General features: G+C 63.2%; 116 protein-coding genes and 2 tRNA genes. 63 read left to right on the top strand and 55 right to left on the bottom strand.

The genetic code is table 11. From position 1 onward, the window contains the following. Window positions 1–91: 91 nt before the first annotated feature. Window positions 92–907, top strand: coding sequence for a substrate-binding domain-containing protein (locus JQ628_RS26345; protein WP_212226947.1), 816 nt, complete (start codon window positions 92–94; stop codon window positions 905–907). On the opposite strand, the gene JQ628_RS26340 is transcribed toward JQ628_RS26345, so the two are convergent. Further along, window positions 881–1579, bottom strand: a complete 699-nt coding sequence (locus JQ628_RS26340; RefSeq protein WP_212226946.1) for an ABC transporter permease — start codon at window positions 1577–1579, stop codon at window positions 881–883. The genes JQ628_RS26345 and JQ628_RS26340 overlap by 27 nt on opposite strands. Before the next feature lie 214 nt (window positions 1580–1793). On the opposite strand from JQ628_RS26340, the gene JQ628_RS26335 reads away from it, so the two are divergent. From JQ628_RS26335 to JQ628_RS26320, 4 genes are all read left to right on the top strand, one after another. Then, window positions 1794–2003, top strand: a complete 210-nt coding sequence (locus JQ628_RS26335; protein WP_212226945.1) for a hypothetical protein — start codon at window positions 1794–1796, stop codon at window positions 2001–2003. A 96-nt stretch (window positions 2004–2099) separates the two neighbouring features. Further along, the gene (locus tag JQ628_RS26330) at window positions 2100–4115 is read left to right on the top strand and encodes an acetyl-CoA carboxylase biotin carboxylase subunit (protein ID WP_212226944.1); all 2016 of its coding nucleotides are present in this window, start codon (window positions 2100–2102) and stop codon (window positions 4113–4115) included. Window positions 4116–4244: 129 nt separating this feature from the next. Further along, window positions 4245–5126, top strand: a complete 882-nt coding sequence (locus tag JQ628_RS26325; protein ID WP_212226943.1) for an isocitrate lyase/PEP mutase family protein — start codon at window positions 4245–4247, stop codon at window positions 5124–5126. Next, a complete protein-coding gene (locus JQ628_RS26320; RefSeq protein WP_212226941.1) occupies window positions 5123–5419 on the top strand; it encodes an acylphosphatase in 297 nt (98 codons plus the stop codon). Before JQ628_RS26325 ends, JQ628_RS26320 begins: the two co-directional genes overlap by 4 nt. A 38-nt stretch (window positions 5420–5457) precedes the next feature. Here JQ628_RS26320 and JQ628_RS26315 read toward each other — a convergent pair whose 3' ends face one another. Then, window positions 5458–5610: a hypothetical protein gene (locus tag JQ628_RS26315; RefSeq protein ID WP_212226939.1), complete on the bottom strand. Its 153-nt coding sequence runs from the start codon at window positions 5608–5610 to the stop codon at window positions 5458–5460. 158 nt (window positions 5611–5768) lie between these two features. Here JQ628_RS26315 and JQ628_RS26310 point away from each other — a divergent pair, with 158 nt between their 5' ends. Genes JQ628_RS26310 through JQ628_RS26300 form a run of 3 tightly spaced genes read left to right on the top strand, consistent with a single transcriptional unit; the run spans window position 5769 to window position 8447 of the window. Beyond that, entirely contained in the window at window positions 5769–6323 is a 555-nt protein-coding gene (locus tag JQ628_RS26310) for a GbsR/MarR family transcriptional regulator (RefSeq protein WP_212226937.1), read from the top strand. Window positions 6324–6345: 22 nt separating this feature from the next. After that, window positions 6346–7014 carry a DUF4166 domain-containing protein gene (locus tag JQ628_RS26305; protein WP_212226936.1) on the top strand — a complete coding sequence of 223 codons (669 nt, stop codon included), beginning with the start codon at window positions 6346–6348 and terminating at the stop codon, window positions 7012–7014. Next, window positions 7011–8447, top strand: coding sequence for a TIGR01777 family oxidoreductase (locus JQ628_RS26300; RefSeq protein WP_212226935.1), 1437 nt, complete (start codon window positions 7011–7013; stop codon window positions 8445–8447). Before JQ628_RS26305 ends, JQ628_RS26300 begins: the two co-directional genes overlap by 4 nt. A 13-nt stretch (window positions 8448–8460) precedes the next feature. On the opposite strand, the gene JQ628_RS26295 is transcribed toward JQ628_RS26300, so the two are convergent. Together JQ628_RS26295 and JQ628_RS26290 are read right to left on the bottom strand one after the other, a co-directional pair. After that, the gene (locus JQ628_RS26295) at window positions 8461–9984 is read right to left on the bottom strand and encodes a PAS domain-containing sensor histidine kinase (RefSeq protein ID WP_212226933.1); all 1524 of its coding nucleotides are present in this window, start codon (window positions 9982–9984) and stop codon (window positions 8461–8463) included. A gap of 78 nt (window positions 9985–10062) precedes the next feature. Further along, the gene (locus JQ628_RS26290) at window positions 10063–10266 is read right to left on the bottom strand and encodes a hypothetical protein (protein ID WP_212227122.1); all 204 of its coding nucleotides are present in this window, start codon (window positions 10264–10266) and stop codon (window positions 10063–10065) included. Window positions 10267–10353: 87 nt separating this feature from the next. Between JQ628_RS26290 and JQ628_RS26285 the strand changes: the two genes are divergently transcribed. Continuing rightward, a complete protein-coding gene (locus JQ628_RS26285) occupies window positions 10354–11085 on the top strand; it encodes a Crp/Fnr family transcriptional regulator (protein ID WP_212226931.1) in 732 nt (243 codons plus the stop codon). Between the two features lie 12 nt (window positions 11086–11097). On the opposite strand, the gene JQ628_RS26280 is transcribed toward JQ628_RS26285, so the two are convergent. Next, window positions 11098–11946: a LysR family transcriptional regulator gene (locus JQ628_RS26280; protein ID WP_212226929.1), complete on the bottom strand. Its 849-nt coding sequence runs from the start codon at window positions 11944–11946 to the stop codon at window positions 11098–11100. A 114-nt stretch (window positions 11947–12060) separates the two neighbouring features. On the opposite strand from JQ628_RS26280, the gene JQ628_RS26275 reads away from it, so the two are divergent. Continuing rightward, window positions 12061–12489 carry a tautomerase family protein gene (locus JQ628_RS26275; RefSeq protein WP_212226927.1) on the top strand — a complete coding sequence of 143 codons (429 nt, stop codon included), beginning with the start codon at window positions 12061–12063 and terminating at the stop codon, window positions 12487–12489. Window positions 12490–12544: 55 nt separating this feature from the next. Here JQ628_RS26275 and JQ628_RS26270 read toward each other — a convergent pair whose 3' ends face one another. Together JQ628_RS26270 and lipB are read right to left on the bottom strand one after the other, a co-directional pair. Then, window positions 12545–12772: a hypothetical protein gene (locus tag JQ628_RS26270; protein WP_212226925.1), complete on the bottom strand. Its 228-nt coding sequence runs from the start codon at window positions 12770–12772 to the stop codon at window positions 12545–12547. A 172-nt stretch (window positions 12773–12944) separates the two neighbouring features. Next, complete coding sequence (gene lipB, locus JQ628_RS26265) at window positions 12945–13685, bottom strand: lipoyl(octanoyl) transferase LipB (RefSeq protein WP_212226923.1); 741 nt, start codon at window positions 13683–13685, stop codon at window positions 12945–12947. A 74-nt stretch (window positions 13686–13759) separates the two neighbouring features. Here lipB and JQ628_RS26260 point away from each other — a divergent pair, with 74 nt between their 5' ends. The 3 genes from JQ628_RS26260 (at window position 13760) to JQ628_RS26250 (ending at window position 14771) form a co-directional block, all read left to right on the top strand. Next, complete coding sequence (locus JQ628_RS26260; RefSeq protein WP_212226921.1) at window positions 13760–14005, top strand: FliM/FliN family flagellar motor switch protein; 246 nt, start codon at window positions 13760–13762, stop codon at window positions 14003–14005. Window positions 14006–14124: 119 nt separating this feature from the next. Continuing rightward, window positions 14125–14209: transfer RNA gene (locus JQ628_RS26255), tRNA-Leu, on the top strand. Window positions 14210–14396: 187 nt separating this feature from the next. Next, entirely contained in the window at window positions 14397–14771 is a 375-nt protein-coding gene (locus JQ628_RS26250; RefSeq protein ID WP_212226919.1) for a hypothetical protein, read from the top strand. 29 nt (window positions 14772–14800) lie between these two features. Here the strand turns inward: JQ628_RS26250 and JQ628_RS26245 are convergent, their stop codons facing one another. Both JQ628_RS26245 and JQ628_RS26240 read right to left on the bottom strand, forming a co-directional pair. After that, window positions 14801–16186, bottom strand: a complete 1386-nt coding sequence (locus JQ628_RS26245) for a polysaccharide deacetylase family protein (protein ID WP_212226918.1) — start codon at window positions 16184–16186, stop codon at window positions 14801–14803. A gap of 89 nt (window positions 16187–16275) precedes the next feature. After that, on the bottom strand, window positions 16276–17061 hold the full coding sequence (locus JQ628_RS26240) for a polysaccharide deacetylase family protein (protein ID WP_433996167.1): 786 nt from the start codon (window positions 17059–17061) through the stop codon (window positions 16276–16278). A 110-nt stretch (window positions 17062–17171) separates the two neighbouring features. On the opposite strand from JQ628_RS26240, the gene mgtE reads away from it, so the two are divergent. The 8 genes from mgtE (at window position 17172) to JQ628_RS26200 (ending at window position 23652) form a co-directional block, all read left to right on the top strand. After that, on the top strand, window positions 17172–18593 hold the full coding sequence (mgtE, locus tag JQ628_RS26235; protein WP_212226917.1) for a magnesium transporter: 1422 nt from the start codon (window positions 17172–17174) through the stop codon (window positions 18591–18593). A gap of 109 nt (window positions 18594–18702) precedes the next feature. Further along, window positions 18703–19011, top strand: a complete 309-nt coding sequence (locus JQ628_RS26230) for a helix-turn-helix domain-containing protein (RefSeq protein ID WP_249128438.1) — start codon at window positions 18703–18705, stop codon at window positions 19009–19011. Window positions 19012–19063: 52 nt separating this feature from the next. After that, entirely contained in the window at window positions 19064–19882 is an 819-nt protein-coding gene (locus JQ628_RS26225; protein ID WP_212226915.1) for an aldo/keto reductase, read from the top strand. 7 nt (window positions 19883–19889) lie between these two features. Further along, window positions 19890–20762: a hypothetical protein gene (locus JQ628_RS26220; protein WP_349628128.1), complete on the top strand. Its 873-nt coding sequence runs from the start codon at window positions 19890–19892 to the stop codon at window positions 20760–20762. Window positions 20763–20847: 85 nt separating this feature from the next. After that, window positions 20848–21504, top strand: a complete 657-nt coding sequence (locus JQ628_RS26215) for a glutathione S-transferase family protein (protein ID WP_212226914.1) — start codon at window positions 20848–20850, stop codon at window positions 21502–21504. 256 nt (window positions 21505–21760) lie between these two features. Next, window positions 21761–21964, top strand: a complete 204-nt coding sequence (locus JQ628_RS26210) for a hypothetical protein (protein ID WP_212226912.1) — start codon at window positions 21761–21763, stop codon at window positions 21962–21964. Between the two features lie 188 nt (window positions 21965–22152). After that, window positions 22153–23172: a hypothetical protein gene (locus JQ628_RS26205; protein ID WP_212226911.1), complete on the top strand. Its 1020-nt coding sequence runs from the start codon at window positions 22153–22155 to the stop codon at window positions 23170–23172. Window positions 23173–23211: 39 nt separating this feature from the next. Next, window positions 23212–23652: a DUF1489 family protein gene (locus JQ628_RS26200; protein ID WP_212226910.1), complete on the top strand. Its 441-nt coding sequence runs from the start codon at window positions 23212–23214 to the stop codon at window positions 23650–23652. A gap of 75 nt (window positions 23653–23727) precedes the next feature. Here JQ628_RS26200 and panC read toward each other — a convergent pair whose 3' ends face one another. Then, a complete protein-coding gene (gene panC / locus JQ628_RS26195) occupies window positions 23728–24579 on the bottom strand; it encodes a pantoate--beta-alanine ligase (RefSeq protein WP_212226909.1) in 852 nt (283 codons plus the stop codon). A gap of 270 nt (window positions 24580–24849) precedes the next feature. Between panC and JQ628_RS26190 the strand changes: the two genes are divergently transcribed. The 3 genes from JQ628_RS26190 (at window position 24850) to JQ628_RS26180 (ending at window position 27884) form a co-directional block, all read left to right on the top strand. Further along, window positions 24850–25773, top strand: a complete 924-nt coding sequence (locus tag JQ628_RS26190) for a division plane positioning ATPase MipZ (RefSeq protein ID WP_212226907.1) — start codon at window positions 24850–24852, stop codon at window positions 25771–25773. A gap of 390 nt (window positions 25774–26163) precedes the next feature. Continuing rightward, window positions 26164–27042, top strand: coding sequence for an alpha/beta fold hydrolase (locus JQ628_RS26185; RefSeq protein WP_349628127.1), 879 nt, complete (start codon window positions 26164–26166; stop codon window positions 27040–27042). A gap of 95 nt (window positions 27043–27137) precedes the next feature. Beyond that, the gene (locus JQ628_RS26180) at window positions 27138–27884 is read left to right on the top strand and encodes a VWA domain-containing protein (RefSeq protein WP_212226905.1); all 747 of its coding nucleotides are present in this window, start codon (window positions 27138–27140) and stop codon (window positions 27882–27884) included. A gap of 19 nt (window positions 27885–27903) precedes the next feature. Here the strand turns inward: JQ628_RS26180 and JQ628_RS26175 are convergent, their stop codons facing one another. Next, window positions 27904–28302 carry a DUF302 domain-containing protein gene (locus JQ628_RS26175; protein ID WP_212226902.1) on the bottom strand — a complete coding sequence of 133 codons (399 nt, stop codon included), beginning with the start codon at window positions 28300–28302 and terminating at the stop codon, window positions 27904–27906. 131 nt (window positions 28303–28433) lie between these two features. Between JQ628_RS26175 and JQ628_RS26170 the strand changes: the two genes are divergently transcribed. Then, entirely contained in the window at window positions 28434–29162 is a 729-nt protein-coding gene (locus tag JQ628_RS26170; RefSeq protein ID WP_212226901.1) for a DnaJ domain-containing protein, read from the top strand. A 224-nt stretch (window positions 29163–29386) separates the two neighbouring features. Here JQ628_RS26170 and JQ628_RS26165 read toward each other — a convergent pair whose 3' ends face one another. Then, window positions 29387–31240 (bottom strand): serine hydrolase, encoded by a 1854-nt coding sequence (locus tag JQ628_RS26165; protein WP_212226900.1) that lies wholly within the window; start codon window positions 31238–31240, stop codon window positions 29387–29389. A gap of 413 nt (window positions 31241–31653) precedes the next feature. Here JQ628_RS26165 and JQ628_RS26160 point away from each other — a divergent pair, with 413 nt between their 5' ends. Then, complete coding sequence (locus tag JQ628_RS26160) at window positions 31654–31989, top strand: phasin family protein (protein ID WP_212226898.1); 336 nt, start codon at window positions 31654–31656, stop codon at window positions 31987–31989. Between the two features lie 81 nt (window positions 31990–32070). On the opposite strand, the gene JQ628_RS26155 is transcribed toward JQ628_RS26160, so the two are convergent. Further along, window positions 32071–33420, bottom strand: a complete 1350-nt coding sequence (locus JQ628_RS26155; protein ID WP_212226896.1) for a vWA domain-containing protein — start codon at window positions 33418–33420, stop codon at window positions 32071–32073. 487 nt (window positions 33421–33907) lie between these two features. On the opposite strand from JQ628_RS26155, the gene clpS reads away from it, so the two are divergent. Together clpS and clpA are read left to right on the top strand one after the other, a co-directional pair. Beyond that, window positions 33908–34240 (top strand): ATP-dependent Clp protease adapter ClpS, encoded by a 333-nt coding sequence (clpS, locus tag JQ628_RS26150; RefSeq protein ID WP_212226894.1) that lies wholly within the window; start codon window positions 33908–33910, stop codon window positions 34238–34240. Between the two features lie 247 nt (window positions 34241–34487). Continuing rightward, window positions 34488–36902: an ATP-dependent Clp protease ATP-binding subunit ClpA gene (clpA, locus tag JQ628_RS26145; RefSeq protein ID WP_212226892.1), complete on the top strand. Its 2415-nt coding sequence runs from the start codon at window positions 34488–34490 to the stop codon at window positions 36900–36902. 55 nt (window positions 36903–36957) lie between these two features. On the opposite strand, the gene JQ628_RS26140 is transcribed toward clpA, so the two are convergent. The 3 genes from JQ628_RS26140 to JQ628_RS26130 all read right to left on the bottom strand — a co-directional run bounded on the left by JQ628_RS26140 (window position 36958) and on the right by JQ628_RS26130 (window position 39005). After that, on the bottom strand, window positions 36958–37407 hold the full coding sequence (locus JQ628_RS26140) for a PEGA domain-containing protein (RefSeq protein WP_212226890.1): 450 nt from the start codon (window positions 37405–37407) through the stop codon (window positions 36958–36960). A gap of 98 nt (window positions 37408–37505) precedes the next feature. Then, on the bottom strand, window positions 37506–37859 hold the full coding sequence (locus JQ628_RS26135; protein WP_212226888.1) for a PilZ domain-containing protein: 354 nt from the start codon (window positions 37857–37859) through the stop codon (window positions 37506–37508). A gap of 210 nt (window positions 37860–38069) precedes the next feature. After that, window positions 38070–39005 carry a glycine/sarcosine/betaine reductase selenoprotein B family protein gene (locus JQ628_RS26130; protein ID WP_212226886.1) on the bottom strand — a complete coding sequence of 312 codons (936 nt, stop codon included), beginning with the start codon at window positions 39003–39005 and terminating at the stop codon, window positions 38070–38072. Window positions 39006–39093: 88 nt separating this feature from the next. On the opposite strand from JQ628_RS26130, the gene JQ628_RS26125 reads away from it, so the two are divergent. The 6 genes from JQ628_RS26125 to tsaA all read left to right on the top strand — a co-directional run bounded on the left by JQ628_RS26125 (window position 39094) and on the right by tsaA (window position 43305). Further along, window positions 39094–40056, top strand: coding sequence for a lytic transglycosylase domain-containing protein (locus tag JQ628_RS26125; protein ID WP_212226884.1), 963 nt, complete (start codon window positions 39094–39096; stop codon window positions 40054–40056). Window positions 40057–40179: 123 nt separating this feature from the next. Beyond that, window positions 40180–40611 carry a nuclear transport factor 2 family protein gene (locus JQ628_RS26120; protein ID WP_212226883.1) on the top strand — a complete coding sequence of 144 codons (432 nt, stop codon included), beginning with the start codon at window positions 40180–40182 and terminating at the stop codon, window positions 40609–40611. A 74-nt stretch (window positions 40612–40685) separates the two neighbouring features. Then, window positions 40686–41426: an AzlC family ABC transporter permease gene (locus tag JQ628_RS26115; protein ID WP_212226881.1), complete on the top strand. Its 741-nt coding sequence runs from the start codon at window positions 40686–40688 to the stop codon at window positions 41424–41426. Then, window positions 41423–41767, top strand: a complete 345-nt coding sequence (locus tag JQ628_RS26110) for an AzlD domain-containing protein (RefSeq protein WP_212226879.1) — start codon at window positions 41423–41425, stop codon at window positions 41765–41767. Before JQ628_RS26115 ends, JQ628_RS26110 begins: the two co-directional genes overlap by 4 nt. Window positions 41768–41829: 62 nt before the next feature. Beyond that, window positions 41830–42810 (top strand): Bug family tripartite tricarboxylate transporter substrate binding protein, encoded by a 981-nt coding sequence (locus JQ628_RS26105; protein WP_212226878.1) that lies wholly within the window; start codon window positions 41830–41832, stop codon window positions 42808–42810. A gap of 3 nt (window positions 42811–42813) precedes the next feature. Then, window positions 42814–43305 carry a tRNA (N6-threonylcarbamoyladenosine(37)-N6)-methyltransferase TrmO gene (gene tsaA / locus JQ628_RS26100; RefSeq protein ID WP_212226876.1) on the top strand — a complete coding sequence of 164 codons (492 nt, stop codon included), beginning with the start codon at window positions 42814–42816 and terminating at the stop codon, window positions 43303–43305. Between the two features lie 109 nt (window positions 43306–43414). On the opposite strand, the gene JQ628_RS26095 is transcribed toward tsaA, so the two are convergent. Genes JQ628_RS26095 through JQ628_RS26080 form a run of 4 tightly spaced genes read right to left on the bottom strand, consistent with a single transcriptional unit; the run spans window position 43415 to window position 46405 of the window. Continuing rightward, window positions 43415–43837, bottom strand: coding sequence for an HIT family protein (locus JQ628_RS26095; RefSeq protein WP_212226874.1), 423 nt, complete (start codon window positions 43835–43837; stop codon window positions 43415–43417). Between the two features lie 49 nt (window positions 43838–43886). Then, a complete protein-coding gene (locus JQ628_RS26090) occupies window positions 43887–45128 on the bottom strand; it encodes a GNAT family N-acetyltransferase (protein WP_212226872.1) in 1242 nt (413 codons plus the stop codon). A gap of 53 nt (window positions 45129–45181) precedes the next feature. Next, window positions 45182–45934, bottom strand: coding sequence for a glycerophosphodiester phosphodiesterase (locus JQ628_RS26085; protein WP_212226870.1), 753 nt, complete (start codon window positions 45932–45934; stop codon window positions 45182–45184). A gap of 3 nt (window positions 45935–45937) precedes the next feature. After that, window positions 45938–46405, bottom strand: a complete 468-nt coding sequence (locus JQ628_RS26080) for a RidA family protein (RefSeq protein ID WP_212226866.1) — start codon at window positions 46403–46405, stop codon at window positions 45938–45940. Between the two features lie 215 nt (window positions 46406–46620). Between JQ628_RS26080 and JQ628_RS26075 the strand changes: the two genes are divergently transcribed. Further along, window positions 46621–47484, top strand: a complete 864-nt coding sequence (locus JQ628_RS26075; protein WP_212226863.1) for a cell envelope integrity EipB family protein — start codon at window positions 46621–46623, stop codon at window positions 47482–47484. A 17-nt stretch (window positions 47485–47501) separates the two neighbouring features. Further along, window positions 47502–48371: a peptidyl-alpha-hydroxyglycine alpha-amidating lyase family protein gene (locus tag JQ628_RS26070; protein ID WP_212226861.1), complete on the top strand. Its 870-nt coding sequence runs from the start codon at window positions 47502–47504 to the stop codon at window positions 48369–48371. 119 nt (window positions 48372–48490) lie between these two features. On the opposite strand, the gene JQ628_RS26065 is transcribed toward JQ628_RS26070, so the two are convergent. Both JQ628_RS26065 and JQ628_RS26060 read right to left on the bottom strand, forming a co-directional pair. After that, window positions 48491–49801: a DNA polymerase IV gene (locus JQ628_RS26065; protein ID WP_349628126.1), complete on the bottom strand. Its 1311-nt coding sequence runs from the start codon at window positions 49799–49801 to the stop codon at window positions 48491–48493. After that, complete coding sequence (locus JQ628_RS26060; protein ID WP_212226859.1) at window positions 49798–50097, bottom strand: DUF3572 domain-containing protein; 300 nt, start codon at window positions 50095–50097, stop codon at window positions 49798–49800. Before JQ628_RS26060 ends, JQ628_RS26065 begins: the two co-directional genes overlap by 4 nt. Before the next feature lie 229 nt (window positions 50098–50326). Between JQ628_RS26060 and JQ628_RS26055 the strand changes: the two genes are divergently transcribed. Both JQ628_RS26055 and JQ628_RS26050 read left to right on the top strand, forming a co-directional pair. Next, on the top strand, window positions 50327–50692 hold the full coding sequence (locus tag JQ628_RS26055; protein ID WP_212226858.1) for a response regulator: 366 nt from the start codon (window positions 50327–50329) through the stop codon (window positions 50690–50692). Between the two features lie 13 nt (window positions 50693–50705). Beyond that, window positions 50706–52079: a PleD family two-component system response regulator gene (locus tag JQ628_RS26050; protein WP_212226856.1), complete on the top strand. Its 1374-nt coding sequence runs from the start codon at window positions 50706–50708 to the stop codon at window positions 52077–52079. 121 nt (window positions 52080–52200) lie between these two features. Here the strand turns inward: JQ628_RS26050 and JQ628_RS26045 are convergent, their stop codons facing one another. Then, on the bottom strand, window positions 52201–53424 hold the full coding sequence (locus tag JQ628_RS26045; protein WP_249128436.1) for a serine hydrolase domain-containing protein: 1224 nt from the start codon (window positions 53422–53424) through the stop codon (window positions 52201–52203). A gap of 100 nt (window positions 53425–53524) precedes the next feature. Continuing rightward, complete coding sequence (locus JQ628_RS26040) at window positions 53525–54064, bottom strand: TetR/AcrR family transcriptional regulator (RefSeq protein ID WP_212226853.1); 540 nt, start codon at window positions 54062–54064, stop codon at window positions 53525–53527. A 153-nt stretch (window positions 54065–54217) separates the two neighbouring features. On the opposite strand from JQ628_RS26040, the gene JQ628_RS26035 reads away from it, so the two are divergent. Both JQ628_RS26035 and JQ628_RS26030 read left to right on the top strand, forming a co-directional pair. Beyond that, a complete protein-coding gene (locus tag JQ628_RS26035; protein WP_212226851.1) occupies window positions 54218–55450 on the top strand; it encodes an MFS transporter in 1233 nt (410 codons plus the stop codon). Window positions 55451–55866: 416 nt separating this feature from the next. After that, window positions 55867–56601, top strand: coding sequence for a response regulator transcription factor (locus tag JQ628_RS26030; RefSeq protein ID WP_212226849.1), 735 nt, complete (start codon window positions 55867–55869; stop codon window positions 56599–56601). A gap of 40 nt (window positions 56602–56641) precedes the next feature. Here the strand turns inward: JQ628_RS26030 and JQ628_RS26025 are convergent, their stop codons facing one another. The 11 genes from JQ628_RS26025 to JQ628_RS25975 form a co-directional block, all read right to left on the bottom strand. Beyond that, window positions 56642–56875, bottom strand: a complete 234-nt coding sequence (locus JQ628_RS26025; protein ID WP_212226847.1) for a hypothetical protein — start codon at window positions 56873–56875, stop codon at window positions 56642–56644. Continuing rightward, window positions 56872–57339 (bottom strand): hypothetical protein, encoded by a 468-nt coding sequence (locus JQ628_RS26020; protein WP_212226845.1) that lies wholly within the window; start codon window positions 57337–57339, stop codon window positions 56872–56874. The genes JQ628_RS26025 and JQ628_RS26020 overlap by 4 nt, the downstream gene beginning before the upstream one ends. Before the next feature lie 635 nt (window positions 57340–57974). After that, window positions 57975–58142 (bottom strand): 50S ribosomal protein L33, encoded by a 168-nt coding sequence (gene rpmG, locus JQ628_RS26015; protein ID WP_007603295.1) that lies wholly within the window; start codon window positions 58140–58142, stop codon window positions 57975–57977. Between the two features lie 159 nt (window positions 58143–58301). Beyond that, a complete protein-coding gene (locus JQ628_RS26010) occupies window positions 58302–58592 on the bottom strand; it encodes a hypothetical protein (protein ID WP_212226843.1) in 291 nt (96 codons plus the stop codon). A 71-nt stretch (window positions 58593–58663) separates the two neighbouring features. Further along, window positions 58664–59989 (bottom strand): LLM class flavin-dependent oxidoreductase, encoded by a 1326-nt coding sequence (locus tag JQ628_RS26005; RefSeq protein ID WP_212226841.1) that lies wholly within the window; start codon window positions 59987–59989, stop codon window positions 58664–58666. Between the two features lie 219 nt (window positions 59990–60208). After that, window positions 60209–60838 carry a DUF3280 domain-containing protein gene (locus JQ628_RS26000; protein WP_249128434.1) on the bottom strand — a complete coding sequence of 210 codons (630 nt, stop codon included), beginning with the start codon at window positions 60836–60838 and terminating at the stop codon, window positions 60209–60211. A gap of 38 nt (window positions 60839–60876) precedes the next feature. Continuing rightward, window positions 60877–61626 (bottom strand): NUDIX hydrolase, encoded by a 750-nt coding sequence (locus JQ628_RS25995; protein WP_212226840.1) that lies wholly within the window; start codon window positions 61624–61626, stop codon window positions 60877–60879. 29 nt (window positions 61627–61655) lie between these two features. Then, complete coding sequence (locus tag JQ628_RS25990; protein ID WP_212226838.1) at window positions 61656–62096, bottom strand: DUF983 domain-containing protein; 441 nt, start codon at window positions 62094–62096, stop codon at window positions 61656–61658. Continuing rightward, the gene (gene rnr, locus JQ628_RS25985) at window positions 62084–64417 is read right to left on the bottom strand and encodes a ribonuclease R (protein ID WP_212226837.1); all 2334 of its coding nucleotides are present in this window, start codon (window positions 64415–64417) and stop codon (window positions 62084–62086) included. The genes JQ628_RS25990 and rnr overlap by 13 nt, the downstream gene beginning before the upstream one ends. Continuing rightward, complete coding sequence (gene topA, locus JQ628_RS25980) at window positions 64418–67195, bottom strand: type I DNA topoisomerase (RefSeq protein ID WP_212226836.1); 2778 nt, start codon at window positions 67193–67195, stop codon at window positions 64418–64420. A 204-nt stretch (window positions 67196–67399) separates the two neighbouring features. Next, the gene (locus JQ628_RS25975; protein ID WP_212226835.1) at window positions 67400–67879 is read right to left on the bottom strand and encodes a winged helix-turn-helix transcriptional regulator; all 480 of its coding nucleotides are present in this window, start codon (window positions 67877–67879) and stop codon (window positions 67400–67402) included. Window positions 67880–67994: 115 nt separating this feature from the next. Between JQ628_RS25975 and JQ628_RS25970 the strand changes: the two genes are divergently transcribed. Further along, complete coding sequence (locus JQ628_RS25970) at window positions 67995–68771, top strand: SDR family oxidoreductase (protein ID WP_212226834.1); 777 nt, start codon at window positions 67995–67997, stop codon at window positions 68769–68771. Between the two features lie 139 nt (window positions 68772–68910). Then, window positions 68911–69066 carry a hypothetical protein gene (locus JQ628_RS25965; RefSeq protein ID WP_212226833.1) on the top strand — a complete coding sequence of 52 codons (156 nt, stop codon included), beginning with the start codon at window positions 68911–68913 and terminating at the stop codon, window positions 69064–69066. Between the two features lie 120 nt (window positions 69067–69186). Here JQ628_RS25965 and JQ628_RS25960 read toward each other — a convergent pair whose 3' ends face one another. Continuing rightward, window positions 69187–70350: an acyltransferase family protein gene (locus JQ628_RS25960; protein ID WP_212226832.1), complete on the bottom strand. Its 1164-nt coding sequence runs from the start codon at window positions 70348–70350 to the stop codon at window positions 69187–69189. A 280-nt stretch (window positions 70351–70630) separates the two neighbouring features. After that, complete coding sequence (locus JQ628_RS25955; RefSeq protein ID WP_212226831.1) at window positions 70631–71236, bottom strand: FMN-dependent NADH-azoreductase; 606 nt, start codon at window positions 71234–71236, stop codon at window positions 70631–70633. Between the two features lie 99 nt (window positions 71237–71335). Between JQ628_RS25955 and JQ628_RS25950 the strand changes: the two genes are divergently transcribed. Continuing rightward, a complete protein-coding gene (locus JQ628_RS25950; RefSeq protein WP_212226828.1) occupies window positions 71336–71737 on the top strand; it encodes a winged helix-turn-helix transcriptional regulator in 402 nt (133 codons plus the stop codon). Window positions 71738–71851: 114 nt separating this feature from the next. Here JQ628_RS25950 and dprA read toward each other — a convergent pair whose 3' ends face one another. Beyond that, a complete protein-coding gene (gene dprA, locus JQ628_RS25945) occupies window positions 71852–72964 on the bottom strand; it encodes a DNA-processing protein DprA (protein WP_212226827.1) in 1113 nt (370 codons plus the stop codon). Between the two features lie 117 nt (window positions 72965–73081). Here dprA and JQ628_RS25940 point away from each other — a divergent pair, with 117 nt between their 5' ends. After that, window positions 73082–74320, top strand: a complete 1239-nt coding sequence (locus JQ628_RS25940; RefSeq protein ID WP_212226826.1) for an amidase — start codon at window positions 73082–73084, stop codon at window positions 74318–74320. A gap of 114 nt (window positions 74321–74434) precedes the next feature. Here the strand turns inward: JQ628_RS25940 and plsY are convergent, their stop codons facing one another. Genes plsY through JQ628_RS25925 form a run of 3 tightly spaced genes read right to left on the bottom strand, consistent with a single transcriptional unit; the run spans window position 74435 to window position 77310 of the window. Next, on the bottom strand, window positions 74435–75028 hold the full coding sequence (plsY, locus tag JQ628_RS25935) for a glycerol-3-phosphate 1-O-acyltransferase PlsY (protein ID WP_212226825.1): 594 nt from the start codon (window positions 75026–75028) through the stop codon (window positions 74435–74437). A gap of 23 nt (window positions 75029–75051) precedes the next feature. Continuing rightward, complete coding sequence (locus JQ628_RS25930; RefSeq protein ID WP_212226824.1) at window positions 75052–76353, bottom strand: dihydroorotase; 1302 nt, start codon at window positions 76351–76353, stop codon at window positions 75052–75054. Between the two features lie 3 nt (window positions 76354–76356). Next, window positions 76357–77310, bottom strand: a complete 954-nt coding sequence (locus JQ628_RS25925) for an aspartate carbamoyltransferase catalytic subunit (protein ID WP_212226823.1) — start codon at window positions 77308–77310, stop codon at window positions 76357–76359. Window positions 77311–77472: 162 nt separating this feature from the next. Between JQ628_RS25925 and JQ628_RS25920 the strand changes: the two genes are divergently transcribed. From JQ628_RS25920 to JQ628_RS25905, 4 genes are all read left to right on the top strand, one after another. Then, a complete protein-coding gene (locus JQ628_RS25920) occupies window positions 77473–78210 on the top strand; it encodes a M15 family metallopeptidase (protein ID WP_249128430.1) in 738 nt (245 codons plus the stop codon). Window positions 78211–78228: 18 nt separating this feature from the next. Further along, window positions 78229–79875: an acyl-CoA dehydrogenase family protein gene (locus JQ628_RS25915; RefSeq protein ID WP_212226821.1), complete on the top strand. Its 1647-nt coding sequence runs from the start codon at window positions 78229–78231 to the stop codon at window positions 79873–79875. Window positions 79876–80051: 176 nt separating this feature from the next. Then, window positions 80052–80822 carry a CPBP family intramembrane glutamic endopeptidase gene (locus tag JQ628_RS25910; protein ID WP_212226820.1) on the top strand — a complete coding sequence of 257 codons (771 nt, stop codon included), beginning with the start codon at window positions 80052–80054 and terminating at the stop codon, window positions 80820–80822. Between the two features lie 50 nt (window positions 80823–80872). Further along, complete coding sequence (locus tag JQ628_RS25905) at window positions 80873–81625, top strand: CPBP family intramembrane glutamic endopeptidase (protein WP_249128428.1); 753 nt, start codon at window positions 80873–80875, stop codon at window positions 81623–81625. On the opposite strand, the gene JQ628_RS25900 is transcribed toward JQ628_RS25905, so the two are convergent. The 4 genes from JQ628_RS25900 to JQ628_RS25885 form a co-directional block, all read right to left on the bottom strand. Then, window positions 81622–82554: an AEC family transporter gene (locus tag JQ628_RS25900; RefSeq protein ID WP_212226819.1), complete on the bottom strand. Its 933-nt coding sequence runs from the start codon at window positions 82552–82554 to the stop codon at window positions 81622–81624. The genes JQ628_RS25905 and JQ628_RS25900 overlap by 4 nt on opposite strands. A 2-nt stretch (window positions 82555–82556) precedes the next feature. Then, window positions 82557–83039, bottom strand: a complete 483-nt coding sequence (ruvX, locus tag JQ628_RS25895) for a Holliday junction resolvase RuvX (protein ID WP_212226818.1) — start codon at window positions 83037–83039, stop codon at window positions 82557–82559. A gap of 83 nt (window positions 83040–83122) precedes the next feature. Then, window positions 83123–84058 (bottom strand): cyclase family protein, encoded by a 936-nt coding sequence (locus tag JQ628_RS25890; RefSeq protein ID WP_212226817.1) that lies wholly within the window; start codon window positions 84056–84058, stop codon window positions 83123–83125. Window positions 84059–84245: 187 nt separating this feature from the next. Further along, window positions 84246–85124, bottom strand: a complete 879-nt coding sequence (locus JQ628_RS25885) for a LysR family transcriptional regulator (protein ID WP_212226815.1) — start codon at window positions 85122–85124, stop codon at window positions 84246–84248. A 59-nt stretch (window positions 85125–85183) separates the two neighbouring features. On the opposite strand from JQ628_RS25885, the gene JQ628_RS25880 reads away from it, so the two are divergent. The 8 genes from JQ628_RS25880 (at window position 85184) to JQ628_RS25845 (ending at window position 92842) form a co-directional block, all read left to right on the top strand. Further along, window positions 85184–86206 carry an NAD(P)H-dependent flavin oxidoreductase gene (locus tag JQ628_RS25880; protein WP_212226807.1) on the top strand — a complete coding sequence of 341 codons (1023 nt, stop codon included), beginning with the start codon at window positions 85184–85186 and terminating at the stop codon, window positions 86204–86206. A gap of 33 nt (window positions 86207–86239) precedes the next feature. Further along, window positions 86240–87316, top strand: coding sequence for an NAD(P)H-dependent flavin oxidoreductase (locus JQ628_RS25875; protein WP_212226805.1), 1077 nt, complete (start codon window positions 86240–86242; stop codon window positions 87314–87316). Window positions 87317–87397: 81 nt separating this feature from the next. After that, window positions 87398–87685 carry an Asp-tRNA(Asn)/Glu-tRNA(Gln) amidotransferase subunit GatC gene (gatC, locus tag JQ628_RS25870; protein ID WP_212226804.1) on the top strand — a complete coding sequence of 96 codons (288 nt, stop codon included), beginning with the start codon at window positions 87398–87400 and terminating at the stop codon, window positions 87683–87685. 14 nt (window positions 87686–87699) lie between these two features. After that, window positions 87700–87912 carry a hypothetical protein gene (locus tag JQ628_RS25865; protein ID WP_212226797.1) on the top strand — a complete coding sequence of 71 codons (213 nt, stop codon included), beginning with the start codon at window positions 87700–87702 and terminating at the stop codon, window positions 87910–87912. Further along, window positions 87909–89384: an Asp-tRNA(Asn)/Glu-tRNA(Gln) amidotransferase subunit GatA gene (gene gatA / locus JQ628_RS25860; protein WP_212226795.1), complete on the top strand. Its 1476-nt coding sequence runs from the start codon at window positions 87909–87911 to the stop codon at window positions 89382–89384. The genes JQ628_RS25865 and gatA overlap by 4 nt, the downstream gene beginning before the upstream one ends. A 1-nt stretch (window position 89385) precedes the next feature. Next, window positions 89386–89679, top strand: coding sequence for a hypothetical protein (locus JQ628_RS25855; RefSeq protein WP_212226793.1), 294 nt, complete (start codon window positions 89386–89388; stop codon window positions 89677–89679). Beyond that, entirely contained in the window at window positions 89676–91154 is a 1479-nt protein-coding gene (gatB, locus tag JQ628_RS25850; protein WP_212226791.1) for an Asp-tRNA(Asn)/Glu-tRNA(Gln) amidotransferase subunit GatB, read from the top strand. Before JQ628_RS25855 ends, gatB begins: the two co-directional genes overlap by 4 nt. Before the next feature lie 1421 nt (window positions 91155–92575). Next, window positions 92576–92842 (top strand): hypothetical protein, encoded by a 267-nt coding sequence (locus JQ628_RS25845; RefSeq protein ID WP_212226789.1) that lies wholly within the window; start codon window positions 92576–92578, stop codon window positions 92840–92842. Between the two features lie 9 nt (window positions 92843–92851). On the opposite strand, the gene JQ628_RS25840 is transcribed toward JQ628_RS25845, so the two are convergent. Beyond that, window positions 92852–94006 (bottom strand): AAA family ATPase, encoded by a 1155-nt coding sequence (locus tag JQ628_RS25840; RefSeq protein WP_212226788.1) that lies wholly within the window; start codon window positions 94004–94006, stop codon window positions 92852–92854. Window positions 94007–94156: 150 nt separating this feature from the next. On the opposite strand from JQ628_RS25840, the gene JQ628_RS25835 reads away from it, so the two are divergent. Continuing rightward, complete coding sequence (locus tag JQ628_RS25835) at window positions 94157–94864, top strand: hypothetical protein (protein ID WP_212226787.1); 708 nt, start codon at window positions 94157–94159, stop codon at window positions 94862–94864. Window positions 94865–94962: 98 nt separating this feature from the next. Here JQ628_RS25835 and JQ628_RS34610 read toward each other — a convergent pair whose 3' ends face one another. The 7 genes from JQ628_RS34610 to JQ628_RS25805 form a co-directional block, all read right to left on the bottom strand. Next, the gene (locus tag JQ628_RS34610) at window positions 94963–95355 is read right to left on the bottom strand and encodes a tetratricopeptide repeat protein (RefSeq protein ID WP_249128424.1); all 393 of its coding nucleotides are present in this window, start codon (window positions 95353–95355) and stop codon (window positions 94963–94965) included. Then, on the bottom strand, window positions 95321–95812 hold the full coding sequence (locus tag JQ628_RS34605) for a tetratricopeptide repeat protein (protein WP_249128422.1): 492 nt from the start codon (window positions 95810–95812) through the stop codon (window positions 95321–95323). Before JQ628_RS34605 ends, JQ628_RS34610 begins: the two co-directional genes overlap by 35 nt. A gap of 341 nt (window positions 95813–96153) precedes the next feature. Next, a complete protein-coding gene (locus JQ628_RS25825; protein ID WP_212226786.1) occupies window positions 96154–96534 on the bottom strand; it encodes a response regulator transcription factor in 381 nt (126 codons plus the stop codon). A 66-nt stretch (window positions 96535–96600) separates the two neighbouring features. After that, window positions 96601–97215, bottom strand: a complete 615-nt coding sequence (locus JQ628_RS25820; RefSeq protein WP_212226785.1) for a response regulator transcription factor — start codon at window positions 97213–97215, stop codon at window positions 96601–96603. Next, a complete protein-coding gene (locus JQ628_RS25815; protein ID WP_212226784.1) occupies window positions 97212–99353 on the bottom strand; it encodes a sensor histidine kinase in 2142 nt (713 codons plus the stop codon). Before JQ628_RS25815 ends, JQ628_RS25820 begins: the two co-directional genes overlap by 4 nt. Before the next feature lie 664 nt (window positions 99354–100017). After that, window positions 100018–100419 (bottom strand): hypothetical protein, encoded by a 402-nt coding sequence (locus JQ628_RS25810; RefSeq protein ID WP_212226783.1) that lies wholly within the window; start codon window positions 100417–100419, stop codon window positions 100018–100020. A 58-nt stretch (window positions 100420–100477) separates the two neighbouring features. Continuing rightward, entirely contained in the window at window positions 100478–102202 is a 1725-nt protein-coding gene (locus JQ628_RS25805; protein WP_212226782.1) for an adenylate/guanylate cyclase domain-containing protein, read from the bottom strand. A gap of 306 nt (window positions 102203–102508) precedes the next feature. Here JQ628_RS25805 and JQ628_RS25800 point away from each other — a divergent pair, with 306 nt between their 5' ends. The 6 genes from JQ628_RS25800 (at window position 102509) to JQ628_RS25775 (ending at window position 109754) form a co-directional block, all read left to right on the top strand. Next, entirely contained in the window at window positions 102509–103426 is a 918-nt protein-coding gene (locus tag JQ628_RS25800) for a formylglycine-generating enzyme family protein (RefSeq protein WP_212226780.1), read from the top strand. Window positions 103427–103568: 142 nt separating this feature from the next. Continuing rightward, window positions 103569–105242, top strand: a complete 1674-nt coding sequence (locus JQ628_RS25795; RefSeq protein ID WP_212227091.1) for an arylsulfatase — start codon at window positions 103569–103571, stop codon at window positions 105240–105242. 30 nt (window positions 105243–105272) lie between these two features. Continuing rightward, window positions 105273–106904, top strand: a complete 1632-nt coding sequence (locus JQ628_RS25790) for an arylsulfatase (RefSeq protein WP_249128418.1) — start codon at window positions 105273–105275, stop codon at window positions 106902–106904. 89 nt (window positions 106905–106993) lie between these two features. Next, entirely contained in the window at window positions 106994–107971 is a 978-nt protein-coding gene (locus JQ628_RS25785; protein WP_212227087.1) for an HAD family hydrolase, read from the top strand. A gap of 60 nt (window positions 107972–108031) precedes the next feature. After that, a complete protein-coding gene (locus JQ628_RS25780; RefSeq protein ID WP_212226778.1) occupies window positions 108032–108439 on the top strand; it encodes a hypothetical protein in 408 nt (135 codons plus the stop codon). 277 nt (window positions 108440–108716) lie between these two features. Then, window positions 108717–109754 (top strand): SphA family protein, encoded by a 1038-nt coding sequence (locus tag JQ628_RS25775; RefSeq protein ID WP_212226777.1) that lies wholly within the window; start codon window positions 108717–108719, stop codon window positions 109752–109754. A 465-nt stretch (window positions 109755–110219) separates the two neighbouring features. Here JQ628_RS25775 and JQ628_RS25770 read toward each other — a convergent pair. After that, a tRNA-Ser gene (locus tag JQ628_RS25770) sits at window positions 110220–110313 on the bottom strand. Further along, window positions 110275–110763: a hypothetical protein gene (locus tag JQ628_RS25765; RefSeq protein ID WP_212226775.1), complete on the bottom strand. Its 489-nt coding sequence runs from the start codon at window positions 110761–110763 to the stop codon at window positions 110275–110277. The genes JQ628_RS25770 and JQ628_RS25765 overlap by 39 nt, the downstream gene beginning before the upstream one ends. Window positions 110764–111257: the final 494 nt, after the last annotated feature.

Here is a 111257-nt window from a genome sequence, read left to right as displayed (position 1 = left end):
GCGCGCGGCGCGAGACCAACTGTGAATTGCAGCCGGTGGCCGCCTTGTTGTACGACGGCGGCCGGCACCTGCTCAGCGCACGAGGCAAAGCATGTTCAAACGAATCCTGATCGCCGCCCTCGCGGGACTTTTTGTCGCAACCGCGGCCCCGGCGCAGGAGCGCACCATCACGGTCGCATCCACCACGTCGACGGAGCAGTCGGGCCTGTTCGGCTTCCTGCTGCCGAAATTCACGGAAGCCACCGGCATCGGCGTCAAGGTGGTCGCGGTCGGCACCGGCCAGGCGCTCGATATCGGCCGGCGCGGCGATGCCGACGTGGTGTTCGTGCACGACAAGGCGGCGGAAGAGAAGTTCATCGCCGAGGGCGCCGGCCTGAAGCGCTTCGGCGTGATGTACAATGACTTCGTCATCATCGGGCCCAAGACCGATCCCGCAAAAATCGCCGGCGGCAAGGATGTCGTCGATGCCTTGCGCAAGATCGCGGCAGCCAAGGCGCCGTTCATCTCGCGCGGCGACCGCTCCGGCACGCATGCGGCTGAACTGCGGTTGTGGAAGGACGCAGGCATCGACGTCGAACCGGCGAAGGGAAGCTGGTACCGCGAGATCGGACAGGGCATGGGGCCGGCGCTCAACATGGCGTCGTCAAGCAATGGCTACGTGCTGTCGGATCGCGGCACCTGGCTCAACTTCAAGAATCGCGGCGATCTGGCTGTTCTCACCGAAGGTGATCGAAGGCTGTTCAACCAGTATGGCGTGATGCTGGTCAATCCGGCCAAGCATTCGAACGTCAAGGCCAAGGACGGCCAGGCCTTTGTCGACTGGCTGGTTTCCGTCGACGGGCAGAAGACGATCGGCGACTACAAGATCGGCGGCGAGCGGCTATTTTTCCCCAATGCGTCCGACTAGCAGGAACGCAATCGTCGAGACCGCGACGCTCAGCGACAGCAGGATCAGACCGAGCCCGAGGGCGAGCGCCAGATCGCCCTTGCTGGTCTCCAGCGCAATCGCCGTCGTCATGGTGCGGGTGTAGCCGGCGATATTGCCGCCGACGACGATGATCGCGCCGACCTCGGCGATGGCCCGGCCGAAGGCGGCAAGGAAGGCGGTCAGCAGCGAGCCGCGGCCAAGCGCAAACAGCAGCATGACGCTGCGAAAGGTCGACAGGCCGTCGATCCGCGCCAGGTCGCCATATTCGGCCCAGAGCAGCGAAGCCGGCCGGTGCACCAGCGCGACCACGATCGGGGTTGCCAGCATCGCCTGCGCAATGACCATCGCGCCAGGCGTGAACAGCAAACCTGCCGATCCGAGCGGGCCCGAGCGCGACAGCAGCAGATAGAGGATCAATCCCGCCACGACCGGTGGCAGGCCCAGGAGGGCATTGGTCAGCACGATCACGGTGTGCCGTCCGAGAAACCGGGTCACGGCCAGCATCGCGCCGAGCGGCGCGCCGATCACGAGCGCAATGACGCTCGCGGTCAGGCTGACCCGCAACGACAGGACGACGATGCGTGACAGCTCCGGGTCGAGCCGGACGATCAGGGACAGCGCCGTAGCGGCGGCTTGGGCAAATTCGTTCACGGGGATTCGGGACTCGCGGGTCTCATTGAGTGCAGGAACTTTGTTCTGGTCCGGAGAACTACGGAGATACCGCACCACCGCAGACATTGAGAAATTTGGCTCGCGGCGCGGCGGACAGTCGCGATTTCAACGCGAGATTGGAAGAGGGTCGATTGACACAACTAGAACAAAACTAGAACATGCGCGCCGCTCCACTCACCTTGGAAATATCAGCATGTCCGCCGATGCAAAGCCCGACCATGCTGGCGGTGACGAACTGGAAACTGCCGTGGATCAAGCGATCGCAGCTTGCGGCGGCGACCTGCGCGCCACCATCCGTGCGCTGATCGTGGCGAATGATTTCCTCGAAAACGAGGTGAGCGAACTGATGAAGGCGGTCTCGCACGCCTATGTGCGCGGCAGATTTCAAACCTATACCGGCTAGGGTGGTCTGAACGGCACTAGACCGTTGCCTCGGCTCCGTTTTCCTGTACCACAGGGCCCGAGGATCCTGCCCAAAGCCGAATAGCCCAAGAAGAACATGTTCAAGAGAATTCTGATCGCCAATCGCGGCGAGATCGCCTGCCGGGTCATCAAGACCGCCCGCCGGATGGGGATCGAGACGGTCGCCGTCTATTCCGAGGCCGACCGCGACGCGCTGCATGTCGAAATGGCCGATGAGGCCGTGTTCATCGGCCCGCCGGCGGCGGCGGAAAGCTATCTCGTCATCGACAAGATCGTGGAGGCCTGCCGCAAGACGGGCGCCGAGGCCGTGCATCCCGGCTACGGATTTTTGTCCGAGCGCGAAGCGTTTCCGCGCGCGCTCGAGGCGGCCGGCATCGTCTTCATCGGTCCCAACCCCGGCGCCATCGCCGCGATGGGCGACAAGATCGAATCCAAGAAGGCCGCGGCGAAGGCAAAAGTCTCGACCGTGCCCGGCCATCTCGGCGTGATCGAGGACGACAAGCACGCGGTGAAGATTGCGGATGAGATCGGCTATCCCGTGATGATCAAGGCTTCCGCCGGCGGCGGCGGCAAGGGCATGCGCATCGCGCATTCGAAATCCGAGGTCGCCGAAGGTTTTAATCTCGCCAAGGCCGAGGCAAAATCCTCGTTCGGCGACGACCGCGTCTTCATCGAAAAATTCATCGTCGATCCCCGCCACATCGAAATCCAGGTGCTGGGCGACAAGCACGGCAACGTGATTTATCTCGGCGAGCGCGAATGCTCGATCCAGCGTCGCAACCAGAAGGTCATCGAGGAGGCGCCGTCGCCGCTGCTCGATGAAACCACGCGCCGCAAGATGGGCGAACAGGCGGTGGCGCTGGCCAAGGCCGTGAAATACGATTCCGCCGGCACGGTCGAATTCGTCGCGGGGCAGGACAAGAGCTTTTACTTCCTCGAGATGAACACGCGGCTACAGGTCGAGCATCCCGTCACCGAACTGATCACCGGCATCGATCTCGTCGAGCAGATGATCCGCGTCGCCGCGGGCGAGAAGCTGGCGATCTCGCAAAAGGACGTGACGCTGACCGGCTGGGCGGTGGAATCCCGCGTCTATGCCGAAGATCCCTTCCGTAACTTTCTGCCGTCGATCGGGCGGCTGGTGAAATACCGCCCGCCGGCGGAAGTCAGCCAGGGCGGCATCACCGTGCGCAACGATACCGGCGTGCAGGAAGGCGGCGAAATCTCGATCTATTACGATCCGATGATCGCCAAGCTCGTTACCCACGCGCCCTCGCGCGCCGCGGCGATCGAGGCGCAGGCGACCGCGCTCGATGCCTTTTATGTCGACGGTATCAGGCACAACATCCCGTTTCTGTCGGCGCTGATGCATCATCCGCGCTGGCGCGAGGGCAAGCTTTCCACCGGCTTCATCGCGGAGGAATTTCCAAAGGGATTTTCCGCGCACGCGCCGGAAGGCGAGGTGGCCCGAAGGCTGGCGGCCGTTGCGGCCGCGATCGACCATGTGCTGGGCGAGCGCAAGCGGCAGATTTCCGGCCAGCTCAATGGCCGCCTGGTGCAGCGCGAGCGCCGCCGTGCGGTGTGGCTCGACCGCGAAGAGATCGCCCTCGACGTCGCGCGCGAGGCCGATGGCATCGCGGTGCGCTTCATCGGCGCCGATGGCCTGCCCGGCAACCCGCATCAACTGGTGTCGCCCTGGAAGCCGGGCGAGCCGGTCTGGCAGGGCAGGATCGACGGGCAGTTCTTCGCGATGCAGGTGCGGATGATCGCCAACGGTTTCCGGCTTGCGCATCAGGGGTTTGAGGTTGCGGCCTATGTCTTCACCGAGAGCGAGGCCGAATCCGCGCGGCTGATGCCGGTGGTGACGGCGGCCGATACCGGCAAGAAACTGCTGTGCCCGATGCCGGGACTGGTGGTGTCGATCGCGGTCAGCGAAGGGCAGGAGGTCAAGGCCGGCGAGACGCTCGCCGTGGTCGAGGCCATGAAGATGCAGAACGTGCTGCGCGCCGAGCGCGACGGCACGGTGAAGAAGATTCACGCCGCGCCCGGCGCCACGCTGGCGGTGGATGCGCTGATCCTGGAGTTTGCGTAAGCGGCGCGGCCGCGCGCCTTTGAGACCGTCATTGCGAGCGAAGCGAAGCAATCCTTAGCGCGTCGTTGGGAAAGATGGATTGCTTCGTCGCTTCGCTCCTCGCAATGACGGCTGAGACGAGGAGTTGTCATGGCCTTCCAAAAACGGCGCGAGGCGCTGCGTGCGATCCTGAAGGGCAACGCCTGCATCCGTCCGGGCTCGGTCTATGACGCGACATCGATCCGCATCGCAGAGGATCTCGGCTTCGAGCTCGGTATGTTCGGCGGCTCGGTGGCTTCGCTCGTGGTGCTCGGCGATCCCGACATTACCCTGATCACGCTCACCGAGCTCTGCGAGCAGATGCGGCGGATGTCGCGTGCCGCGGAGCTGCCTGTCGTCGTCGATGCCGATCACGGCTACGGCAATGCGCTGAATGTCCGCCGCACCGTGCAGGAACTCGAAGCTGCGGGTGCGGCCGGCCTGTCCATCGAGGACACGCTGCTGCCGCAGGCTTTTGGCGCCAGCGAGCCGCAACTGATCTCGCTGGAAGAGGGCGTCGGCAAGATGAAGGCCGCGCTCGACGGCCGCAGCGATCCGGCGCTGGTGATTTTCGGCCGCACCGGCACGCGCGGCGGCGGGGCCAAGGCGTCCAGTTTCGCCGAGTGCATCGCGCGTGCAAAGGCCTATGAAGCTGTTGGCGTCGATGCGCTGTTCTTCACGGGCCTGACGACGCGCGAAGAGGTGCAGGCGATCGCGGCGGCAACCACGCTGCCGCTGGTGCTGGGCAACACCCAGGGCGAGCTCGACGATGCCGCGTTCCTCGTCAGCCAGCGCGTCAAGATAGCGTTGCAGGGGCACACGCCGTTCGCCGCCGCCACGCAGGCGGTGTACGAGACGCTGAAGGCGCTGCGCGAGGGCACCAAGCCGAGAGATTTGAAGGGACTTCCATCAGCGCAATTGACCGCTCGCCTCATGCGCGATGCCGAAGCTAGGGCACGCGCCGGCGAATTCCTCGGGCTCGGGAATCCATGACCGCGATCCTCCAGGTGACGATTCGCGGCCGCGTGCAGGGCGTCGGCTATCGCGCCTGGGTCGAGGATCAGGCCGCCGCCTGCGGACTTGAGGGCTGGGTGCGCAACCGCCGGGACGGCAGTGTCGAGGCGCTGTTTTCGGGACCGCCGCGCATCGTGAGCGAGATGGTCGCCCTCTGCCGCCACGGCCCGCCGGCCGCCCGCGTCGACAACGTCATCAGCGAGACCGCGACCGAGGACGCGCTGAACCTGCGGCGGGCAGGGGAGCGGTTTTCGGTACTGCCGACCATCTAGCGATGTTCTTGTGAAGGCATGAACGGCGCGGCCAACGGCTAGAAAAAACCCGGGCTGAGGTCGAGCCCGTAGGTCAGCATCAATAACCCCACCAGCAGGCAGGCCGCGCAGAACAGCACAAGCTGCTTCAATACCTCGATCTTGTTGACGGTCACGAGCAGGCGGGACAGGGCTTGCGCAATGGCAGTCATTGGCGACCTCCTGATTCGAGCGCCGTGATGCGCACACCGGTATCGCGGGCGGCCAAGGTAGCCTGTGCGCTGTCGCACTTCTCACGACAAGGTGACGCAGGGCCGGGCCGGCGCCGGGGGCACTTGACTTCCGTCCCGTTATATCTGATATTTCTGTCATGACAGAAACAACCGCCAGGAAGAAACTCCCCGCCGTGGTCGAGCGCTTCATCCTGCATTGGGGCGACATGGGCGACGAGTGGGGGGTCAACCGCTCGGTCAGCCAGATCCACGGGCTGCTTTACCTCGCTGAGGAGCCGATGACCGCCGAGGACATTGCCGACACGCTCGGCATGGCGCGCTCCAACGTCTCCAACTCGATCAAGGAGCTGCTCTCCTGGGGCCTGATCCGGCGCGTGCCGATCCTCGGCGATCGCCGCGACCATTTTGAAGCCGAGACGGACATCTGGGAGGTGGCGGCAAAGATCGCCGCGGGCCGCAAGGAGCGCGAGATCGATCCCGCGGTCGATGCGCTGCGCGCCTGCGTCTCCGATGCCGCCGACGATCCCGCCATCAGCCCGGTCGCCAGCAAGCGGCTGAAGGAAATGCTGGCGTTCACTGAGCTGGTCGACCGCTGGTATTCGCAGATGCTCACCGTGCCGCGGCCGCGGTTGATCGCGTTGATCAAGCTTGGCGAGAAGATCGTCAGTTTCCTGCCGGGAAAGAGCAAATAGGCGGAGAAAACAGGAGCGTAGCATGGCGTTTGCGAACAGGATCACCCCGTTTCCGGCCCCGGCTCCTTTCACCGACAAGTTTTGCGACGACAATCGATTCCGCGCATTGCTGCCGCCGGAGGAGTGGGGACGTCTTCCGGTCGCCACCTGGCGAAGGTTTTCAAAACGCCTCAAGGCCGGCGCCACCATCGTCTATGTCGGCGAGGTGGAGCGGGCGGCGTTCAGCCGGATCGGCTGGTGGCTGGCGCAGCTCACGCGCCTGATCGGCGGGCCGTTGCCGACGGGGCGCGAGACCGGCGTGCCTGTTGTCGTTACCGTCACCGAGGATGCAAAAAGTGGCGGCCAGATCTGGACGCGGCTCTGTGCGCGCAGCAGCGGCTTTGCGCAGGTCATCCACTCGGCCAAGCGATTCGCCGGCGCGACAGGACTGGAAGAATATGTCGGCTGCGGCGTCAGCATGGCGCTCAACATTTCCGTCGAGCATGAAGCGCTGGTGTTCCGCAGCGCCGGCTATTTCCTGGAGATCGGCCCGCTGCGGCTGGCGCTGCCGGACTGGCTCTGCCCCGGCGCCCTGACCGTCACCCACACCGATCTCGGCAGCGGGAACTTCCGCTTCACGCTCGATGTCGTCCATCCCCGCTTTGGCACGCTTATCCGTCAGTCCGCCGTGTTCCGGGAGGCCACCCCATGACGCCGCTGCTTTGGACCCTGATCGCCATCCAGATCGCGATGGGGGTGTTCGACACCTTCTATCATCATGAATTCACCGAGCGGCTGGCCTGGCGGCCCTCGCAGCGCCATGAGCTGCAACTGCATGGCGTGCGCAACCTGCTCTATGCGTTCCTGTTCCTGGTGCTCGGCTGGCTGGAAGTGCACGGGCTGTTCGCGCTGCTCATCATTGCCGTGCTGGTGGTCGAAGTCGTCATCACGCTGATGGATTTCGTGGAAGAGGATCTGAGCCGAAAGCTGCCGCCGAGCGAGCGCATCAATCACACGCTGCTCGCCATCAATTACGGCGCCATCCTCGTGCTGCTGATGCCGGTGCTGATCGGCTGGGCTATGCAGCCGACGGGGATCAAGTCGGCGTACACGGGCTGGCTCAGCATCATTGCGGCGGCTGCCGCGGTGGGTGCGGCGCTGTGCGGGTTGCGCGATTTCGCGGCGGCAAGGCGGCTGGGGCGGATGACCATCGCGCCTGCAAAAAACCTCGTCGAAAAATTGCAGGGGCGGCAGACCGTGCTGGTGACCGGCGCCACCGGTTTCATCGGCAGCCGCCTGGTGGCGGCGCTGGCCGGCGCCGGCCATCAGGTGATCGCGCTGGTGCGCAATCCTGCGAAGGCGGAAATGTTTTCGCCGCCGATCACCGTCATCACCAGCCTCGATCAACTGCCTTCCGATGCGCCGATCGACGCCGTCGTCAATCTCGCGGGCGAGCCGATCGGCAACGGATTCTGGACGGCCGAGAAGCGCCGGAAGATTCTGGACTCCCGCATCAACATGACCGGCGATGTCGTGCGCCTGATCGCGCGGCTGGACAAGAAGCCCGCGGTGCTGGTCTCCGGCTCGGCCATCGGCTGGTACGGGCTCTGGCAGGATCAGGTGCTGACGGAATCGGCCAAGTCGCATGCCTGCTTCAGCCATGAACTGTGCGAAGCGTGGGAGCAGGCGGCGCGGCCGGCGGGCGAGTACGGCGTGCGCGTCGTCAATTTGCGCATCGGCCTGGTGATCGGCACCGAGGGCGGGTTCGTCACGCGGCTGCTCACGCCGTTCGAGTTCGGCCTCGGTGGCCCGATCGGCTCGGGCAAGCAGTGGATGAGCTGGATCGAGCGCGACGATCTCGTCCGCCTGATCGCCCACGTTATCGCGCGTTCGGATCTCTCCGGTCCCATCAACGCCACCGCGCCGATCCCGGTCACCAATGCAAAATTCACCGAAGAGCTCGGCCGGCGGCTGCATCGCCCGGCGCTGTTCCGCATTCCCGCCGGGCTCTTGCGGCGCTTCGGCGGCGACTTTGCCAATGAGCTGCTGCTCGGCGGCCAGCGCGTATTGCCGAACAAGGCGCTGAGCAACGGCTTTGTGTTCCGGCACGAGACGCTGCGCAGCGCGTTCGAGGCGATCTTGTAGGGGAGGGATGGGATCACCGCGCCAGCTTGGCGATCGCCTGGCTGAGCTGGTGGATTTCGTAGGGTTTTCGCAGGATCGGGAAATCGCCGCGGACATTGGCGGCGGCATCGCTGTAACCGGTAGCCAGCAGCACCGGCAGGTCGGGACGGATTTTCTTCAGCCAGTTGGCGAGCGCGAGGCCATCCATCTTGCCGGGCATCACGATGTCGGAGAACACGAGGTCGAATCCATCGTGGTCGATTTCGCGCAGCGCCGCCTCGGCGTCCGCCACCCTGCGCACGGAATAGCCGAGTTGCTCCAGCAGAGTGACGCTGACGGAAGCAACGTCCGGGTTGTCCTCGACGAGCAGCACCGTGCCGCTGGCGCCGGCATCGATGGTCTCGGGATGCTCGGCTTGCGGCCTGGCGTGCTCGCGCGGCAACAGCATCGTCACGGTGGTGCCCTTGCCGATCTCGCTCGTCACCTTGACCGTGCCGCCGGCTTGATGGGCAAAACCGTGGACCTGCGAAAGGCCAAGGCCCGTGCCCTTGCCGATCGGCTTGGTCGTGAAGAACGGATCGAAAATCTTGTTGAGCACGTCGGGCGCGATGCCGGCGCCGGTATCGCTCACGGAGACGGCGACGTAGGCGCTATCGTCCTCGGCAGCGGTGTCAGGCGGATTGTGCGCGCTGATCGTGATGGTGCCGCCTTCGGGCATGGCGTCGCGGGCATTGATCACCAGATTGACCAGCGCGGTCTCGAATTCGCTGATATCGACGACGACCGGACATACGTCCCGATCGATGTTGAATGCCAACGTGACGGCGCTGCCAACGCCGGTGTCGAGGACTTCGCGCACGGCATTGATGCGCTCGGCGAGATCGATCACCTGGGGATTGACGCTCTGTCGCCGCGCGAAGGTCAGGAGCTGGCTGGTGAGAGAGGCGCCACGCCGGGTGGCGGCCTCGATGGCGGTCACTGCGCGCTGTAGCCTTGGATCGTCGTCCAGGCCTTTCTTCAGGGTATGGACGCTGCCGCTAATGATCATCAGAAGATTGTTGAAATCGTGCGCCACGCCGCCGGTCAACTGGCCCAGCGCATCGAGCTTTTGCGATTCCGCAAGCTGCTTCTGCATCCGTTCGAGCTTGAGCTGGGCTTCGCGCCGCTCGGTGATGTCGCGCGTGATCTTGGCGAAACCGACGAGCACGCCGTCTTCCCGGATCGGATCGATGACGACGCTCGCCCAGAAGAACGTGCCGTCCTTGCGCACGCGCCAGCCTTCCTCCTCGTACCGGCCCTGCTCGAGCGCAATCGTCAGCGCGCGCAGCGGTTTGCCGTTGGCGCGGTCGGTCTCGGTATAGAAGCGGGAAAAATGCTGGCCGATGATCTCCTGGGGCGTATAGCCCTTGATGCGCTGGCCGCCGATATTCCAGCTCGTCACGATCCCGGCGGGATCGAGCATGTAAAGGGCATAGTCCGTCACATTCTCTACGAGGAGACGGAAATCACGCTCGCTCTCGAAGAGATCGCGTTGTTGTTGCTTGTCTTTTCCGAACATGGAACCCCTGAGGAATGGACCAAACGCTTGTCGAGCGATTTGGTTCCTCGGACAGGATGGCGCGGGTTTTCGCGGTGCCTATTTCGGGGGACGCAGGCCGGAGCTGGTTAGCCAATCGTTGAGATGGGCGGTCGTCTCGGCCTCGCGCGCCTTACGGAGCAGCTCGCGCTGGAGCGGGCCGGGCGGCAGCATCGCGGCCTGCGCCCGGGCTTCCGCCGCCGATTCCAGCAGGCGTTCGGAAGTGTCTTTGAAGTTTTTGCGGCGATTGCGCTTGGCGGCCACGGCAGCGGTCCTCCCGGTCCTGGCTTTAGGAACCAAGTCAGGCACGGCGCGTCAGCCCGGCATTATCATTTGACAAGGTAGCCGCCGATGGCTGAACCCGCCGACGTCCTGACGCACAAGCTCACGGAACATTCACGGCTGACCGCGGAGGATGCGGCGGAGCTTGAGGCGATGACCTATCACCGCCGCTCGCTGAAACCTGGCGAAGACTTTGTCCGGCAGGGCGACCGCCCCGATGTCGCTGCGCTGGTGCTGGAGGGCATGGTGGCCCGCTATCACCTGCTCAAGGGCGGCGGCCGGCAGTACCTGTCGTTCCATATCAAGGGTGATCTGCCGGATGCCCAGTCGTTGTTCCTCGATCAGATGGATCATGCCGTATGCGCCGTCGGCGAGGCCGAGCTTGCGCTCGTGCCGCACAAGGAAATCATCCGGGCGTTTGAACGGCGTCCCTCGGTTGGATTTGCGATCTGGCGCGAGACGCTGATCGATGCTGCGATCTTTCGCGAGACCATCACCCGCAACAGCAGCCGCAACACGCGGACCCGGTTGGCGCATCTGTTCTGCGAGTTGTTCTACCGGGCGCGGACGAGCGGACTCACGGACGGCAATTCCTGCGCCGCGCCGCTGAGCCAGACGCAGATCGGCGAAGCGCTCGGCATGGCGATTGTCACCGTCAACCGGATGCTGCAAGCCCTGCGGCGTGCCAGACTGATCGAATTTCGCGGCGGCGTCCTGACCGTCAAGGACTGGAAGCGGCTTGCAGTCGCGGGCGATTTCAGCCCGGAGTACCTGCACCTGAAGCGCGCGGTGCGAATCTGAGCGGTATCGTACTTAGCGCGTCGCCACGCTGCGAAATGTCGCGGCCAGCGTTCGCAGCGCGGAGAGTTTTGCGGGATCGCTGACCTTGGAGTGCAACACGACTTTTGACGCGCCGAGACGCGGCAGCCCGAGCGCCGGTCCGACGTCGATCAATCCGGCGGGCGCAATCCGCCGCGCCAGCGGGGCGACGGCAAGCCCGGCGAGCGCCGCGGCCACGACCGCGGTGACGCCGCCGCCGACGAAGGCCTCGCTCCAGCCGATGCCGGCCTTGTCGAGCGCCCGCAGCGCGATCGCACGCACGCCGCAGGGCGCCGCCAGTATCGCCAGTGGCAGTTTTTCGCCGCTTCGCCAGGCAAAACGTCCGGCGGCAAACCAGCCGAATTCGTTCTCCGCCAGTTTCTCACCGCCGCGCCGGCTGCCTTCCAGCGTCACGACAGCGTCGAGATCGCCGGCGTCATAGATGTCGAGCAGTTCGCGCGAAAAGCCGATCTTCACGACCAGCGAAAGATTCGCCGATACCGTGTGCAGCCGCTCCAGCAGCGTCACTAATTCGGGCCCGCAAGCGTGGTCGCTGATGCCCAGCGACAAGTGCTGCCTGGACGGCCGCTCGCCAGTCAACGCGCGGTCATGCGCCTCCATCAGCGCGCGGGCGGAGGGCAGGAAGGCGGCACCTTCGGCGGTCAGCCGCACCGCACGCGGCGAGCGCTCGATCAGCCGCTTTTTCAGCACGGCTTCCAGCCGCTGTAGCTTCATGCTCACCGCCGCCTGCGTGGTGCCAAGCGCTTCGGCCGCACGGGTAAAACTTTGCAGCTCGGCAACCAGCAGGAAGGCCTGCACCGTCGGGATGTCGAGCGCGGTCATGGCTTCATCAGTATCTCTTATTATTGGTATCAGTAGAGATAAGGTACCAAGATGATATGGCAAGGTCTAGATGGAGGGAGGCGCAAGGACGCGCAGCTTTTCAGGGAGACCAACATGCCGCTCATCACCGTTAGCTATTCCACCGGGCGCGAAAAACCGTCGCTGAAATCGGACATCGCTGGCGCCATCATCGAGCTCACCGCCAAGATCCTGCACAAGGATCCCAAGGTGACCGCCGTCATCGTCAGGGATGTCGACGGGTCCGACTGGTTCGCCGGCGGAAAACCGCTCGCCGAGCAAAAGCTCGCGAGCTACTGGATCGACATCCATGTCAGCGAAGGCACCAATACCAAGGATGAGAAAGCCGACTATCTCGCCGCAGTGTTCGCAAGGATGGGTGAACTGCTCGGGCCGCTGCACGAGGAGACCTATCTGCATGTCGACGAGGTCAGGGCCGACGCCTACGGCTTTGGCGGCCTCTCCCAGGAGCGGCGCTACATCGCCGGCAAGCTGGAAGTCTCGCCGCAGCGCGCGGCGGCGTGATCAGGCGAAAACATGCCCCGCACCGGCCGGCGTGAGGAAGGGCGCACACACCTTTTCACGCGCCGGGCGACGGCCATCGTCCTTCGGCCCGCAGGCGCTGCTTGAAGGCGAGCAGGACTTTTGGCCGGATGTCCTCGTATTCGGCAGGCAGGTTCTGCGGCGGCAGCTTTCCCTCGATCCATTCGTCGATGTAGGGAGCCAGAACGGCAAGATCGCCGCGCGATATCGAATACAGGTGCGGAATCGCGTAGGGCGCGATAGCGAGCGGAGTGGCAAATAACATCCGGCCGCGCCGGCCCGGCACTTTGGGTGCCGCCCAGAGCAGGAGTTCCCGAACGACGGCCACTTCGTCAAATGTCTTGAACCAGATCCTGGATTGGCTCCGTCGCAGAACGATCCACGCGACAACGGCGATCGCGACGAGACAGAGCGTGAGAATCGCGCTCCTCGACACGCTACGATCCCGAGCACACGGTCGCTGCCGGCAGGCGCGCCTCGACCGGCCCGAACACCTCGGCGAACGCCTGTCGGAGCGCGATGTCGACATCGGCCATGCCGACGGGGTAGCCGAGATCGACCAGCGAGGTGACACCGTATCTGGCATCGGCGACGCCGCAGGGCACGATCGCGGAGAAATGCGACAGGTCCGGCTCGACATTGATGGCGATGCCGTGGAACGACACCCATTTGCGCAGGCGGACACCGATCGCCGCGATCTTGTCCTCAAAGCCTTCGCCCTTGTCGGGGCGTTTGACCCAGACGCCGACCCGGTCCTCGCGCCGCTCGCCGCGCACGTTGAAATGGCCGAGCGTGCGGATGATCCATTCCTCCAGCCCCGCCACATAGGCGCGCACATCCGGCCGCCGCCGTTTCAGGTCGAGCATCACATAGGCCACCCGCTGGCCCGGGCCGTGATAGGTGAGCTGCCCGCCGCGCCCTGATGTAAACAGGGGAAAGCGCGGGTCGAGCAGGTCGTCGTTCTTGCCTGAGGTGCCCGAGGTGTAGAGCGGGGGATGCTCCAGCAGCCAGACCAGCTCACTGGCCTGACCGGCCGCGATGGCGGCCGCGCGCTCTTCCATGGCGGCGACGGCTTCGGGGTAGGCGACAAGCCGGTCGGCTATCCGCCACTCCACGGGCGGCGCGCCGGCCGGGCCGGCAAACGTCGTCAGATCGAGGCTTTGGCGGTCATTAACCATTGGCTAACCATAACATGGTCAGGTGGAACCAAGCGGAATCTCAAGCAATCTAGTCACGGTCCGGCGGTTCAAAAGTGGTCGCAACTCTCGATAAGGTCAGCGTCGATCTGATGGTGGTGCTCGGCACCACGACGATGCCCATCCACCAGGTGATGCGGCTGTCGCGCGGCGCCATCATCGAGCTCGATGCGACCGAAGCGGACGAGGTGAAAATCCTCGCCAACAACATGCCGGTCGCCAGCGGCGTGGTGCTGGTCGACCGCAACCGCATCGCGGTCGAGGTCAAGCAGATGCTGCCGCGCCGGGCGGGCAACAGGTAGGAATCCGGTCCCAAATCTCCTCTGAATCCGTTGGCTGACGGGCCTTGTACCCCCAATCCTGATTTGTTACATCCGCGCCGTTGATCCGGCCGGGGCAAGCCCAAAGGCCGATCTCCCAAGCGCTCGTGGCGGAATTGGTAGACGCGCTGCCTTGAGGTGGCAGTGAGTAACATCGTGGGGGTTCGAGTCCCTCCGAGCGCACCAGACCTCAGATGTGGTTTCGGGTCGCGTATCCCTGTGATGAAAACAGGCTGCGCCGACGCCGTTCGCCGGCGTCCCGCAAGTTCCATGATTCCAACGGTTAATCATGCTTGCGTTGCGGCGGCGACACACACGCGGCGTAAATGATTACCGCGCAAGGATTCGGCGATCTGCCTTCCGGAGCATCCGCATGAAGTTTCTTGGCTACGCCTATCGCTTCGCTTCCAACTTCGTGTTCCTGGCGGCGGTCTATTACAGCCTGAACCTGTTGGAAAAATATCCGCAGCGCGCGGTGCTGGCGGTCCTCATCCTGGTTTATGCCGGGATGCATGCGTTCTCCGCCCTGCGGGCGTTCCATTTCTTCCAGCGCATCGAGCGGCTGGAAGGCGAGACGCGGCGGCTGGCGGGGCTTGCGGCGGAAGGTCCGAGTGCCGCAGCCTCGCGCAAGCAGATCGTCAGCGATGTCGCCGAGCTGCGTTATGCCGGCGAGATGAAGTCCTATATCGACTTGCTGTTCCTGGCGCTGGTCATCCTGCTCTGCATCGCCAAGATCGTGACGAACTGAGCCGGCCGGCTTTCTGAACGGAAGCGGCCTTATGCCCGCGCTTCCCGGTTGCGGCCGTTGCCCTTGGCGTTCTTCTTGTCGGGGATCGCGCGCTTGGAAGCTTTCCGCCCGGCGGGGCCAGCGGCTCGCGCGTGGTGTGCCGGCTTTCCGCTGACGGCGGGCTTGCCATGGATTGCCGATGCGCCCGCGATGCGCTTGCCGTGGCGGGCAGCGATGTGCGCGAGCCTTGCCGGACGTTTCGGCTCGGCCTGGGCCGCGCGTGTCGGTTCGGCGCGGCGTGCGGACGAGGCCACGCCGCGCATGGCGACGCGCAATCCCTCCTCGACTTCGAACACGCCGGCGGCCGGAACGGGCAGGGTGGCGCCGGCGGACGCCACCTGAACCAGCCGCGGCCACGGCGCCTCGCGCGGCAGCGGAACGCCGCGCTGGGCGCGTTTCGGGTGATCGAGCACGGCGCCGTCATTCCACCAGGTATCCGTCAGTTGCGGCACCGGCAGCGATCGGGTTTCTGCAAAAACAAAATTCGGGATTCTTGGCCAGCGGGCGACCGGGACATGCTCGGACGGCGGATTGAGCAGCCACTGGATCGGCTCGGTCGGCGTCGCGGGCAGGTCGGCCGTCGCGGGCACGACATGGACGATGCGATAGCCGCCCGCCTTCAGGTCGCGCAGGATTCCCGGCAGGGCCGCCACGGTGCGGGGCTGGATGTCGTGCAGCAGCAAAATGCCTTTGCCCTTGCCCTTGAGGCGCTGCATCGCAAGGTCATGGACGCGCCTGGACGAGACCGGGCGCCAGTCGTCGGCCGGAAAATCCGCGCTCCAGATCTGGAGGCCCTGCGCCCTCGTGAATTCCTCGATCCCGTCATTGCGAGCGAGCCCGGGAATTCGGAAGAACGGCGAGAGCGCCGCGCCGCCATCGCCGAGCGCGGCCTTCACCGAGGCGATGCCGTCCTCGATATCCTTGGTGGCGCGCTCGAGCGGCAGCTTGTGCATGCCGGACGGATGGTTCTGGGTGTGGGTCGCGACCGTATGGCCGGCGTCGCGCACCTTGCGCACGCCTTCGGGATTCGCCCGCGCCTGCTGGCCGACCAGGAAGAAGGTCGCCTTCACGCATTGTGCGGCAAGGATTTCCAGAATCTGGTTGGAGTATTTCGGCAGCGGGCCGTCATCGAAAGTCAGCACCACTTCACCGTCTTCGAGCGGCAGCGTTTCGCGATACTGCATGGTGCCGATCAGGGGATGCGCCTTGGCATCCACCACCAGCGTGCGCGAGGTGCCGAGCGCATCCGGATGGCCGGGGCAGTTCGCAGCAAGCGCGCTCCCGCTCGCCATCCCCGCAATCAACAGCGCCAGCCAACCGGCCCAACGCTGCGTCCGGACGCCAAGTCCAACACCAGGTCCAACATTACCGCTCATCAAATTTCTGCTCGCATTCCAAATCGTCTTAACGGCATTATAGCCGGCGTGATGAACGCCGATTTAATGATTGTAATTCCTCACCTATTTCATTTCTTGTGGGCGGTCGTCGTGCCGGCCGCCGCAATCGCCGGCACCAGATGCACGACCCGGTAGCCATTGTCACGCAGATAGCGCAGGAACGCCGGCAGCATGGCCGCCGTCTGGCGCGCGGGATCGTGCAGCAAGATGACACCTTTTCCCGCAGCGTTGAGCCTCTGTGTGAGTAGCTTCAGCTCGTCCTCAGGTTTCATCTGCAGCCAGTCGTCGGCGGCCAGATCGGCGCCGAACACGGCAATGTTACGTTTTTGCAGGTTGTCCAGCGTCGCCTGCGTCATTTCGAAGAAGGGGTAGCGGAAGAACGGCGTCGACGGCACCGTGGTCGACACCCCGTGCAGCGCCTGTTCGACCGCGGCGATACCCTTGTCGATCTCGCCCGCGGCATCCTCGCCCGACATGTATTTCAAGTTGTTGTGGGACCAGGAGTGATGGCCGATCGTGTGACCTGCGGCGGCAATCCGCTTGACCAGATCAGGGTGCTCGGACGCGGTCTTGCCGATCAGGAAAAACGTGGCGCGCACGCATTCGTGTGCCAGCGCCGCCAGCACGTCTGCATTGGTCGCAGGTGAGGGACCGTCGTCAAAGGTCAGCACGACCTCGTGGTCTTCCAGCGGCAGGCTCTGCGGAAAACTCATCAGGCCGGTCTGCGGCCATGTCGCCGCATCCACGGCAAGGACGCGCGAGGTACCGAGCGCATCCTTGCGCGGACATTCCGCCGCAGGTGCCGCCGGCATGCACGCCAGCGAGAGCAGCAGGGCGCCGGCCAGCGATTTCATCGGCATCGATGCGCCGGCATCTTTATCTTGCACTTGGCGTTATCCATTGGCTAATGCGGGGCGGCAATAACAGACAAGTTCCCTCATTCTGTCAAACGGCGAGGCGCGGCATGGCCGACGATGTGAACGTTGCGCAACCGGCCGATGCATCGGTGCTCGACCGCCATCCGATGCGGGATGATGAGGGCCATATACGTCCGGAATTTGTCGCCGAGATTACGCGCGCCATCCATGCCGCCGACACCGCGTTCCTGCGCGAAGTCGTCGCCGAATTGCATGAGGCCGATCTTGGCGACCTGATCAGCGCGCTCGCGCCGGAAGACCGCGTTCAACTGGTCGAGCTGACCGGCTCGGACTTCGACTTCTCGGCGCTCAACGAAGTCGACGAAGGCGTCCGCGAGGAGATCCTCGAAGAACTGGAGCCGGAGGAAGTCGCCGAGGGCGTTCGCGAACTGGAATCCGACGACGCGGTCGAGCTGCTGGAAGCGCTCGACGAGGAAGACCGCGAAGAGGTTCTGGAAAAGCTGCCGCCGCTGGAGCGCGATGCGATCGAGCGCCGCCTGCTGTATCCGGAAAATTCCGCCGGAAGGCGCATGCAGACCGAGTTCATCTCGGTGCCGCCGGACTGGACCGTCGGGCAGGCGATCGACTACATGCGCGAGACCTCCGATCTGCCGGACCGCTTCTACGAGATCTACGCCGTCGACAAAGACCAGCGCTGGCAGGGTGCGGTGCCGCTCGACGTGCTGCTGCGCTCGCGCCGCATGGTGCCGCTGAAGGATCTCATCGACGAGGACCGCCGCCGCGTCTCGGTGCTGGAGGACCAGGAAGAAGTCGCGCGGATGTTCGGCAAGTATAACCTGGTGGCGGCGCCCGTGACCGATACCCAGGACCGGCTGGTCGGCGTCATCACCATCGACGACGTCGTCGACGTCATCGAGGAGGAGGCCGACGAGGATCTGAAGGCGCTGGGCGGCGTCACCAGCCACGAAGAGCTGTCCGACAATGTCTGGACCATTGCGCGCGGCCGCTTCAACTGGCTGCTGGTCAATCTCGCCACCGCTTTCCTTGCCTCATCCGTGCTCGGCCTGTTCGAGGGACAGCTCGAAAAGATGGTGGCGCTCGCCGTGCTGGCGCCGATCGTGGCGAGCCAGGGCGGCAATGCCGCGACCCAAACCATGACGGTGGCGGTGCGGGCGCTGGCGACGCGCGAGCTGCGCGCCAGCAATGCCTGGCGGGTCGTGCTGCGCGAGGCCATGGTCGGGCTCGTCAATGGCCTCGCCTTTGCCGTCATCACCGGCGTGGCCGCGGTCGCATGGTTCAAGATCCCCGGCCTCGGGATGGTGATCGGCCTTGCCATCGTCTGCAACCTGATCGCCGGTGCGCTCGGCGGCATCCTGATCCCGATTCTGCTGGAGCGCGTCAGGGCCGATCCTGCCGTTGCCTCCGGGACCTTCGTCACGACCGTCACTGACGTGGTCGGCTTCTTCTCCTTCCTCGGCATCGCCACGCTGTGGTTCGGGCTGAAATAGCGGTTCGCGTGACGAAAACGCGTCAGAAAAAAGTCCGTCGAGTCAGCGGCTTCTATCGTTAATCGGACCTTAACGTGCTTGCCGCATCATGCGGTGCATGAAACCGAGCATGCGCTTGCGGCTGAAGGCGGACGGACGGATCGTCGAACTGCGTGATGGGCAGGAGTTTCCGCTCGCGCCGGCGATGCCGGCGGTCGCACCGGTGGAGATCACGCCGGCCGTTCGCGACCTGCGCCGCCGCGCGCGGCTCACCCAGACCGAATTCGCCGCCAAGCTCGGCGTGCCCGTGGAAACCATCCGCAACTGGGAGCAGGGCAAGCGCGCCCCGCGCGGGCCGGCCCGCGCATTGCTCGCCGTCATCGCCCGCGCGCCGGATGCGGTGTTCGCCGCGCTCGCGACGGAACCCGAGCCGGTCTAGCAACGCCTTCGCGCACACGACATAATGGGCGCGATCTTGCGAGCGCCCCATCATGCTTTTCGTCGAAGCCAATGGCGCCAAAATCCCCGCGATCGGGCTCGGCACCTGGGAGCTGCGCGGCCGCACCTGCGCGCGGCTGGTCCAGCAGGCGCTGCGGCTCGGCTATCGCCACATCGACACCGCGCAGGCCTATGACAACGAGCGCGAGGTCGGCGAGGCCTTGCGCGCTTCCGGCGTCAGGCGTGAGGAGGTGTTCGTCACCACCAAGGTGTGGACCAGCCATTTTGCGCCGCATGATCTGGAGCGCTCTGCCAAAGAGAGCCTGAACAAGCTTCGCCTGTCCGAGGTCGACCTCTTGCTCCTGCACTGGCCCAATCCGCGGGTGCCGCTGTCGGAGACGCTGGGCGCGCTGGCGCATGTCCGCAAGCTCGGCATGACCCGGCACATTGGCGTGTCGAATTTCACGGTGGCCCTGATCGAGGAAGCGGTGGAGAAATGCCCGGCGCCACTGGTGTGCGATCAGGTCGAATTTCACCCCTATCTCGACCAGAGCAAGGTGCGGGAAGCCTGCGCGCGGCACGATATGGCTGTTGTCGCTTACAGTCCGATCGCCAAGGGCCGGATCAAGAACGACGAAGTGCTCGCGCGGATCGGCAAGGCGCATGGCAAGAGCGCCGCGCAAGTGTGCCTGCGCTGGCTGGTGCAGCAGGGCGTCTCGGCGATCCCGCGCACCTCGCGGCTGGAGCGGCTGTCGGAGAACATGGAAATCTTCGATTTCGAACTGTCGGAAGCCGAAATGCGCGAGATTTCCGGCTTGGGCAATAGCGGCGGACGCCTGACCGATTACGGTTTTGCGCCGAAATGGGATTGAGCCTGTTGTGCCCTACGCGCTATTGTCGGGGCAGGGCGTCAAGAAAAAATTCGTCAGCAAGTTGGAACCGCAACCGGCCATACGCACGGGCGTGACGGCGTCGGCGATCGCACATCTGTCGATTCTGGCGCTGGTGCTGTACGTCTCCGACGTGCATCCGTTCCATTCGGTGACGGCGGAAACGATCGCGGTCGACATCGTTACGCCGCAGGAGGTCGTGCCGGAAACGCCCAAGCCGCCGGAGCCGGCAAAATCGCCGCTCGATTTTTCGTCTCTGGCACAACAGACCGCGTCGGATCCGGCGCCGTCGGCACCTCGAGCCGCGCCGCCGCCGTCTCCGCAAGCTGTCCAGCCGCCGGGGCCGGATCAAAGCCAGCGACAGGTGGCCGCTGCGCCGAAGGCGATGGTCGGCGCTTCCGTGCCCGGCTACGCGCCTGCGCAACCCGATCTCACCGTGAAGTACAACATCGCGCTCGGCTTGCCGCCGGAACTGCCGATGCAGACCGCCGCGAGCGATGCCGGTCAAAAATCCGAAGATGGCTACGATGCCTCGACGACATCCGTGAAGGCCGATGTCTCTTCCAGCGTGGTCGCCGAGTTTCGCCGGCATCTGAAGACCTGCGCTAAACTGCCGGCGTCGGTCGCACCTTCCGACAACGTCCTGGTAAAGCTCCGCGTGTTCCTGACACAGGAGGGCCGGCTCGCCGGCGATCCTGCCGTGGGTGGCGGCAGCGCCAACGTCAAGGCGATCGAGCTTTTGCAAAGCGCGATTGCGGCGCTGAAGGCGTGTCAGCCCTACGCCATGCTGCCGCCGGACCGCTACGGCGAATGGAAGGCGCTCGATCTCGTCTTCACGCCGAAGGATTTTTCCGGCGGCTAGCTCCCATTACCTGCCGCGGTCATGCGATGGTTGAACGTGTCTTGTTCGCCGTGGCAAGATGGCAAACGAACGGGGATATCCTTGCATGGCCATGCTAAAGCTCGTGATCGGCAACAAGAACTATTCGTCATGGTCGATGCGGCCGTGGCTCGCCTTGCGCGTGAGCGACATTCCGTTCGATGAGGTGTTCATCCCGCTCTACACCGACGATCCCGCCGACAAGCAGCGTATCCTGGGCTTTTCGCGCGCCGGCAAGGTGCCGGCGCTGATCGACGGCGATCTCGTCATCTGGGATTCGCTTGCGATCATCGAATACCTCGCGGAGAAATTTCCCGGCAAGAAGCTGTGGCCGGAGGATTCCGCAAGCCGCGCCCATGCGCGCTCGATCTCGGCCGAGATGCATTCGGGCTTCGCGGCGCTCCGCAACGAATGCGGCATGAACCTGCACCGGCCGATCGGCGCCGTCGCGCTGTCGGAGGATGCCCGCGCCAACGTCGCGCGCATCCAGGAGATCTGGAGCGAATGCCATCGCCGCTATGGCGGGCCGTTCCTGTTCGGCGCCTTCGGCGCGGCGGATGCGATGTACGCGCCGGTGGTGCACCGCTTCCGCACCTATGCGATCGAGGTCGCGCCGGCGGCCCGGCATTACTACGACGCCATGCAATCGCTGGCGGCATTCCAGCAATGGACCGGCGAGGGACTCGCCGAGACGCTCGTGATCGAGCGGTTCGAGACCGTGTAGACAGGGGCCGCGCGGCCCCTGTGGATCATGGCAACTTTGCGGCCGCTTGTTGGCGGCCAATGGCCGGCGGGCGCTCTTCCGGAATTTGCATTCAGCGCTTTACCGGCGGCTTATCGTTCTGAAAAGCTTGCAAAATTTGCGCATTTGCCATGTCGGGATTTGCTTCCCAATGCGCGCGCGCCTGTGCTAGGTTGTCGCGGGGTTTCTCAGCCGGCCTTTTGCTGCGGGACCGTGAGCCTGGCCGGCACTTTCTTGTATGGAGAGGGCGTTGAAGCATAAGTACCCGGTGGGAACGACCGTCTATTTTACTGCCAGCAACGTGTCGCGTCCGGCCGCCAGCGGGACCTACGAGGTGATCCGCCTGTTGCCGACGGAGGGTGACGACTGTCAGTACCGGATCAAGAGTTCGACCGAAGCATTCGAGCGGGTGGCGAAGGAAAGCCAGCTCGCCCTGTCCTGAAGGAATTGCGTGCAAGGCCCGGCGGTGTAACGGGTTCCATCCTGACGCGCCGTCAAAAAGGCCCGGTTCGCAATCACATTCTGCGCGATTCTTGAGCGCGTCCGGGACGGACGCCGCGCCGAATGTGTTTTGCCGCGTTGAGGGGGCATCGCGCATGAACTGGGCTCTGTCATGAATTGGGCTCTATCGTGAATTGGGCTTGGGCTTCCTCGCTGGACGAGCTCTGGCATGCGCAAGCATTTCCGATGTGGCTGACGCTGGCCGCGGCGGGATTCTTCGGGATCATCCTGCTCATCACGCTGCTGCGCGCGGAAAGATCGGTCGCCAACGGCGCGCTGACCGTCATCACCTTGCTGGCGATCGGCGTGGCCGCGACGGCCACCATTCGCGCGTTCGGTTTTCCGGGCGGACAGGCTGCTTCCGCCGATCGGCCGTCGTCGCCATCGCTGGTGGCGGCATCACTGCCGGCGCTCGCCTGCGTCGATGATCTCGCCGGCGATGCGGTGCTCAATGCCTGCGAAAAGGTGCTGTTCGGCACAGCCGAATCCACCGCCGCCGCGGTGGCCTATGCCGCCTCGCAGATTTCGCGGCTGACGTCGGCCGGCGATGTCGCTACGGCCAACCGCAATCTCACGCCTGAACTGGAAGCGTTGCGGCGCGCGGTCGAGCGCGACCGCTACGGGCTGATGGCCTATGTGCTGATGGCGCGCGACCGCTGCACGTCGGCGGCCTGTCCGGCGTTCCGCTCGCTCACCAACAGCCGTCAGGTTGCGTCCAACATGGACGAGCGCGTCTACGAGGGGCTGGTGGTGCGCTATTCGGGCACGTGGAACGCACCGCCGGCAGCGGCGGCCCCGCCGACCGGCGCCCTGGCGGCGCTCCCGCCGGGCATGCCGACAGGCAAGCCGACCAATGCCGAATTCCCGTCGGCTTCATCGACACCGGCGGTCAGCATCATGACGCCGGAGCCTACTACGCCGCCGGCCCGCGCCGCGGCACCCCCGGCCGCCGCGCCGCCGGCTGCGCGTCCGTCACCGGCGCCCGCGGCACCGGCATCTGCGGCGGCACCAGCGCCACCGGCGGCGCCGAAGAAGCAGCCGGCGCCGAAATCAGCGCGCGCGCCGACACAAGCCCCGACACAACTCGCGCCGGCCGCGCCGCCGAGTTCTCCACCGGCTCCACAGGCTCCCGCCGCCGACAACGAATGATGCTTTCAAAAGCTGATGCCGCCCGCTATTGAGCGGCTCATGGCACTCCATCTCATCAAGCTCGCGGTCGGCTGCGACTCCGTCAAGGAACTCAAGGAATGGGTTGCCGAACGGATGGCGACCGCAAAGAAAAAGGGCCTGCCGCAGCGCCACATCCACATCACGCGAATGACGCCGAAGCGCGAGGAAGAAATTCTGGCCGGCGGCTCGCTCTATTGGGTAATCCGCGGCGAGATCGCGGCGCGGGAAAAGATCATCGCCCTCGAGCCGTTCCGCGACAAGGACGGCATCGGACGCTGCCGCCTCGTGATGCAGCCAAAGGTGATCGCCGTGTCGCCGCGCCCGATGCGCCCGTTCCAGGGCTGGCGCTATCTGGCCGAAGATGCAGCGCCGCCAGATCTCACGAGGTCGGCGAGCAAGGGCGTGGCCGCGATGCCGGAACCGCTGCGCCGCGAACTCCGCGATCTCGGGTTACTTTGATATCTGGCGCGTCATCGTCTCCGAAAGCCGGTCCCCACTTTGCGCCGACGGGGCCCTTCGGGTCAGGATGATGCGCTAGACGGCGATGTTGTCGATCAGCCGGGTGGTTCCAAGTTTGGCCGCCACCAGCATCCGCATCGGCCCTTCCTTTAGCGAGCCGATCGGCTCCAGCGTCTCGGCGTGGCGGGCCTCGAGGTAATCGAGCGCAAATCCCGCGTTCTCGATCATCGTCCGGCCGGCCGCCATGGCCGTTTCCACGTCGCCGCCGGCGCGCAGCCGCGCTGCCGCTTCCTTCATGGCCTTGTAGAGCGTGGGGGCGATGCGGCGTTCGTCCTGCGAGAGGTAGACGTTGCGTGAGGACATCGCGAGACCGTCGCGTTCGCGTACCGTGCGCGAGCCGATCACCTTGACGCCGAGATCGAGATCCCGCGCCATCTGCGTCACCACGCGAAGCTGCTGAAAATCCTTCTCGCCGAAGATCGCAACGTCCGGGCGGACCTGCGTGAAGAGTTTTCCGACCACCGTTGCCACGCCGCCGAAGAAGTGCGGGCGAAAGCGATCCTCCAGCCCGACGGTCGCCGGACCCTCCAGCAAGATTTTTGTCGCAAATCTTTCCGGGTACATGTTTTTGACATCAGGATGCCAGATCAGTTCAACATTCTCTGCGGCAAGCTTGGCAATATCGGCCTTCCAAGTGCGCGGGTAAGAGCCGAAATCCTCCGTCGGCGCAAATTGCGTCGGGTTGACGAAGATCGAGACGACAACTCTTCCCGCCCTTCGTTTGGCAAGACGAACCAGCGACACATGTCCGTCATGGAGCGCACCCATGGTGGGCACCAACGCGACCGTGGCCTTTCTGGCGCGAAGGCCATCGAGCGCGCGACGCAGGGCGGGGACGTTACGGACGACCATGGGATTTCGGGACATTTTTGCTCGGTCAGTCGGGGGCGGGAAGGCCGTGAGCCTGGCCGCATGGCGGCGGGAAGGCGGACCATATCAAGGCGGGCCGGGAAGCGCCAAGCGGCGTCGGCCAGCGGCCGCTCCGGTACGCAATGATACAAAAAAATGAACCAGGGCGTGACCTCTCGCACACACGAATTATGAATAAGGCCGTAGCTATAGTAATTCGAGTGGGCTGCCGCGCATTTCGCTTGACCGCGGTATGACCTATCTCGAAGATGTAACAGGGGTTGAGTCATGCTGCTGCAAGCCAGTCAGGGGCAGTCCGGTTCGGCACACGTCGTGGTGCTGGGCAACGAAAAGGGCGGTTCGGGAAAATCCACCACCGCCCTGCATATTGCTGTCGCCCTGATGAAAGCCGGTCAGCGGGTTGCCACCATCGACCTCGACTGCCGCCAGCAGAGTTTCACCCGCTACATCAACAACCGCAGCGCGTGGGCGCGCCGCACCGGCCTTCGGCTCGAGCTGCCGGTGCATAGCTGCATCAAGGCCGGGCTGACCATGCAGGTCGCCGACAACGAAAATTCGGAATTCCAGCAGTTCATGGATGCGGTGAGCGCGGTCGAGCATACCTTTGATTTTATTGTGATCGATACGCCGGGCAACGACAGCTATCTGATGCGGCTGGCGCATTCGATGGCCGACACTTTGGTCACCCCGATCAACGACTCGTTCCTCGATTTCGATGTGCTCGGCACCGTCGATCCCCAAACCTATGCGGTGACCGGCGAGAGCCATTATTCGGAGATGGTGCGCGACACCCGCCGCAAGCGCCGCCAGCTCGACGGCGCCTCCACCGACTGGATCGTGGTGCGCAACCGCCTGTCGATGATCGGTTCCCGCAACAAGCAACTCGTCGCCGACGGTCTCAACGAACTGTCGTTCCGGCTCGGCTTCCGCGCGGTCGACGGATTCGCCGAGCGAGTCGTCTACCGCGAGTTCTTCCCCCGCGGGCTGACTGCGCTCGACGATATCGACGAGGTAACGCTGGGCACCCGGCCAAGCCTCGGCCACGTCACCGCGCGCGAGGAGGTGACGAGCCTGCTTCGCCAGTTGAAGCTGCCGCTCGATGAGCGCGGCCGCCGCCGCGCCGCCAACCGGGCCGAGTGGTTCAACCAGGTCGACAAGCCGCTGGAAACCCACGACATCCTCGGCGCGTAAGCGCTCGAGCCTCGCCGCGTAGCGCGCGAGCTTCGGCGCCTGAGTGCTTATTCCGCCAAAAGCGAAGCCTGATCGCAGGTAGGCTGGTACCCAGGGTCCCGGGCGATCCCGGGCTTGCGACGGAACAATTCAGCGATTATTCCGTTTTCACTGAGGCTTTACCTAAGAATTGAACCAGACTTTGAGTGGTGCCGTCGGATAGTACGGAACCGAAGCTTGCTGACGTCTGCCCAAGCGATGGGTGCATCGCACAATGATCAGGCGGGCACTTCACAAGATTTGGACTTCCTGTCACGTCGCTGTGACATATATAACCAACAAGGGACCGCAGAGTCCCGCAACGAAAAACAAGCCTCCAGCGGAGGCTACACAGGTTGCGCCGAGGACGAAATGAAACGTGGAATTGCCGTTCTGCTTTCACTGACCGCGTTGCTTGTTGCCGCCTATTTCAGCGCGAGCAAGTGGGCGATCCGGCATGAGACGATTGCCTTCCACGATCCTGCGCGCAACAACCGTCTGGTGCCGGTGCACGTCGCCGTGCGTTGGGACAAGGAATTGCAGGCTAACGCCGGCATGATCAAGCTGCCGGTGGCGGTGATCAACCACGGCAACACCGTGAAGAACACCGAGTACTCGTTCCTCTCCAACGTATTCGCCTTCCGCGGCTATCTGGTGCTCGCCCCGCAGCATGATCTGCCGACCGATCCGCCGATGGTGACGAAGGCCGGCGAGCTCTATGTCGGCCGCCTGCCGCAGATCCAGCGCGGCGTCGCCAACATTCATTTCGCCGTCGACGAAATGAAGAAGATCCAGCCCAACGCCGATTACACCCGGCTGACCATGGTCGGCCATTCGATGGGCGGCGACATCTCGATGTACTTTGCAAAGCAGTATCCCGACGAGATCAAGAAAGTCGTGACGCTGGACAATCTGCGCGTGCCGTTCCTGACCGAAGGCAAGTTCAAGATCCTGTCGTTCCGTTCCAAGGACACCCAGTTCAAGCCTGACGCCGGCGTCGTGCCCGACGCGGAAGAGTGCGAGAAGGCCGGCATCACCGTGGTCGACACCGGCTTCCAGCACAACGACATGCGCGACACTGGTCCGGACTCGGCCAAGAGCTCGATCCAGAGCATGCTCGACAAGTTCCTGAACGACACCGACAGCGATCTCGCGCCGGTGGCGACCAACAAGGCTCCGCCGGCGATGACCGAGCCGGGTCCAGTGTCGCTGTTCGTGCCCGACAAGAAGTCGAAGGCCGTGGCGAACTGATCCGTTCGCTTGCTGCTCGCGGATCCGACCGTCGGAAGCATTGACCGCGCTTCGAACGGCCTCCACATAAGTTGCACCAGCTTTGGCGAGCGCTTATGGCCGGCGAACCCAGCAAACCGAAATCGCAGAGCGACGTAGCCGCGCGCGGGTCCCGCCCGCTGCCGGACGCGCGATCCACCTCGGACGATATCGCGGCCTTCGTCGCCGCGGCGCGTGCGGTCTCGCCGCATGCCGCGGGCGCGAGGGGCCGGCTGGTGTTCGCGCTCGACGCCACCATGAGCCGGCAACCGACATGGGACATGGCCTGCACGCTACAGGCCGACATGTTCCGCGAAGCTGCCGCGATCGGCAGCCTCGATATCCGCCTGGTCTATTACCGGGGCTTGAACGAATGCCGCGCCACCGGCTGGATTTCGGACTCGGGCAAGCTGGCAAAGCTGATGAGCGGCATCGATTGCCAGGGCGGCAACACCCAGATCGGAAAAGTGCTTTCGGAATCGCGCCGCGAGGCGGTGTCCTCCGGCGTGCGCGCCGTGGTGTTCGTCGGCGATGCCATGGAAGAATCCGTCGACGACCTCTGCGCCAAGGCCGGCGAGCTCGGGCTGCTCAAGGTGCCCGTGTTCATGTTCCAGGAAGGCCATGATCCGACCGCCGAGCAGGCGTTTCGCGAGATCGCGCGGCTGACGGGTGGCGCGTGGTGCCGGTTCGATCCGGGCGCTGCGGCGCAACTGCGCGAATTGCTGCGGGCGGCGGCGGCCTATGCGGCGGGCGGGCGCGAGGCGCTGATGCGGCTGTCGAAGACCGGCGCCGGCGCCGCCAAACTGATCGGTCAGATGAAGTAATCGCGCGCGGCGCGTCTGGTCACGGCGATGTCGCTGCCTGCGCGACTGCACGCAGCGCGGCTGCGATATTGCCGATCGCAGCCTCGGTCTCGCCGGGCAGCGCGTGCCGCCGGGCGAGCCATGAGGGATCGTTGTAGGAGAGCCACGTGGTGCCTGCGTCGTCCTGCCAGACCAGCGCCTTCAGCGGCAGGTCGATGCCGATGGTTTGAGCCGCCTGCATCAACGGCGTTCCGCCTTTGGCATGGCCGAAGATCAGCACCTCGGTCGGTCGCAGCACAAGCCCCGCGGCTGCGGCGCCGGCGGCGTGATCGATCCGGGCAAACACCGCCATGCCGCGGGCTTTCACGTCGGCCTCAAGCCGATCCATCGTTTGGCTCGGCCCGAAACTGCTTTTGAGGTTCGTCAATCCGTCCGCCATGCGGCCTCCAGAGTCGGCTTGCGGTTGGAGGCTAGATAGTAAGTTCGCTTGGCCCGCGCCAAGACCTGAACCAAGACGGATGCGGCGATTGCCGCGATGCTTTTTCCGGTTCGCAGGATTATATTGTAGCCATGCCTACGCTGATTGCCGGTGCCGTCGCTGTTGTCATCCTTTACCTCGCGCTACAGATGTTTCGCGCGGCCAATCCCGCCGTGCTCGCGCGCGCGATCCGGTTGGTCGGCGGCATCCTGGCGCTGGCCGTTGCGGCCTTTACCGGCATCCGCGGTGAATTCGTGGTGGCGATTCCGCTCGGCCTGTTCGGGGCCGGGCTGCTCGGCTGGACGCCGGCGCAGAACATGGGCTTTCCCAATCTCGGCGGGATCTTCGGCGGCGGCGCGCAGCGCTCGTCCGGGCAAAGCTCGCGGGTGCGCTCGCAATTCCTCGACATGACGCTCGATCACGACAGCGGCGAGCTGGCGGGCGAGATCGTGGCCGGTCCCAATGCCGGCCGCTCGCTGCGCGAGTTTGGCCTCGAGGAACTGCTGGCGATGATGCCGGCGTTCGACGCCGAGAGCGTGTCGTTACTTGAAAGCTATCTGGACCGCCGGTTTCCCGCCTGGCGTCAGAACGCGCAGGGCAACGGGGCAGGGCGGCAGAGCCGCGCGGCGGCGAGCGGCAAAATGACGGCGGAGGAGGCCTATCAGATCCTTGGCCTGGAGGCGGGGGCGAGCCGCGACGAAATCGGACGAGCGCATCGCACCCTGATGAAGAAACTCCATCCCGACCAAGGGGGGTCGACGTATCTCGCCGCCCGTGTAAACGAGGCCAAGGATACCTTGCTTCGAACGCATCACAGCTAACTCCGGCAACGCTACCAAACGCTACAAGCCGAGAGCTGCTCGTATCTGCCCTGATCGACGCCCCATTCCGCCCGCCGTTGCCCGGCATGGTCGGATCGCCCTTTCGATAAATTTAACCGTAAATTGTTGACGAGAAGTTTGCGCAGGCGCGCTGCGCCGAGTGCCGCTGCAAATGAAAAAGCCGGCGCAAGCGCCGGCTTTTGCAGTCGAACGAAGCGTCGAGGTCAGTTGCGCGCGGTGATGCAGGGAATGTCGGCGCGCTTGAGCGTGCGGCACACAGCTTCCGCCTGATCGCGCTCAAGGCCTGCGAAGCGGGCGCGGAACAGTTTTCGGTTATCCTTGGCTACGACCGGCTCGGTGAAGGGGTCGGCCTTGTTGAGCAGGCCTTTTGAATGGCTGCGGGCCGCCTCGATGCGCGAACGGGCTTCGCCCTCGCTCTCGAGCGCGCCGACCTGGATGATCCATCCGCTGCGCACCGTCGGAGCAGGGGCGGGCGCAGCAGCGGCGGCCGGCTTGAGGGCGGCGTTCTGCTGCACGGCCTGGGCCTTTTGCGGATCGGCATAGGCCATCGCCTGCGACGGGGCAGGGGCGACGCTGGAGGCGGGCAGCACGCCGAGCACACCCTGGCCGGTGCCGTGGCCCGGCGGCTGCGGCGGCAGCTCGGTCCGTGCCGGCTCGATCCTTGCCGGTTGCTCAGGCTTGGCGACTTCCGCTTTGGCGACGACGGCGTTGGAGGTCTCCGCGACGTCGCCGCGTGCGGGCGGGATCGCGTGGGTGACGGATGGGGTGGTTTGCGAGGGACCTGCGGCGGCGAGCTTCATCGGCCCGGCCTTGACCTGAACGGTCTTGACCCGGACCGGCTTCATCGGCTCGGCGGAGCCGGGGATCGCCGCGATCTGCTGCGTCTGGATCACGCCGCTGGTGAGCGGCGCCGGCTCAGGCTTGGCCGTCTCGGCTTTGGCTTGGGGTTTTGCGGGCAACGGTGGCAAGGCCGCCGCGGCCGCCGCCATGATCGATGGTTTGGCCGGTGCGGCCGACCGGGTCTGCTGCATCGCATCGATGCCGGGCTCGGCCGCCGCCTGGGCGGTGCCCTGGACCTGAACGGTTGCCTGCGACCGCGACGTATCCGCTTCGGCGACCTCGGTATTGGCTTCGGCAGGATTGCGCTCGCTGATGGCGGCAACGGTGCGCTTGGCCGAGGCCTTCTCGAGATTTTCAGCAAGCAGATTGCGCATGGTGGCATCGCGCGAACCGCCGCTGCGGCCGCCCATCACGACGCCGACCAGATGGCGGTTGCCGCGCCGCATCGAGGTCACGAGATTGAAGCCGGACGCGCGGGTGTAGCCAGTCTTGATGCCGTCGACACCCTCGACATTGCCGAGCAGGCGATTGTGGTTGCGGATGGAATGACCGCGATAGACGAACACCGATGTCGCAAAATAGCGGTAATAGCGCGGGAAGCGATCCTGGATGGCGCGGCCGAGCGTCGCCTGATCGCGCGCGGTCGTGAGCTGCTCGTCGTCGGGCAGGCCGGAGGCATTGCGATAGGTCGTCTTGCTCATGCCGAGCGCGCGCGCCTTGCGCGTCATCAGCTTGGCAAAGCTCTCCTCGTCGCCGCCGATCGCCTCGGCGATCACGACGGCAGCGTCGTTGGCGGAGCGGGTGACGAGACCCTTGATGGCGTCCTCGACGCGCAAGGTCTGGCCGGGCTTGAGACCGAGCTTGGTCGGCGCCTGTTCGGAAGCGTGCTCCGACACGTCCATTTGGGTGTCGAGGGTCATCTTGCCGGCTTCGAGACGCTCGAACAGCAGATAGAGCGTCATGATCTTGGTCAGCGAAGCGGGGCGGCGGAGAGCGTCCGGATTGTTCGACTGTAGCGTCGCGCCGGAATTGGCATCCACGATGATCGATGCAAAGGCGGGGCTGTAGCTCGCCCGCGCCTCCTGGTGGCGCACGTGACGGCGGTAGCGTCGCGCGTCCGCGCTATCGGTCGTGAAAATGATGGCTGATGTGGCGGTGGCGAGCCCAAGAACGCAGAGCCGCAGCACGCGCGAGGAAGCCCAGGTTGTACGAAGCATAAACTTCCCCGTCCCCATTTTCTGTCTTGATCACCGGTTCGTGAGGCAAAATTGTGCCCAACGGCCGGCGCCGTTACCCATGCTCAACCCGGTGAGCCGGACAATGCTGTTGATCCGGGACGCCGGTCAAGCCGCTGTTCTAGCTAAGGTGCTGTTGACAAACAGCTTTCTGGCTGTCTGCCGGAAGGCGAACAAGTCCGGGAATCAGGTTAGGGGGCGCGAGTTTCCAAAAGATTAACGAACCGTTGCGTAGCACTGCGGGATTTCGGGCAATTTGCGGAGTTTGTGCGAACGATTGTGCGTCGCACAAGATTCATTGACTTTATTGTGCGATGCAGTATGGTATCGGCGCGTCCGAGGAGCCGGGACTCCCGGCAGCTTGAATCCAATCAGTCTGGGAAAGGACTTCGTTGATGGTCAAGATTGAAGACATTCAGAAGTACGGCAAGGAGCAATACGAGCAGGCCGTCGCCAACGCCACCAACTATCAGAGCGGCGTGCAGGCGATCGTGACCGCCTATGGCGAATACGCCAAGAAGTCCTACGAGGACACCAAGTCGTTCGCGGAAAAGCTCTCGGGCGTGAAGTCGCTCGACAAGGCGCTGGAAGCGCAGAGCGAATACGCCAAGACGGCCTACGAGACCTTCGTCGCGGAATCGCAGAAGATCGCCGGTCTCTACGCCGATCTCGCCAAGCAGTCCTTCAAGCCGCTCGAAGGCCTGGCCGCGAAGTTCGCGCCGGCGCACTAATCGCCGCTTCGGCACCGCTGGAATCAACTGGAATCAAAAAGCCCGGCCGCAAGGCCGGGCTTTTACGTGTCTGCCGTTATCCTACTTGGCGACGCGCAGTTTCGAGAGCGACGTGCCGATGTTGTTGAACGCGTCCACGGTCTGCGTGGGGGAGGTGATGTAGAAGTATTTGTCCGACGAGCTGGCGCAATACTTCATGACATCCTGCTGGCCATCCCCGCCGGTGTCGATCTGAACGGTATAGATGATGATGTTGTTGGGCGGGGCCTTGGCGTTGTCGCACAGGATCTTCTGACGCGCATCGATCTGGCCCTGGTTGCTGCTGAAGCGGTTCTGGGTGTTCTTGCCGTCCGACAACAGCACGATCGCGTCCTTGTACTGGTAGTTCGAATCCTTGGGAGGCGCAGGGAACGGATCGCTGGTGCCGAGCGTCATCCAGGCCCAGGCAAGACCAATGCTCTGGTTGGTATTGCCGGTCGGCTTCATGTCGTCGATCTTTTTCTTCAGGGTTGTCCAGTCTGCGCTCAACCCCAGCATCGGCTGGAGATAGGCGCTGGAGCCTGGCTTGCAGTAGGAATACTGCTCGGCCGGGAACTTGGTGTTGGTATCCGAGGTCGGCGTCGTGTTCAGGGTGTCGTAGGGCTGCGCGCGGTCCATGACGCAGCCGGTCCACTTGCTGTGGTCGTCCGGTGTCCAGGTGGAGCTCGTGCAGTTGCCGCGCCAATCCCGGGTGTTGCAGGTGCTGGTACCGTTGTCGCCGTTCCACTCGGACCAGTCGATCCAGTTGGCGTTGACGAAGCTGGAGCCGACGTTGACGTCCTTGGCGAAGGGAACGATCGAAATGTAGACGTCGCCGGTGGTCTTGGAGAGACCGCTCAACTGATCGATCAGACTCTTCGCGGCCTTCTGCATCGCCGGCATCTTGCCGTCGTCAGCCATCGAGCCCGTGTTGTCGAGCGCCATGGCGACGCGCATGCGCACGTTGCCCCATGCCGAGGTCGAACTGGTGTTGAAATCGAGCTTGGGAAAGCCGGCGACCTTCATGAAGTCGGTCTTTATGTTTCCCGAGCCGTTGACGACGATGGTCGAACCCATGCTGGTCTGGGGGGTGTAGGACGCGTTGACCGTGACCGACTGGGCGTCGTTGTTGTGGAATAGCGCGTTGAAATAGGTTTGCGCCTTGGAGTTGACGTCCGCCTCCTTGATCAGGCCTTCCGAAAGATCCTTTGCGAGCATCAGCGAGGTGGAATCGAGCGCGGCCTGCATCGCCGTGCGGGCGGCATTGGCGCGGCTATAGTCGATGGCGGCACCGACGAAGCTGATGATCGGTACGGAGGCGATCGCGAAGAGTACCGCGATGTTGCCCTGATCTGCGCCTGCAAACCGGCTGGCGGCCGTACGAACGCGACTAAAAATGGATGCACCAGACATGGTTGTCACCGAAATTGGGGTTTTATGCCCGCCATTTCGGGTTAGGCGGCTAAACAGGTGGTAAACCGGTCCGGCGAAATGTGGGTCAATTGCCGCGCAAGCCACGAATTGGGCGGAAAAGCCCGGCCTATCGTCAATGGCCGCTAAACGGACCCTCCATTTTTTTGTCAAATCGGGCAGGATTGATTAACCTTGTCCGGATCGCCGAACCGGGAATCGGCCCTTGCCGCGGGCGGCGAACGACGCTTGCGGCAGACCGGCTCTGGACCCATATTTGTGTCACCGAGCCGGCCTCGACGGGGTCCGTTCCGGCCGGCAGCGGCGATCTGGAAAGCGTTGCGGGAACCCGTCGGGCGGCTCCAGTTGGAGAAACCCGGGGGACGCCAGAGCGTTGTCCGGCTTCCGTGGGGAGTTTTCGAACGTCTGCGCCATGTTGCAATCAGCTTCCAGACCTGATCCGTCCGTCGCCGTCACGTTTGCTCCGGAAATGAGCAACGATGACAACCGCACCAATGGTACTGGCGGTCCCTCGACCTCGGTCATCACCAAGGTCAAGCCGAAGACCAAGCGGCCGAACCTCTATCGGGTGCTGATCCTGAACGACGACTACACTCCGATGGAGTTCGTCGTTCATGTGCTGGAAAAGTTTTTCCAGAAGGACGTCGAGGCCGCGACCAAGATCATGCTGCATGTCCATCACCACGGTATCGGAGAGTGCGGCGTGTTCACCTACGAGATCGCCGAGACCAAAGTGACGCAGGTGATGGATTTTGCGCGCAAGCACCAGCATCCCCTGCAATGCGTGATGGAAAAGAAGTAGCGCCGGTCCGTCGCCCGCCGCAGGCGGAACGGCTTTTGCATTCTTTTTTGCAACGGAAACGCCGCATCCCCGTTGATTTGCGGAGGCGGCGCTGTGTCCGCACGAAGATTTTAGAGGAAAACTACCGCTGCGGGACCGGCCTTTCGCCATGATCGAGCGTAACTATATGAGCTAAAAGATGACAAAGGTTGTTGTTGCCTGACCGGGTAATGGCGATCATGATGCCCTGGGGGCACAGAGGACGCGAATGCCGACTTTTTCTCAAAGCCTGGAACAATCCCTGCATCGTGCGCTGGCGATCGCCAACGAGCGCCATCACCAGTATGCGACGCTCGAGCATCTGCTGCTCTCGCTGATCGACGATTCCGATGCGGCTGCGGTGATGCGCGCCTGTAGCGTCGATCTCGACAAGCTGCGCACCAGCCTCGTCAACTATCTCGAGACCGAATTCGAAAATCTCGTCACTGACGGCGCCGATGACGCCAAGCCGACGGCGGGGTTCCAGCGCGTGATCCAGCGCGCGGTGATTCACGTCCAGTCCTCCGGCCGCGAGGAAGTGACCGGCGCCAACGTGCTGATCGCGATCTTCGCCGAGCGCGAGAGCCATGCCGCGTATTTCCTGCAAGAGCAGGACATGACGCGCTACGACGCGGTCAACTACATCAGCCACGGCATCGCCAAACGGCCCGGTGTCTCCGAAGCGCGCCCGGTGCGCGGCGTCGATGAGGAGACCGAGACCAAGGGCAATGAGGACTCGAAGAAGAAGGGCGAGGCGCTCGAGACCTATTGCGTCAACCTCAACAAGAAGGCGCGCGACGGCAAGATCGATCCGGTGATCGGGCGCAACAGCGAGATCAACCGCGCCATCCAGGTGCTGTGCCGCCGGCAGAAGAACAACCCGCTGTTCGTGGGCGAGGCCGGCGTCGGCAAGACCGCGATCGCGGAAGGATTGGCCAAGCGCATCGTCGACAGCGAGGTGCCGGAAGTGCTGGCGGCCGCCACCGTGTTCTCGCTCGACATGGGCACGCTGCTGGCGGGCACGCGCTACCGCGGCGATTTCGAGGAGCGGCTTAAGCAGGTCCTGAAAGAGCTGGAAGCGCACCCCAACGCCATCCTGTTCATCGACGAGATTCATACGGTGATCGGGGCAGGGGCCACTTCCGGCGGCGCCATGGATGCCTCCAATCTGCTCAAGCCTGCGCTGGCTTCGGGCACCATCCGCTGCATGGGCTCGACCACCTACAAGGAATACCGCCAGCATTTCGAAAAGGACCGCGCGCTGGTGCGGCGCTTCCAGAAGATCGACATCAACGAGCCGACGGTCGAGGATGCGATTGCGATCCTGAAAGGCCTGAAGCCGTATTTCGAGGACTATCACCGGCTGAAATACACCAACGAGGCGATCGAGGCTGCGGTGCAGCTCTCCTCGCGCTACATCCACGACCGCAAGCTGCCTGACAAGGCGATCGACGTGATCGACGAATCCGGCGCGGCGCAGATGCTGGTCTCGGAGAACAAGCGCAAGAAGACGATCGGCATCAAGGAAATCGAAACCACGATCGCGACCATGGCGCGGATCCCGCCCAAGAGCGTGTCGAAGAACGATGCCGAGGTGCTCAAGCATCTCGAGCAGACCTTAAAGCGCGTAGTGTTCGGCCAGGACAAGGCGATCGAATCGCTCTCGGCCTCGATCAAGCTGGCGCGCGCCGGCCTGCGCGAGCCGGAAAAGCCGATCGGCAGCTATCTGTTCTCGGGCCCGACCGGCGTCGGCAAGACCGAGGTGGCAAAGCAGCTCGCGGCCTCGCTCGGCGTGGAGCTCTTGCGCTTCGACATGTCCGAATACATGGAGCGGCACACGGTGTCGCGCCTGATCGGCGCGCCTCCGGGCTATGTCGGCTTCGACCAGGGCGGCCTGCTCACCGACGGCGTCGACCAGCATCCGCATTGCGTGGTGCTGCTCGACGAAATCGAGAAGGCGCATCCGGACCTGTACAACGTGCTGCTACAGATCATGGATCATGGCCGGCTGACCGACCATAACGGCAAGCAGGTCAACTTCCGCAACGTGATCCTGATCATGACCACGAATGCGGGCGCCGCCGATCTGGCACGGCAGGCTTTCGGCTTCACCCGCAACAAGCGGGAAGGCGACGACCACGAGGCGATCAGCCGGCAGTTCGCGCCGGAATTCCGCAACCGCCTCGATGCCATTGTCTCGTTCGCGCATCTCAATGCCGACGTGATCGGCATGGTGGTCGAAAAGTTCGTCCTCCAGCTCGAGGCGCAGCTTGCCGACCGCGACGTCACCATCGAACTGTCGGAGCCCGCAAAGGCCTGGCTGATCGAACATGGTTACGACGAGCAGATGGGCGCGCGGCCGATGGCCCGCGTGATCCAGGAGCACATCAAGAAGCCGCTGGCCGACGAGGTGCTGTTCGGCCAGCTCAAGGGTGGCGGCCACGTCCGCGTCGTGCTGGTCAAGGACGAGGCGACGGCCAAGGACAAGATCGGCTTCGAATTCGTCGAAGGCCCGGTCACGCCAAAGCCGGAAAAGCTGCCGGGCGCGCGCAAGCCGCGCAAGCCGAAGCCGCCGGGCGGCCCCAATGGCGGCGGTGGGCGGCCTAGTGTCCCGCCCTCGCGGGGACCGCTGGTGAAGGCGTGATGCGGATTTGACGACAAAGGCCGGCGGTAAAGCCGGCCTTTTTCTTTTGACGAATTTACGTTCCCGCCTGTGGCGCTGCCGGCGGGCGCGGCTTGCGCGGCGGGCGCGCAGGCGCAGGCGGGGCGAGCGGTTCGAGCGTGACGGTAACGGGATTTGGCTTGTGGTCGGTCGCAGCGCCCGTGTAGGCGTCGACGCCCATGCCCACAATGCCGCCGAGCAGAAGATTGCCGGCGAAACCGGCAGCGCCGGTTCCGGGCACTTCTTTGGTCAGCTGAACAATCTGCGGCGCATATCCTTCCTTCTGGAAGGCGACGGAAATATCCGCATTGCGTTTGACGACGACCGCACACGGCGTCACGCAGGCTGTCGGCACATCTAATCCGGTGATGGTGGCCTCGGCGCCGGACGGTGTCGACGCGATGCTGATGTTTTCGGTTGTTCCGCGCGAGACCGACGCACAGCCGCCCACGACGGCGCACAGCGCCGCAATCCCCACGATACGCATTACTTGCCTCTCCCCCAAGTTGCACGAAACTAAGCGCAACCAGAAGGCGAGGGCAAGGGGTAATTTACCGGATTGAGTTAGGGCGGGGAAGCCCGCCGTCAGTCTTGGCCGATCAGCTCCTTGATGCGGCGCTTGAGCTGGCGCTGCTTGATCTGGCTGATGCGAAGCCGCTCTTCGAGATCGCTGGTCGGCGGGTCCGTCACCATGGTGCGGAAGGCGAGGCCCACGCGATCGGCCTGCCGCCAGATCATCCTGGCGAGGAACGAGCGGCCCTTGCGCGGAATGGTCAGCCGCATCTCCTCGGGCAGTTTTGCGGCCTGGTTGAATTCGACGCAGGCGCCGGTCTCGCTGACATTGCGAACGACGCAGTCCACGGTCGAGCCGCGCTCGTTGATTTCGGCCACGCCGCCGTAGAGCACCTTGTCGCGCGGGCTTTGGCGCCGATCCAGCATGGAAACCTCCCAAATAGGGAGGTCACACTACGCGCCTTCCGCCGGAATAGAAGATGAGGCCGGGAAAGTATGTCGCGTTAACGTAAACCGATCCCGGACGGATTTACCGAAAATGCGGGGCTCTTTTTGTTTGAGCATGATCTCCGCGCAAACGCTTCGCGTTTGTCGCGAGGGAAAACCGGTATCCACTTTTCCGGATCATGCTCTGGTCTACGCCGCGCTTTCGCGAATGCCGCGGGCGATCTGCTTCTGGGCATCGAATTCGCGGCGGCGCCGGGCGAGCTCTTCCGCGCTCAGCATGGCCGCATTGCTGTAGTCGCGCTTCCAGGAATGGTCCGCGCTCCAGCGCAGCGGCGACTGCACCGTGGTCTGCGCGGCCGGCGCGGTCTCCAGCACCCGCAGCGCCAGCTCGAACGTGAAGGCTTGCGAGGCGACATCGTGCGGCTTGCCCGCGGAGTTGCCGAGCGGGAAGTCGGAGAACAGGAAGCGCGGCACCGCCGCGTGCTCGACAATGTCCTTGGCGCAGCCCATCACGACGGTGGAAATGCCGCCCGCTTCCAGATGCCGGGCCACCAGGCTGACCGTCTGGTGGCAGACCGGGCAGTTCGGCACCAGCACCGCGGCATCGACCTTGTCCTCGCGGCAACGCTTCAAGATTTCAGGCGCGTCGGTCTCGATCGTGACGCGATGGCTGCGGTTGGTCGGCGCGCCGAAGAAGCGCGGGGCAACGCCGCCGATCCGCTTCTCGCGCGCAAGACGCAGAAGCTGCGGCAGCGGAAACCAGGTGCCGCTGTCCTCGGCCGAGGTGTGCGTGCGGTCATAGGCGATGTGGGAAATCCGAAGGTCGTGGGCTTTCGAGGTGTCCCCGTCATAGACGGTGTAAAACTTCGCGCCGCCATTATAGGCCGCGCCGGGGCCCTGATCGCCCTTGGCGGCATCGTAAGGCGCGGCCGTGGTGATGATGGCGACGCGGGCCTCGTTGAGCGGCTTCTTCAGCGGCTGGAACGGGGCTGTGGTGTAATGCGCCCAGCGATAGGGGGTCTCATAACCGATCGCTTCATAGTAATCGCGCGTGCGCTGCATGTAGCCGATCGGCGCGTCGTCGTCGGGCGCAAAGCCGGGCTGCTCGTCGGACGGTGCGGTCATCTTGCGCTCCCATATGCGCGCCATCATTGTTATCACAATAGCTAGACCACGGGTTCCCTCTGTCAAGCGAGGTCGCGCGGGAACAGCAATGCAATTGTATCAGCCAGTGCGCGCGGTATTGGGATTGGCGGCGCTGCTGTGCGTGTTCGCGCCGGCGCTGGCCGAAGATGCCGGAGAGGCGACGCGCTCCAGTGCTGCGCGATCGCTACTGGGTCAAAAGACCGCCGATCAGGGGCGCGAGAGCGACACCCGCGAGGCGATGTGCCTGATGATCGAATCCGCGGCAAGGGCGGAAGGCCTGCCGCTGGAATTTTTCGCGCGCGTGATCTGGCAGGAAAGCCGTTTCCAGGCCAACGCCGTCGGGCCGGTGACGCGGAGCGGCGAGCGCGCGCAGGGGATCGCGCAGTTCATGCCGGGCACCGCAAGCGAGCGCGGCCTGCTCGATCCCTTCAGTCCGGTGCAGGCGCTGCCGAAATCCGCGGAGTTTCTCGCCGAGCTGCGCAACGAATTCGGCAATCTCGGCCTTGCCGCGGCTGCCTACAATGCCGGTCCCCGCCGCGTGCGGGAATGGCTCGCCGGCACGGGGCCGATGCCAATGGAGACGCGCAACTACGTCTCCGCCATCACCGGCTCGACGGTGGAGGAATGGGCGAAGGCGGGGCGAACCGAGAAGATGCCGGCGCGTGCGCCAACGTCAAGCTGCCGCCAGTTGATGGTCCTGCTCAAACAGGCGCCCAATCCGTTCATCACGCAGCTTGAAGAGCACGTGACGGTTTCCGCCGCCAAGGTGTGGGGCGTGCAGCTCGCCGCCGGCTTCTCCCGCGAGAAGGCGCTCGCGATGTATTCGCGCGCCATCAAGAATCTTTCCGCCGTGATCGGCGACCAGGATCCAAGCCTGCTCGGCTCGCGATTGCGCACGCGAGGCTCGGCGACGTTCTATCAGGTGCGCATCGGCGCGGACACGCGGGCAGAGGCCGACAACCTCTGCAACCGTATCCGCAAGGCCGGCGGCGCCTGCTTTGTGCTGAAGAACAGGGGCGTGCCGGGTTAGGGCGCTCCCGACATTCGCACCGTGAATGGCGAATATGCCATCGATCGATTGGCAGTTTTCCAGCCCGTCAGGCATCACCGTTGCGCTCCCGCCTTGCTTTGCGGGTTCGCAAGGAGAGTCGAGATGGGAACGATCGAGAACAAGGAAACGATCAGGCGGATCTATGCGGCGTTGGAGAACGGCGACCGCAGCGTGTTCGGCGCGTCCGTGCAGCCGGACTATGTCTGGCGGCTGGCCGGCCAGAGCAGTTGGTCAAAGCGGTTTGCGGGACAGGAAGATGTCCGGACCAATTTGCTGAAGCCGCTGTTCGCGTTGTTCGCCACCGAGTACCGGGCGCGCGCCATCAATCTGGTGGCCGAAGGCGATTTCGTGGTGGCCGAAATCCGCGGTGATGTGCAGACCAAAAGCGGTCAGCGCTACAACAACGAGTATTGCTTCGTGTTCAGATTTCGTGACGGCAAGATCGCCGAGATCGTCGAATATGGCGACACCGATCTGCTGGAGCGCGCGCTGGGCCCGTATGAGGATGCGGTTCGGCAGGTGGCGGCGCATTGAGGTACGCGGCTGCATGCCAGCCCTGAGACCGCCCTCGCTTGACGCCGGTTCCGCCATCGGCGTTAAGCATCGCCATGCCGCTGCCGCCGCTCGAGTCCCCGCAATGGAAAAATCGCTTCCGCGCCTTCGCGTGGGGGATGAGCGCCGTCGGCACGACCGTGCTCGCGCTGGTGCTGTTTGCGACCTATCTGGGCATCGGCGCGCTCGCCCATGACACGCATTTCAGCCTGGGGTGGGCGCTGGCGAGCACGCTGCTGATCTGGGCCGGGCCGGCGCAGATCATCCTGATCTCGACGCTCGGCTCCGGCGCCACCGTGGTGCAGGCGGCGGTAGCGGTCACCCTGAGCGCGATCCGGCTGTTTCCGATGGTGGTGTCGGTGCTGCCGATGCTGCGCACGCCGCAGACCAAACGGCGCCATCTCATCCTCGCGACCCATTTCATCGCGGTCACCCTGTGGGTCGAATGCTACCGCCTGCTGCCGCGGGTGCCGCGCGGGAGCCGCATCGCCTTTGTGCACGGGCTCGGCTGCGGCCTCGTCATCGTCTGCATGATCGCCACGACGCTTGGTTATCAGCTCGCCGCCAATCTGCCGCCTCTGTTCGCGGCGGCGATCCTGATGCTGACGCCGCTGGCGTTCCTGTTGTCGACCGCGCGCAACTGCAAGGAGATTTCCGACGTTCTCGCGCTCGTGCTCGGGCTCGCGCTCTATCCCGTCGTGGCGATGTTTCATACCGGCGTCGACGTGCTGATCAGCGGCATGGCGGCGGGCAGCATTGCCTATGGCGTGCATCGGTGGCGGAGGCGCAGCGCATGAGCGGCTTTATCGGCGACTGGCATGCGCTGCTGATCCTGGTGGTCGCGGGCTTTCTGCCCAACGAAGTCTGGCGCTGGGCCGGGCTGTGGTTCGGCAGCGGCGTCGACGAAGGCTCGGAGGTGCTGGTGTGGGTGAGGGCGGTGGCGACCGCCATCCTCGCCGGTGTGATCTCGCAAATTCTGGTGCAGCCGCCGGGCGCACTCGCCACCGTGCCGGAGTTGCTGCGCTACGGCGCGGTCGCGGCCGGCTTTGCCGCGTTCATGCTGGCACGGCGGTCGACCTTTGCCGGCGTTGCCTGCGGTGAAATCGTGCTGCTGGCGGGCAAATGGTGGCTGGGTTGATTGCGGCGAACGCGCAATCGGCTAGTGTCGGACCATAAAAGAAGAACGCGCGGGGAGACGACATGAACTGGCACAAGGGCTCGGCACTGGTAATCGGCTTCGTCGCGGCGCTTCTGACAGCGCCGCAGGGTTTTGCGGCCGACTACCCGACGCGTCCCATCAAGCTCGTGGTGCCCTACGCCGCGGGCGGACCGACCGACGTACTCGGCCGACTGGTCGGCGAATATCTCGGCCGCGATCTCAAGCAGTCCGTGGTGGTCGAGAACAAGGCGGGTGCGCAGGGAGCGATCGGCGCCGAGGCAGTGGCGCGTTCCGACCCCGATGGTTACACGCTGCTGTTCACGGCAGCCTCGCTGTTCGTGCTCAACCCGGTGCTGTACAAGAAACTGTCTTACGATCCCGTCAGAGATTTCCGGATGCTGGCGCTGATTACCGATTTGCCCGTGGTGATGGAGGTCAATCCGTCGGTCCCGGCAAAGACCGTCGCCGAATTCGTCGCCTACGCCAAGCAGAACCCGGGCAAGCTGAACTTTGGATCGGCCGGCACCGGCGGCACCATTCATCTGGCGGGCGAGATGTTCAAGCAGATGGCTGGCGTCGACATCGTGCATGTGCCCTACAAGGGCGCCGGGCCGGCGCTCCAGGATTTGTTGTCCGGCAACATCCAGTTGATGTTCGACACGCTCGGCACTGCGTTACCGCCGGTCAAGGCCGGCATGCTGCGTCCGCTGGCGGTCAGCTCCAAGCAACGCATCTCCGATCTGCCTGAGGTGCCGACCATTGCGGAGAGCGGCTATCCCGACTATTCAGTCGGTGTTTGGTACGGCATCGCCGCGCCGGCGAAGATGCCCGACGATGTCTCGCAGAAGATCACCGTGAGTCTTAGCCGCGCGCTGAACGACGACGTATTCCGTGCGTCGCTGGAAAAGGTCGGCTTCCCGCCGCTGCGCCCGAAGACACAAACCGAGATCGACGCATTCGTCAACGAGGATCGCGCGCGCTGGACGGGCGTGGTCAAGAGTCTCAACATATCGCTGGATTAGAACATGGTTCGAGAAAGTGAACTGCGCGAGGGCGAAGTCGCCGTCGATATGCCCGCACCGCGCGATGCCGGACTCGTCTTCATCGGCCGCATCCGTACGCCCTGGACCTCGCGGCTGGAGACGCCGCGGCAGGGACGGCAGGACGGCCCGGTATGCCGGCTGGAGATCTTCGAGCCCTGGGTGGCTGCCATCAAGGGCGTCGATTTCTACGAAAATCTCGAGGTGATCTACTGGCTGCACCAGTCGCGCCGCGACCTCGTGCTGCAAAGCCCGAAGAACAACCAGAAGACCCGCGGCACCTTCTCGCTGCGCTCGCCGGTGCGGCCCAACCCGATCGCGACCTCGATCGTCAAGTTCGTCGCCATCGAGGGCAATGTCATCCTGGTGCGCGGGCTCGACTGCCTCGACGACACGCCGCTTTTGGACATCAAGCCGGACCGCTGCGAATTCACCCCGCTGGCCCCGCCGCAGCCCGGGGATTTTCAGACGGAGTAGCCGTCATTCCGGGGCATCGCGAAGCGATGAGCCCGGAATCCATAACCACGATCGGGAGTATGGATTCCGGGCCCGCGCCAAGCGGCGCGTCCCGGAATGACGAGGTGTACTATCCCAGCGCCGCGATCAGTTTCGTCGCATTGTCCTCCAGCACTTTCGCGTCTTCCTTGCGGCTGGCGGGCGGCAGCAGCTGCACGCCGTCGTGGCGCGGCATCACGTGCATGTGCAAGTGGAAGACGACCTGTCCGCCGGCAGGCTCGTTGAATTGCTGGATGGTGATGCCGTCGGCCTTGAACGCCTTCATCGCGGCGGCCGAGATCCGGTGCGCGGCGCGGGCGACGTGCGCGTAATCGTCGGGCGTGATGTCGAGGATGTTGCGGGCAGGGCGTTTCGGGATCACCAGCGTGTGGCCGGGCGAGCGCGGCATGATGTCGAGGAAGGCAAGCACATGCTCGTCCTCAAAGACCTTGTAACAGGGGAATTCGCCGCGCAGGATTTTTGCGAAGGGGTTTTGCGGATCATAGGCGGGCATCGCGGCGTCTCCTGAAATCGAACTGTTTTGAGATGTTTAGCCGAAACGCTTAAGGCGCGTCATCAGCGCTTTTGCGGAACGGGCCGGCGGCGGCGAGTTCGCGGCCGGCTTCCGCGACATAGGCGCGCTCGCGCTTGAGGTAATCGGCGATGGCCCGGCGCAGATCGGGATCGGCAATGAAATGTGCGGACCAGGTGGTCTGCGGCAGGTATCCGCGCGCCAGCTTGTGCTCGCCTTGCGCGCCGGCCTCGACCGTCTTCAACCCGCGCTGGATCGCGAAATCGATCGCCTGGTAATAGCAGACCTCGAAATGCAGAAACGGATGGTGCTCGATCGCGCCCCAGTTGCGGCCGAACAGCGTGTCCGAACCGACGAAATTGATCGCCCCCGCGATCCAGCGGCCGTTGCGTCTGGCCATCACCAGCAGCACGTCATCGGCCATGCTCTCGCCGATCAGCGAGAAGAATTTTCGCGTCAAATACGGCCGGCCCCATTTGCGCGAACCGGTCTCCATGTAGAAGGCGAAGAAGGCATCCCAGGCTTCCTCGTTGAGCTCGCTGCCGGTCAGCCAGTGAATGGTGATCCCGGCCGCGAGCGCCTCACGACGCTCGCGCTTGATCGCCTTGCGGTGACGCGAATTCAGCGTGGCGAGGAAATCGTCGAAGGTTTTGTAGCCGTCATTCTGCCAATGGAATTGCTGGTCGTTGCGGATCAGGAAACCGTGGCCGGCCAGGAATTTCGCTTCCGCCTCGCGCGCAAAGGTGACGTGCACCGAGGAGGCATTGGTCGCGTTGCACAGCGCCATCAGCCCGGCCGCGAGCGCCTCGCCGATGCGGTCGCGGTCGACACCGTCGCGGATCAGCAGGCGAGGGCCGGTCGCCGGCGTGAACGGCACCGAGGTCTGTAGCTTTGGATAATACCGTCCGCCGGCGCGCTCATAGGCATCGGCCCAGCCGCGGTCGAACACGTATTCGCCTTGCGAATGATTCTTGAGGTAACAGGGCACGATGCCGGCGATCCTGCCGTCGAGCTTGGCGATCAGATGCCGCGCGCTCCAGCCGGTGCGCGCCGTGGCCGAGCCGGAGGCTTCGGCGGCGGCAAAAAACGCGTGGGAGACGAAAGGGTTGTAGTAGGCCTTTGAAGCGGTGCAGGAATCGCCGGCAGGCGCCAGCGTATCCAGATTCTCAAGTCCGGCCGCATCGCCCTTCGGATTGGCGCAGGCATCCCAATCGGCAGCGGGGATGTCGCTGACGGAAGGAACCGCTTCGAGGGTGATTTCGGACGAGGCCATCTAGGGCCAAGATCGTGCATTGCACAGGCGACTTCAAGGCCGGCGGGCGCGGATCAGGTTCCCGGTACAAAGCCCTCAAAAATCATTTGATCGGCGTAACGGGCCGCTTTTTCGCGCTGCTCCGGCGTGCGCACCGTCCAGGCCAGCAGCGGGCAGCCAAAAATGTTGCGGGCGATCCACGGCGCCGGCGCGGGCAATTCATTGACCCAGAAGGCCACGAAATGCGGCTCGGTGCGAAAGCCGTGGCGCAGATAGAGCATGCTGTCGCGCTGTTCTTTCGTCAGCTTTGCCCAGTAGTCGTCGTCATAGGTGCGCTGGGCGACGATGCCGCGCGGCAGCTTTGGCGCGATTTCGCGCAGCGCCAGCACCTGGTCGGGGTCGAAGGACATGCCGACGACCGGGCCGGAATAGGAGGCGAGCACCTCCGCCATCCGCCGCACCAGCTTGCGGTCGCCGTCAAAATGGCTCTTGACCTCGACTACCAACGGCACCCGGCCGGCGACGAGGGTGCAGAGGTCGCCAAGCGACATCATGCGCTCGCCCGTGTTCTTGAAGTTGACCGCCTTCAGCTCCGCCGCCGTTTTTTCGAGCAGGGCGCCGGAACCTTCGGTCAGGCGGCCGAGCGCATCGTCGTGATGCACCATGGCCTCGCCATCTGATGTCAACTGGATATCGACCTCAATGGCGAAATTGCCCGCGATCGCCGCCTGCACCGCGCCCGGCATGTTCTCGACGATGCCGCGCGAAATGTCGTGCAGGCCGCGATGGGCGACCGGCCGCGCCGTCAGCCAGGCGGGCGCGCGCATGGATCAGGAAACTTCAAACACGCCTTCGACCTCGACCGCCGCATCGGCCGGCAGCGAGGCGACGCCGACGGTGGTACGGGCGTGGCGGCCCTTGTCGCCGAAGGCCGCAACCATCAGGTCGGAAGCGCCGTTCAGCACCTTGGGCCCGTCGAGGAAGTCCGGCGCGGAATTGACGAAGCCGCCGAGCCGGACCACGCGCACGACCTTGTCGAGGTCGCCAAGCGCGGCCTTGATCTGCGCCAGCAGATTCACCGCGCAACCCTTTGCCGCCTCATAGCCTTGCTCGGTGGTGACGCCGGCGCCCAGTTTGCCTTTGGCGATCAGCTTGCCTTCGGCATTGGCGCAAACCTGGCCCGAAACGAACAGCAAGTTGCCGGACCGGACGAACCCGACGTAATTCGCGATGGCGGCGCGCGGCTCGGGCAGCGAAATGCCCTGTTCCGTCAGTTTTTGTTCGACCGTACCCGCCATGTTCCGTCCCCATGTGAATTTCACTGTTTCGCTACCGTTCATGTGAGGTAGCGCATATTGTTTCGCGCATCGCAACGTTACATGCAAGCGAGGGCGGGGCTGCGAAGAGAGCGGCCCTTGGACGATGAATTAACGCATTTTCGTGAAGCCGCCCCAGTTGCGGCGCAATAGGGCGGCCAGTATTGTAACGAATCTTCCACATTCAGGGAAAACACATGGTTCGCCTGCGCGCCTCTCGCGGTTTGCTGCTGACAATTGCCACCATTGCGGTCGGATCGGGCTTTGCGGGCGGACCAGCCGTTGCGGCGGCGAGCGGTACCTTTCTCTCGCATCAGGCGCTGTATGAGCTGAGCCTGGTCAGATCGCGCGGCGCCAATGCCATCAATGCCGCGCGCGGGCGCATCCTCTACAATTTTTACGGTAGCGCCTGCGAAGGCTACACGTCGGAATTTCGCCAGGTGTCCGAGCTGAACAGCGGCGAGGGCAAGATGACGCTGAGCGACCTGCGCTCGACCTCGTGGGAAGACGGCGCGGGAAAAAGCTACCGCTTCAAGATCGATACGCGGATGAACGATTCCAACGCGCCGCCGGTCGACGGCACGGCCGAGCGCTCCGGCGACCACATCACGGTCAAGCTGAAGCAGCCGGTGGCAAAGACCTTCAACCTCGAAGGCAATATCGTTTTCCCGACCGAGCAGATCCACAAGATCATCGATGCGGCGCGCGCCGGAAAGTCGCTGCTCGAGCTCACCGTCTATGACGGCTCGGACAATGGCGAAAAAGTCTACAACACGCTGTCCGTAATCGGCCAGCCGATCCCCGGCGACCGCAGCATTGCCTCGCCCGATCCCTCCACTGCCAACGACCGGATGAAGGCGCTGACGCGCTGGCCGGTGACGGTGAGCTATTACGACCGCGACGCGCAAGCCAAGGACGGCGAGCAGACGCCGGTCTATGCAATGTCATTCGAGCTGTTCGAGAACGGCGTGTCGCGGGCGCTGGTGCTGGACTACAATGACTTTGTGATTTCAGGCGCGCTCGGAAAGTTCGATGTGAAGGATTCCAAGCCGTGTAAATGACGGCGCGGGACCCGCAAATGGCAGTCCCATCGCTTCCCTACGTCGCGGTTCCCGAATCCTTCAAATTGCCGCCTGGCAAGAACTTTGGCGGCACCGCGGGCGTCGCCTTCAATTCCAGGGGCAACATCTTCGTCATCCATCGCGGACCGATGCCGCTGATGGAATTCGATCCTGATGGTCATTTCATCCGCGGCTTCGGCGACGGCATGTTTGACCGGCCGCACGGCCTGCGGATCGACGCCCAGGACAACATCTGGGCGACCGACGTCGCGGCCAATCTCGTCTACAAATTCAATCCGTCGGGGCGGATTGAGATGGTGCTTGGCGTCAAGGGCCACACCGGCGAGTGGCACCCGTTCCGGCATCTGCGGCTGTTCCACGAACCCAACGAAGCCGTGGTCGGGCCATCAGGCGATATCTTCGTGCTTCAGGGGCACGGCAAGGGCGACTCGCGCGTCCTGAAGTTCGACAAGGACGGCACGTTCATCAAGACCTGGGGCGGCAAGGGCAGGGGGCCGGGCGAGTTCGATCTGCCGCACTCGCTGGTGTTCGACGCGCAAGGGCTGCTCTACATCGCCGACCGCAACAACGCGCGCATCCAGGTGTTCGATGCCGACGGCACCTACATCCGCGAGTCGCAGCATCCCGGCCCGCCGTGCGGGCTGTTCATGGGCACCGACCAGCACATCTGGCTCGCGCACGGCCACACCGGAGAGATCATGAAGCTCGATCTCCACGGCAAGGTCGTGGGGATCATCGAAGGCGGCGGCGTCGGCAAGACGCTCGGAAAATACGGCGAGGCCCACTACATCGCGATCAGCCCGCGCGACGAGATTTTTGTCGCGGATACGCTGAACTGGCGCGTGCAGAAATATGTGAGGGAGTAGGGCAGGCAGGCCGAGAGCGCTTTCCTCCGTCATTGCGAGCGAAGCGAAGCAATCCATAGCGCCACGCTGGGATAGATGGATTGCTTCGTCGCTGCGCTCCTCGCAATGACGGTCGGGGCTTAATCCGGCACGGACTCCTCGTTCGCCTTCGACGGTCCCTCGTAGGAAATCCCGCGGATCACGGCGGCATTCCCGAACTTCTTCCGCAGATCATCCATCGCGCGTTCGGCATAGGCCGAACGGCGGTCGAGCATGTCGGAATCATCAGCTTGCGAGCCCGGCTTGAGCGCGCTGACGCCGGTGCCCATCAGGCGGAAGGCGGTGCCGTCGATTTCCTTCGCCAGCAGTTCACGGGAGATGGCAAAGATCTTTGCCGCCAATTGGGTCGGCGACTGGATCGATTGCGAACGCGTGCGCTGGCGGAAATCGGCGGTCTTCAGCTTGAGCGTGATCGTCGTCCCCGAAAGCTCGCCGTTCTTGAGCCGTGCCGAAACCTTTTCCGACAGCTTCCACAGCAGCCTTTCGAGGGTCGCGAAATCGCGGATGTCGGTCTCAAAGGTAGTCTCCGCGGAAATCGTCTTGGCGCCGCGGTCGGCCACCACGAGGCGGTCGTCGATGCCGCGCGCCAGCCGCCACAGCCGGCGGCCTTCGCCGCCGAACTGCTTCATCAGTTCGTTCTCGTCGGCGCGCTGAAGGTCGGCGATGATGCGGAAGCCGCGCTGGATCAGCTTTTCCTGCGTCGCGGGTCCGACGCCAAAGATGAACCCGACCGGCTTTTCCGCCAGCATCTCGCGCGCCTCGTCCTGGTCGAGCGCGGCAAAGCCGCGGGGCTTGTCGAGGTCGGAGGCGATCTTTGCCAGAAATTTGTTGCAGGACAGGCCGACGGAGACGGTGATGCCGACATTGCGCTCGACGTCGCGAGCAAATTTCGCCAGCACTTTGGCGGGGATCATGCCGTGCACGCGCTGGGTGCCGGCAAGATCGAGGAAGGCCTCGTCGATCGAGAGCGGCTCGACCAGCGGCGTCAACGCCTGCATGGCATGGCGCACCTCGCGGCCGACGCGAACGTATTTGGCCATGTTCGGCGGGATCACGGCCGCATGGGGGCAGAGCGCGAGCGCCTTGAACATCGGCATCGCCGAGCGCACGCCGTAGGTGCGCGAGATATAGCAGGCCGCCGACACCACGCCGCGCTTGCCGCCGCCGATGATCACGGGCTTGTCGGCAAGCTCCGGATTGTCGCGCTTTTCGACGGTGGCGTAGAACGCGTCGCAATCGATGTGCGCGAGCGTGAGCTGCGGCAGCGCACGATGGCGGACAAGGCGAGGGGAGCCGCAATGGCTGCATCGCTTCACCTTGATATCGAGATCAGCGAGGCAATCCCGGCAAAAGCAGCGCGGACCGTCCACCGCTGGCAGCGCCGCACTCACGGCACGTCGCGTTCCCAGGCGGGATCGCAGAGCACCTGATGGGCGGCCGCCACATTGGTCGGATGCAGCTTTGCAGCGTCCGAAAAGGCCTTCACGGTTGCGTCATCGCGCATCACGAAATCCAGCACGCTGGCGAGGAACTTGGGATCGGACGCGGACTTGCGCAGCGTGTCCGGCCCGATGCCGGTTTCGGCCAGGAAGAGGCCCAGCCGCTCGGGGTCGCCAGCGATGAAGGACAATGCCTGAATCGCAACGATTTCAGCAACTTCGCGGGGGTTGTGAACAGGCTTTTTCAACAGACGATTTGCCTTTCCGTTAACTTCTGGGCTCTACTTTGCGAACCATCATGCCCGAGTCTCGCAAAACTGTTCAAGCAAGTGGAAACCACACCGCAGAAAGACGGTACTCGGGTTTAACGGGTTAGAGCGAATCTGGCGCTAGTTTGAATTCACATTTCGACAGTCCGGCGGCGGTGCGGAGGCATCGTGGTCCGGGCCTGTTTCCTTAAGGCGAGGGAGGGACGGGATGGCTAAAACCGTCCTGATCGTGGAGGACAACGAGCTCAACATGAAGCTGTTTCGCGACCTGTTGGAAGCGCACGGCTATCAGACCTCGGGCACCAGCAACGGTGTCGAGGCGCTCGACCTCGTGCGCAAGCTGCGGCCCGATCTCGTGCTGATGGATATCCAGTTGCCGCAGGTTTCCGGTCTCGAAGTCACGCGCTGGATCAAGGACGATCCGGAGCTGCGCGCCATCCCCGTGGTCGCCGTCACCGCTTTTGCGATGAAGGGCGACGAGGAGCGGATTCGGGAAGGCGGCTGCGAAGCTTATTTGTCCAAACCGATTTCGGTCGGAAAGTTCATCGAAACGGTAAGGCGTTTTATCGGGTAGGAGTTGCGTTTCGATGTCTGCGCGTATTCTGGTCGTCGATGATATTCCCGCCAACGTAAAGCTATTGGAAGCACGCCTGTCGGCGGAATATTTCGACGTGCTGACCGCCAGCAACGGCGCCGAGGCGCTGCAAATTTGCGCGCGCGCCGAATGCGACATCGTCCTGCTCGACGTCATGATGCCCGACATGGACGGCTTCGAGGTTTGCCGCCGGCTGAAGTCCAATCCGGCGACCCACTTCATTCCCGTCGTGATGGTCACCGCGCTCGACAGCCCGGCCGATCGCGTGCGCGGCCTGGAAGCCGGCGCCGACGATTTTCTCACCAAACCCGTCTCCGACGTCGTCCTGATCGCGCGCGTGCGTTCGCTGACGCGGCTGAAGATGATGACCGACGAATTGCGCATGCGCGCCATCACCTCGCTCGAGATCGGCATGGAAGCCCCCGAGCGCAGCGCGGTCAATGACACCGGCAAGAGCGGCCGCATCCTGCTGGTCGACGACAGGCCGTCGTCCTATGAGCGGCTGGCGCCGATGCTGGCGGCCGAACACCATGTCGATGTCGAGACCGACCCGGCGCAGGCGCTGTTCCAGGCCGCCGAGGGCAATTACGATCTGCTGATCGTCTCGCTCAGCCTCGACAATTTCGATGGCCTTCGGCTGTGCAGCCAGGCGCGCTCGCTGGAACGCACGCGGCAGGTGCCGATCCTGGCGATTTCCGATGCCGACAACAATGCGCGGCTGCTGCGCGGGCTCGAGATCGGCGTCAACGACTATCTGCTGCGTCCCGTCGACAGGAATGAACTTTTGGCGCGGGCGCGCACGCAGATCAGGAAACGCCGCTACACCGATCATCTGCGCGACAATGTGCAGAACTCGATCGAGATGGCGATCACGGATGCGCTCACCGGACTGCATAACCGCCGTTACATGGAAAGCCATCTGACGACGCTGGCCGAGCAGGCTTCCGCCCGCGGCAAGCCGCTCGCGCTGATGTTGCTCGACGTCGACTACTTCAAGAAGATCAACGACAATTACGGCCACGATGCCGGCGACGACGTGCTGCGCGAGTTCGCCGTGCGCATCCGCAAATCGATCCGCGGCATCGATCTGGCCTGCCGCTATGGCGGCGAGGAATTCGTGATCGTGATGCCGGAAACCGACCTGCATGTCGCCGGCATGGTCGCCGAACGGCTGCGCCGCTCGATCGCGAGCGAGCCTTTTGCCGTCCACAAGGGCGCCAGTCGCATCGAGGTCACGATCTCGATCGGTCTTTCGACGCTCGACCGCAAGGGCGAGCCGGTCGCCGATGTGCTCAAGCGCGCTGACACCGCGCTCTACCGCGCCAAGCGCGACGGCCGCAACCGCGTGGTATCGGCGGCGGCATAGGGTGAAATAGTTTGTCGTCATTCCCCGCGAAGGCGGGGAATCCAGTACGCCGCGGCCTCTCGATTAGTCACGGACTTCTCTGGAATACTGGATCGCCCGCCTTCGCGGGCGATGACGGCTTTTATGCGGACGCTCGCATTTCTCCGCGCTGCTTCACCGCATCATACGCCATTCGCTTGAACTCGAATCCGAACGGGTGGGTGAACGCCATCTGCCGCTGCGCCATCATCACGCCTGCCATGTTGTGCCGCAGTGAAATCCACCATTGGGTGCCGGCGACGCCGCCCCAATAGAACTCGCCGGCTGCGTCGGGATGGTCGAACGGTCCGGGCTTGAGGATCAGACCGCCGGCAAGTCCATGCGCCCGGCCGGGCTGTTCACCGAGCAGCGCAAAGCGGATCCATTGGCCGTCCGGCAGTTGGTTGCTCATCATCTGCGCGATCGTCTCGGGCTTGAGCAGCGTCGGACCGCCGGGCAGCAGGCTGCGAATCAGCGCCACCATGTCGGGCATGGTCGAGACAAGGCCACCACCGCCGTTGAGCCGCGCGATCGGGCGCAAATAGGCGCCGGGGAACGGTGCGTTGTCCGTGCGGGTGAGGCCCGGCTTCATCGGCTCCATCAGGTCGGCGCCGGCGTAATACGCAACGAAGCGGGTCTGATCCTTTTCCGGCACCACAAAGCCGGTATCGACCATTCCGAGCGGGTCGAAGATGCGTGCCTTGATGAAGGCGTCGAAGCGCTGTCCGCTGATGACTTCAATCAGCCGCGCGACCACGTCGATCGCGAGCGAATATTCCCAGGACGTGCCGGGATGATAGATCAGCGGCAGGTCGGCCAGCACGTCGACCATCTGCGCCAGCGTCGCGTTGGGATTGTGCACGCCGCGCTCGTTGAGCGCCTTGAAGATGGCGGTGCCGGGGTCGAAGACGCCGTAGCTGAGCCCCGCGCTGTGGCTCAGCAACTGGCGAATGGTGATCGAACTTTTCGCCGGCTCAACGTCGTCGATCGAGGTTGCGCCCGAACGCAACACCTTCCGGTTTCCAAGCTGCGGGATGAATTTCTCGATCGGATCGTCGAGGCCGAGCTTGCCTTCCTCGTGCAGCAGCAGGGCCGCGCAGGAGGTCACCAGCTTGGTGTTGGAGAAAATGCGGAAGATGTGATCGGCGCGCAGCGGTATTTTCGCTTCCTTGTCGGCCCAGCCGACACAATTGACGTCGACGAGATCGCGGCCGGCGAGGACGGCCCAGGAGATGCCGGAGTGCAGGTCGTTATCGATGTAGCGCTGCATAGCTGCTCGTGCCGGTTTGAAATCGTAACCGGCAGCGGTCACCGTCAAGTCTTCCATGTTCGTTTCCCTCGTGCCGCCGCGACAATGCCGCCGGACGGAATACGGTTACTCTGTTTGGATTCTGACTAGCAGCTTTGGACCGCCGCAGGGAAGGGCGTCAGCCGCTCACCGTTACACCGGCATTCTTCAATAGCACGCGAGCGGCCTCCCTGGCTGCGCGCGCCATCGCCGGATCGTCGCGCACCAGGTTCTGGGCGATCGAACCGTCGACCAGAAGCGCTAGCTGCGTAGCAAGACCCTCGGGATCGGCGACGCCAAGCTGGTTCAGGAGATCGCGAAACCACAGCCTGCGGCTTTCCTTGAAGGCGACGGCGATCTTCTTGACGGACTTGTCCTCGGCGCCGAGTTCGGCGACCGCATTGACGAACGGGCAGCCGCGAAAACCCTTGCTGGCAAAGCCGCGCTCCAGCCGGTCGAAGGTACCGAGAATTTGCTCGGCGGGCGGCTTGTCGGAAGAACCGGGCTGCACGAAGCGGCGTCCGAGATAGGCCGATATCAGCGCGTCCTTGGAAGGAAAGTGGTTGTAGAGCGTGCGCTTGGAGATGCCGACTTCGGCTGCGATCGTGTCCACGCCGATGGCGCGAATGCCTTGCAAATAGAACAGCTTGTCGGCGGTCTCGAGGATCCGCTCCTTCATATCGGGCTTTTTCTGCACGGATGCCATGCGCTGAACGGGATGAGTTTGCCTTGACGCAACAGCATAGCCCAATTACACAGGTCTGTGTAATCTAAATATTCAAAAAGCGCAGGTCGAATTTTTCGATGTGCGGCAATCGGGAGAACAACAACAATGCCCTTGCTGCAAGTCCTGCGTCCCACGCTCCCCATTCTGATCGGCGCCTCCATCATGCTCACCCTGAGCATGGGTCTGCGGCAGTCGCTTGGCATATTTCTACAGCCGCTGACTCACGACATCAGGATATCGGTCTCCGACTTCACGCTGGCGCTCGCGGTGCAAAACCTTGCCTGGGGGTTTTTGCAGCCGCTCGCTGGCGCCATGACTGTTCGCTACGGCTTTCGCCCGATCATGCTGGTCGGCTCGCTGATGTACATTGCGGGCCTTGCGCTGATGGCAAGCGCGCAGGGGATGCTCAGCGTGATGATCGGTGGCGGCGTGCTGATCGGGATCTCGCTCGCCTGTACCGCTGCCGCGATCGCGATGTCGGTGGCGGCGCGAGCAGTGCCCGACACGGTGCGGAGCACGGTGCTCGGCATCGTCTCGGGGGCGGGATCGCTGGGCGCACTGTTGTCGGCGCCGATCGGCCAGATGCTCAACGAAGGCTATGGCTGGCGGATCGGGCTCGCCGGCTTTGTAGTCCTTTCGGTGGCGATGCTTCCGGCGGCCTGGTACGCGGGCCGCGTCGACAGGATTCCACTGCCGCCCAAGTCCGCCGATGACATCGGGGACACCTCGGCGGCTGTGGCGACGAAGATCGCGTTTTCGAATGCGTCCTTCGTGGTGATGACGCTGGCCTATTTCGTCTGCGGCATGCAGCTCGTCTTCCTCACCACGCATCTGCCGTCTTACCTACAGATCTGCGGCCTCGATCCGATGCTGAGCGCGCAGACGCTCGGCATGATCGGCGGCTTCAACGTGATCGGCAGCCTGTTCTTCGGCTGGGCCGGCCAGCGCTGGAACAAGCTTGCGCTGCTCGGGATGATCTACATCCTGCGCTCGATCGCGCTTGCCTGGTATTTCATGCTGCCGGCAACACCCGCCACCACGCTGCTGTTCGGCGCGATCATGGGCTTCCTCTGGATGGGGGTCGGGCCGCTGGTCGCGGGCGCGGTCGCCGAAATGTTCGGATTGAAGTGGCAGGCCATGATCCAGGGCCTCGCCTTCATGAGCCATCAGGTCGGAAGCTTCCTCGGCGCCTATGGCGGCGGGCTGATCTACGACTCGCTCGGCTCCTATACGATGGCATGGCGGATCGGCGTCGCGCTGGGCCTTGCCGGCGGCATCATCCAGGTCGCTTTCGCGCTGATCCGGCCAAGTCAGCCGCCGATGTTGCGGCCGGCTTGAAGCCCCGCTCAACGGAGCTCCCGCCCGCCGGCGAGCTCTTTAGTTCATAGGAACTAATCCATAGGGGTGTAGCGGGACGCCATGTGGGTAAGTTCGGGCGACGCGGTCGGTCTGCCTGATTTTGCGCCCGTGGCGCTGGCGCTTGGATGGACTACTCTTTTTTCGCCGTAATTTCAGAGTGTTACGTGCCGTCCTGGGCGTCCCGAGCGGTGCAGCGGCCTATTTGTGAATCCGGCTTTCGGAATAACGCGAAGTCCCGACCGGGACATCGCTGATGCAAGACTGTCTGCCAAGGCCCGGCGAGTTATCCCATTGTAAAGACAAGCAACCTTTGTTGCTGTATGTTTCAGGTGGGGTTTGGCAGAGGGGGCTCGCTTGAGAATGCGCGAAGTATTCATCGGAGCGGCTGCTGTAGTATGTCGTGTGAGCCTGCTGTACCGACTTATATCCTGGAAAAAGGCGGCCTTTTCCGCGAAGGCCTGCGCTTAATACTATCCAATACACGTTTCAGCCCGCAAGGTTGTGCAACCGAATTGAACAACCTTGCTGACGTTCCCTGCGACAGGCCGGCTCTGTTCATCGTCGGCCTGGGTGAGAACGAAGAGACGATTTGCAGCAGGATCCGCGACCAGTATCCGTTGGCTGTCGTCGTCGCGGTGGCCGATGAAAGCAATCCCGAATTGCTCGCCAATGCACTGGACGATGGGGCAAGCGCCGCGCTGTTCAGTTCCGTCAGCCCGGACGCATTCCTCAACACGCTTCGGGCGGTCATCAATGAAGGGCTCGTGCTGATTGATGCACGCCTGTGGTCGCTCGAGATCCAGCCCAAGGCCGAGGAGCGGCTGGCGCCTTCGCTCCCGAATGAAATCCTGTTGATGCCTGCCAGCGAACCCCAGGGAGGCAGGCAATTGTCGTCGCGAGAGGTCGCCATACTGGAGCGGATCGTCCGGGGAGATTCCAACAAGCATGTCGCGCGCTTCTTCAACATCGCAGAGCCGACCGTGAAGGCGCACGTCAAGGCCATCCTGAGAAAGATAGGTGCCAGCAATCGCACCCAGGCAGCGATGTGGGCGGTGAATCAGGGGCTGTTCGAAAATCAGTATGGCGCGTCGAGCCTGCCGTTGCTGGTGGACAACAACACGGACCGCTAGAGGACGCCGGATCCCGCTGCGGGTGCCGGGGGCCGGCGCATCATGGCTGAACCTCGTCAATGACGCGGCGCAGCGCCGCGCGCGCTTCGCGCCGGTCGAGTTCACGGGCCAGCGCCTCGCCAGCCCTGCTGTTTGGGTCGGAATAAAACCCTGCCTGTTGGACAGGCTCGCCGGCGGTCCTTGTCATCGTACAGCCGCCGATCAGGATGGTGAGCAACATGATGGCGGGCGGCGCCGCAAGTACGAGGTACGGCACCGCCCGGTACACGATCATTTCGGTGGCTCGGCTTCCCTGGCCGCGAGCTTGTCACGGAAGGACTCGCAGAGCCGGCGCACCTCGTCGGTCGCGCTCGAGCAGGATTCGATCTCGGTGAACATGCGCTTGCCTTCCTTGCGGTAGCGCGCCGCCGTGGCCTTGATGTCCGCGAGCATGGCGGAGGCAGACGCCGTGAGCTGCTCGGTGCGCTGCACCATCTCTCTCACGACGTCTCCCATCGTCTCGATTTCCTTGGCAGTCTCCTCATATTCCTTGACGATCGCCTCAGCCGAGAGTTTGCCGATCTCGGTGACGTCGTCGCGATGGCTGACATAGTCCGGGACCCGCGGCGCAAGGGCCGTCCGCGGCAGGAAATCCAGCGCCTGAACGCGCGGCTGACTCTGCTGAACCGCGTCCCGAACCTCGCCTTCGAGCCGGCTGGCATCGAAGGGTTTCACCACACCGTTCTGTTGTGTTCGCATGATTTTACTCTCCTAATGAAAGATGGCTTTGAGATTGGGCATAAATTGCCGGCCAGTTGTCAGGCCATACATCTCGGGCTTGAGACGCATTTCAGCCTGACAAGTCTGGAATGTGCTCCCTTCCACTTGGCCGAAAACCGCTAGCTGAAGCTGTCAGGTGCGCCGCTTCACGGGTCATCGCGACCCCGCGCGCAATTTTGGGATCTCGTCCCAAATGCGCTTGCCGCACCCAAGACATTGGTACACCTGAACGGTGTTGCCGCGCCGGGGGTCGAGAAACGAAAAAATCAGGCGGGAGAGCGCCGTACAATGCGGGCAGCGACGCCGCCCATTGCAGGTGAGCGGGTCGTTCGTGAGTCGGCCGATTTCGATCATGGCTTGCCACCACCACCAGCGCGCCTCCAGCCAGGATTGCGTTGCGCTGGATTGATCGTGGCGAAGCGGGTGGAAATGCGTCTTTTCGCCGGAGCTTGTTGACTAGCCCCTCGGGACTAGCTCTGTGCGCGCAGGCTTGGGGGGAGTGCACTACCGAAAGGGTAGGCCTCGGCGCGGAAGGTATTACGCCCGCCAGTGTGACCGCCAAAACAAGAACGGGGCCCTAAGGCCCCGTCGCAGTCAGTAGTATTTCCGCTATCTTACTTGATCTTGGCTTCGCGGAATTCGACGTGCTTGCGCGCGACCGGGTCGTACTTCTTCTTGACGAGCTTGTCGGTCATGGTGCGCGAATTCTTCTTGGCGACGTAATAGAAGCCGGTGTCCGCCGAGGAAACGAGCTTGACCTTGATGGTGACCGCTTTGGCCATGGTAAAAACCTCGAAATGTAGGGAATCCGTAGCCGGCCAATCGGCCCGCATTTGGCCGGCAACCTAGCGTCTGACAGCCCAAAGTCAAGGTTTTCGAGGCTAAAACCGGCTCAATTGCCACCAATTAAGCCTGAAACCGGCGTTTTTTTCGCGCCGGAGCTATGATCTCGGCCTGGAATCCGGCGGGCATTCCTTGCGGACGACCATCGGCTTGTCACCGCTCTGCACCGTCGGCGCCGCCGAGTTGGACCCGCCGGCGTCCGGCAGGATGGCGCTCTTGCCAACATCCATCGAGTTGTGGGTCTTTTCTTCGCCCTGGCCGGACGTCGCGGCCGAGCCGGTCGTGCAGCTTGTCTCCGGCTTTTCGCTCGACGGGCCGGACGGCTGCGCCAGCGAAGCAGTCGACATCAGACAGGCCGCTGCAATCGCGGCTGCGAGGCGATAGGTCACGATGCTCTCCAGGATTTGTCCTCACTCCGGAAGGGCAACGTGACGTCCGATCGATTGTTCCGGCTTTAAGGTCAGGCCTCGAAGAAGCGGTTCTTTGGCCGCGGCAGGCCGAGATTTTCGCGCAGTGTCTTGCCTTCATATTCGGTGCGGAAAATCCCGCGCCGTTGCAGCTCCGGTACGACCTTGTCGACAAAATCATCCAGCCCCTGCGGCAGGAACGGGAACATGATGTTAAAGCCGTCGCTGCCGCGGCTCATCAGCCATTCCTCCATCTGGTCGGCGATGGTTTTTGGCGTGCCGACAAAGGCGAGCCCGCCATAGCCGCCGACGCGCTGGGCGAGCTGGCGCACGGTGAGCTTGTCGCGTGCGGCGACATCGACGAGGCGCTGGCGGCCGCTCTTGCTGGCATTGGTCTCGGGGATCGGCGGCAACTGGCCATCCGGATCGAAGCCGGAGGCGTCGGTGCCGAGCTGCACCGACAGCGAGGCGATCGCCGAGTCGTAGTGCACCATGCTGTCGAGCTTTGCGCGCTTCTCTTTGGCTTCCTCGACGCTGTCGCCGACCACCACGAACGCGCCCGGCAGGATTTTCAGATGCTCGGGGTTGCGGCCGGCCTTTTCCGCGCGGCCCTTGATGTCGGCATAGAGTTTTTGGGCATCGGCGAGGCTGCCGCCGCCGGTAAACACCGCTTCCGCGGTTTCCGCCGCGAGCTGCCTGCCGTCGTCGGACGCGCCGGCCTGCACGATCACCGGCCAGCCCTGGACGGGGCGGGCGATATTCAGCGGCCCACGCACGGACAAGTATTTGCCCTTGTGGTTGAGCACGTGCATCTTCGCCGGATCGAAATACAGGCCCGCCTCGACGTCGCGCACGAACGCATCGTCGGCGAAGGAATCCCAGAGACCCGTGACGACGTCGTAGAACTCGCGGGCTCGTCTGTAGCGCTCGGCGTGCTCCATGTGATCGTCGAGGCCGAAATTCAGCGCGGCATCCGGATTGGACGTGGTGACGATGTTCCAGCCGGCGCGTCCATCAGAGATATGGTCGAGCGAGGCAAAGCGGCGAGCGACGTGATAGGGCTCGTCGAAGGTGGTCGATCCGGTCGCGATCAGGCCGATGTGTTCGGTGGCGCCTGCCAGTGCCGACAGCAGCGTGAACGGCTCGAACGAGGTCACGGTGTGGCTGCGCTTGAGCGCATTGACCGGCATGTTCAGCACGGCCAGGTGATCGGCCATGAAGAAGGCGTCGAATTTTCCGGCCTCGAGTTTCCGGATCAGTTGTTTCAGACGCGAAAAGTTGAAGTTGGCGTCAGGCCACGCCCCGGGATAGCGCCATGCGCCGGTATGGATCGAGACCGGCCGCATGAATGCGCCGAGTTTGAGTTGACGCTTTTCCATTGCCCCGTTTTCCGTGGTTGATGTTGTTGGCGAAGAGATAGGGAGGCGACCGCGGTCCCGCCATTGGGGCGAAGCGGGAAGGATTTTGCAATTTATTGGGCGTGCGGAGGATTTTCGCCGTCATTGCGAGCGAAGCGAAGCAATCCAGCTTTGCCCCAGCCGGAAAGCTGGATTGCTTCGTCGCTTGGCTTCCTCGCGATGACGGGGAGAGGGCGGTGCCTATTGCGGGGCCTGACCGGCCAGTAGCGTCTTCTGGATCAACCGGTTGACGCCGCGGTTCCAGGAATAGTTCGCACCTATCTGAAGGTCCGTCTGCTTATTGAAAATCACCGCGCCGTCGCGCGCGCTGCGGACCTGAACGCCGACGGCGTATTCGGTTCTGCTGATGCGCTTGATGATTCCGGTCAGGGACTGATCCGCGCCAAGCGTCAGGGCGATGCCGGCGTCGCAGCCGTTGCAATTCCGCAGCGACCGTCGCTTGACGGGGTCGGCATCGGCGGTGCTGACATCGACAAGGTCATAGCGACCGGATTGAGCAATCAACTGCCGGGCCTCGCTGGTCGCGCGCTTCAATTCGGCGGTATCAACAGGCGTTTCCTCGACGATCCCGCTTCCGCCGCTGAAATCCTCGAGCTCGAACTCGAATATGGCGAGTTTGACCGGACCGGACGTCTGGGCTCTTGCCGCGAGTGGGATTGTCAGGGCCGCGAAGAACAACGCGATGCCGGCAAATCGTGCGGCCCGATCGCGAAGCGTCAGACGATTGATGCACATGGGTTGCACCGATCGGTTGAAAGGGATGGACCAGGCTACCACGACCTCGGCCGGATTGTCGATCAGACGAGACAAGGCGAGGGAACAGTCGCGCCCGCGCGGCAGCGCATCACTTACGCCCCGAGCACGTCCTTCTGCATCTTGCCGCCGTAGAAGTGGAAGAACGGCACCGGCGCATCATGGCGCAAAGGGCCGGTGGCGAGGCGGCGGTCGAGTTCGGCGAGAACGTTCTTCGTCATGGCATGCGCGTCCGCCAGCGGTTGTGAGCCGATTTCGACCCAGACCAATTCGACCAGTTCGGCATCGGCATGCACCACGCCCTCGACGCGATGGGCGATGGCGGAAGCATCTGCCGTGAAGAAGCGGGTATCGAAGCGGCGCACGCGGCCGGGCGGGGTGATCGCACGCGCGATCAGGAACAGGCTGGAGGGGTCGGGCAACAGGCCCGCATCGGCAAACGGCTTCCAGGCTCCTTCGAGCTTGCCCGGTTTTTCCACCTTGCGGCCAAGGCACAGGCCGGTTTCCTCGCAGGCTTCGCGGATCGCGGCGTTCGCCAGCGCGCGGGCGCGGCCCGGCGTGATCTTCGGGCTGCCCTTGAGCAGGTTTGCTTCCAGCTCCTTGCTGATGGGAGCTGCGACCGGCACGCGATTGTCCGACGTATCGACGCGGCCGCCCGGGAAGACGTACTTGCCCGGCATGAACACCACCTTGTCGTGGCGCTTGCCGACCAGAACCTTCGGCTTTTCTCCGGAGCGATCGATCAGGATCAGCGTCGCGGCATCCTTCGGCCGGAAATAGGGATGGTGGTCGGCTTCCTTTTCTTCTTTCACTTCTTGCTTGGCGACCGCGGCATCTTCCGTCATTTCCATCCCCGTTTTTATATATCTTGTTCCTATACCGGCGGGACGCCGTCCGGCGGATTTTCGTCAAAGCCGTGCATGCGCAGCGCCCATTGCAGGCCGACCACCGCGCCCTTGACCGGTTGCAGCAGCAACAGCGACAGCACGAGCGTGAGTGGCAGATAGATGGCAAGCTGTAGCCAGACCGGCGGCGCAAAATTGGTCTCGATCGATAGCGCCAGCGGCACCACGATGTGGCCGACGATCACGATCACGAGATAGGCGGGCAAATCGTCGGCGCGGTGCGGGGTGAAGTCGAGCCCGCACACCGAGCAATTGTTGTCGACCTTCAGGAAGGCGCGAAACAGTTTTCCCTCGCCGCAGCGCGGGCAGCGGCAGCGAAAGCCGCGCTTCATCGCGGTCCAGAGGTCGCGTTTCTCGACCGCGCCGGTTTCGCGCGTCCAGACGACTGTTTTGGGGTTCACCCTTTCCATGGCTGGCCCTTCTTTGACTTGCCGCGCCTTGGCTTGGGCGGCTTGCGATCTTTCTTGCGTGGCTTCTTGTCGGCGCGCGCCTTCCTGTCACGCTCCGACCGCAGCATCTTGCGTTTGCTGTCGCGCTTGTGGCCGCGCCGCTCGACCGTGCCTTCGGACAGGAGTTCGAACCGCAGCGCGCCGGCCACTGGAGCTGCTTCTACCAGACGCACGTCGACGACGTCACCCAACCGGTGCATGGCACCGCTGCGCGAGCCGACCAGCGCGTGGCGCGTCTCGTCATAGTTGAAATATTCGGTGCCGAGGGTGCGGATCGGCACCAGCCCGTCGGCGCCGGTATCTTCCAGTTTTACGAACAGCCCGGCGCGCGTGACGCCGGAGATGCGGCCCTGGAAGCTGGCGCCGATCTTGTCGGCGAGGAAATGCGCGATCAGCCGGTCGGTGGTCTCGCGCTCGGCCTTCATGGCGCGGCGCTCGGTCATCGATATCTGCGCGGCGACCTCGGCGAGTTGTTCCAGTGTTTCGTCCTGCGGCAGCGCGCCGTCGCCGAGCCCAAGCGCGCGGATCAGCGCGCGGTGCACGACGAGATCGGCATAGCGCCGGATCGGCGAGGTGAAATGCGCATAGCGCCGTAAGTTCAGGCCGAAATGGCCGTAATTCTCGGCGGAATATTCCGCCTGCGCCTGCGAGCGCAACACCACCTCGTTCACCAGCGGTTCGTGGTCTTCGCCCTTGACCTGCGCCAGCACGCGGTTGAACACCGCCGGCCGCAACGCGCCGGCCTTGGCGAAGTTCATGTCGAGCGTCTTCAGGAATTCCTGGAGGTTGTGAACTTTTTCCTGGGTCGGCTCGTCGTGCACGCGGTAGATCAGCGGCAGGCCCTTTTTCTCGAGCATCTCCGCCGCCGCCACGTTGGCGAGGATCATGAACTCCTCGATCAGCTTGTGCGCGTCGAGCCTGTCAGGGACGATCACGCGATCGACCGTGCCGTCGGACTTCAAAAGGATCTTTCGTTCGGGCAGATCGAGGTCGAGCGGATCACGCTCGTCTCGCGCCTTTTTGACCAACTCATAGGCGGTCCAAAGGGGCTTCAGGATCGGATCGAGCAGGGGGCCGGTGGTGTCGTCAGGCCTGCCGTCGATCGCGGCCTGCGCCTGCGCGTAAGCCAGTTTGGCGGCCGAGCGCATCAGCACGCGATGAAAACTGTGCGAGCGCTTGCGGCCGTCATTACCGATCACGAGGCGCACGGCGAGCGCGCCGCGCGGCTCGCCCGGCACCAGCGAGCAGAGATTGTTGGAGATGCGCTCCGGCAGCATCGGCACGACGCGGTCGGGGAAATACACCGAGTTGCCGCGCACCAGCGCATCGCGATCGAGCGCCGAGCCGGGCCGTACATAGTAGGCGACATCGGCGATCGCGACATGAACGATGTAGCCGCCTTTGTTGTTTGGATCGGAATCAGGCTCGGCATGCACCGCGTCGTCGTGATCCTTGGCGTCGGGCGGATCGATGGTGACGAGCGGGATGTTGCGCCAATCCTCGCGCCCTTCCAGCGTCGCGGGTTTTGCCGCTTCCGCCTCGCGCAGCGCCGAGGGTGAAAAATTCTGCGGAATGTCGTGGGCGTGGATCGCGATCAGGCTGACGGCCTTTTCGGTGGCCAGCGATCCGAGCCGTTCCTTCACCTTGCCTGATGCAAGGCCATAGCCGCGCGAGCGCACGAGATCGACGCTGACGAGGTCACCGTCCTCCGCGCCGAGGCTGTCGTTCCGGGCGATATTCAGTTCGCGCCCGGCCTGTTTCTTGTCGACGGGAATGAGACGCCCGCCGCCTTGCGGAAGGGCACGGAAAATGCCGAGCACGCGGGTTCTGGCGTGATCGATGATCTTGATGACCCGCCCGATATAGGGCGTGCCGTCGGTCTCGTCCGTCTTCTCGATTCTCAGCAGGGCGCGGTCGCCGACGCCGGCGGTGGTGCCCGCCTGTAGCCGGCGGGGAAACTGGACGCGGATCTTTGGCGCGGTGCCGCTTTCTTCCTCGTCCCATTCGGTAGGCGAGGCGATCAGTTCGCCGTCGGTATCGCGGCTGACGATGTCGGCCATCACGGTTGGCGGCAACGTCGCCGGTTCGTGAATCTTGCGACCGCGCTTTGCGATCGTGCCTTCGTCGGCAAGATCGCGCAAAATCTGCTTCAACTCGGCACGGTCGGCATTTTTCAGCCCGAACTCGCGCGCGATCTCCTTGGTGCCGATTTTGCCCGGATGGGCACGGATATAGGCGACGATGGCGTCACGGGATGGAAAGGTCTCGTGCTTCCGTTTCACTTATCCGCGTGCCTTGCCGGCGCTTTTCTTCGCCGGCGCTTTCGCCGCAGGCGCAGGCTTTGCCGCTGACGTTTTTGCGGCCGGCGCAACCGGCGCGCGCGCCTTGCTGGCAGCGTCCGACTTCGTCTTGCTTGCGGCTTTCTTGGCGACGGCCTTCTTGGCCGGCTTTTTCTCGGCCTCGTCGCCCTCGGCCGCGGTAGCCGCCTTCGCAGTTTCCTTGGCGGCCTTCTTCGGCGCAGCCTTCTTGGCCGCGCGCTTGGTCTTACCGCCGCCCTTGGCCGCACGCTCGTCGATCAAGGCGATGGCTTCCGCCAGCGTGATGGTGTCGGGCGTCTTGTCGCTCGGAATGGTGGCGTTGACGCCGCCGGCCGTGACATAGGCGCCATAGCGGCCGTTCTTGACGGCGACGCCGCCAAGCGTCGGATGGTCGCCCAGCGGCTTGCCGGGATCGGCGCCGAAGCGGCGGCCGCTCGGACCTTTTGCGACTTTCTCCGCGATCAGCGTCACCGCGCGGTTGAGGCCGATGTCGAAGACCTCGTCGCCGGCTTCCAGGCTGGCATAGGTCTTTTCATGCTTCACGAACGGGCCGAAGCGGCCGATGCCCGCCGTGATCGGCTGGCCGGTCTCAGGATGCTTTCCGATCTCGCGCGGTAGCGACAGCAGCTTCAGCGCCAGCTCGAGTTCCATGTCGGAAGGCGACATGTTCTTCGGAATACCCGCGCGCTTGGGTTTTTCGCCTTCAGCGTAATCCTTCTGCTCGCCGAGCTGGATGTAGGGTCCGAACCGGCCGGCCTTCACGACCACGTCGCGGTCGGTCTCCGGGTCCTTGCCCAGCACGCGGTCGGCGCTGGCCTCCGAGTCGGCGGCGAGCGGGCGGGTGTAGCGGCATTCCGGATAATTCGAGCAGCCGACAAAGGCGCCGAACTTGCCGGCCTTGAGGTTGAGACGGCCGGTGCCGCAGGTCGGGCACTGCCTGACGTCGCCGCCATCCGCGCGCGGCGGATAGATGTGCGGACCCAGCATATCGTCGAGCGCATCGAGCACCTCGGCGACGCGCAGATCCTTGATGTCGTCGACCGCGCCGATGAAATCGCGCCAAAAATCCTTCAGCACCTGCTGCCAGGAAATCTCGTTGTTCGAGATGCGGTCGAGCTGCTCTTCCAGCGAAGCGGTGAAGTCATATTCCACATAGCGCGCGAAGAAGTTTTCCAGGAACGCGACCACGACGCGGCCCTTGTCCTCGCCATGCAGGCGCTTCTTCTCGAGCTTGACGTAGCCGCGATCCTTTAGGACTTGCAGGATCGAGGCGTAGGTCGAGGGCCGGCCGATGCCGAGCTCTTCCATCCGCTTGACCAGCGAAGCTTCCGAAAAGCGCGGCGGCGGCTCGGTAAAATGCTGGGTGACGGCCAGCGCCTGACGCTTCAGCGCTTCGCCTTCGCTCATGGCGGGCAGGCGGCGGGAGTCTTCATCCTCCTCGTCGTCGCGGCCTTCCTGATAGAGCGCAAGGAAGCCGTCGAATTTCACGACCTGGCCGGAAGCGCGCAGCTCCAGAACACGGGAACCGGCTTTCGCCGCGATATCCACGGTGGTGCGTTCCAACTCGGCCGATTCCATCTGGCTCGCGATGGTGCGGGTCCAGATCAGCTCATAGAGCCGGGCCTGGTCGTTATCGAGCTTGCGGCGCATCTCGGAGGGGCGGCGCGACAGGTCCGTCGGGCGGATCGCTTCGTGCGCTTCCTGCGCGTTCTTGGCCTTGGTCTGGTACTGGCGCGGGGCATCCGGCACGTAAGCGTTGCCATAATCCTCGCCGATCACCTTGCGCGCCTGCGTGATCGCGGACGGGTCGATCTGCACGCCGTCGGTACGCATATAAGTAATGAGACCGGTGGTCTCGCCGCCGATGTCGATGCCTTCATACAGCCGCTGGGCGATCCGCATGGTGTGCGCCGGCGCAAAGCCGAGCTTGCGGCTGGCTTCCTGTTGCAGGGTGGAGGTGGTGAAGGGCGCCTGCGGATTGCGGCGGGCCGGCTTTGCTTCGACGGTCGTGACCGTGAAGTTGGCGGCCTCGATCGCCTTCTTGAAGTCTTCGGCTTCCGCACCCGAGCCGATGTCGAGCCGCGCAATCTTCTTGCCGTCGGCGCCGACGAGACGCGCCTCGAACGCATCGCCGCGCGGCGTGGTCAGGGTCGCCACCAGCGACCAGTATTCCCGGGGGACGAATTTCTCGATCTCGAGCTCGCGGTCGCACACCAGCCGCAGCGCGACCGACTGCACGCGGCCGGCCGAGCGCGCGCCCGGCAGTTTTCGCCACAGCACGGGGGAGAGGGTGAAGCCGACCAGATAGTCCAGCGCGCGGCGCGCCATATAGGCGTCGACCAGCGCGCCGTCGATCTGCCGCGGCGCCTTCATGGCTTCCGAGACCGCCTGCTTGGTGATGGCATTGAACACCACGCGCTCGATCTTCTGGTCCTTGAGCGCGCGCTTCTCCTTCATGACCTCCAGCACGTGCCAGGAGATCGCTTCGCCCTCGCGATCAGGGTCGGTGGCGAGGATCAGGCGGTCAGCGCCCTTGAGCGCCTTGGCGATGTCGTTGAGACGGCTATTGGCCTTCGGATCGACCTCCCAGATCATCTGGAAATTGGCCTCGGGATCGACCGATCCGTTCTTGGCGGGGAGGTCGCGGACATGGCCGAACGACGCCAGGACCTCGTAGGAAGGCCCCAGATATTTGTTGATCGTCTTGGCTTTCGCCGGCGACTCCACAATGACGATATTCATGTCATTCCAATAGCTTACGCGAAAAACAACGGGCCGGTCCCGCGAGACTCGCGGCCGGCCGTTGCGACCCGAACATGGGTGGTGAGGCGGTCCCTGTCAAATCGACAGATAATGAAGCGAAACCAAGGCGCTACTGGTTAGTATCATAAAAGTTGTAAAATACCGCTTTTGGGTTGCGTTTACGGGCGGATATTTCCCCTTTGTTCACGGCGACGCGGCAGACCGTCTGCCACGCTTCACCGGCGTCGGCTTCATCGCGATGTCGGTCTGGCTGAGCAAGCGCCCATCCTGCGCGCGCAGTTCCAGCTTGCGCACCGGCTTGCCGTTTTCCCGGTCGACGAGGATCGTATCAAGCTCGTCCGGCCGTTCGTCGAATTCCTCCGACCACTGCCGTAAGGCGACCATGATCGGGAACACCCCTCGGCCTTTCGGCGTCAGCACATATTCCTGATAGGCGCTGCCGTCGGAGGCGGGGGCCAACGCGAGAATGCCGCGGTCGACCAGCGTGCGCAGCCGGACGGTCAGAATGTTCTTGGCGAGCCCCAGGTTCTTCTGGAATTCGCCGAAGCGGCGCTTGCCCAGCAGGGCATCCCGGATGATCAGCAGCGACCACCAGTCGCCGAGTGCATCGAGCGAGCGCGCGATCGGGCATCCGGCGTCTTCGAGGCTCGTTCGTTTCACCATCGGCACCTCCGCGATTTCGTAGCACGCGTGATCACGCGCTTGTGTGGTTGCAATATTAAACCACATGCCCTACGTAGGCAATGTCGTTTAATAATGCAACCACTTGGAGGCGATCGTGAGACTGGCGAACAAGACGGCGTTGATTACGGGGGGCAACAGCGGCATCGGTCTTGCGACCGCAAAACTGTTCGTTGCGGAAGGCGCGAAGGTGGTGATCACCGGGCGCAATCAGAAGACGCTGGATGCGGCCGCGCAGATATTAGGTCCGAACGCGCTCGCGTTCGTGGCCGATACCAACGACGTGGCGGCGACGGAATCTGCGATCAGGAAGGGCGCGGAAAAATTCGGCAAATACGACATCGTGTTCGCCAATGCCGGCATCCCCGGCAATACGCCGATCGGCGGCACGACGCTCGAGGCGTTCGAATCGGTGATCCGGACCAACCTCACGTCGGTGTTCTTCACCGTGCAGTCGGCAGTGCCTCATCTGAACGACCGCGCATCGATCATCCTCAACGGCTCGGTCATTTCGGTGCTCGGCAATCCCGGCTACTCGGCCTATGCCGCGACCAAGGCAGGTGTGCGCGCAATGTCGCGCGTGATGGCGTCGGAACTTTCGCCGCGCGGCATCAGGGTCAACGTGGTGTCGCCTGGCGCAGCGAAAACCCCGATCTGGAACGGCGCGGCTCCGACCGCCGAAGCATTCGCGGCGCTGGACCAGCGGATTTCGCGCTCGATCCCGCTCGGACGGCTCGGTGAAGCCGAGGAAGTCGCCAAGACCGTGCTGTTCCTTGCCTCTGACGATTCCTCAAACGTTCAGAGCGCGGAGATCTTTGTCGACGGCGGTGGCACCGGTTCGCCTGCCGGTGCGCCGATCTATCGGGCCGCCTAGAGCCGATCGGAAGCGGCCGGTGCGTTGGCCGAATTTTGGCCGCGCGCCGGCCGCTTATCCACCGCGCGTGAATCTTTGTCGCAGATGCGACGAGAGGATTTCTGGCAGAATTGCCTCGGCGCTTGTCGAGGACAGTCGAATGCCCAAGGCCTCTCGGAAGCAGCGATCGACCCCTGCTTCATCCGTTTCGCGGCGGCCGGACTCCTATGAGCTGGTTTCGGTTGCGCTGTTTGGCGGCGCAGGCTTGCTCGTCTCGCTCGTCATCGTTCTGATAAGAATGAACGGGCTGCTGTAGCGCTCGCATCGGGCCGGCGACAGTGGGACTCTGGCGGGAATCAACGCCCACAGCCGGCATCGCGTCCGGGCTGCGGAGAATCAGGCGGTCGGCGCGCCCGGTACGGCCATCCGGCTCGCCTTATCCCCCGGCGATTTTCTGCGGCGCGAATACAGGAGATGACAGTTGATGCGGATCAGCTCCCAGAATCCGCCTCGAAAGCCTGACGCCGTAAGCCCGGAGCGGATTCTCAACCAGCCTGAAATTCAGGTCGGCCAGCACTGCGGTCAAAACAGGCGCCCCGATAGCGTACCAGTATCGCGGCTCAGTCAGTCCCCATGTCGAGAGCCAGCGAAACCAAATCTCTTGGCAGATTCCGAAGGCCGGAAGGTGGATGAGGTAAATCGCATAGGACCGCTCGCCGATCCATCTGAAGGCCTTGTCCAAAGGCCACGGCAGCGGCAGGGCGTAACCGCGATCGTAGGACGCGAGCAGCACGAGCCCGGCGGACGCGAGCGCAACGAAGGCCTCGATGCGGAAGCCGATCCAGGGATAGAAGTAGCCGACCGGTGTTTTGATCAGAACGAAGATCAGGCAGGCACTGACAGCCAGCGCAAGCACTCGGTAACGCAACATCGTCGGCGCGAGCTTCCAGTAAACATCCGATCGGGAGAAGCGCTGGATCAGGATGCCCCACATCAGCGCATCCAGGCGGGTCACCCAGAGCAGCGAGGGCTGTCCCGCGAGCGGCAATGAACGGTCCGGGATCGCCTGCAAGACGATGAATGCGAGCAGCGCGAAGTAGCGCCACTTGCCGCGAACGATCAGCAGAAAGATCGGGAACAGAAAATAGAACTGGTCCTCCAGCGTCAGTGACCAGAAATATCCGTTGGGGCGCAGGCTCTCGCGGCTGAGCGCGAAATTGGTGGTCAGCGTCACGAAGTAAAGTGCGGTAGTGACCGCGCGATCGAGCGACACGAACCATCCGGACTGGTTGAACGTCCACGCACAGAGGATGGTGATTGAAAGCCAGAGCCAGGCCGAGGGCGTCAACCGGAAGATGCGGCGAACCCAGAAAGCTTTCGCGGCGGCCCACCATCTGCCGTCTCTGATGCTCTGATCGAACAGTTGCTCGTAAGCCCGGCTGATCACAAAGCCGGAAATGCAGAAGAACAGATCAACGCCGGTCCATTGGCCGTAGAAGTTCACGCCCGGAAAGAGCGCCGGAAGGTGCGCGAGGATCACCAACAGCACCGCGACCGCGCGCAGGTATTCAATCTCGACGTTGATTGCCCGGCTGTTCATTGCCGGGCCTGCCTAACACCCCACCCACGGAACCCACAAGAGAACAGACCATGGTCGATACCGCGCCCCCGAAGGCAGCGAACGAGAAGCGCTGGGCAAGAGCCAAAGTCACAAAGGACCAGAGTTCGGCGCAGGGCGATCCGTGGAACAAGGTCTCAACGCATTTCGGGCCGGCCGCGGTCCTTCGCATCGTGGGAAGACGCCGCTTACGACGCGCTGGTGAGTTGTGCCCGCCTTTCCGCCCGCCGTCGCAAGGCAACGGCGGGACCGGCTGCATCGTTTACGCCGCAAGGCTGCCTGCGGCCTTCAGTGCATCGGTGACGGCCTTTTCACGATGCTCTGGTCCAACTTGAATTCCGTCGGCGGAAATGAATTCCAGGTTGGTGACGCCGATGAAGCCGAACACGGAGCGCAGATAGGTTTCCAGATGTTCGAGCGCCGCCATCGGCGTGCCGGTGCCGTAAAAGCCGCCGCGTGAGATCGCGACGATGACGCGTTTGTTGCCCGCCAATCCCTGCACACCCTCGGGGCCGTATTTGAAGGTCTTGCCGGCGACCAGGATGCGGTCGATCCACGCCTTGAGCTGGCTCGGGATCGTGAAATTGTACATGGGCGCGCCGACCACCACGACGTCGGCGGCCAAAAACTCTTCCAGCACGGCCTGACCGGCGGCGATATCAGGCTGAAGAGCCGCGTCGGGCGTGGCGCCTTGGCTCGCCGCCAGATGCAGGCCGGAGAGATGCGCCAGCGGCGTCGCCGTGAGGTCGCGGTAGCTGACATCGAGGCCCGGTGTCGCCTGGCGCAGGCGATCGACGATGGCGGCGGAAACCTGCCGACTGACGGAGTGGGGGCCGAGCACGCTGGAGTCGAGATGCAGGAGTTTCATGGGAGGTCACCTCATTGGTATAGGATTGTAACTGGCGCTATATGAGTGACCGTGGCAAAACCCCGCAAGAACGCACATTTTTGAAACCCGAGCACAGTCATGAAACCCGAGCACACCCGTGTGCCTGCCATCCAGCCCCTCGCGCATGAAGGGGCGGACTGCCGCGCCGTCGCCTCCGTCCTGTCGCGGGTCGGCGACAAATGGAGCGTTCTGATCATCATGCTGCTGATCGACGGGCCGCGGCGCTTCAACGAGTTGAAGCGAATGGTCGGCGGCATCTCGCAGCGGATGCTGACGCTGACCTTGCGCGGATTGGAGCGCGACGGCCTCGTCACGCGCACGGTGTTTCCGACCATCCCGCCGCGCGTCGATTATGAGTTGACGGATCTGGGCCGCGGGCTGGCGCAACCGGTGAAGGCGCTGGGGCAATGGGCGTTCGAGCACCAGCCGCAAATTCAGGGCGCGCGCGACAAGTTCGACGAGCGGAACGACAAGGACTGACTCTGGCGAGGACGGGAAAAGGGCCGTGGCGGGCCCTTTCTACTGTGCATGGGGTTGTTTTCGCGATTTTTGGTCCGGCCCCGCTTTTTGCTGTCGGGCCTCACCGGCCAGCGTCTAGATCAGCGACACCAGGCCGCCGCCATGGCGCTCCAGCCGGCCGGCGAGTTCGAGCTCCAGCAGCACGGTGCGCACGATCGCGGGCGAAGTGTTGGCCATCCGGATCAGATCGTCGAGGCCGATCGGAGTAGGTCCCAGCAGCGCCACGATGCGCGCGCGTTCGCCGGAATCGGGTTCGGCTTCCGAATATTCGTCGTCGGGCTCTTTCAGCATGACCGGCCGCGCCAGGATCGGCTGAACCGCGTTGATGACATCGCCGGCTTCGGTGACGAGCGTTGCCCCTTGCTTGATCAGGTCGTTGGCGCCGGCCGCGCGCGGATCGAGCGGCGAGCCCGGCACGGCAAAGACCTCGCGGCCTTGTTCGTTGGCCATCCGCGCAGTGATCAGCGAGCCCGAGCGATGCGCGGCCTCGACCACCACGACGCCGAGCGATGCGCCCGAGATCAGGCGATTGCGGCGGGGAAAATCATGCGCACGCGGCACGTGGCCGAGCGGCATCTCGGAAATCGCCGCGCCCTGCTGGAGCAGGGCGGCGAGTAAGTCCTCGTGCTCCGGCGGATAAATCCTGTCATGGCCGCCCGCCAGCACCGCAACGGTGCCGCTGTCGATGCTGGCGCGATGCGCCGCCTGATCGATGCCGCGCGCCAGTCCCGAGATGACGACAAAACCTGCTTCGCCGAGGTCGCGCGCCAGCGAGCCTGCGAATTTCAGTCCGGCGCCCGATGCATTGCGCGAGCCGACGATCGCGATCATGGGCCGCATCAGGGTCTCGACCGTGCCGCGCACGCCGAGCAGGGGAGGCGCATCGTCGATCATGGCAAGCCGCGGCGGGTAATTGGCTTCGCCTGGCGCTATCAGGCTGACGCCGATCTTCTTGCACGCGGCGAGTTCAGCCCGCGCCTGATCTTCAGTGCAGATGCGGCCCGGACGCGCAGCACCGCCACGCCGCGCCAGATCGGGCAACTGCTCCAGTGCGGTGCCCGCATCGCCGAAATGACGAAGCAGGGAATAGAACGTGCGGGGACCGACATTGTCGCTGCGGATCAGACGCAGCCGGGCGATCCGCTCGGCGTCGGTGATGTCGGGCTTGCTGGTTGATCGATCGTGCATGTTATTCCTGCCGGAACAAGCTTCCCTCAACCGCAAGGTGCGATCAAGCCTTTCCGGCCTGCTTGCCCGATCCCGCTCGTGTCCCTAAAACCAGCCCGTCTTGACGGAGCACAGCCCATGATCTCGCTAGCCGACCTCCAGCGCCGCATCGCCTCGGGCGCTCTCTCTGCTGACGCCGCGCTCGCGCAGTCGCAGGAGGCGATCACCGCACATGACAAGGACCTCGGTGCGTTCGTTTGCCGAGATCAGAACGCGCGCGCCCAAAACGCCGGGCCGCTGCGCGGCATCGCGGTCGGCATCAAGGACATCATCGACACCGCGGACTTTCCGACCGAGATGGGCTCGTCGATCTACAAGGGATTTCGTCCACGCGCGGATGCCCCTGTGGTGGCCGCGCTGAAACGGGCGGGAGCCACCATCATCGGAAAGACCACGACGACGGCGTTTGCGGCGAACGATCCGACCGCGACCGTCAATCCGCACAATCACGCCCACACGCCGGGCGGCTCGTCCTCGGGTTCGGCGGCGGCGGTTGGCGCCGGCATGATACCGCTGGCGCTGGGGACGCAGACCGGCGGCTCGGTGATCCGGCCAGCCTCGTTCTGCGGCGCGGCGGCGATCAAGCCGACCTACCGGCTGCTGCCGGCCGTCGGCGTCAAATGCTTTTCGTGGACGCTCGACACCGTCGGCCTGTTTGCCGCCGGCGTCGAGGACCTCGCCTGCGGGCTGTCGGCGATGACGGGGCGGGCGGAATTGCTGTTGCCGGCTTCGATTGCGGCGCCGCGCATCGCGGTGGTGACCCAGGATTTCGCCGGCGAAATTGAAGCCGCCAGCGTCGAGGCTTTGCAACTGGCGGCGCGCGCCGCGGAACGCGCGGGGGCTACCGTTCGCACGCTCACGCTGTCCAAGATTTTTGCCGAGGCCTGGCATATCCATACCACGGTGCAGCAATTCGAAGCGCATCAGGCGCTCGCATGGGAATATCGTGAGCGCTACGACGAGATGGCGCCGCTATTGCGCGGCCGGCTCGATGAGAGCCGCGACATTCCGCCGGCCGAATATGACGAAGCGCAGGCGATTGCGGCAAGGGCGCGGGCGGAGCTCGCCGCGATATTCAAGGAGGTCGATGTCCTCTTGACGTACTCGGCTCCCGGCGCGCCGCCCAAGGGATTGGACTCGACCGGCGATCCCCGTATCAACCGGCTGTGGACTCTGATGGGCGTGCCCTGCGTCAACGTGCCGGCCTATGTGGCGGAAGGCAATTTGCCCGTTGGCGTGCAGGTCACCGCGCCGTTTGGCGAGGACGGAAAGGCGCTGGCTGCCGCCCGCTTCCTCGAGCAGGCGCTGAAGAAGTAGGACCGTCATTCCGGGATGGTCCAAAGGACCAGACCTCAGGTGCGCAATTGCGCACCAGGGAACCTCGAGATTCCGGGTTCTCGCTTCGCGAGCCCCCGAATGACGACTACGTCGTCACTTCTGCCCGATCCGGCTTTCGGTGCCGGCCTGTAGGCGCTTGATGTTTTCGCGGTGGGCCCAGAAGAGCAGCAGCGTCATCACGGCAAACAGCGATGACAGTGCGGGATGGCCGAACCACCACAGGAAGATCGGTATCACGAAACTTGCGACCAAGGCTGACAGCGAGGAGTAGCGGAAACTGAAGGCCATCGCGAGCCAGACCGCGCCGAACATCGCCGCCGCCGGCCAGAACAGGCCGAGCAGCACGCCGATATAGGTCGCAACGCCTTTGCCGCCCTTGAACTTGAGCCACACCGGGAAGAGGTGGCCGAGGAAGGCGCCGAGGCCGGCGATCATCGCGGCGTCAGGTCCCCACAGATATCCCGCAATGATGACCGCAACGGTGCCCTTGAGCAGGTCGCCGAGCAGCGTCCCGGCGGCGAGACTCTTGTTGCCGGTGCGCAGCACATTGGTGGCGCCGATACTGCCGGAACCGATCGAGCGCAGGTCCTGCGTGCCGGCGAGCCTTGTCAGGATCACGCCGAACGGAACCGAGCCGCAGAGATAACCGACGATGAGGGCGAGCGGCAGAAAGACTTCAGGTCCCATCGGCGGCACTCCCCAGGCAACGTTCAGACGTGCTCATACACCGTTCGTCCGCCGACAATAGTGCGAACGACGCGGCCGGAGAAGCGGGCATCGTCGAACGGCGTGTTCTTGCACGCCGATTTGAGGTCGGCGGGATCGAGCACCCAGGGCGTGTCGGCATCGATCACGATCACATCAGCCGGTGCGCCCGCGCGCAGCGATCCGCCGGGCAAGCCCAGAAGTTCCGCGGGCCGCGTCGACATCGCGCGGATCAGCGTCTTGAAATCCATCTCGCCATTGTGGATCAGCCGCAAGGCGGCCGGCAGCATGGTCTGCAGGCCGATCGCGCCGAAGGCGGCTTCGGCGAACGGTAGCCGTTTCACCTCGACGTCCTGCGGATTGTGGTCGGACATGATGACGTCGACGAGGCCCGAGGCGAGCGCCTCGACCAGCGCCCGCCGGTCATCCTCGGTGCGCAGCGGCGGCGATAGTTTCAAAAATGTCCGATAGGGGCCGATATCGTTTTCGTTCAGCGTCACATGGTTGATCGAAACCGATGCGCTGACCGCTACGCCGGCATCGCGGGCGCGTTTGAGGATTTCCAGCGACTCGATCGAGGTCAGCGAGGCCGCGTGATAGCGGCCGCCGGTCAGCGCTACCAGCCGCATGTCGCGTTCCAGCATGACGGATTCGGCGGCATTGGGAATGCCGGCAAGGCCAAGGCGCGCGGCGAACTCACCTTCGTTCATCACGCCTTCGCCGACGAGGTTCGGATCTTCGGTGTGATGCACGATCAGCGCGTCGAAATCGCGAGCATAGGTGAGCGCCCGGCGCATCACCTGCGCGTTGGTGACGCTCTTGTCGCCGTCGGTGAAGGCGACCGCGCCGGCCGCCTTGAGCAGGCCGATCTCGGTCATCTCCTCGCCGCGCATGCCTTTGGTCAGCGCCGCCATCGGATGAATATTGACGATCGCGGTGTCGCGGGCGCGGCGCAGCACGAAATCGACGGTGGCCGAATTGTCGATGACGGGCGAGGTATCGGGTTGGCAGACGATGGTGGTGATGCCGCCGGCGGCCGCCGCCTGGCTCGCGGAGGCAAAGGTCTCGCGGTGACTGGCGCCGGGCTCGCCGACAAAGGCACGCATGTCGATCAGGCCGGGAGCGATAATCTTGCCGGAGCAATTGATGATGTCGGTGCCTTCGGGCACGCCGGCCGCGCCAATGCCACGCCGGGAATCGCGGATCACGCCGTCGGCGATCAGCACATCGCCGGGCCCGTCAAAATCCCTGCCGGGATCGACGAGGCGCGCATTCGCAAGCAGGATCGGACGACGGTCGGTCAGCATGTCTCACGCATTCGGCAGGTTGCGGGCGAGCGCTTCCAGCACCGCCATCCGCACCGCCACTCCCATTTCCACCTGTTCCCGGATCAGCGACTGTGCGCCGTCGGCGACGGCTGAGTCGATCTCGACGCCACGGTTCATCGGGCCCGGATGCATCACCAGCGCGTCGGGTTTGGCGTAAGCCAGCTTCTTCTGGTCAAGGCCAAAGTAGTGAAAATACTCGCCTGAAGAAGGCACGAACGAGCCGTTCATGCGCTCTCGCTGTAGCCGCAGCATCATGACGATATCCGCGCCGTCGAGCCCCTGGCGCATGTCGCGGGCAACTTCCACGCCCATCCGCTCGATCCCGGCCGGCAGCAGCGTGGAGGGCGCCACCACGCGCACGCGCGCGCCCATGGTGTTGAGCAGGATGATGTTGGAGCGGGCGACGCGCGAATGCAGGACATCGCCGCAGATCGCAATCACCAGCCCTTCGATCCGGCCCTTGTTGCGGCGGATGGTCAGCGCATCGAGCAGCGCCTGCGTCGGATGCTCGTGGGAACCGTCGCCCGCATTGATCACGGAACCGTCGACCTTGCGCGCCAAAAGCTCGACCGCGCCGGAGGCATGATGACGCACCACCAGGATGTCCGGATGCATGGCATTCAGCGTCACCGCGGTGTCCATCAGCGTCTCGCCCTTGCGGATCGAGGACGAGGACACCGACATGTTCATGACGTCGGCGCCGAGGCGCTTTCCGGCCAGTTCGAACGATGACTGCGTGCGGGTGGAGGCTTCGAAGAACAGATTGATCTGGGTCCGCCCGCGCAGCGAGGTGCGCTTCTTGTCGACCTGGCGGTTGAGCTCGACATACTCTTCGGAAAGGTCGAGCAGGCCGGAAATATCGGCAGCGGAAAGCCCCTCGATTCCCAGCAGATGCCGGTGCCCGAGGACGAAGGTCGATTTCGATGCAGGGGTCATTAAAGCCAGAGCTATAGGCGCGGACGGCTGGCAGGGCAAGCGCGAATCCCGCACGATTGAGTTATCCCCGGGTCTGTGCCCGGCAGGGTAAAGAAGGTGCCGCAGCGCTGCCGCGTTCGGCAGGCGAATGAGGGGTTAATGCGGCAATTGAAACTGATTGGGATGATCGCATTAACCGGACTGGCCGTCGCTCCCCGCATGGCGGCTGCCCAGGCCTTGCCCGGCGGCTTCGTCTACCTGCGCGACGTCGATCCCAGCATCATCCAGGACATCCGCTACGCCACCTCGAACAATTTTGTCGGAAAGCCGCTCGCCGGCTATGAGGCAGGCGAGTGTGTGGTCAAGCGCGAGGTAGGCCTGCGGCTGAAAGCCGTCCAGCAGGAGCTGGCCAAACAAAAACTGTCGCTAAAGATGTTCGACTGCTACCGGCCGGCCCGGGCGTCGATGGACATGGTGCGGTGGTCGCGGGACGGCAGGGAAACGGCGAGCCAGCGCCGCTACAATCCATCGCTCGCCAAGGCTGAGCTGTTCCGCCTCGGCTATATCGCGGCCTATTCCGGCCACTCGACCGGCGCGGCACTCGACCTGACGCTGGTGGATCTCGTCGCCGACAATTCCGCGACGTTCGACCCCAGGAAGACCTATGCCGATTGTACCGCGCCGGCAGGTGCCCGCGCCCCCGAAGGCAGCATCGATATGGGCACCGGCTATGACTGCTCCGACGTCAAGGCCAACACCAGATCGTCGGCGATCACGGCCGAGCAGCGCAAATGGCGCAACACGCTGGTGGCGGCGATGGCGAAGCAAGGCTTTTCGAACTACTTCAGGGAATGGTGGCATTTTTCCCTGCCGGGCGCCGGCGGGCAGGCCTATGATTTCCCGATCAAGCGGCGCAACTAGTTTCTCGAGGCATCGCCAATGACAAAGGCTTCATTTGCTACCCACGAGGTCTTCAACCAGTCGTCGCCCTTTGTGGATGTCGATCTCTATGCGGTAGACCGTCCCTTGGTTGAGGCGGTCGCCGCCAATGGCGGCGCCGCCGCGGAAAAGGAGCTTTCCGAATTCGGCAAACACTGGGGCTCGGCCGCGATGGCCGAGCGTGGCCGTATTGCGAACGAGAACACGCCAAAGCTCCGCACGTTTGACTCGCGCGGCAACCGGCGCGACGAGGTCGAGTTTCATCCGGCCTACCACGAATTGATGGCGCACTCGGCGCATGCCGGCGTGCACAACTCGACCTGGGACGCACAGGGCCGGCCGGCCGGCGGCGCTTCGGAAGTGGTGCGCGCAGCGAGATTTTACATGGCCTCGCAGGTCGAGACCGGGCATCTCTGTCCGATCACCATGACGCGCGCCTCCGTCGCGGCATTGGCGATGCAGCCGGATTTGCTGGCCAAGGTAATGCCCGTGATCGCCACGCGCGCCTACGATCCCACCTTTGCGCCATGGCCGGCAAAGCGCGGCATGACGCTCGGCATGGGCATGACCGAAAAACAGGGCGGCACGGATGTGCGCTCCAACATGACGCGGGCGGAGCGCGGCGGCGGCGCCTACCGCATCACCGGACACAAATGGTTCATGTCGGCGCCGATGTGCGATGCCTTCCTGGTGCTGGCGCAGGCCGATGAAGGCTTGAGTTGTTTTTTCATGCCGCGCTTCCGCCCCGACGGCTCGATCAATGCGATCCATTTCCAGCGGCTGAAGGACAAGCTCGGCAACCGCTCCAATGCATCCTCCGAAGTGGAATTCCACGGCGCCTATGCCGAGCGTGTCGGCGAGGAAGGCAAGGGCATCCGCACCATCATCCAGATGGTGCAGCTAACGCGGCAGGACTGCGCGATCGCCTCCGCCGGCCTGATGCGTTCGGGCCTTGCGCATGCGCTGCATCACGCCAGGGGCCGCAGCGTGTTCCAAAGGCATCTTGCCGATCAGCCGCTGATGCAGGCCGTGCTGTCGGACATGGCGCTGCATGTCGAGGCATCTATTGCGCTGGTGATGCGGCTCTGCCGCTCCTTCGACCGGGCGGGCAGTGACGCGGCCGATGCCGCCTACATGCGGCTGCTGACGCCCGCCATCAAATACTGGGTGTGCAAGAGCGCGCCGGGTTTCCTCTACGAGGCGATGGAGTGCCTCGGCGGCAATGGCTATGTCGAGGAGGGTATTTTGGCGCGGCATTACCGGGAGTCCCCGGTCAATGCGATCTGGGAAGGGTCGGGCAACGTGATGTGTCTCGACGTGCTTCGCGCGCTGTCGCGCGAGCCCGATGCGGCGGCAGCCGTATTGCAGCAGCTTGCCGGCGAGTGTGGGGGCCTTTCCGGCGCTACTGACGCGGTGACGTTTGTCGCCAAGGCATTTCGCCGTCCGGACGGCGAACGCGTGGCGCGGCTTGCGGTGGAAAAGCTGGCGCTGTTGGCCGCCGCCGCGGCGCTCCATGCGGTCTCGCCGCGCAACGCCGAATTGTTCGCGGCTACCCGTCTTGCCGGCGATCACGGCGGGATGTACGGCGCGGTGGATATCGACAACGACAGCGTCCGCGGATTGCTGGAACGGGCACTGCCGCACTGACCGTTATGGCTGGCAAAAGCGCGGAGCGCGTCCTCCCGCAAAAGTCCGGCCGTCCATGTCTTGGTTACCACGTCGCGAGAAAGACGTGGCTGCCCGGGTCGTCTGGTGCGAAGACGCGCTTCGCGCTTTTGCTTGGGGCAGGACGAGAATAGGAACAGACCGCTAAAGGCCATTCGATGGACTCTGCCGCGCCCGAAATCCCGCTCGTCGCCGCCACGCCGCCGGCGCTCCCGCCGCGGGTCTGGAAGTTCTGGGGCACGACGCTCTGGGGCTTCTTCATCTTCACCGCGATGTTCGTCGGCCAGATCGCCGTCATCGGCTGGTTCGTGCTCCGGCACGATGGTCCCGTCGACATGGCGGCGCTGATCCGCACGGTCGGCGCCGGGCTGACCGTCTCGCTTTCGGTGATCATGGGCTTGCCGGCGGTCGCCGCCGCCTGCTGGGTTGCGATCCGCTTCTCCCGCACGCCGTACGCCGACTATCTGGCGCTGCGGTGGACCTCGTGGAAGAACGTGGCGATCGGCGTCGGTTCGCTGGTGGTGCTGGTCACCGCCTGGGATTTGACCTCCCGCGCGCTCGGCCGCGAAATCACGCCCGGCTTCATGGGCGACGTGCTGAAATCGGCGCAGGCCGAAGGCGCGCTTTGGCTGCTGGTGATCGCGTTCTGCATCGCCGCGCCGATGTCGGAAGAGTTTTTCGCGCGCGGTTTTCTCTATCGCGGCTGGTCGGAATCGTTCCTGCGGCCGGCGGGCGCCATCGTCCTGTCGTCGCTGGCCTGGACTTCGCTGCACCTGCAATATGACTGGTTCTTCTTCGGCGAGGTGTTTTCGATCGGCCTGCTGTTCGGCTATCTGCGCTATCGCACCGGCTCGACCTGGCTCACGATCGTGCTGCACGGGCTGAACAATCTTGCCGCGACGGTGCAGAGCATCTGGCTGACGGGCTGATAGCTGTGTATGCTGCGTAAATTCACGCAGAGATTGTTTGCAGAATTGACATGTTAGAGTCCCAGGATAGTGATCCGCCGGTTACGGCAAAAGCAAGCACGCCCAAGACATGGGACTTCATGGAGACGACGTTTTTCGCTCTTATTGCCTACGCTGCCTTTACGCTGACGGGGGGATATGGTGCCGGCATCATTCTTTCAATAACGCAAGGTGGTCTGCAATGGTCGAACCCTGCGGAATTTCAAGAACTGGCGATGCAGTGGCGCTGGTACGGCGTAGGCTTGATCATTGCTTGTCCGTCCACGATTGGTGTGGTGTGGGCGGCGATCCGCATGGCAGACCGAGATTTCTCCGAATATCTGGCGCTGAACTGGCCGAGTCACAAGGAGCTGCTAATTGCTTTTGCGGTCGCATTTGGCTGGATCGTGGCGTCAATCGCGCTCTCGCCTTACGAGCCGCCGAGTAGTTCGTCTGTTGTGGTCGGCGGAGCAGCCGGCGGCCTGTTCGTACTGTTGCTTGGCGGCTGCCTAGCCGCGCCGATCATGGAAGAATTTGTCTTCCGAGGCTTCATGTTCCGCGGGTGGTCGGAATCCTTCCTTGGACCGGTCGGAGCCATCGTGCTGACCTCGATATTGTTTGGAATGTATCACACCCAATACGATTGGCTTGGACGCTTCTGGATTTTCCTGTTCGGGCTCGCGATGTGCACCATTCGATGGCGCAGCAATTCAACTTGGCTGACTGTCGTTGTTCATTCAGCCGTCAACATCTTCCTTTTCTTCTTATCAGGGCCGTATGTCTAAGGTCCTACCGTTACCAGCGCGATCACGATCGGCATCGTCACCGCCGCCAGTATCGTCTGTAGCGTGATGATCTGCGCCAGCAGCGGCGCATCACCGCCCATCTGGCGCGCCATCACATAGGCGGACGATGACGTGGGCACCGCCGCGCAAACGGCAACGATCACAAGGCTGGAGCCTGATATCCCGAAGCATAACGCCAGCGCGATGGCGAGCACCGGCATCAGCAGCAGCTTGAGGAAGACCGCGACCGATGCGGCCAAGCTCGGGCGCAAGAGGCCCTGAAGCTGCAGTCCCGCGCCGGTGACGAGCAGGCCGATACCGAGGGAGGAGCGGCCGAGCGCGTCGGCGACGTCGTGCCAGATCTTTGGCAGCGGCAGATGCATGACATTGACCGCAATTCCGATAACGCATGCCAGGATCAGCGGGTTCTGCACGACCGTCATGACGATCGCGCGGACCGATTGCTTTTCGGGCGAGGCATATTGCGCGAGCACCCAGACGCTCAACACGTTGACCAGCGGAATGATGGCAACCATGGCGACCGACGCCAGGGCCAGTCCGGTCTGGCCAAACAGATTGCTGGCGACGGCCAGCGCCACATAGGTTTGCCAGCGCGTCGCGCCCTGGAAGATGGAGGTGAAGGCCGGACCATCGATCGCCATGCGCGCGAACAGCGGCCGCAGCGCCAGGCACAACAGCGAGATCGCCAGCGCCGAGAGCAGCAGCGCGCCGCCGACGCCTGCGACCGGGACGCTCGAAAGGTCGGCCTGCACCAGCGTCTGGATCAGCAGCGTCGGAAACAGGACGTAAAAGGTCAGCCGTTCGAGCCCATGCCATTGCGTGTCCAGCCGCATCAGGCTGCGCTTGAGGATGAAGCCGAGTACGATCAGCAGAAACACCGGCAGCAGCGCAGAGATCACCACCGCCATGGTCAGCGATTCTCCCGCAGTCGTGCCAGACGATCGAGCGCACCTTGCAGGATGAAGATCGCGGCGTGCTGGTCGATCACCTCGGCACGCTTGGCGCGGCTGACGTCCATGCCAATCAGTTCGCGCTCGACCGCCGCGGTCGACAGCCGCTCGTCCCACAAGCCGATGGCAAGGTCGGTGAGGGCGGAGAAATTGCGGGCAAAGGCGCGGGTCGATTGCGCGCGCGGTCCCTCGCTGCCGTCCATGTTGATGGGCAGGCCCAGCACGAAGCCGGAGACGTTGCGCTCGCCGGCAAGGGCCAATAGCCGCGCCGCATCAGCCTTGAAGGCTTTTCGCGCAATCGTCTCGACGCCGGTCGCAAGGCGTCGGTCCGGATCGGATACGGCAACGCCGATGGTCTTGGTGCCGAGGTCAAGGCCGATTAACGCACCGCGCGCAGGCCAGTACGCAGCGGCTTCGATCAGCGGGAGAATGAGGGCAGGCATGGCATGCGCATAGCATGCGCGCCGCCGGGCACGCAAAGCGCTTCACCTCTCCTGGATGGGAGAGGTGAAGCGGACTCAGTGGATTACCGGATCGCGACCGGGTTGATCATGCTCTGCACGCCGCCCTTGAAGCGGGGATGGCCGAGCACGAACAGGAACTCATAGCCCTTGTCCGCTGCGAGCGCGGCCGTGTCCATGTTCTCGAGGATATAGGTCCCGTTCATCGCCAGCAGGATCTGGTGCACCTCGAAGACGGTCTTGCCCTCGAACGGAAGGACCTCGAGCCCCCAGGTATCGGCACCCACGGCGACGACGCCCTTGCCGGTGAGATATTTGGCGCCTTCGACGCCGAGGCCGGGCTCGGCGGCGCCAAAGCGCTTGTCGTCCTTGCCGATCAGGCTCAGCCAGCCGGTATGGAAGATCACGACGTCGCCCTGGCGAATTTCGACGCCCTGGTTCTTGGCGGCCTCCTCGATTTCCTTGACGTTGAAGGCGGTGCCTTCCTTCACGACATCAGTCTTGTAATAGGCGGCCATGTCGAGCAGCACGCCGCGCGCCACCATCGGCGGGATCTTTTCGACGCCGAGCTTCTTCAGACCTGTTGGATCGGCGAAGTCGGCAAGCTTGTTGCCGTTGTAATAGACGTGCTCGATGCCGAGATGGCCGAGGCCGTCAAGTTGGCTGCCGACCCCGACCCAGCCTTCGATGATGTCGTCATTGTAGGTTGCCTTGTTGGGCCCGAGGCCGGGGATGCCGGCCTGGCCGGGCTGCACGATCGTGACCTTGAAGGCGCGGGGCGGGTAGGCGGGCGTCTTGGAATCGACGGGAATGCCGAGCGCGTAGGTCTTGCCGGTTTTCACCAGTTGCGCCGCTTTGACCACCAGCTCCGGCGTCATGTAGTTGGCGGCGCCGATCTCGTCATTCGGCCCCCATTTCGACTTGGTCCAGTCCTGAGCGCTTGCCGTCCCGATCGATCCAAACATGGCAATAGAACAGCACAGCACGAATGCGTGGCGCATCGCAGTTCCCTCCCAGATGTTGAAAATTATGGTTGTTGGTCGCGCACTCATCCTAACGTAGTAATGGTGCGCGTTTCAAAAGTTTTTGTCAGCGGGCGCGCTGGAAGAATTCGCAAACGCGAAGCTGGTTTATAACCAAAATATGGCGAGCGATTTCGCTGCGCGGAATGACAAGGCCCGGGCCGCGTCAGGCGGCGATCATTTCATCGGCATTCAGGCAGGACACAAAGCCTTCGAGCGCGCTGTATTGATGCGCGGTGCGGCGCCGGATGAAGAGCGTATCGACCCGCGACAGGGCCGGCGCAAGCTTGTGCATGTTGACCGTCTCGTTGCGCGCGACCACGGCGCGGGGCAGTAGCGTCACCCCCATGTCGGCGGCGACGCAGCCGATCATGCCGTCGAGCGTGCCGAGCTCGAACCGCGTCGCCGAGGGCCAGCCGAATTCGGTGAGGACCTGTTCGAGGCGCTGACGGTAGGTACATCCGGTACGGAATACCAGGGCGGTGGGGCCGGACTGCGATGTGCCGGCGCGCAAGTCCGCAAGGGTCTTCCAGCGCCGCGCGCTGACCAGCACGAGTTCTTCCCGGAACGCGATCGTTGAGGCAAGCTCGGCATGCTCGATCGGGCCGGCAACGAAGGCGCCGTCGAACGTGCCGTCAAGCACGCCCGCCACGAGATCCGCCGTCGTCGCCGTGCGCAGGCTGAGCGCGACCTTTGGAAAGCGGCGATGAAAACCGGCCAGTAGCGGCGGCAGGCGCACCGCGGCGGTCGTCTCCATCGAGCCGATCGCGAGCGGACCCTTCGGCTCGCCATCGTCGCGCGCGGCAAGCATGGCTTCGCGCGACAGCGCGGCCATCCGCTGCGCATAGGGAAGCAGGCGGCGCCCTGCGCCGGTCAGTGTCATGCCGCGGCTGTGCCGCTCGAACAGCGTGGTGCCGATCTCGGCTTCCAGCGCCTTCACCCGCTGCGTCACGTTCGATTGCACCGTGTTGAGCTCTTCGGCGGCGCGGGTGATGCCGCCGGTGCGCGCTACTGCCGAGAAGGTCATGAGATCGGTCAATTCCACGGCAAAAGCTCCGTTTCATTTTCGAGATGAAAGCGTTCGCAAGTATTCATTTCTAGAGAATGGTAGTCCTGCTTATTCTTGCTGTCCAGATCAGGGAGGAATTCATGCCCATCAGCACGCCGCTGACCGCGCGCTTGCGCGTCGAGCATCCGATCCTGTCGGCACCGATGGACGTGATCGCCGGCGCCCGCTTGACCATGGCGGTGAGTGAGGCCGGCGGCTTTGGCATTTTGGGCGGCGGCTACGGCGAACGGTCGTGGCTCGAGGCCGAAACCGCAAAGCTGAAAAAGTTCTCCGGCGCGTTCGGCATTGGCTTCATCACATGGAGTATGGCAAGACAGCCCGAATTGCTCGACGTCGCGCTCGCCGCAAAGCCGCGCGCGATCATGCTGTCCTTTGGCGATCCACGACCATTCGCGCCGCGGGTGAAAGCGGCTGATACGCTGCTCATTTGCCAGGTGCAGAACGAGGAGATGGCCGAGCAGGCACTCGATGCCGGCGCGGATATTCTGGTTGCGCAGGGCACCGAGGCGGGCGGCCACGGCGCTTCCCGCACCACGATCGACGTTGTGCCCGCGATCATCGATCTCGTCGCCGGACGCGTGCCCGTCGCTGCCGCCGGTGGTATCGCGGACGGACGCGGTCTGGCGGCGATGCTGACGCTGGGAGCTTCGGGCGTGCTGCTCGGCACGCGCTTTTATGCCAGCGTCGAGTGCGATGGTGCGGACGAAGCCAAGCGACGGATTTGCGCGGCCAGCTCAGGCAATTCCGTACGCGGTATCATCTTCGACCTGTCGCGGAACAATGTCTGGCCGGCCCCGTTCACCGGGCGCTGCCTGATCAACGATCACGCCAGGCGCTGGATCGGCCGCGAGGTCGAGCTGATGCAGAATGTGAAGGCGGTTGCCGCGGAATATGCAGCGGCGAGGGCCGCGGGCAATTTCGACATCGCCGCCGTCATCGCTGGCGAGGCCGTTGGGCTGATCCATGATATTCCGCCCGCGGCCGAAATCATCGGCCGTATCGTCACCGAAGCCGAGCAGATCTTGCTCGGCCGCCGCAATTTTGTCAGCGCCGCCTGACACCGCGCCAACCCCAAGCAAGAGAGAAACGCCATGTGGCCGGACCGCCGACTGATCGATCTCTTCAAGACCGAATTCCCCATTGTACTGGCGCCGATGGCCGGCGCGATGGATGCGGACCTGGCGATTGCGGTGGCGCAAGGCGGCGGGCTCGCCTCGCTGCCTTGCGCGATGCTCTCGGCGGAAAAAGCGCGCGAGCAGGTCAACATCGTCCGTCAGCGCGTCTCGGCGCCGGTCAACCTCAATTTCTTCACCCACCAGCCGGTGGACGCCCATCCTGAACGTGAAGCCGGATGGAAGCAGCGGCTCGGATCCTACTACAGGGAATTCGGGATCGATGCGTCCGCACCGATCAATGCCGCCAATCGCGCACCGTTCGATGCCGCCTTCTGCGCCGTGGTCGAGGAGCTGAAGCCCGAGATCGTCAGTTTCCATTTCGGCCTGCCAGAGGACTCGCTGCTCAACCGCGTCAAGGCGGCCGGCTGCATCGTGATGTCGTCGGCGACCACCGTCAGGGAAGCGATCTGGCTGGAAGAGAACGGTGCCGACGTCATCATCGCACAGGGCGCGGAGGCCGGCGGCCATCGCGGCATGTTCCTGACCGAAAATATCGCCGAACAGCCCGGCACCTTTGCCCTGGTGCCACAGGTCGTCGATGCCGTGAAGATCCCGGTCATCGCGGCGGGCGGCATCGCTGACGGACGCGGGATTGCGGCGGCGTTCGCGCTGGGCGCATCCGGCGTGCAGATCGGCACCGCCTACTTGCGTTGTCCGGAATCGAAGGTCAGCGCTCCGGCGCGGGTCGCGCTGGCGCAGGCGACGGACGAGACCACCGTCATCACCAACGTCATGACCGGCCGCCCGGCGCGCGGGGTCGCCAATCGCGTCATGCGCGAGATCGGGCCGATCTCGGAGCATGCCCCGGCGTTCCCCCATGCCGCCACGGCGCTCGGCCCGTTGAAAGCGGCCGCCGAGAAGCTCGGCAAGGTCGATTTCACCAGCCTGTGGGCCGGGCAGGGGGTACGGATGGGCCGCGAGATGCCGGCGGCCGAGCTGACAAGGGCGCTGGCCGGCGGCGCGCTTGCTCGTTTCGCCCAAATGGCGGGCTAGGAGCCCGTCCGCGCGGTTGCGGCGCAAAACCGGCCTCTGCTATACGGCGGGACTTAGTTCCCCCGTTTGAGGCCCTATATAATGTCCGTGGACGCCACGACCGTTCGCCGTATCGCGCATCTGGCGCGGATTGCCGTCACCGACGCCGAAGTTCCCCATTTGCAGGGTGAGCTGAACGCGATGCTGGCCTTCGTCGAGCAATTGTCGGAGGTGAATATCGACGGTGTCGAGCCGATGACCTCGGTGACGCCGATGGAAATGAAGAAGCGCGCCGACGTGGTCAATGACGGCGACATCGCCGACGACATCATGCGGAACGCGCCGGCCACGGAGAATCACTTCTTCCTGGTGCCGAAAGTGGTCGAATAAGCGAGGTCGAAGAGATGTGCATGCTCTGCGACGATGAGAAGGCCTACAAGGCCTATATGGATTTCCTGGATGCCATGGAGAAGCAGGGCAAACAGGCCGATCCCGACAAGGCGATCGACGCCGTTCTCGACGCGCTCGAGGCCAGCGAGCTGACGCGCCCGAAGCAGGACGATCCCGCCAACGACAAGACGCTCTCTCCGTTCTTCTGTAGCCCGATCAATAAATGACCGATTTGACATCGCTGACCATCGCCGAGGCCCGCGACGGCCTCGCGAGTAAGTCTTTCACCTCGCTCGAACTGACCGACGCGCATCTTGCCGCGATGGAAGCCGCGCGCTCGCTCAATGCCTTCATTCTCGAAACGCCGGACAAGGCGCGCGCAATGGCGCGCGCGGTCGACGAAAAGATCGCCAAGGGCGAGGGCGGCCCGCTCGCCGGCATTCCGCTCGGCATCAAGGACCTGTTCGCCACGCGGGACGTCCGCACCACCGCGTGCTCGAAGATCCTCGGCAATTTCGTGCCGCCGTATGAATCGACAGTCACCTCGCAGCTCTGGCGCGACGGCGCCGTGATGCTCGGCAAGCTCAACAATGACGAGTTCGCGATGGGCTCGTCGAACGAAACGTCGTGCTTCGGTCCCGTGGTCAATCCGTGGCGGCGCGAGGGCTCCAACACCGCGCTGGTGCCGGGCGGCTCGTCCGGCGGATCGGCCTCCGCGGTGGCTGCGCTGCTCTGCATGGGCGCGACCGCGACCGACACCGGCGGCTCGATCCGCCAGCCCGCCGCCTTCACCGCCACCGTCGGCGTGAAGCCGACCTATGGCCGCTGCTCGCGCTGGGGCATCGTCGCCTTTGCCTCCTCGCTCGATCAGGCCGGGCCGATCGCGCGCAGCAACCGCGACGCGGCGATCCTGCTGCGCTCGATGGCCGGTCATGATCCGAAGGACACGACGTCGGTCGATATCGCCGTGCCTGATTACGAGGCCGCCATCGGCAAGTCGGTGAAAGGCATGAAGATCGGCATCCCCAAGGAATATCGCCTCGACGGCATGCCGGCCGAGATCGAAAAGCTCTGGAGCGAGGGCGCGGCCTGGCTGAAGGCCGCGGGCGCCGAGCTGGTCGAGGTGTCGCTGCCGCACACCAAGTACGCGCTGCCGGCCTATTACATCGTGGCGCCCGCGGAAGCCTCGTCCAACCTCGCGCGCTATGACGGCGTCCGCTATGGCCTGCGTGAGCCGGGCCGCAACATCATCGACATGTACGAGAAGACGCGCGCGAGCGGCTTTGGCGCGGAAGTGCGTCGTCGCGTCATGATCGGCACCTATGTGCTCTCCGCCGGCTATTACGACGCCTATTATCTGCGTGCCCAAAAAGTACGCACGCTGATCAAGAAGGACTTTGAGGATTGCTTCGCCAAGGGCGTCACCGCGATCCTGACGCCGGCGACACCGTCGGCCGCGTTCGGCGTCGGCGAGAAGGGCGGCGCCGATCCGATCGAGATGTACCTCAATGACATCTTCACGGTGACGGTGAACATGGCGGGCCTGCCGGGCATCGCCGTTCCGGCCGGCAAGGATGCGCAGGGCCTGCCGCTCGGGCTGCAACTGATCGGCCGTCCGTTTGACGAGGAGACGCTGTTCTCGCTTGGCGAGGTGATCGAGCAAGCAGCCGGACACTTCACCGCACCGAAATGGTGGTGACATGGCGGATTTTAGAGCCAGTCTTTCAGATGCAGCTCCGGCATCGACGCTGAGCCCGCCGCTGGCTGCCTTGTGGTGGGCCGCCAAGGGCGATTGGGATCGGGCGCACAAGATCGTCCAGGATGAATCGGACAAGGATTCGGCTTGGGTGCATGCCTATCTGCACCGCGTCGAGGGCGATCTCGGCAATGCCGGCTATTGGTATCGCCAGGCTGGCCAGCCCGCCGCAAAGGACGAGCTGGAAGTTGAGTGGGATCGGATTGTTGCCGCGCTGAGCGGAGGAGAAAGGGCATGACGGCAACCAGTGGCAAGCTGATCAAGGGTTCGACAGGCGACTGGGAAGTCGTCATCGGCATGGAGATCCATGCGCAGGTCACCTCGAAGTCGAAGCTCTTCTCCGGTGCGTCGACCGCCTTCGGCGGCGATCCCAACAGCCAGGTCTCGCTGGTCGATGCGGGGATGCCGGGCATGCTGCCTGTCATCAACGAAGAGTGCGTGCGGCAGGCGGTGCGCACCGGGCTCGGGCTCAACGCAAAGATCAATCTGCGCTCGGTGTTTGACCGCAAAAACTATTTCTATCCGGACCTGCCGCAGGGCTATCAGATCAGCCAGTACAAATCGCCTGTTGTCGGCGAGGGCGAAGTGATCGTCGAGCTCGAGGGCGGCAGGACCGCTACCGTCGGCATCGAGCGGCTGCATCTGGAGCAGGACCCGGCAAAAATGCAGCATGACAAGTTGCCGTCGCAGTCCCTGATCGATCTCAACCGTTCCGGCGTCGCGCTGATGGAGATTGTCTCAAAACCGGACATCCGCGATGCCGAACAGGCCAAAGCATACGTGACCAAGCTGCGCTCGATCCTGCGCTATCTCGGCACCTGCGACGGCGACATGGAAAAGGGCAACCTGCGTGCCGACGTCAACGTCTCCGTGCGCGAGCCCGGCGGGCCGCTCGGTACCCGCTGCGAAATCAAGAACCTGAACTCGATCAACTTCATCGGCCAGGCGGTCGAGGTTGAGGCGCGGCGCCAGATCGAGATCATCGAGGACGGCGGGCAGATCGAGCAGGAGACCCGCCTGTTCGATCCCAACAAGGGTGAGACACGCTCGCTCCGCTCCAAGGAAGAGGCGCACGACTACCGTTACTTCCCCGATCCGGACCTCTTGCCGCTGGAATTCAGCCAGGCCTTCGTGGATGACCTCAAGGCGCATCTGCCGGAGCTGCCGGACCAGAAGAAGGCGCGCTTCGTTGCCGACTTTGCGTTGTCCGCCTATGACGCCGGCGTGCTGGTCGCCGAGCGCGAGAGCGCCGAGTTCTACGAGGCGGTGCTGTCGAAGCTCTCCGACAAGAAGCGGGACGGCAAGGTGGCCGCCAACTGGGTGATCAACGAGCTGTTCGGCCGGCTGAACAAGGAAGGCAAGGACATTTCGGGCTCGCCCGTCTCCGCCGAGCAGCTTGGCGCCATCGTCGGCCTGATCGGCGAGGGCACCATCTCCGGCAAGATCGCCAAGGATCTGTTCGAGATCGTTTGGCAGGAGGGGGGCGATCCCCGCGCCATCGTCGAAGCGCGCGGCATGAAGCAGGTCACCGACCTCTCGGCGATCGAAAAGGTGGTCGACGAGATCGTCGCGGCCAATCCGGACAAGGTTGAGCAGGCGAAAGCGAAGCCGCAGGCGCTCGGCTGGTTCGTCGGCCAGGTGATGAAGTCGTCCGGCGGCAAGGCGAACCCGCAGGCGGTCAACGATCTCCTGAAATCCAAACTCGGCATCTGAATCCTTTGCGTCCGCGGCGGCATCGAGCGCCGTCGCGCGGCGCATTCGGTGCGCTTACCCACCCCTCGAGCAGTCGATCGATCGTCAAACGACGCGTGCGAGGCGATCGGCCTGTTGCGAATCGGTGTGCGACGATTCGCAAGAACGACCGTCCCCGGACAGCGCTGGCGAGACTCGAAGCCGGTGGGGATGAAAATATTTTCATTGCCAAAAATCACGACTCAGAGTCCGCGCATCGCGATGTTAACTACGTTGGCCGACTCACGCACAACATGATCGCGCTTCGAACGCGTCGAACGTGAATCAAAGAAACGCCTGCGGCACAGGCGTTTCCTGCAATCTTGACAAATGCCGATGCAGAAGCGGCGCGGGTTTTTTGCATCGATGCGCACACGCATCGCTGACGTGTCGCGCAATGCGCAGCGCGCGCTCGTGGCTTGCTGCGTCAACACTTCCTTAAGTGGGACGCTGTTTTTTTGATTTTGTTGGTGTATTCGGGATGTAGCGCATCTCGATTCCCGAATGCGCGCAGCGATCAAGCCATCTCACTACATCAGGAGGGCAACATGGCTAAGAAGGCAAAGAAGGCGAAGAAGGCGAAGAGCGCAGTGAAGAAGACTGCGAAGAAGACCCGCAAGGTCGCCAAGAAGAAGAAGTAACTCTCGCTCTTTGAGAGGATGCCGGCGGCTTGACGTCGGCGCGTCACTCGGGCTCTCGATCTATCTGAGAGCTCTGGTCGACGAAGAGGGTGTCGGCGAGACATCAGGTCAAACGGCTGGATCGAATTTTCGTTTCTCGAAAACCGGTCCGGCAGAAGAAACTAGGTTTCTTCGTTCGGTGCGGATGCTTCACGGCTCCGCAATTTCACCGGGCCCACCGCCTGGTCGAGATCTGGTCCTGACGTGTTCGCCGACGCCCTCGTTCCACCTGCCGGGGGATGTGCCCGGCTTTTTCATTTCCTCACATGGCTGTTCTGACCGTTCACGGCATCGCCGCTGTGAGCCCTTGGGGCGTTTGGCGTCCGATCGCTCGCCGCTTGCTGCGCGAAGCCGTCCAACAATCGTTCCCGGACGTCCGCGATGGGCTGTTGTTGCGGTCCGCGCGACCCGTCGTCCATCTGCAATTGAAAACGCCGACGTTGCGGCAATGGTTATCGGTTCGCCAAATACGACGGTGAATCGATCTTCACGAATGCAAGGAAACCGCTGCGGCACAGGCACTTCTTGAATTTCTTATCAAGACGTTTCGCGCCCGCGTTTACACCCCGTTCATCGCGATACTTAAACTGCCCTTCAAAGTTTAGCGGTCATATCTGCTTCAACAAGCCGGCAAACGGCGTGGGGAATAGCGGGACGTTTCAAACAAATTGGGCAGGGGCCGCACTCGGAAAAAGGCGGCCAACGATAATAGGGGAGCTACGGATGTTTCAGGGGCATATCGATCTGGATACGGCGATGCCGATCGCGGAAACCGCGATCCCGGACGTGCTTTTCGAGCGCGGACTTTACTGGGCGAGCGGCCGTTCCGGCGTCGTCAATCTGGTCGCCGCGCACAAATGGTTCAATCTCGCCGCGCTGAAGGGCCGCCGGGATGCGATCATGCTCCGTCAGGAGGTCGCCGAGCTGATGAGCGAGGTCGAGATCGCCACCGCCCAGCGCGAAGCCCGCGCCTGGATCAGCGCCAACTAGACTGCTTCGCTACCGCGAGGGCCAGGCCCAGGCCGGCGTGTCGCCGTCCCTGACCGTGGTCTCGCCAAGTTGCTTTTCCAGCACGATCCGCCTGCAACTGGCGTCAGCGTCGAGCGCGTCGACCAACGCTTCGGCATGAGAAACGACAACCACCTGCGAGCGTTTTGACGCCTGGACGATCAGCCGTGCCAACGGCGGCAGCAAGTCCGGATGCAGGCTGGTTTCGGGTTCGTTGAGCACCATGAGTTCCGGAGGCCGCGGCGAGAGCAGCGCGGCAACCAGCAGAAGATAGCGCAGGGTGCCGTCGGACAACTCGGCAGCCTTCAGCGGTCGAAGCAGGCCGTGCTGGTGCATCTCGAGTTCGAAATACCCATCGGCTCCGACCACCCTGACATGCGCACCCGGAAAGGCGTCGGCGATCGCGGCATCCATCTCGTCCCTGGCACCGATTTCGCGGATGGTCTGGATGGCGGCGGCGAAATCCGAGCCTTCGCCGGCGAGGACCGGCGTATAGGTGCCGATCTGCGGCTTGCGCGAAGGCGCGTCACGATCGGTGCGGAAGTGATCGTAGAACCGCCAGTCCCGCATCCGCTCGCGCAACACCAGCAGTTCGATCGCGTCGCGGGGATCGCCGCAATGCGTCATCATGCTGTCGAACGGTGCGAGGTGCGTGTAGACCTGCTGCCATTCGCCGCCGTCGTTTCGAATCCGGACCCCGGGACCGTTACGGCTTGCGAACACGTTGGCGCGGCGGATCTGCTCGCCAGTCCACAGACTTTCGACCTTGATCACGGGATCGCTGAAAAATACGGTGTCACCGGGCAGGGGAAGGCCGAGATCGATGGCGTAGCCATAGTCGGTGCCCCCAAAGCCGAGCTTCAGGCTGATGGAATTTTTGCGCACCGTGCCCTGAACCGGTTGCGTGCCGGCCTTCATGGCGCGTGAGAACTGTTCCGGTCCGGCCCACAGGGTCGATTGCAGTCCGCCCTCGGCCGCAAGCGACTGAATGATCCTTCCCTGCGCGATGTCCGCCAGCAGTTTCAAGGCGCGATAGAGGCTCGATTTACCGCTGCCGTTGGCGCCGGTCACGACATTGAGGGGACCCAATGCCACCCTGACGTCGCGCAGGGATCGATAGCCGGAGATCGCAAGTCTCGTGATCATTGCCCTATCGATACCACGGCTGCATCGGCTGGTGGAACAGGTTGCTCAGACCAGAACGGCAAGAGGCCAGTACTGCTATTGTCTGGTCACGCGCATCCGCCAAATGATAAGGCTGGCGGCTCCACGCTCCCATCAACGCTGGCAGGCCCGATGTCCGAACAAGAAATGACGCTGACGTTCCGCTGCCCCAGGGAATTGGACGGCATAGCGCCGCCGCCCGTGCCGGCCGGACTTGGTCTGCCGGCATGGTTCAAGGCGATGCCGCAGCAGGCGTTCAACGCGTCCCTTGCCAAAGAAACCGATACGGTCAAGCGCTGTCCGCCTTTCGTCGATGCCATGACGAGCGGATTTTTGATCCCCTTGCTCTGCGACGTGAAAGTCGAGAACGGCGAGTTCTCGTGGGACTACGAGCTGCCGCCCGGCGGGTCGGTCGGCTTCGTGCGCTCGCCGATCGGATTCCATGACCCCAGCCAGGTCACCGGCACGCCGCTGTTCGATGCCGACCGCTTCATGATCAAATTCCACAACGTCTGGACGATCGAGGCGCCCGCAGGTTTTTCACTGCTGTTCACCCACCCGGTCAATCGTTTCGATCTGCCGTTCACCACCATTACCGGCATGGTCGATTGCGACCTCTATCACGACGGCTGGATTCACTTTCCGGCCTTCTGGCACGATGCGGATTTCAATGGCGTGCTGCCGAAGGGGACGCCGGTCGCGCAATGTTTTCCGATCAAGCGGGACAAATGGTCCGCGCGCACCGCTGCCTTCACCGATGAAGAGACGCAGCGCGTGCATGACACCACCAATGCGGTCTATGGCGAGCGCGGGGTCTATCGCCGGCAGTTCCGCGCCTAGAGCATGATCCGGAAAAGTGGATACCGGTTTTCCCTCGCGACAAACGCGAACGCGTTTGCGCGGAGATCATGCTCAAACAAAAAGGTAGAGCATGACGTCTAGTTCTGTTTGACGCGCAGGAAGTTGGCGACCGCGCTTGGCCGCAGGAAGAAACGGCCGTGCGGGGCCGCGCTGAGCGCTGCTACCGCGGCGCCGGTCGCTTGCAGGCCGGCGCTTGCCGAGGCGCGCAGCGCCGCTTCTCCGGCATCGCGATTGCCGAGCTCGAGCAGGCATTTGCCGAGATAATAACGCATCAAGGCATCCGCGGGCCGCTGGCCCAGCACGCGCCGATATAGATCGGCCGCCGCGGCATGTTCGCCGTCCAGCGCCATCACGCTGGCGAGTGCGCTCAAGACATCGAGCCGGTGTGGCTCTGCGGCCTGCACCTGCAAGAACAGGGAGCGCGCCTTGGCGCGGTCATTGGTCTTCAGATGAAGATAGCCAAGCCCCATGAGAAGATCTGGCGCCAGGCGTGAGCGCGAGCCCGCTTTCGAACATCGCGATGCTCTCTTCGATGCGTCCAAGCTTGCTGAGCTGGCCGCCGAGTTCGGCAAAAGCCGGCGGGTAGGGCGGACGCCGCGCGATTGCCAGACGCAATTGCTCGATGGCCTCGCTCGATCGTCCGGCCGACGCCAATGCACTGCCGAGCAGCGTTTCGATGGCGGGATCTTCGCTTCGCCGCGCCGCTTTTTCCAACGGCACGATCGCCTCGGCGATCTTGTTCTGCATCAGCAGGGCGCGACCGAGAATTTGCGCCGCTGCGATGTTGCTGCGGCTGGCCTTCAGCACCTCGGAGGCCAGGCGCTCGGCTTCATCGGGGCGGCCGATCTGGAGCGCCAGAATCGCCCGTTCGAGCGCCGGATGGCTCGCACCGGACCGTTCAGGAGATGAAGGCAGGCGCTTCGACATGGCCTTGCTGTGCGTCCGTCGGCTGAGAACAGCGAAATCTGGCGGAGACGGAGTCCGCCAAATTGGCGTCCGGCGACGTCTAACATGATCCGACAACCAACCGATAGGCCCTTAGCCGTTCTGCATTTTCTCATCCAGCCGCATCCCTCGCGATACCGAATGTCGGCACCCGATCAGCTACTGCGCGAGGGTTTCGTCACCTAGCGTGGCACGCATCGACCGGGGCGTGACGCCTTGAGAGCGAAGCCTAAGCGAGCGCGCGATATCGCCATTTGCGATGGTCCATCAAAAATGATCTGGATACCCGGCGGTACATAAAGAAACTGATTTTGACCTCGTTGCTAACGACACTCGCGTGAAACATCGATTGCTCGATTGATAGCGGCAAGCAAGGTGCTTTCCTGTAGGGGCTTCAACAGAAAGGCCACCAATCCAGGGTTTTCCTGATGAAGGCCAGCCTGGCGGTTAGCCGTGATCATGATCGTCGGGATATTGAAGCTGCTTCGTACCAGATGCTGTTGCAACTCGTACCCGCTCATGGTCGGCATTTGAAGATCGACAATCAGGCAATCGGGAAGCCCACCAGGCAGCGACGCGAGAAACTCCTGGCCCGATTCATATGTTCGGACAAGGAAGGTATGGGATCGCAGCAGCCTGCTCAATGCTCTGAGCACGGCCGGATCATCGTCGACCAGAGCGATCGAGGGAAGATCGTTCGCCATGAGTGATAATGACGTCAGGTTTGATTGTCAGTCGAGTTGACCGTTGGTCCAATAGAGGCCTGATCGTTATTTCGAGATATGGGCCTTTTCAGCCATCCGGACCAGATCGGCGACGCCGCGTATGCCCAACTTTTCCATCATCCGGCTGCGATGAACCTTGATGGTCTTTTCGACGGTACCCAAATCGGCGGCAATCTGCTTGTTCAATCGGCCGGCTACCACATGCACGAGCACCTCGCGTTCGCGCGGTGTCAGCGTGTTCATCTTAGCCCGGATCAAGTCCAGTTCGGAGTTGACGCGACGGTGTTCGGCATCCCGGGTTTTGGCGCGCAAGATCGCTTCGAGCAAGTCCGGCTCGCGAACCGGCTTGGTCAGAAAATCCAGTGCGCCGGCTTTCATGGCCCGCACGCTCGTAGGAATGTCGCCCTTTCCGGTGATGAATATGATGGGTCGGTGCGATCCCCCCGCCGTGAGCGCCTGCTGAAGCTCAAGACCGTTGAGGCCCGGCATCGCAACGTCCAGCACGGCGCAGCCCGGCGCCGCAGGATCATGCTGCTGGAGAAATTCCGTTGGAGAGGAGTAAGGCCGAACATCGTAGCCCCTGGCGCGAAGCAATCGCGACAGCCCTTTCCGCACGCCCGCGTCGTCATCAACCAGATAGACAGTAAATTCATCTGTCACGATGCTCTGGCCTCCCGGCTCGGTAACGAAAACATCGCGATCACGCCGCCGTCCCGGTGGTTCACGAGAGTGAGCCGTCCACCATGTGCCTGTATGATGGTCGAGCAGATCGCCAGTCCAAGACCGAGACCGTGCTCCTTTGTGGTATAAAACGGTTCAAACAGACGTCCATTTTCCAGAGGGCGAATGCCATGCCCTCGGTCGATCACGCGCACCTCCACCGATCCACTCTCCATCCCGCGCGTTGAGATCAGAATATGCCGTTGATCGACGGGGGTCGAGGCCATGGCATCCATTCCATTCATGACAAGATTAAGCAGAACTTGCTGCAATTGAACGGAATCCCCCGATGTCAGGAACAGCCTGTTCTCCAGGTCGAGCCTGATGCCGATTTCGCGGCCAATCAGTTCACTGTGGAGCAGGGCGGCCGTCGACGTGACAAGGTCATTGATATTGACAGATTCAAGCTTCCGCTCGCCCTTTTTCAGGAGGTGGCGAAGGCGGTGAATGACCTCGCCCGCGCGGTTGTCTTCATGAACGATGTCCTGGAGGGCATCCCTGATTTCTTCGAGATCTGGCGATTTCTGGCCCAACAGGTGCAGTGCCGCCTGGGCGTTTGACAGTATGGCGGTGAGCGGCTGGTTGATTTCGTGGGCTATCGAGCCGGAAAGTTCGCCCAGGACAGATACACGCATCAGATGCGCAATTTCCTGCCGCTGAAGGGCAGCCTCCGCCTCGGCCAGCTTTTGATCCGTAACATCGACGAAAATTCCGCCCAGATGACGTGACCGGCCGTTATGCCTGGGATAGCGGCGGGCACGCATGCGTATCCACCGCACTCCATTGTCCGGCAGGACAATTCGCACGTCGCTGCTGGAAGCCTGTTCCGTCTCAAGCGATCGTTGCATCGAACGGCCGGCGATTTCCGCATCGTCGGGGTGAACAGTCGCCAGCAACGCCTCTCGCGTGAGTGGCACATCCTTCGAGATTCCGAACAGCGTCCTACAGTGCTCTGTGGCCCACAATTTGTTCGTATCCCGGTCAAGCTGCCAGAGCCCGATATTGGTAGCGGCGGCGGCAAAGGTCATTCGCTCTTCGCTGGCCAAAAGTAGATTCTCGAAACGCATTTTTCGACGCCGCTGAATTAGCAGCGCGCTCAAGAGCACCGCTTGCAAGCCGACGACAAAGAGTCCCGCAAGAGCGATGCCGCGATGCTCATCCCAGATCGTTGGCTGCTTGAACATAACAGCAGTACCAGGAGGCAAATCCCGTTCTTTCAGGCCCCATCGCTGCATCGCCCGGTAATCGACCCGGTAGTGTTGGCCCGGATTCGTGCGGGGCGGAAGCATGGTCGGCGATGTCTCCTTCAGAAGTTCGATCGCCAGGTCGGCCGCAGCAACGCCGACCGACTCGAATGTCTCGACGAAACCGCCGACGGCACCCTTTCCGATAAACGTATCGTAGGGCCCGTACACCGGGGCAGCAGACAGCGCCGATAGATCTGCCGCCACCTGCGCGGGAATGAAAGTCTTGCCTTCGCTGTCGGCAAACACGGTCAGGACAATGACAATCGTATCGCGGGACAGATTTGACAATCTGTCGGCGATCTCGGAATACGGAAGTCCGAACAAGTACGTTGTTTCGAACTTGCGCTGGTAGTTTTCAACCACCTCGCGGGCGACAGGGTGCCAGCGGCGATCCGTCTCGCCACTACCGGCGACGACAACCAGACGCTGCGCCTCCGGTTGGAGCCGCTCCGCAAGTGAAAGAGTTTTCGCGAGATCGAACTGTGTGACGATCCCGGTTACGTCGGGTGGTGGCTGCAATGCATCATAGGACTGCGGCGATATCGATGTAAAAACGACCGGCACATTTGGGAAAAGCATATCCCGATATGCGACCAGAAACGGTAGTGCTGCACTGCCGAGAGTCATCACCAGATCGGGAGGACGTTGCCCATACTTGTCGCGGATAAACGCGGCCGCTCGCAACTTGTGCGGCGTATCGGTATTTCGTGCCAGGTCGAGAAATTCCGCGTCGATCTCAATTGAATTGGGGGAGTGCTCGAGCAGCCGCTTGCGTGCCGCGTCGGCAATCAAACTGGTTGCCGGAAATGTGTAGTTGAAGGCGTGCAGCATAAGTACGCGTTTCGGCTCCGCGCAACGGGCTTCCAACGCCAGCAATACAAGGAGCGCAAAGCTCCAGGCAGTCGTGATGCGCGTCCTAGCCATTCTCGAAAAGGCCGCCGTTTCCAACAAATGCAGTACAAATTCACTAACAGTGAAAGCTTGATTGCGCGGCCTCCTCGCTGCCGGCCGCCAAGCCTAGCACGCTTGGCGGCCGCGGCGGGGTTTCCTCTCGCGGAAAGCGGGAAAATTTGGTCGAAGGGCAAGTTGCAGGAGTAATCCTTTTGGTTCTATGGCCTGGAACAATTGCCAACGCTTTTGCCGACAAGGAGGGGAATCAATCCCATATTCGGCCGTGAGTCGGGATTTTGGCGCTGAATCGGGTCGATTCCACGGCGGCGTCATCACCTCCGCATTCAACTCCTGCGGGAATACCTTGTTTTGCCGCAGTCTCTTCTGAGCTTCACGCTGGGTCGGGCAATAATGGCAACAATGTTGTCATTTTCTCGCACGTGCCCCCGGCATTTCCGGCAAGGGTGCGGTAGCCAGCGCAAAGGTTCAAATTCTTGGCAATCTGGACGAGCGATTGATGATGTGGTCGCTCAAGCTACCACAAGTGGCCGCCACGCCCGCGGCAATACTGGTTGCACATCAGACGCAGCCGAACGTAAAGGCCTCACGGTTTGTCGCGGACGAATACGACCTCGAATGTCTGCCTGGCGACGACCTGATCGTAGACGCCGGTCAGGCGGTCGTTCGCCGCGTCGTAGCGGAGTTTGTAGGTGGAACCATTGTAGCCGGCGGCACGCAACTCGAACGATAGCTTGAGCACATTGCCGTCCTTGCTGGCGACGGCCGTGTGAAAGGGCAGCGGCCTTGGATTTGCGTAACTCGCATCAAGTTTGCCGTCGGCATCCACGGCCCTGATGGTGATCACATAACCGCCCTGTAGCCGCACCCAGCGGCCGGGCAGGGCACCAAAAGCGGATTCAGCAGATGGCGATCCGGACGGCTGCTGGGCCAGTGCCGGAATCGAAATCAGGAAGAGGCAGAGGATCGCGGATGGAATGAGTTTCATGTTGTTCGTCCGATCCTGTCAGCAATCCTGCTTGTTCGGTCGCGCTCAAAGTTCGGCCCTACTTCTCCGCCAGGCGCCAGGAACCATCCCATTCTTCCGGAGGCGGGGTCGCGGCCAGCTTGTTCAACCGGGCGATGAAGGTTTTCGACGGTCCGTCGCCAGGAACGACAGCGAGACCCGCCTCGAAAGCACGACGCGCTTCCTCCCATCGCCGGCTCCTGTAACAGGCCAGTCCCTGCGCGAACCGGTCGCGCAGGGCGAGCTGTGCCGGCGTCAGTTCACCCTTGCGCCCCATGATCTCGAATACCGGCTGTGGCTGGCTTTGTCCGAGCACGGCAACCCGATCGATCTCGCGCGGCTCCACTGCATCGGAGGCGCCGGCGATGGTCGCCTCCGATACCAGGATGCGGCCGCCATATTCCTTGTTGGCTCCCTCCAGGCGGGAAGCCAGGTTAACCGTGTCGCCCATCACCGTGTAATTCATCATCAGCTCCGAGCCGATGCTGCCCACCAGCACCTCTCCGGTGGCGATGCCGATGCGCAGATCGAAGGATGTGGGAAGGCTGCGAACGCCGAGCAGTTCAGGAAGTTCAGTTCGGAGCTGCGGTACGAGTTCGAGCATTCTCAGGGCGGCCAGGCTTGCCAGCCGCGCCTGGCTGGCGTGGTCCGTAAAGGGAGGGCCCCAATAGGCCATGATGGCATCGCCGATATATTTGTCGATGATCCCATCATGTTCGCGGATCGGCGCGGACATGGTCGAGAAGTAGCGGTTCATGACCTTCACGAGCCCTTGTGGCGTCATCCCCTCGCTGGTGCTGGTAAATCCCCGGAGATCGCAGAACAGCACAGTCATGACGCGCCGCTCTCCCTCAGCCGCAAGCACCGGCCGATCGATCAGTCCTTCCACAATGCGAGGATCGACATACTTGCCAAACGTCTCGCGTATCCGCTCCTTGAGACGCAGTTGCTCCACCATTTGATTGAATGCGGTCGTCAAGCTCCCGATTTCGTCCTTCGACGTAATGGGCACCTTGCCGCTCAAATTGCCGGCCTCCACGGCCTGGGCGCCCTCCAGAAGGCGCCGGACAGGCCGCGTGACTCCGGCGCTAACCATCAGCGAAAATACCAGTCCCAGGATCGCGGCAAGCAGCGTCAGGAACGCGGCTATCATTGTCACACGATGCTGCGTTTGGGTGACGAGATCCGCGTCGGCGCGCAGCAACGTCAGCATGTCGGCCCGGATTGCGTCCAGCTTGTCGTTGAGTTCGTTGCGGAGGGCATCGACGCGGGTAAGGCTTTCGTCAACCGTCGCTGTGTTGCCCGTATCGAGCAGGTTCAGTAAGCGGCCGATCTCATCGTTGAGATGGCGCCGGGAATCGTCGACGGCCGCATCGATGCGGGTTTGGAGCCGCACCAGCGCCACGGTATCGCCCGCCGCAACCTGCTTTTCCACGAGGGCGCCGATAAGCTTGCGGGCCGATCCGATTTCGTTCTCAAATTCACCACCCTTTGCGTCAAACCTGGCGCGAATGGCGGCGACGTCATTCGACGGCGATCGGATTTTCTCGATCACGATTCGCCGCAGTTCGAGCGCGCGTTCCACCGAGCGAATGTTGGCGCGCGCAAGGTGGCCATAGGCAGGAACGTAGCTTCGTGCGAGCTCATTCAACTGGTTGCCGACCTGGATGGCCGACGCCATCGAAAGCAGGGCGGTCACGGCCATCAGCACGATCAATACGACCGCGATCCCCATGATCTTCCGCCGGATGGACAGGCTGATCATGTTCCGACCTCTTCGAAGTGCGAGCCGGAGCCCGACTGTTTCATAATCCGGCGATGGTGCCGACACGCCGCACGATTCTGCCAGCAAAACGAACGGTGCGACATTGGCCTTGAGGGCAGGGCCGTCCTACGTCAGCGCCCGATGTTGGACCACGGTCCAATAGCGTTCGATCATTCTCCTTCGTAGCGTGCCCCTGCTCAGAAGCATGTCGACCATCGCAGGGAAGGTAACGCTTTGATGATATTGCGCCCTGCAACCAAGCTCACTCCCGACGCCGTTTGTGACAATTCTCCAGACGTCGATGCAATGATCTGGATACCCGGCGGCACGTTTCGCATGGGGTCGGACAAGCATTATCCGGAAGAAGCGCCTGCACATCGCGTCACCGTGGATGGCTTCTGGATGGACCGGCACCCGGTGACGAACCGGCAGTTCACGGAATTCGTCAAGGCCACAGGTCACGTCACATTCGCTGAAATTCCGCCCGACCCGAAAGACTATCCGGGCATCCTGCCGCACATGATCTATGCCGGTTCGCTGATGTTCTCGCCGCCCAGGCATGCGGTCAGCCTGCGCGACTTCAGCCAGTGGTGGGCCTTCGCCAAGGGCGCGGACTGGCGGCATCCGTATGGGCCGAATAGCAACATCGACGCTCTCGACGAACATCCCGTCGTGCATGTGGCGTTCAACGACGTGCTCGCCTATGCAAAATGGGCCGGCAAGGAAATGCCGACCGAAGCGGAATGGGAATTTGCCGCGCGCGGCGGCCTCGAAGACACAGAGTTTGCGTGGGGCAACGAGCTCACGCCGGGCGGCCGTCACATGGCCAACACCTGGCAGGGTGAATTTCCGCGCCAGAACACCAAGGCCGACGGTTTCGAGCGCACGTCGCCGGTGACCGCCTTTCCGCCGAACGGTTACGGATTGCACGACATGATCGGCAACGTCTGGGAATGGACGGCCGATTGGTATTCGCCGAAGCATCAGGCTGATGCGGCGAAGGCCTGCTGCATTCCGCAGAATCCGCGCGGCGCTGGCGAGGCGGACAGCTACGATCCCAGAACGACCAACGTGAAGATTCCCAGGAAAGTCATCAAAGGCGGCTCGCATCTGTGCGCGCCGAACTACTGCCGGCGCTACCGGCCGGCAGCGCGACATGCTGAACCGGTCGACACCTCAACGAGCCATCTTGGATTCCGGTGCATCCGGCGATCACGGTACTGACACATCATCAGCGATCAACCAAGGGAGCGACGCCATGTCTAACCGCAGGCTGAACGACAATCCACCTCATGGCTTAACTGCGCCGCCAGAGAAGGCAGGTTGGCACAAGCGCTGCGCCGCGTTACTCGGCGCAACCATGCTGATGTCGCTGTCCGGACCGGTCAGCACACCGGCCGTGGCGCAAAACCAGCAAAAACCAAACATCCTTTTCATCATGGGTGACGACATCGGCTGGATGCAGCCGAGCATCTACCACCGCGGATTGATGGTTGGGGAGACGCCCAACATCGATCGCATCGGCAACGAAGGCGCGATGTTCACGCACTATTACGCCGAGCAAAGCTGCACGGCCGGGCGTACGGCCTTCATCACGGGCATGCAGCCGGTTCGCGTCGGCATGACCTTGCCGGAAATTCCCGGCAGCCCGTCCTATCTGCGGACCGGCACGCCGCACCTTGCCAGGTTCTTGCTCGATCTCGGCTACAACACCGGAGAGTTCGGCAAGAACCATCTCGGCGACCACACCGACTCGCTGCCGACCGCGCATGGTTTCCAGGAATTCTGGGGCTACCTCTATCACCTCGATGCCATGCAGGGGGTGAGCTTCCCAGACATCAACAAGACCGCAACCCAGCAGACCGTCGCGCCGCCATGCAGGAACACGCCGATCCCCGGTGTGCCCGAGGTTGCCGGCGCGGTGGATCCCAAGACCACGGTCTGCTTGACGCCACCGCGTCCGATGCTCGCGTGCACGTCATCCGACGGCAGTCCCGCTAAACAAACATGCAAGGACGAGGGCCCGCTTACGCTTGAGCGATCGAAGGGGATCGACGAGGAAATCTCGGCCAAGGTCGTCGACTTCCTCGATCGCAACGATCCTCGCCGCACCAACAAGCCGTTCTTCGTCTGGTACAATCCGGCGCGCATGCACATCACGACTGTGCTGAATGACAAATATCTGGGGATGTTGGGCGAGACCGGCGGCAAGGATTGGGGCATCAATGAAGCCGGCATGAAGCAGATGGACGACAACATCGGCGTGGTGCTCAAGAAGCTGGAAGACATCGGCCAACTCAACAACACGATCGTGGTCTTCACCACCGACAACGGCGCCGAGACAATTACCTTCCCGGACGGCGGCGTCACGCCGTTCAAGGGCGGCAAGTTGAGTACCTGGGAGGGCGGGATGCGCGCCCCGATGGTGATCCGGTGGCCAGGCGTCATCAAGCCCGGCACGGTGAAGAACGAAATGTTTGCCGCCCTTGACTGGCTTCCGACTCTCGTCGAGATCGCCGGCGGCCCGAAAAGCGACGCACTGAAGCGACGGATCGAGGCTGGTGAATATCCCGGCATCGTCAAGACCACGCTCGATGGCATCAACCAGATCGACTACCTGAGCGGCAAGTCCGAGAAGTCGGCACGCGACCACTTCCTGTACTACTCCAGCACGACGCCGTCGGCGGTTCGCTACAAGAACTGGAAGATGTATTTCGCAATGGTGTCCGACGACCCGGCGGGCTTCGTTTCGGGTGTGCAGCCCTACTCCTGGACCCAGGTCGTCAACATCAAGCGCGATCCCTTCGAGACCTCGGTGGGTGCGCAACAGAAGACACTGTTCGGCATGGGCGGCGCGATTGCTGCTCCGTCGACCGCCTACGTCTATGACTGGAACTTGCTGCCCATCGGCCAGCAGCTTTGGTTGATGCACCTCGAGTCCTACATCAAGTTCCCGCCGCTACAGGACCCGGCCAGCTACAACCTGGAACAGGTCATGCGGCAAGTTCAGAATATGAAGACGGCCGGCCGCAGCGACTAGTTGCAACGTCAAGTGCGATAGCCAAACAGGATGGGCAGCGGCCGGTCCGTAAGGATCGGTCGCTCCTCAAACGCACATTCGATTGCTTCGGCTCGTTTCGAGTCGTTGTACAGGAAATCGGTCGGAAGCAGGTTTCAACTATCTTGGTATCCAGAGGCGCGGATGACCGCCGTTGCTACGACTATCTGGCCCAGAGCTCTTCTTTTCCTGGCGGCGACGGCGTTGACCGCCGTTGCGCCAGCCATTGCACAGCAGCAGAAGCCCAACATCCTTGTCATTCTTGCCGACAATACCGGGTACGGCGACATCGGCGTCTATGGCGGTGGTGAATTGCGCGGTGCACCAACACCGCGCCTCGATCAACTCGCCGCCGAAGGCTTGCGGCTGACACAGTTCCTGGTCGAGCCGGCCTGCACGCCGTCGCGCGCGGCGCTGATGACGGGGCGCTATTCCATCCGCTCCGGCCTGTCGCTGGTTGCGGTCGACGGATCGACTTTTTCGCTCCCGGCGAAGGAAGTGACCATGGCCGAGATGCTGCGCGAAACCGGCTATGCCACCGCAATCTTCGGCAAGTGGCACCTCGGTGCGCAGCCATACAGCCAGCCACAAAACAAGGGTTTCGACGAATACTATGGCATTCCGCCGGCCGACACCTGGGATGCGTTCGGAATGATCCGTCAGACCCGCCTGACCAAGACGCTCGACGTTCCGCTCGACAAGGGTCCGCAAATCGTCGAAGCGAAGCGAGGCGAACCGCTCAAGGCGGTCAAGCCCTACACTGAGGAAGTGCGACGCGAGATCGACTGGGAGCTGGTGGATCGCGGCGTCGATTTCATGAAGCGCCAGAAGCAGGCGGGTAGACCATTCTTTCTGTATCTACCGATCTCCCGGACGCACTTTCCGAACCTGCCGTCGAAACGATTCGAGGGAGCGTCGCGCATCGGCCAGTTCGGCGATTCCCTGATGGAAGGCGATGCCATCGTCGGGAAAATGCTCGATGCACTCGACGATCTCGGCTTGGCGAAGGACACTATCGCGGTCTTCGCATCCGACAATGGCCCCGACGGACCTGGGGCGCGTGCATTCGGCGGCGACATGCCGGACATCGGATCGCCCGGACCCTACCGGGGAGCGCTCGGTGACGTGAGCGAAGGTGCGATCCGCACCGCCGCCATCATCCGCTGGCCGGACCATATCCGGCCGCGATCATCCAATGCCATGTTCTCAATTATGGATTTCTTCCCAACCTTCGCACGGCTTGCCGGCGGCAGGATGCCGGACGACCGGCCGATCGACGGTATCGACCAGAGCGACTTGCTGCTTGGTCACAATGACACGGGACGTCGCGAGCATTTGCTGACCTTCGTCGGTCCCGACCTCGTCGCGGCGCGCTGGAAGCAATTCCGCGCTTATTTCGTCGATGTCGCGCCAGGCAGAAGCGGCGAGGGGGGTGCAACTCTGATGGGTGGGATCGGCTCCAGCGCCGCGCCGATGAACGGCTATCCCAGGGTCTTCAACATCGAAGCCGACCCGCGCGAGGAGCACAATATCGGCGAGATGTACAATTGGGTGCTCGGGCCACTTCTCGGCGCGGTGGAACAATACAAGGCAAGCCTGGTAAAAAGCCCGAACGCGCCAAGCGCAAACATGACACGGTTTTAGGCTGACTGATTGCAATCGGGAGGGTGTCCATGAAACGCATCATACGATCTCCTGTTCTCGACCGCCGCGTTCTGCTCTCGTCCCTGGCGATGCTTCCGGTGCTGTCCGCGGCACTGCATTCTACCACTGGAGTGGCGCAGGCGCAGCGCGACCCGCTGCCATCCTGGAACGACGGCGCGACGAAATCGTCCATTCTCGACTTTGTCGCGCGGGTCACGACGCAAGGCGGACCTTACTTCGTGCCGGCGGAGCAACGCATCGCGACCTTCGACAATGACGGCACCCTCTGGATTGAGCAGCCGATGTATGTGCAACTGGCTTTTGCGCTTGACCGGGTGAAGGCCCTTGCGCCCATGCATCCGGACTGGAAGACCAAGCAGCCGTTCGCAGCGGTGCTGGACGGCGACCCGAAAGCGCTGGCGGCTTCCGGTGAAAAAGGCTTGGTCGAAATCATCGCTGTGACGCATGCCGGCATGACCACGGCACAGTTTGAGAAGATCGTCACCGACTGGCTCGCGACCGCGCGTGATCACCGCTTCAAGCGACCCTATACCGAGCTGGTCTACCAGCCGATGCTGGAATTGCTGGCCCACCTTCGGGCAAATGGGTTCAAGACCTTCATCGTCTCAGGCGGCGGCATCGAATTCATGCGGCCGTGGACCGAGCGAATCTACGGCGTACCGCCGGAGCAGGTTGTCGGGTCGTCGATCAAGACCCGATTTGAGATGAAAGACGGTGCGCCAACACTTTTCCGGCTGCCCGAAATCAACTTCATCGACGATAAGACGGGAAAGCCAATCGGTATCAACGAGCATATCGGTCGCCGTCCTATCGCCGCTTTCGGCAACTCCGACGGCGATCTCGAAATGCTGCAATGGGCGACGCTCGGCGCCGGCGGCGCGCGCTTTGGCCTGATCGTCCATCACACCGATGCGGAGCGTGAGTATGCCTACGACCGCCAGTCGCATTTCGGCAAACTCAACGTCGCCCTGGATGCCGCCGCGGAGAACAAGTGGACCGTAGTCGACATGAAGCGAGACTGGAAGCGCGTCTTTCCCTTCGACTAGGAGTCATCGCGATCGTCAAATTCGCCCAATAAAATGAAGCAGGCCTACAAGGAGAGACAGATGAAATTGAGAAGCCTCGCCGCGCTTTGCGCATTGATATCCGGCTGGATCGGGTTTGCCGCCACGGTGAAGGCCGTCGATTTAACCGGTTCGTGGGCTACCGCTCCCTCCGCTTGCAGCAAGGTTTTCATAAAGAAGGATGGCGCAATCTCCTTTCGGCAGGATTCCGATCAGTACGGCGGAGGATTTATCCTGGAGGGGGATAGAGTGCGAGGCCAAATGCAAACGTGCACGATCACAAGGCGGAAGGAGCAGGGTGATGTCGTCCACATGCTTGCCAGATGTGCGGATGACATCATGACATCGAACGTTCAACTCAGCGCGAAAATCATCGACGACAACACAATTGCACGAATTTTCCCGGGAATGCCGGAATTCACCTTGAGCTACTCGCGTTGTCCTATGTGATTTATCGGCAGTTCGACGCCCTCGCTTAAAGCTGCTCGGCACCGCTGGAAGCAATTCACCCTGAGATGCCCGCTTGGCCCCGCAAGCCCGAGTTCGCCTGCCATTCTGACGAAACTTCCCTTTGGTCCAATATCACCATGGATCCCAGCATGTGTACGATTGCAGGAATAGCCGAACGGCGCCAGCTAAACCGCAGGATGTGACCCATCCGCAACGGACGCGTGAGAGTGGTTTAGATAGACTGTTGCTCCGATCGAGCGAGGCAGAGGAGGCGTAAATGAAAGCAGTTTCCGCACTCGGAATCATGCTCGTTGCGACCTTTGGCGCCAGCGTCGCTCAAGCTGACGAGAGCGGCATATCCTATTGGGTGCCCGGTCGATTCGGCAGTCTGGCGGCAGTGCCTACCGCCCCTGGCTGGTCGCTTGGGGCCATCTATTACCATACCAGCGTTGAGGCCTCAGGTGCGGCTGCGGCTGCAAGAGAAATTCAGGTCGGCCGGTTTGCCCCGAACGTCAACGTCAGCCTGAACGTCAATTTGAGTGCGCCTCCGGACCTGGTCTTCCTGGCTCCGACATACACTTTCGCGACACCGGTGCTCGGCGGTCAGCTGGCCATGGGGGTCATCGGAGTATTCGGTCGAAACAGCACGACACTCGACGGCACGCTGACGGCGGGATTTGGACCATTTGCGGTCACCCGTACGGGAAGCATATCAGACTCGCTCGTTGGGTTCGGCGACCTCTATCCGATGGTTACGCTGAAGTGGAATGACGGCGTCCACAACTACATGACCTACGCGACCGGCGATATTCCGGTAGGCGCTTATGATCCCAGCCGCCTTTCCAATATTGGCATCGGCCACGGAGCCATCGATGCGGGCGGCGGCTACACCTACCTGAATCCCGTGACGGGACACGAATTGTCGGCCGTTGCGGGCTTCACGTACAACTTCAAGAATCCTGCTACGCAGGTTCAAAGCGGTGTCGATTTCCATTTCGACTGGGGGGCGTCGAAGTTTCTCTCGAAGCAGGTCTTTGTTGGTCTGGTGGGATACGCCTATCAGCAGATTACCGATGATCAGGGCGGATCTCCGATACTCGGAGGTTTCAGGTCGCGCGTTCTCGGTATTGGCCCGCAGGCAGGCTATATTTTTCCAATGGGTGATGGCCTGCAGGGATACCTGAACCTGAAGGGATACGGGGAATTCGATGCGGCAAATCGGCCCTCAGGCTGGAATACGTGGCTGACGTTTGCGATTTCTGCCGCGCCGCCTGCAAGCACCGCTACGCCAAGCCGGCCCAGAGTGACGAAGTAGAAGTTCAACCTATCGATCGCACCTCGGGCCCGGAGGCAATGCAGGCAAGGAAAATGTCGGGCAACAGTGGATCGTAAAGCTGCTGCCAGGACAGTGCGCGTATAGCGAGGTCGCGACGGAGTGCGTCGTGATCGGCATTTGCATGAGGCAAATCAAAAACCGCTTCCGCTCTCATGACAGCGCGCCAGTTCATCAAACGTCGGCTCCAACGATTCGGAGCGATACGCCTAGCGACGGCATCACGCGAAGCATGTTCGCGTTGGGGAGCGGATATCGATACGCGCAATTGGATTGATGTGCTCCGGTATGGCGACGTCAGCCCAAGTCCGTCTGGCTAAGTCGACATGCTTTCAGGGGCGACGTTTTTCGCGAATTAAGCCGAACCATCAGGTGGAGAATCCGGTGGGGACAGTGGGCCGGTAGTCAAAATAAACCGAACCAAATCAATGTCTTATTTCTCTATCATGGCGGAGACGGAGGGATTCGAACCCTCGATAGGCCTTTACAAGCCTATAACGGTTTAGCAAACCGCCGCCTTCAGCCACTCGGCCACGTCTCCGTTGAGGCCGATATGCCCGACGTGAGGGCGAGCCGCAAGCGACAGATTCAAATGATTTATCCGAAGGGCGCCGGAGCGGCCTTGCGGCAGCCGGGATGCCGAAAACGCCCGATTCATGGCGCGTGTCAGAAATGCGACAAGGGCGGAAATCCGGCGGCGGTTCGAACGCCCCCGGAGAGGACGAGCTTCTCGCACTAATAAAGAGTGGTGCATGCCGCTTCTTATCGAGTCGCGTGCCGCTGTTTGATTTTGGCGGCTGGCGTGAGCTTCGCGCGATTCGCCTGGCAGCTTCATTGCACCCCACATCGACGATGCAAGTTGTGCCGAAGAAATAAGGGTTTCTTGCATTTCCTGGATTGCGGGCGCGGGCTTTGCGCTGCGCGGCCACGCGAGAATACAGCGTCGTCGCATCGCGCAGGCGCGGTCTTCATATCTTTCCAGGAACGGCATCGAATCTCGTTGCCGATTCGAGGTGACGAGTGGTCTGCGCGGTGGATAGCGGCGCGACGGGCATCTCGATGCCGATCCGGACATCAAATGGAACCGTCAGAAAAATCTTTTACAAAACAAATACTTGCGAGGACGGCTCGATCACGGACGCGTGCTATTTGTGCAACACAATTCCAAAAACGGTCCGAGTCAGGGGTTTCGAAGCGGTTCCTTTGTTGCGTGTGCAGGGTGCATCGGTAATTCTGACTGCGCGACGGAGGGGGGCATCCCGAGGTCGTCCCGTTTTAGGTGGTTCGCTTAAGTCCCTCGCGTTTTTTGCGGGAGTGTCCGAAAGCGCGAAGCGGCTAGGCGGTGGTTACAGGGGACAAGGGAACCAACCTAGGGCGTCAGCCCGGCGGATCCGGAACCTTCCCTTTAGAGCAACTTGGAGGTTTAACATGAAGATGGTTAAGAGCCTTATTCTCGGCTCAGCGGCGGGTATCCTCGCCGTTGGC

It is taken from the genome of Bradyrhizobium lablabi (assembly GCF_018129385.1).
GTDB classification, from domain to species: Bacteria; Pseudomonadota; Alphaproteobacteria; order Rhizobiales; family Xanthobacteraceae; genus Bradyrhizobium; species Bradyrhizobium lablabi_C.
The sequence above is the reverse complement of the archived record's forward strand: the minus strand, read 5'-3'. Positions and strand labels throughout refer to the sequence as shown.

Coding starts and splice junctions, on each gene's coding strand:
- JQ628_RS26345 (WP_212226947.1), top strand. CDS start 92: ATGTTCAAACGAATCCTGATCGCCGCCCTCGCGGGACTTTTTGTCGCA.
- JQ628_RS26335 (WP_212226945.1), top strand. CDS start 1,794: ATGTCCGCCGATGCAAAGCCCGACCATGCTGGCGGTGACGAACTGGAA.
- JQ628_RS26330 (WP_212226944.1), top strand. CDS start 2,100: ATGTTCAAGAGAATTCTGATCGCCAATCGCGGCGAGATCGCCTGCCGG.
- JQ628_RS26325 (WP_212226943.1), top strand. CDS start 4,245: ATGGCCTTCCAAAAACGGCGCGAGGCGCTGCGTGCGATCCTGAAGGGC.
- JQ628_RS26320 (WP_212226941.1), top strand. CDS start 5,123: ATGACCGCGATCCTCCAGGTGACGATTCGCGGCCGCGTGCAGGGCGTC.
- JQ628_RS26315 (WP_212226939.1), bottom strand. CDS start 5,610: ATGACTGCCATTGCGCAAGCCCTGTCCCGCCTGCTCGTGACCGTCAAC.
- JQ628_RS26310 (WP_212226937.1), top strand. CDS start 5,769: ATGACAGAAACAACCGCCAGGAAGAAACTCCCCGCCGTGGTCGAGCGC.
- JQ628_RS26305 (WP_212226936.1), top strand. CDS start 6,346: ATGGCGTTTGCGAACAGGATCACCCCGTTTCCGGCCCCGGCTCCTTTC.
- JQ628_RS26300 (WP_212226935.1), top strand. CDS start 7,011: ATGACGCCGCTGCTTTGGACCCTGATCGCCATCCAGATCGCGATGGGG.
- JQ628_RS26295 (WP_212226933.1), bottom strand. CDS start 9,984: ATGTTCGGAAAAGACAAGCAACAACAACGCGATCTCTTCGAGAGCGAG.
- JQ628_RS26285 (WP_212226931.1), top strand. CDS start 10,354: ATGGCTGAACCCGCCGACGTCCTGACGCACAAGCTCACGGAACATTCA.
- JQ628_RS26280 (WP_212226929.1), bottom strand. CDS start 11,946: ATGACCGCGCTCGACATCCCGACGGTGCAGGCCTTCCTGCTGGTTGCC.
- JQ628_RS26275 (WP_212226927.1), top strand. CDS start 12,061: ATGCCGCTCATCACCGTTAGCTATTCCACCGGGCGCGAAAAACCGTCG.
- JQ628_RS26270 (WP_212226925.1), bottom strand. CDS start 12,772: ATGTTATTTGCCACTCCGCTCGCTATCGCGCCCTACGCGATTCCGCAC.
- lipB (WP_212226923.1), bottom strand. CDS start 13,685: ATGGTTAATGACCGCCAAAGCCTCGATCTGACGACGTTTGCCGGCCCG.
- JQ628_RS26250 (WP_212226919.1), top strand. CDS start 14,397: ATGAAGTTTCTTGGCTACGCCTATCGCTTCGCTTCCAACTTCGTGTTC.
- JQ628_RS26245 (WP_212226918.1), bottom strand. CDS start 16,186: ATGAGCGGTAATGTTGGACCTGGTGTTGGACTTGGCGTCCGGACGCAG.
- JQ628_RS26240 (WP_433996167.1), bottom strand. CDS start 17,061: ATGAAATCGCTGGCCGGCGCCCTGCTGCTCTCGCTGGCGTGCATGCCG.
- mgtE (WP_212226917.1), top strand. CDS start 17,172: ATGGCCGACGATGTGAACGTTGCGCAACCGGCCGATGCATCGGTGCTC.
- JQ628_RS26230 (WP_249128438.1), top strand. CDS start 18,703: ATGCGCTTGCGGCTGAAGGCGGACGGACGGATCGTCGAACTGCGTGAT.
- JQ628_RS26225 (WP_212226915.1), top strand. CDS start 19,064: ATGCTTTTCGTCGAAGCCAATGGCGCCAAAATCCCCGCGATCGGGCTC.
- JQ628_RS26215 (WP_212226914.1), top strand. CDS start 20,848: ATGGCCATGCTAAAGCTCGTGATCGGCAACAAGAACTATTCGTCATGG.
- JQ628_RS26210 (WP_212226912.1), top strand. CDS start 21,761: ATGGAGAGGGCGTTGAAGCATAAGTACCCGGTGGGAACGACCGTCTAT.
- JQ628_RS26200 (WP_212226910.1), top strand. CDS start 23,212: ATGGCACTCCATCTCATCAAGCTCGCGGTCGGCTGCGACTCCGTCAAG.
- panC (WP_212226909.1), bottom strand. CDS start 24,579: ATGTCCCGAAATCCCATGGTCGTCCGTAACGTCCCCGCCCTGCGTCGC.
- JQ628_RS26190 (WP_212226907.1), top strand. CDS start 24,850: ATGCTGCTGCAAGCCAGTCAGGGGCAGTCCGGTTCGGCACACGTCGTG.
- JQ628_RS26185 (WP_349628127.1), top strand. CDS start 26,164: ATGAAACGTGGAATTGCCGTTCTGCTTTCACTGACCGCGTTGCTTGTT.
- JQ628_RS26180 (WP_212226905.1), top strand. CDS start 27,138: ATGGCCGGCGAACCCAGCAAACCGAAATCGCAGAGCGACGTAGCCGCG.
- JQ628_RS26175 (WP_212226902.1), bottom strand. CDS start 28,302: ATGGCGGACGGATTGACGAACCTCAAAAGCAGTTTCGGGCCGAGCCAA.
- JQ628_RS26170 (WP_212226901.1), top strand. CDS start 28,434: ATGCCTACGCTGATTGCCGGTGCCGTCGCTGTTGTCATCCTTTACCTC.
- JQ628_RS26165 (WP_212226900.1), bottom strand. CDS start 31,240: ATGCTTCGTACAACCTGGGCTTCCTCGCGCGTGCTGCGGCTCTGCGTT.
- JQ628_RS26160 (WP_212226898.1), top strand. CDS start 31,654: ATGGTCAAGATTGAAGACATTCAGAAGTACGGCAAGGAGCAATACGAG.
- JQ628_RS26155 (WP_212226896.1), bottom strand. CDS start 33,420: ATGTCTGGTGCATCCATTTTTAGTCGCGTTCGTACGGCCGCCAGCCGG.
- clpS (WP_212226894.1), top strand. CDS start 33,908: ATGAGCAACGATGACAACCGCACCAATGGTACTGGCGGTCCCTCGACC.
- clpA (WP_212226892.1), top strand. CDS start 34,488: ATGCCGACTTTTTCTCAAAGCCTGGAACAATCCCTGCATCGTGCGCTG.
- JQ628_RS26140 (WP_212226890.1), bottom strand. CDS start 37,407: ATGCGTATCGTGGGGATTGCGGCGCTGTGCGCCGTCGTGGGCGGCTGT.
- JQ628_RS26135 (WP_212226888.1), bottom strand. CDS start 37,859: ATGCTGGATCGGCGCCAAAGCCCGCGCGACAAGGTGCTCTACGGCGGC.
- JQ628_RS26130 (WP_212226886.1), bottom strand. CDS start 39,005: ATGACCGCACCGTCCGACGAGCAGCCCGGCTTTGCGCCCGACGACGAC.
- JQ628_RS26125 (WP_212226884.1), top strand. CDS start 39,094: ATGCAATTGTATCAGCCAGTGCGCGCGGTATTGGGATTGGCGGCGCTG.
- JQ628_RS26120 (WP_212226883.1), top strand. CDS start 40,180: ATGGGAACGATCGAGAACAAGGAAACGATCAGGCGGATCTATGCGGCG.
- JQ628_RS26115 (WP_212226881.1), top strand. CDS start 40,686: ATGCCGCTGCCGCCGCTCGAGTCCCCGCAATGGAAAAATCGCTTCCGC.
- JQ628_RS26110 (WP_212226879.1), top strand. CDS start 41,423: ATGAGCGGCTTTATCGGCGACTGGCATGCGCTGCTGATCCTGGTGGTC.
- JQ628_RS26105 (WP_212226878.1), top strand. CDS start 41,830: ATGAACTGGCACAAGGGCTCGGCACTGGTAATCGGCTTCGTCGCGGCG.
- tsaA (WP_212226876.1), top strand. CDS start 42,814: ATGGTTCGAGAAAGTGAACTGCGCGAGGGCGAAGTCGCCGTCGATATG.
- JQ628_RS26095 (WP_212226874.1), bottom strand. CDS start 43,837: ATGCCCGCCTATGATCCGCAAAACCCCTTCGCAAAAATCCTGCGCGGC.
- JQ628_RS26090 (WP_212226872.1), bottom strand. CDS start 45,128: ATGGCCTCGTCCGAAATCACCCTCGAAGCGGTTCCTTCCGTCAGCGAC.
- JQ628_RS26085 (WP_212226870.1), bottom strand. CDS start 45,934: ATGCGCGCGCCCGCCTGGCTGACGGCGCGGCCGGTCGCCCATCGCGGC.
- JQ628_RS26080 (WP_212226866.1), bottom strand. CDS start 46,405: ATGGCGGGTACGGTCGAACAAAAACTGACGGAACAGGGCATTTCGCTG.
- JQ628_RS26075 (WP_212226863.1), top strand. CDS start 46,621: ATGGTTCGCCTGCGCGCCTCTCGCGGTTTGCTGCTGACAATTGCCACC.
- JQ628_RS26070 (WP_212226861.1), top strand. CDS start 47,502: ATGGCAGTCCCATCGCTTCCCTACGTCGCGGTTCCCGAATCCTTCAAA.
- JQ628_RS26055 (WP_212226858.1), top strand. CDS start 50,327: ATGGCTAAAACCGTCCTGATCGTGGAGGACAACGAGCTCAACATGAAG.
- JQ628_RS26050 (WP_212226856.1), top strand. CDS start 50,706: ATGTCTGCGCGTATTCTGGTCGTCGATGATATTCCCGCCAACGTAAAG.
- JQ628_RS26045 (WP_249128436.1), bottom strand. CDS start 53,424: ATGGAAGACTTGACGGTGACCGCTGCCGGTTACGATTTCAAACCGGCA.
- JQ628_RS26040 (WP_212226853.1), bottom strand. CDS start 54,064: ATGAAGGAGCGGATCCTCGAGACCGCCGACAAGCTGTTCTATTTGCAA.
- JQ628_RS26035 (WP_212226851.1), top strand. CDS start 54,218: ATGCCCTTGCTGCAAGTCCTGCGTCCCACGCTCCCCATTCTGATCGGC.
- JQ628_RS26030 (WP_212226849.1), top strand. CDS start 55,867: ATGTCGTGTGAGCCTGCTGTACCGACTTATATCCTGGAAAAAGGCGGC.
- JQ628_RS26025 (WP_212226847.1), bottom strand. CDS start 56,875: ATGATCGTGTACCGGGCGGTGCCGTACCTCGTACTTGCGGCGCCGCCC.
- JQ628_RS26020 (WP_212226845.1), bottom strand. CDS start 57,339: ATGCGAACACAACAGAACGGTGTGGTGAAACCCTTCGATGCCAGCCGG.
- rpmG (WP_007603295.1), bottom strand. CDS start 58,142: ATGGCCAAAGCGGTCACCATCAAGGTCAAGCTCGTTTCCTCGGCGGAC.
- JQ628_RS26005 (WP_212226841.1), bottom strand. CDS start 59,989: ATGGAAAAGCGTCAACTCAAACTCGGCGCATTCATGCGGCCGGTCTCG.
- JQ628_RS25995 (WP_212226840.1), bottom strand. CDS start 61,626: ATGACGGAAGATGCCGCGGTCGCCAAGCAAGAAGTGAAAGAAGAAAAG.
- JQ628_RS25990 (WP_212226838.1), bottom strand. CDS start 62,096: ATGGAAAGGGTGAACCCCAAAACAGTCGTCTGGACGCGCGAAACCGGC.
- topA (WP_212226836.1), bottom strand. CDS start 67,195: ATGAATATCGTCATTGTGGAGTCGCCGGCGAAAGCCAAGACGATCAAC.
- JQ628_RS25975 (WP_212226835.1), bottom strand. CDS start 67,879: ATGGTGAAACGAACGAGCCTCGAAGACGCCGGATGCCCGATCGCGCGC.
- JQ628_RS25965 (WP_212226833.1), top strand. CDS start 68,911: ATGCCCAAGGCCTCTCGGAAGCAGCGATCGACCCCTGCTTCATCCGTT.
- JQ628_RS25960 (WP_212226832.1), bottom strand. CDS start 70,350: ATGAACAGCCGGGCAATCAACGTCGAGATTGAATACCTGCGCGCGGTC.
- JQ628_RS25955 (WP_212226831.1), bottom strand. CDS start 71,236: ATGAAACTCCTGCATCTCGACTCCAGCGTGCTCGGCCCCCACTCCGTC.
- JQ628_RS25950 (WP_212226828.1), top strand. CDS start 71,336: ATGAAACCCGAGCACACCCGTGTGCCTGCCATCCAGCCCCTCGCGCAT.
- dprA (WP_212226827.1), bottom strand. CDS start 72,964: ATGCACGATCGATCAACCAGCAAGCCCGACATCACCGACGCCGAGCGG.
- JQ628_RS25940 (WP_212226826.1), top strand. CDS start 73,082: ATGATCTCGCTAGCCGACCTCCAGCGCCGCATCGCCTCGGGCGCTCTC.
- plsY (WP_212226825.1), bottom strand. CDS start 75,028: ATGGGACCTGAAGTCTTTCTGCCGCTCGCCCTCATCGTCGGTTATCTC.
- JQ628_RS25930 (WP_212226824.1), bottom strand. CDS start 76,353: ATGCTGACCGACCGTCGTCCGATCCTGCTTGCGAATGCGCGCCTCGTC.
- JQ628_RS25925 (WP_212226823.1), bottom strand. CDS start 77,310: ATGACCCCTGCATCGAAATCGACCTTCGTCCTCGGGCACCGGCATCTG.
- JQ628_RS25920 (WP_249128430.1), top strand. CDS start 77,473: ATGATCGCATTAACCGGACTGGCCGTCGCTCCCCGCATGGCGGCTGCC.
- JQ628_RS25915 (WP_212226821.1), top strand. CDS start 78,229: ATGACAAAGGCTTCATTTGCTACCCACGAGGTCTTCAACCAGTCGTCG.
- JQ628_RS25910 (WP_212226820.1), top strand. CDS start 80,052: ATGGACTCTGCCGCGCCCGAAATCCCGCTCGTCGCCGCCACGCCGCCG.
- JQ628_RS25905 (WP_249128428.1), top strand. CDS start 80,873: ATGTTAGAGTCCCAGGATAGTGATCCGCCGGTTACGGCAAAAGCAAGC.
- JQ628_RS25900 (WP_212226819.1), bottom strand. CDS start 82,554: ATGGCGGTGGTGATCTCTGCGCTGCTGCCGGTGTTTCTGCTGATCGTA.
- ruvX (WP_212226818.1), bottom strand. CDS start 83,039: ATGCCTGCCCTCATTCTCCCGCTGATCGAAGCCGCTGCGTACTGGCCT.
- JQ628_RS25890 (WP_212226817.1), bottom strand. CDS start 84,058: ATGCGCCACGCATTCGTGCTGTGCTGTTCTATTGCCATGTTTGGATCG.
- JQ628_RS25880 (WP_212226807.1), top strand. CDS start 85,184: ATGGTAGTCCTGCTTATTCTTGCTGTCCAGATCAGGGAGGAATTCATG.
- JQ628_RS25875 (WP_212226805.1), top strand. CDS start 86,240: ATGTGGCCGGACCGCCGACTGATCGATCTCTTCAAGACCGAATTCCCC.
- gatC (WP_212226804.1), top strand. CDS start 87,398: ATGTCCGTGGACGCCACGACCGTTCGCCGTATCGCGCATCTGGCGCGG.
- JQ628_RS25865 (WP_212226797.1), top strand. CDS start 87,700: ATGTGCATGCTCTGCGACGATGAGAAGGCCTACAAGGCCTATATGGAT.
- gatA (WP_212226795.1), top strand. CDS start 87,909: ATGACCGATTTGACATCGCTGACCATCGCCGAGGCCCGCGACGGCCTC.
- JQ628_RS25855 (WP_212226793.1), top strand. CDS start 89,386: ATGGCGGATTTTAGAGCCAGTCTTTCAGATGCAGCTCCGGCATCGACG.
- gatB (WP_212226791.1), top strand. CDS start 89,676: ATGACGGCAACCAGTGGCAAGCTGATCAAGGGTTCGACAGGCGACTGG.
- JQ628_RS25845 (WP_212226789.1), top strand. CDS start 92,576: ATGTTTCAGGGGCATATCGATCTGGATACGGCGATGCCGATCGCGGAA.
- JQ628_RS25840 (WP_212226788.1), bottom strand. CDS start 94,006: ATGATCACGAGACTTGCGATCTCCGGCTATCGATCCCTGCGCGACGTC.
- JQ628_RS25835 (WP_212226787.1), top strand. CDS start 94,157: ATGTCCGAACAAGAAATGACGCTGACGTTCCGCTGCCCCAGGGAATTG.
- JQ628_RS34610 (WP_249128424.1), bottom strand. CDS start 95,355: ATGGGGCTTGGCTATCTTCATCTGAAGACCAATGACCGCGCCAAGGCG.
- JQ628_RS34605 (WP_249128422.1), bottom strand. CDS start 95,812: ATGTCGAAGCGCCTGCCTTCATCTCCTGAACGGTCCGGTGCGAGCCAT.
- JQ628_RS25825 (WP_212226786.1), bottom strand. CDS start 96,534: ATGGCGAACGATCTTCCCTCGATCGCTCTGGTCGACGATGATCCGGCC.
- JQ628_RS25815 (WP_212226784.1), bottom strand. CDS start 99,353: ATGCTGCACGCCTTCAACTACACATTTCCGGCAACCAGTTTGATTGCC.
- JQ628_RS25810 (WP_212226783.1), bottom strand. CDS start 100,419: ATGAAACTCATTCCATCCGCGATCCTCTGCCTCTTCCTGATTTCGATT.
- JQ628_RS25805 (WP_212226782.1), bottom strand. CDS start 102,202: ATGATCAGCCTGTCCATCCGGCGGAAGATCATGGGGATCGCGGTCGTA.
- JQ628_RS25800 (WP_212226780.1), top strand. CDS start 102,509: ATGATCTGGATACCCGGCGGCACGTTTCGCATGGGGTCGGACAAGCAT.
- JQ628_RS25795 (WP_212227091.1), top strand. CDS start 103,569: ATGTCGCTGTCCGGACCGGTCAGCACACCGGCCGTGGCGCAAAACCAG.
- JQ628_RS25790 (WP_249128418.1), top strand. CDS start 105,273: ATGGGCAGCGGCCGGTCCGTAAGGATCGGTCGCTCCTCAAACGCACAT.
- JQ628_RS25785 (WP_212227087.1), top strand. CDS start 106,994: ATGCTTCCGGTGCTGTCCGCGGCACTGCATTCTACCACTGGAGTGGCG.
- JQ628_RS25780 (WP_212226778.1), top strand. CDS start 108,032: ATGAAATTGAGAAGCCTCGCCGCGCTTTGCGCATTGATATCCGGCTGG.
- JQ628_RS25775 (WP_212226777.1), top strand. CDS start 108,717: ATGAAAGCAGTTTCCGCACTCGGAATCATGCTCGTTGCGACCTTTGGC.
- JQ628_RS25765 (WP_212226775.1), bottom strand. CDS start 110,763: ATGCCGTTCCTGGAAAGATATGAAGACCGCGCCTGCGCGATGCGACGA.